Origin of the sequence: Saccharothrix sp. S26 (assembly GCF_021390395.1) — a bacterium.
Taxonomy (GTDB): Bacteria; Actinomycetota; Actinomycetes; order Mycobacteriales; family Pseudonocardiaceae; genus Actinosynnema.
In genome coordinates this window covers 1-111,561 of the sequence record NZ_JAJUWT010000011.1, presented here as the reverse complement: position 1 = coordinate 111,561, position 111,561 = coordinate 1, and the positions used below count along the sequence as shown (strand labels likewise).

At 72.3% G+C, this 111,561-nt stretch carries 107 protein-coding genes, 6 tRNA genes and 1 other RNA gene (1 of these 114 only partly in view); 69 read left to right on the top strand and 45 right to left on the bottom strand.

From position 1 onward, the window contains the following. The 4 genes from LZG04_RS19190 to LZG04_RS19175 all read left to right on the top strand — a co-directional run. Positions 1–1,451: the 3' portion of a collagen binding domain-containing protein gene (locus tag LZG04_RS19190; protein ID WP_233818889.1), read on the top strand. Its footprint begins 31 nt before the window's first position; only the last 1,451 of its 1,482 coding nucleotides appear in the window; the start codon falls outside the window, past its left edge; it ends in the stop codon at positions 1,449–1,451. Positions 1,452–1,815: 364 nt separating this feature from the next. Beyond that, entirely contained in the window at positions 1,816–2,415 is a 600-nt protein-coding gene (locus LZG04_RS19185; RefSeq protein WP_233818887.1) for a bifunctional 2-polyprenyl-6-hydroxyphenol methylase/3-demethylubiquinol 3-O-methyltransferase UbiG, read from the top strand. Positions 2,416–2,606: 191 nt separating this feature from the next. After that, the gene (locus LZG04_RS19180; RefSeq protein WP_233818885.1) at positions 2,607–3,947 is read left to right on the top strand and encodes a hypothetical protein; all 1,341 of its coding nucleotides are present in this window, start codon (positions 2,607–2,609) and stop codon (positions 3,945–3,947) included. Between the two features lie 179 nt (positions 3,948–4,126). Then, positions 4,127–4,213 (top strand) — tRNA-Ser (locus LZG04_RS19175). Between the two features lie 53 nt (positions 4,214–4,266). On the opposite strand, the gene LZG04_RS19170 is transcribed toward LZG04_RS19175, so the two are convergent. Beyond that, complete coding sequence (locus LZG04_RS19170; protein WP_233818883.1) at positions 4,267–4,740, bottom strand: MarR family winged helix-turn-helix transcriptional regulator; 474 nt, start codon at positions 4,738–4,740, stop codon at positions 4,267–4,269. 133 nt (positions 4,741–4,873) lie between these two features. Between LZG04_RS19170 and LZG04_RS19165 the strand changes: the two genes are divergently transcribed. Both LZG04_RS19165 and LZG04_RS19160 read left to right on the top strand, forming a co-directional pair. Next, complete coding sequence (locus LZG04_RS19165; RefSeq protein ID WP_233818881.1) at positions 4,874–6,607, top strand: bifunctional UDP-sugar hydrolase/5'-nucleotidase; 1,734 nt, start codon at positions 4,874–4,876, stop codon at positions 6,605–6,607. Between the two features lie 553 nt (positions 6,608–7,160). Then, positions 7,161–8,063, top strand: a complete 903-nt coding sequence (locus LZG04_RS19160; protein ID WP_233818879.1) for a neutral zinc metallopeptidase — start codon at positions 7,161–7,163, stop codon at positions 8,061–8,063. Between the two features lie 54 nt (positions 8,064–8,117). Here the strand turns inward: LZG04_RS19160 and LZG04_RS19155 are convergent, their stop codons facing one another. Beyond that, positions 8,118–8,552, bottom strand: coding sequence for a MarR family winged helix-turn-helix transcriptional regulator (locus LZG04_RS19155; RefSeq protein ID WP_233818877.1), 435 nt, complete (start codon positions 8,550–8,552; stop codon positions 8,118–8,120). An 83-nt stretch (positions 8,553–8,635) separates the two neighbouring features. Here LZG04_RS19155 and LZG04_RS19150 point away from each other — a divergent pair, with 83 nt between their 5' ends. Continuing rightward, positions 8,636–9,574, top strand: coding sequence for an SMP-30/gluconolactonase/LRE family protein (locus tag LZG04_RS19150; protein WP_233818875.1), 939 nt, complete (start codon positions 8,636–8,638; stop codon positions 9,572–9,574). A 112-nt stretch (positions 9,575–9,686) separates the two neighbouring features. After that, the gene (locus tag LZG04_RS19145) at positions 9,687–10,436 is read left to right on the top strand and encodes a sulfite exporter TauE/SafE family protein (RefSeq protein WP_233818873.1); all 750 of its coding nucleotides are present in this window, start codon (positions 9,687–9,689) and stop codon (positions 10,434–10,436) included. A gap of 4 nt (positions 10,437–10,440) precedes the next feature. Here the strand turns inward: LZG04_RS19145 and hisC are convergent, their stop codons facing one another. Next, the gene (gene hisC / locus LZG04_RS19140; protein ID WP_233818871.1) at positions 10,441–11,508 is read right to left on the bottom strand and encodes a histidinol-phosphate transaminase; all 1,068 of its coding nucleotides are present in this window, start codon (positions 11,506–11,508) and stop codon (positions 10,441–10,443) included. A gap of 121 nt (positions 11,509–11,629) precedes the next feature. Between hisC and LZG04_RS19135 the strand changes: the two genes are divergently transcribed. The 12 genes from LZG04_RS19135 (at position 11,630) to LZG04_RS19080 (ending at position 21,864) form a co-directional block, all read left to right on the top strand. Further along, the gene (locus LZG04_RS19135; protein ID WP_233818870.1) at positions 11,630–12,307 is read left to right on the top strand and encodes a dienelactone hydrolase family protein; all 678 of its coding nucleotides are present in this window, start codon (positions 11,630–11,632) and stop codon (positions 12,305–12,307) included. 175 nt (positions 12,308–12,482) lie between these two features. Further along, entirely contained in the window at positions 12,483–13,067 is a 585-nt protein-coding gene (locus LZG04_RS19130) for a hypothetical protein (protein ID WP_233818868.1), read from the top strand. Beyond that, complete coding sequence (locus tag LZG04_RS19125; RefSeq protein ID WP_233818866.1) at positions 13,067–14,383, top strand: PPE domain-containing protein; 1,317 nt, start codon at positions 13,067–13,069, stop codon at positions 14,381–14,383. Before LZG04_RS19130 ends, LZG04_RS19125 begins: the two co-directional genes overlap by 1 nt. Then, positions 14,380–15,144, top strand: a complete 765-nt coding sequence (locus LZG04_RS19120; protein ID WP_233818864.1) for an ESX secretion-associated protein EspG — start codon at positions 14,380–14,382, stop codon at positions 15,142–15,144. The genes LZG04_RS19125 and LZG04_RS19120 overlap by 4 nt, the downstream gene beginning before the upstream one ends. Before the next feature lie 59 nt (positions 15,145–15,203). Continuing rightward, positions 15,204–17,201: an acetoacetate--CoA ligase gene (locus LZG04_RS19115; RefSeq protein WP_233818862.1), complete on the top strand. Its 1,998-nt coding sequence runs from the start codon at positions 15,204–15,206 to the stop codon at positions 17,199–17,201. A gap of 118 nt (positions 17,202–17,319) precedes the next feature. Continuing rightward, positions 17,320–17,409: transfer RNA gene (locus LZG04_RS19110), tRNA-Ser, on the top strand. 39 nt (positions 17,410–17,448) lie between these two features. Further along, positions 17,449–17,521 (top strand) — tRNA-Arg (locus LZG04_RS19105). Positions 17,522–17,961: 440 nt separating this feature from the next. Continuing rightward, a complete protein-coding gene (locus LZG04_RS19100; RefSeq protein WP_233818860.1) occupies positions 17,962–18,297 on the top strand; it encodes a hypothetical protein in 336 nt (111 codons plus the stop codon). A 17-nt stretch (positions 18,298–18,314) separates the two neighbouring features. Next, positions 18,315–18,617: a pore-forming ESAT-6 family protein gene (locus LZG04_RS19095; RefSeq protein WP_233818858.1), complete on the top strand. Its 303-nt coding sequence runs from the start codon at positions 18,315–18,317 to the stop codon at positions 18,615–18,617. Between the two features lie 36 nt (positions 18,618–18,653). Next, complete coding sequence (locus LZG04_RS19090) at positions 18,654–19,007, top strand: DUF6507 family protein (protein ID WP_233818856.1); 354 nt, start codon at positions 18,654–18,656, stop codon at positions 19,005–19,007. Next, on the top strand, positions 19,004–21,196 hold the full coding sequence (locus tag LZG04_RS19085) for a hypothetical protein (protein ID WP_233818854.1): 2,193 nt from the start codon (positions 19,004–19,006) through the stop codon (positions 21,194–21,196). Before LZG04_RS19090 ends, LZG04_RS19085 begins: the two co-directional genes overlap by 4 nt. Beyond that, positions 21,193–21,864, top strand: coding sequence for a hypothetical protein (locus LZG04_RS19080; RefSeq protein WP_233818852.1), 672 nt, complete (start codon positions 21,193–21,195; stop codon positions 21,862–21,864). Before LZG04_RS19085 ends, LZG04_RS19080 begins: the two co-directional genes overlap by 4 nt. 3 nt (positions 21,865–21,867) lie before the next feature. Here the strand turns inward: LZG04_RS19080 and LZG04_RS19075 are convergent, their stop codons facing one another. Genes LZG04_RS19075 through LZG04_RS19050 form a run of 6 tightly spaced genes read right to left on the bottom strand, consistent with a single transcriptional unit; the run spans position 21,868 to position 29,508 of the window. After that, complete coding sequence (locus LZG04_RS19075; RefSeq protein WP_233818850.1) at positions 21,868–22,836, bottom strand: DUF6177 family protein; 969 nt, start codon at positions 22,834–22,836, stop codon at positions 21,868–21,870. Continuing rightward, positions 22,821–23,174, bottom strand: coding sequence for a hypothetical protein (locus LZG04_RS19070; RefSeq protein ID WP_233818848.1), 354 nt, complete (start codon positions 23,172–23,174; stop codon positions 22,821–22,823). The genes LZG04_RS19075 and LZG04_RS19070 overlap by 16 nt, the downstream gene beginning before the upstream one ends. Further along, positions 23,171–27,106 carry a type VII secretion protein EccCa gene (gene eccCa, locus LZG04_RS19065; protein ID WP_233818846.1) on the bottom strand — a complete coding sequence of 1,312 codons (3,936 nt, stop codon included), beginning with the start codon at positions 27,104–27,106 and terminating at the stop codon, positions 23,171–23,173. Before eccCa ends, LZG04_RS19070 begins: the two co-directional genes overlap by 4 nt. 10 nt (positions 27,107–27,116) lie before the next feature. Next, positions 27,117–28,034 carry a chromosome partitioning protein gene (locus LZG04_RS19060; RefSeq protein WP_233818843.1) on the bottom strand — a complete coding sequence of 306 codons (918 nt, stop codon included), beginning with the start codon at positions 28,032–28,034 and terminating at the stop codon, positions 27,117–27,119. Positions 28,035–28,048: 14 nt separating this feature from the next. Next, the gene (eccD, locus tag LZG04_RS19055) at positions 28,049–29,365 is read right to left on the bottom strand and encodes a type VII secretion integral membrane protein EccD (protein ID WP_233818841.1); all 1,317 of its coding nucleotides are present in this window, start codon (positions 29,363–29,365) and stop codon (positions 28,049–28,051) included. Continuing rightward, entirely contained in the window at positions 29,362–29,508 is a 147-nt protein-coding gene (locus tag LZG04_RS19050) for a hypothetical protein (RefSeq protein ID WP_233818839.1), read from the bottom strand. Before LZG04_RS19050 ends, eccD begins: the two co-directional genes overlap by 4 nt. Positions 29,509–29,945: 437 nt before the next feature. On the opposite strand from LZG04_RS19050, the gene LZG04_RS19045 reads away from it, so the two are divergent. The 3 genes from LZG04_RS19045 to LZG04_RS19035 are packed head-to-tail and all read left to right on the top strand — an operon-like array spanning position 29,946 to position 31,549. Further along, positions 29,946–30,365, top strand: a complete 420-nt coding sequence (locus LZG04_RS19045) for a hypothetical protein (protein ID WP_233818837.1) — start codon at positions 29,946–29,948, stop codon at positions 30,363–30,365. Continuing rightward, on the top strand, positions 30,366–30,590 hold the full coding sequence (locus LZG04_RS19040; RefSeq protein ID WP_053715684.1) for a helix-turn-helix transcriptional regulator: 225 nt from the start codon (positions 30,366–30,368) through the stop codon (positions 30,588–30,590). Beyond that, complete coding sequence (locus LZG04_RS19035) at positions 30,587–31,549, top strand: NAD(P)-dependent alcohol dehydrogenase (protein WP_233818835.1); 963 nt, start codon at positions 30,587–30,589, stop codon at positions 31,547–31,549. The genes LZG04_RS19040 and LZG04_RS19035 overlap by 4 nt, the downstream gene beginning before the upstream one ends. Here the strand turns inward: LZG04_RS19035 and LZG04_RS19030 are convergent, their stop codons facing one another. After that, positions 31,550–33,529 carry a glycosyl hydrolase family 28-related protein gene (locus LZG04_RS19030; RefSeq protein ID WP_233818833.1) on the bottom strand — a complete coding sequence of 660 codons (1,980 nt, stop codon included), beginning with the start codon at positions 33,527–33,529 and terminating at the stop codon, positions 31,550–31,552. A gap of 113 nt (positions 33,530–33,642) precedes the next feature. Then, positions 33,643–34,464, bottom strand: a complete 822-nt coding sequence (locus LZG04_RS19025; protein ID WP_233818831.1) for a serine hydrolase — start codon at positions 34,462–34,464, stop codon at positions 33,643–33,645. A 17-nt stretch (positions 34,465–34,481) separates the two neighbouring features. On the opposite strand from LZG04_RS19025, the gene LZG04_RS19020 reads away from it, so the two are divergent. Then, positions 34,482–35,390, top strand: a complete 909-nt coding sequence (locus tag LZG04_RS19020) for a ribonuclease Z (RefSeq protein WP_233818829.1) — start codon at positions 34,482–34,484, stop codon at positions 35,388–35,390. Positions 35,391–35,457: 67 nt separating this feature from the next. Here the strand turns inward: LZG04_RS19020 and LZG04_RS19015 are convergent, their stop codons facing one another. After that, positions 35,458–36,327, bottom strand: a complete 870-nt coding sequence (locus LZG04_RS19015; protein ID WP_233818827.1) for an NAD-dependent epimerase/dehydratase family protein — start codon at positions 36,325–36,327, stop codon at positions 35,458–35,460. Between the two features lie 117 nt (positions 36,328–36,444). Here LZG04_RS19015 and LZG04_RS19010 point away from each other — a divergent pair, with 117 nt between their 5' ends. Together LZG04_RS19010 and LZG04_RS19005 are read left to right on the top strand one after the other, a co-directional pair. Beyond that, positions 36,445–36,657 carry a hypothetical protein gene (locus LZG04_RS19010; RefSeq protein ID WP_233818825.1) on the top strand — a complete coding sequence of 71 codons (213 nt, stop codon included), beginning with the start codon at positions 36,445–36,447 and terminating at the stop codon, positions 36,655–36,657. 150 nt (positions 36,658–36,807) lie between these two features. Then, positions 36,808–38,244: a hypothetical protein gene (locus LZG04_RS19005; RefSeq protein WP_233818823.1), complete on the top strand. Its 1,437-nt coding sequence runs from the start codon at positions 36,808–36,810 to the stop codon at positions 38,242–38,244. Here LZG04_RS19005 and LZG04_RS19000 read toward each other — a convergent pair. After that, positions 38,234–39,052, bottom strand: a complete 819-nt coding sequence (locus LZG04_RS19000; protein ID WP_233818821.1) for a hypothetical protein — start codon at positions 39,050–39,052, stop codon at positions 38,234–38,236. The genes LZG04_RS19005 and LZG04_RS19000 overlap by 11 nt on opposite strands. A gap of 76 nt (positions 39,053–39,128) precedes the next feature. Between LZG04_RS19000 and LZG04_RS18995 the strand changes: the two genes are divergently transcribed. The 4 genes from LZG04_RS18995 (at position 39,129) to LZG04_RS18980 (ending at position 42,938) form a co-directional block, all read left to right on the top strand. Then, positions 39,129–40,340, top strand: a complete 1,212-nt coding sequence (locus LZG04_RS18995; RefSeq protein ID WP_233818820.1) for a DNA cytosine methyltransferase — start codon at positions 39,129–39,131, stop codon at positions 40,338–40,340. Positions 40,341–40,731: 391 nt separating this feature from the next. After that, on the top strand, positions 40,732–41,991 hold the full coding sequence (locus tag LZG04_RS18990) for a thioester domain-containing protein (RefSeq protein ID WP_233818818.1): 1,260 nt from the start codon (positions 40,732–40,734) through the stop codon (positions 41,989–41,991). Positions 41,992–42,144: 153 nt separating this feature from the next. Further along, on the top strand, positions 42,145–42,318 hold the full coding sequence (locus LZG04_RS18985) for an antitoxin (protein WP_233818816.1): 174 nt from the start codon (positions 42,145–42,147) through the stop codon (positions 42,316–42,318). Then, positions 42,315–42,938: a putative glycolipid-binding domain-containing protein gene (locus LZG04_RS18980; RefSeq protein WP_233818814.1), complete on the top strand. Its 624-nt coding sequence runs from the start codon at positions 42,315–42,317 to the stop codon at positions 42,936–42,938. Before LZG04_RS18985 ends, LZG04_RS18980 begins: the two co-directional genes overlap by 4 nt. Positions 42,939–43,033: 95 nt before the next feature. On the opposite strand, the gene LZG04_RS18975 is transcribed toward LZG04_RS18980, so the two are convergent. From LZG04_RS18975 to LZG04_RS18955, 5 genes are all read right to left on the bottom strand, one after another. Next, on the bottom strand, positions 43,034–44,218 hold the full coding sequence (locus tag LZG04_RS18975) for a thiolase family protein (protein ID WP_233818812.1): 1,185 nt from the start codon (positions 44,216–44,218) through the stop codon (positions 43,034–43,036). Positions 44,219–44,231: 13 nt separating this feature from the next. Continuing rightward, positions 44,232–46,037 (bottom strand): hypothetical protein, encoded by a 1,806-nt coding sequence (locus tag LZG04_RS18970; protein ID WP_233818810.1) that lies wholly within the window; start codon positions 46,035–46,037, stop codon positions 44,232–44,234. A gap of 77 nt (positions 46,038–46,114) precedes the next feature. Beyond that, positions 46,115–47,860, bottom strand: coding sequence for a fibronectin type III domain-containing protein (locus LZG04_RS18965; protein WP_233818808.1), 1,746 nt, complete (start codon positions 47,858–47,860; stop codon positions 46,115–46,117). A 9-nt stretch (positions 47,861–47,869) separates the two neighbouring features. Continuing rightward, complete coding sequence (locus LZG04_RS18960; RefSeq protein ID WP_233818806.1) at positions 47,870–48,820, bottom strand: prephenate dehydrogenase; 951 nt, start codon at positions 48,818–48,820, stop codon at positions 47,870–47,872. A gap of 159 nt (positions 48,821–48,979) precedes the next feature. After that, on the bottom strand, positions 48,980–50,215 hold the full coding sequence (locus tag LZG04_RS18955; RefSeq protein ID WP_233818803.1) for a M20 family metallopeptidase: 1,236 nt from the start codon (positions 50,213–50,215) through the stop codon (positions 48,980–48,982). An 89-nt stretch (positions 50,216–50,304) separates the two neighbouring features. Here LZG04_RS18955 and LZG04_RS18950 point away from each other — a divergent pair, with 89 nt between their 5' ends. The 4 genes from LZG04_RS18950 to LZG04_RS18935 all read left to right on the top strand — a co-directional run bounded on the left by LZG04_RS18950 (position 50,305) and on the right by LZG04_RS18935 (position 56,353). Further along, positions 50,305–50,793, top strand: coding sequence for a tRNA adenosine deaminase-associated protein (locus tag LZG04_RS18950; RefSeq protein ID WP_158852400.1), 489 nt, complete (start codon positions 50,305–50,307; stop codon positions 50,791–50,793). Between the two features lie 934 nt (positions 50,794–51,727). Beyond that, positions 51,728–52,162 (top strand): nucleoside deaminase, encoded by a 435-nt coding sequence (locus LZG04_RS18945; RefSeq protein WP_233819244.1) that lies wholly within the window; start codon positions 51,728–51,730, stop codon positions 52,160–52,162. A gap of 82 nt (positions 52,163–52,244) precedes the next feature. Then, positions 52,245–52,329: transfer RNA gene (locus tag LZG04_RS18940), tRNA-Ser, on the top strand. A 1,573-nt stretch (positions 52,330–53,902) separates the two neighbouring features. Further along, complete coding sequence (locus LZG04_RS18935) at positions 53,903–56,353, top strand: endonuclease/exonuclease/phosphatase family protein (protein ID WP_308199173.1); 2,451 nt, start codon at positions 53,903–53,905, stop codon at positions 56,351–56,353. A 62-nt stretch (positions 56,354–56,415) separates the two neighbouring features. On the opposite strand, the gene LZG04_RS18930 is transcribed toward LZG04_RS18935, so the two are convergent. Beyond that, on the bottom strand, positions 56,416–57,003 hold the full coding sequence (locus tag LZG04_RS18930) for a hypothetical protein (RefSeq protein ID WP_233818798.1): 588 nt from the start codon (positions 57,001–57,003) through the stop codon (positions 56,416–56,418). A gap of 116 nt (positions 57,004–57,119) precedes the next feature. Continuing rightward, positions 57,120–57,204 (bottom strand) — tRNA-Ser (locus tag LZG04_RS18925). A gap of 88 nt (positions 57,205–57,292) precedes the next feature. Between LZG04_RS18925 and LZG04_RS18920 the strand changes: the two genes are divergently transcribed. The 6 genes from LZG04_RS18920 to LZG04_RS18895 all read left to right on the top strand — a co-directional run bounded on the left by LZG04_RS18920 (position 57,293) and on the right by LZG04_RS18895 (position 62,054). After that, positions 57,293–58,210 carry an iron-siderophore ABC transporter substrate-binding protein gene (locus tag LZG04_RS18920; RefSeq protein WP_233818793.1) on the top strand — a complete coding sequence of 306 codons (918 nt, stop codon included), beginning with the start codon at positions 57,293–57,295 and terminating at the stop codon, positions 58,208–58,210. A 49-nt stretch (positions 58,211–58,259) separates the two neighbouring features. Continuing rightward, positions 58,260–58,354, top strand: an RNA gene (ffs, locus tag LZG04_RS18915) — signal recognition particle sRNA small type. A gap of 31 nt (positions 58,355–58,385) precedes the next feature. After that, entirely contained in the window at positions 58,386–60,578 is a 2,193-nt protein-coding gene (locus LZG04_RS18910) for a DNA polymerase III subunit gamma and tau (RefSeq protein WP_233818786.1), read from the top strand. Positions 60,579–60,631: 53 nt separating this feature from the next. Further along, entirely contained in the window at positions 60,632–60,979 is a 348-nt protein-coding gene (locus LZG04_RS18905; protein WP_233818784.1) for a YbaB/EbfC family nucleoid-associated protein, read from the top strand. Continuing rightward, the gene (gene recR / locus LZG04_RS18900; protein WP_053715664.1) at positions 60,979–61,572 is read left to right on the top strand and encodes a recombination mediator RecR; all 594 of its coding nucleotides are present in this window, start codon (positions 60,979–60,981) and stop codon (positions 61,570–61,572) included. Before LZG04_RS18905 ends, recR begins: the two co-directional genes overlap by 1 nt. After that, positions 61,569–62,054, top strand: a complete 486-nt coding sequence (locus LZG04_RS18895; RefSeq protein ID WP_233818782.1) for a uridine kinase — start codon at positions 61,569–61,571, stop codon at positions 62,052–62,054. Before recR ends, LZG04_RS18895 begins: the two co-directional genes overlap by 4 nt. Positions 62,055–62,129: 75 nt before the next feature. Here LZG04_RS18895 and LZG04_RS18890 read toward each other — a convergent pair whose 3' ends face one another. Further along, positions 62,130–65,390: a BTAD domain-containing putative transcriptional regulator gene (locus tag LZG04_RS18890; RefSeq protein ID WP_233818780.1), complete on the bottom strand. Its 3,261-nt coding sequence runs from the start codon at positions 65,388–65,390 to the stop codon at positions 62,130–62,132. A gap of 232 nt (positions 65,391–65,622) precedes the next feature. Between LZG04_RS18890 and LZG04_RS18885 the strand changes: the two genes are divergently transcribed. The 5 genes from LZG04_RS18885 (at position 65,623) to LZG04_RS18865 (ending at position 71,446) form a co-directional block, all read left to right on the top strand. After that, a complete protein-coding gene (locus tag LZG04_RS18885) occupies positions 65,623–67,302 on the top strand; it encodes an ABC transporter substrate-binding protein (RefSeq protein WP_233818778.1) in 1,680 nt (559 codons plus the stop codon). A 72-nt stretch (positions 67,303–67,374) separates the two neighbouring features. Beyond that, positions 67,375–68,379, top strand: coding sequence for an ABC transporter permease (locus LZG04_RS18880; protein ID WP_233818776.1), 1,005 nt, complete (start codon positions 67,375–67,377; stop codon positions 68,377–68,379). Continuing rightward, the gene (locus LZG04_RS18875; RefSeq protein ID WP_233818774.1) at positions 68,376–69,302 is read left to right on the top strand and encodes an ABC transporter permease; all 927 of its coding nucleotides are present in this window, start codon (positions 68,376–68,378) and stop codon (positions 69,300–69,302) included. The genes LZG04_RS18880 and LZG04_RS18875 overlap by 4 nt, the downstream gene beginning before the upstream one ends. Positions 69,303–69,308: 6 nt before the next feature. After that, positions 69,309–70,307: an ABC transporter ATP-binding protein gene (locus LZG04_RS18870; RefSeq protein WP_233818772.1), complete on the top strand. Its 999-nt coding sequence runs from the start codon at positions 69,309–69,311 to the stop codon at positions 70,305–70,307. Continuing rightward, a complete protein-coding gene (locus LZG04_RS18865; protein ID WP_233818771.1) occupies positions 70,304–71,446 on the top strand; it encodes an ABC transporter ATP-binding protein in 1,143 nt (380 codons plus the stop codon). The genes LZG04_RS18870 and LZG04_RS18865 overlap by 4 nt, the downstream gene beginning before the upstream one ends. 45 nt (positions 71,447–71,491) lie before the next feature. On the opposite strand, the gene LZG04_RS18860 is transcribed toward LZG04_RS18865, so the two are convergent. Beyond that, the gene (locus LZG04_RS18860) at positions 71,492–72,193 is read right to left on the bottom strand and encodes an SDR family oxidoreductase (protein WP_233818768.1); all 702 of its coding nucleotides are present in this window, start codon (positions 72,191–72,193) and stop codon (positions 71,492–71,494) included. Positions 72,194–72,273: 80 nt separating this feature from the next. Between LZG04_RS18860 and LZG04_RS18855 the strand changes: the two genes are divergently transcribed. Continuing rightward, on the top strand, positions 72,274–72,708 hold the full coding sequence (locus tag LZG04_RS18855) for a helix-turn-helix domain-containing protein (RefSeq protein ID WP_233818766.1): 435 nt from the start codon (positions 72,274–72,276) through the stop codon (positions 72,706–72,708). 217 nt (positions 72,709–72,925) lie between these two features. Here the strand turns inward: LZG04_RS18855 and LZG04_RS18850 are convergent, their stop codons facing one another. Next, complete coding sequence (locus LZG04_RS18850; protein ID WP_233818764.1) at positions 72,926–73,489, bottom strand: TIGR03086 family metal-binding protein; 564 nt, start codon at positions 73,487–73,489, stop codon at positions 72,926–72,928. Between the two features lie 66 nt (positions 73,490–73,555). Between LZG04_RS18850 and LZG04_RS18845 the strand changes: the two genes are divergently transcribed. Continuing rightward, the gene (locus LZG04_RS18845; RefSeq protein WP_233818762.1) at positions 73,556–74,161 is read left to right on the top strand and encodes a TetR/AcrR family transcriptional regulator; all 606 of its coding nucleotides are present in this window, start codon (positions 73,556–73,558) and stop codon (positions 74,159–74,161) included. Here the strand turns inward: LZG04_RS18845 and LZG04_RS18840 are convergent. Together LZG04_RS18840 and LZG04_RS18835 are read right to left on the bottom strand one after the other, a co-directional pair. Beyond that, the gene (locus tag LZG04_RS18840) at positions 74,140–74,349 is read right to left on the bottom strand and encodes a hypothetical protein (protein ID WP_233818760.1); all 210 of its coding nucleotides are present in this window, start codon (positions 74,347–74,349) and stop codon (positions 74,140–74,142) included. The two genes, LZG04_RS18845 and LZG04_RS18840, sit on opposite strands and share 22 nt — an antisense overlap. A 50-nt stretch (positions 74,350–74,399) precedes the next feature. After that, positions 74,400–75,371, bottom strand: coding sequence for a YafY family protein (locus LZG04_RS18835; protein WP_233818759.1), 972 nt, complete (start codon positions 75,369–75,371; stop codon positions 74,400–74,402). A 62-nt stretch (positions 75,372–75,433) separates the two neighbouring features. On the opposite strand from LZG04_RS18835, the gene LZG04_RS18830 reads away from it, so the two are divergent. Continuing rightward, positions 75,434–76,576, top strand: coding sequence for an epoxide hydrolase family protein (locus LZG04_RS18830; protein WP_233818757.1), 1,143 nt, complete (start codon positions 75,434–75,436; stop codon positions 76,574–76,576). 61 nt (positions 76,577–76,637) lie between these two features. Here the strand turns inward: LZG04_RS18830 and leuA are convergent, their stop codons facing one another. Beyond that, a complete protein-coding gene (leuA, locus tag LZG04_RS18825; protein ID WP_233818755.1) occupies positions 76,638–78,428 on the bottom strand; it encodes a 2-isopropylmalate synthase in 1,791 nt (596 codons plus the stop codon). A gap of 228 nt (positions 78,429–78,656) precedes the next feature. Here leuA and LZG04_RS18820 point away from each other — a divergent pair, with 228 nt between their 5' ends. Further along, positions 78,657–78,956 (top strand): hypothetical protein, encoded by a 300-nt coding sequence (locus tag LZG04_RS18820; protein ID WP_230570061.1) that lies wholly within the window; start codon positions 78,657–78,659, stop codon positions 78,954–78,956. 59 nt (positions 78,957–79,015) lie between these two features. On the opposite strand, the gene LZG04_RS18815 is transcribed toward LZG04_RS18820, so the two are convergent. Both LZG04_RS18815 and LZG04_RS18810 read right to left on the bottom strand, forming a co-directional pair. Beyond that, complete coding sequence (locus LZG04_RS18815) at positions 79,016–79,600, bottom strand: nitroreductase family protein (protein ID WP_233818753.1); 585 nt, start codon at positions 79,598–79,600, stop codon at positions 79,016–79,018. Between the two features lie 16 nt (positions 79,601–79,616). Beyond that, on the bottom strand, positions 79,617–80,816 hold the full coding sequence (locus tag LZG04_RS18810) for a hypothetical protein (protein ID WP_233818751.1): 1,200 nt from the start codon (positions 80,814–80,816) through the stop codon (positions 79,617–79,619). A gap of 101 nt (positions 80,817–80,917) precedes the next feature. Here LZG04_RS18810 and LZG04_RS18805 point away from each other — a divergent pair, with 101 nt between their 5' ends. The 3 genes from LZG04_RS18805 to LZG04_RS18795 are packed head-to-tail and all read left to right on the top strand — an operon-like array spanning position 80,918 to position 84,697. Continuing rightward, positions 80,918–82,183 (top strand): aspartate kinase, encoded by a 1,266-nt coding sequence (locus LZG04_RS18805; protein ID WP_233818749.1) that lies wholly within the window; start codon positions 80,918–80,920, stop codon positions 82,181–82,183. Beyond that, complete coding sequence (locus LZG04_RS18800; RefSeq protein WP_233818747.1) at positions 82,180–83,247, top strand: aspartate-semialdehyde dehydrogenase; 1,068 nt, start codon at positions 82,180–82,182, stop codon at positions 83,245–83,247. The genes LZG04_RS18805 and LZG04_RS18800 overlap by 4 nt, the downstream gene beginning before the upstream one ends. A 10-nt stretch (positions 83,248–83,257) precedes the next feature. Then, positions 83,258–84,697: a gluconokinase gene (locus LZG04_RS18795; RefSeq protein ID WP_233818745.1), complete on the top strand. Its 1,440-nt coding sequence runs from the start codon at positions 83,258–83,260 to the stop codon at positions 84,695–84,697. Here the strand turns inward: LZG04_RS18795 and LZG04_RS18790 are convergent. The 3 genes from LZG04_RS18790 to LZG04_RS18780 all read right to left on the bottom strand — a co-directional run bounded on the left by LZG04_RS18790 (position 84,694) and on the right by LZG04_RS18780 (position 87,830). Continuing rightward, positions 84,694–85,338, bottom strand: coding sequence for a methyltransferase domain-containing protein (locus LZG04_RS18790; RefSeq protein WP_233818743.1), 645 nt, complete (start codon positions 85,336–85,338; stop codon positions 84,694–84,696). The genes LZG04_RS18795 and LZG04_RS18790 overlap by 4 nt on opposite strands. 62 nt (positions 85,339–85,400) lie before the next feature. Continuing rightward, positions 85,401–86,570, bottom strand: coding sequence for an MFS transporter (locus tag LZG04_RS18785; RefSeq protein ID WP_233818741.1), 1,170 nt, complete (start codon positions 86,568–86,570; stop codon positions 85,401–85,403). Between the two features lie 192 nt (positions 86,571–86,762). Next, positions 86,763–87,830 (bottom strand): alpha/beta hydrolase, encoded by a 1,068-nt coding sequence (locus LZG04_RS18780; RefSeq protein WP_233818739.1) that lies wholly within the window; start codon positions 87,828–87,830, stop codon positions 86,763–86,765. 80 nt (positions 87,831–87,910) lie between these two features. Between LZG04_RS18780 and LZG04_RS18775 the strand changes: the two genes are divergently transcribed. The 3 genes from LZG04_RS18775 to LZG04_RS18765 all read left to right on the top strand — a co-directional run bounded on the left by LZG04_RS18775 (position 87,911) and on the right by LZG04_RS18765 (position 89,509). Further along, a complete protein-coding gene (locus tag LZG04_RS18775) occupies positions 87,911–88,471 on the top strand; it encodes an NADPH-dependent FMN reductase (RefSeq protein ID WP_233818737.1) in 561 nt (186 codons plus the stop codon). A 114-nt stretch (positions 88,472–88,585) separates the two neighbouring features. Further along, positions 88,586–89,008: an organic hydroperoxide resistance protein gene (locus tag LZG04_RS18770; protein ID WP_233819240.1), complete on the top strand. Its 423-nt coding sequence runs from the start codon at positions 88,586–88,588 to the stop codon at positions 89,006–89,008. Between the two features lie 15 nt (positions 89,009–89,023). Then, on the top strand, positions 89,024–89,509 hold the full coding sequence (locus LZG04_RS18765) for a Dps family protein (protein ID WP_233818734.1): 486 nt from the start codon (positions 89,024–89,026) through the stop codon (positions 89,507–89,509). A 116-nt stretch (positions 89,510–89,625) separates the two neighbouring features. Here the strand turns inward: LZG04_RS18765 and LZG04_RS18760 are convergent, their stop codons facing one another. The 3 genes from LZG04_RS18760 to LZG04_RS18750 all read right to left on the bottom strand — a co-directional run bounded on the left by LZG04_RS18760 (position 89,626) and on the right by LZG04_RS18750 (position 92,552). Beyond that, positions 89,626–91,434 carry a prolyl oligopeptidase family serine peptidase gene (locus LZG04_RS18760; RefSeq protein ID WP_233818732.1) on the bottom strand — a complete coding sequence of 603 codons (1,809 nt, stop codon included), beginning with the start codon at positions 91,432–91,434 and terminating at the stop codon, positions 89,626–89,628. Next, positions 91,431–92,225, bottom strand: a complete 795-nt coding sequence (locus LZG04_RS18755; RefSeq protein ID WP_233818731.1) for a class I SAM-dependent methyltransferase — start codon at positions 92,223–92,225, stop codon at positions 91,431–91,433. The genes LZG04_RS18760 and LZG04_RS18755 overlap by 4 nt, the downstream gene beginning before the upstream one ends. Positions 92,226–92,339: 114 nt before the next feature. Next, complete coding sequence (locus LZG04_RS18750; protein WP_233818729.1) at positions 92,340–92,552, bottom strand: hypothetical protein; 213 nt, start codon at positions 92,550–92,552, stop codon at positions 92,340–92,342. Between the two features lie 259 nt (positions 92,553–92,811). Between LZG04_RS18750 and LZG04_RS18745 the strand changes: the two genes are divergently transcribed. From LZG04_RS18745 to LZG04_RS18735, 3 genes are all read left to right on the top strand, one after another. Continuing rightward, positions 92,812–93,012, top strand: a complete 201-nt coding sequence (locus LZG04_RS18745) for a hypothetical protein (protein WP_073897285.1) — start codon at positions 92,812–92,814, stop codon at positions 93,010–93,012. A gap of 90 nt (positions 93,013–93,102) precedes the next feature. Further along, positions 93,103–93,864: a class I SAM-dependent methyltransferase gene (locus LZG04_RS18740; RefSeq protein WP_233818727.1), complete on the top strand. Its 762-nt coding sequence runs from the start codon at positions 93,103–93,105 to the stop codon at positions 93,862–93,864. A gap of 554 nt (positions 93,865–94,418) precedes the next feature. Next, positions 94,419–94,778, top strand: coding sequence for a MerR family transcriptional regulator (locus tag LZG04_RS18735; RefSeq protein WP_233818725.1), 360 nt, complete (start codon positions 94,419–94,421; stop codon positions 94,776–94,778). Positions 94,779–94,921: 143 nt separating this feature from the next. Here the strand turns inward: LZG04_RS18735 and LZG04_RS18730 are convergent. Next, positions 94,922–94,998: transfer RNA gene (locus tag LZG04_RS18730), tRNA-Pro, on the bottom strand. 25 nt (positions 94,999–95,023) lie between these two features. After that, positions 95,024–95,983: a metallophosphoesterase gene (locus tag LZG04_RS18725; protein WP_233818723.1), complete on the bottom strand. Its 960-nt coding sequence runs from the start codon at positions 95,981–95,983 to the stop codon at positions 95,024–95,026. A gap of 64 nt (positions 95,984–96,047) precedes the next feature. Here LZG04_RS18725 and LZG04_RS18720 point away from each other — a divergent pair, with 64 nt between their 5' ends. Then, positions 96,048–96,515: a GatB/YqeY domain-containing protein gene (locus tag LZG04_RS18720; protein ID WP_233818722.1), complete on the top strand. Its 468-nt coding sequence runs from the start codon at positions 96,048–96,050 to the stop codon at positions 96,513–96,515. A gap of 558 nt (positions 96,516–97,073) precedes the next feature. Here LZG04_RS18720 and LZG04_RS18715 read toward each other — a convergent pair. Then, positions 97,074–99,542 (bottom strand): penicillin-binding protein, encoded by a 2,469-nt coding sequence (locus LZG04_RS18715; protein WP_233818720.1) that lies wholly within the window; start codon positions 99,540–99,542, stop codon positions 97,074–97,076. A 257-nt stretch (positions 99,543–99,799) separates the two neighbouring features. Between LZG04_RS18715 and LZG04_RS18710 the strand changes: the two genes are divergently transcribed. Beyond that, positions 99,800–100,090, top strand: coding sequence for a WhiB family transcriptional regulator (locus LZG04_RS18710; RefSeq protein ID WP_106616446.1), 291 nt, complete (start codon positions 99,800–99,802; stop codon positions 100,088–100,090). Between the two features lie 13 nt (positions 100,091–100,103). Here LZG04_RS18710 and LZG04_RS18705 read toward each other — a convergent pair whose 3' ends face one another. From LZG04_RS18705 to LZG04_RS18690, 4 genes are read right to left on the bottom strand one after another with little or no spacing between them, the layout of a single operon-like run. Continuing rightward, positions 100,104–101,222: an ArsA-related P-loop ATPase gene (locus LZG04_RS18705; RefSeq protein ID WP_233818718.1), complete on the bottom strand. Its 1,119-nt coding sequence runs from the start codon at positions 101,220–101,222 to the stop codon at positions 100,104–100,106. After that, positions 101,219–102,211, bottom strand: coding sequence for an ArsA-related P-loop ATPase (locus LZG04_RS18700; protein ID WP_233818716.1), 993 nt, complete (start codon positions 102,209–102,211; stop codon positions 101,219–101,221). The genes LZG04_RS18705 and LZG04_RS18700 overlap by 4 nt, the downstream gene beginning before the upstream one ends. Before the next feature lie 55 nt (positions 102,212–102,266). Beyond that, on the bottom strand, positions 102,267–102,518 hold the full coding sequence (locus LZG04_RS18695; RefSeq protein WP_073886837.1) for a hypothetical protein: 252 nt from the start codon (positions 102,516–102,518) through the stop codon (positions 102,267–102,269). Between the two features lie 32 nt (positions 102,519–102,550). After that, on the bottom strand, positions 102,551–102,820 hold the full coding sequence (locus LZG04_RS18690) for a hypothetical protein (RefSeq protein ID WP_233818714.1): 270 nt from the start codon (positions 102,818–102,820) through the stop codon (positions 102,551–102,553). A gap of 95 nt (positions 102,821–102,915) precedes the next feature. Here LZG04_RS18690 and LZG04_RS18685 point away from each other — a divergent pair, with 95 nt between their 5' ends. The 6 genes from LZG04_RS18685 to LZG04_RS18660 all read left to right on the top strand — a co-directional run bounded on the left by LZG04_RS18685 (position 102,916) and on the right by LZG04_RS18660 (position 106,567). Continuing rightward, positions 102,916–103,770, top strand: coding sequence for a helix-turn-helix transcriptional regulator (locus LZG04_RS18685; protein ID WP_233818712.1), 855 nt, complete (start codon positions 102,916–102,918; stop codon positions 103,768–103,770). Then, on the top strand, positions 103,770–103,952 hold the full coding sequence (locus LZG04_RS18680) for a DUF397 domain-containing protein (protein WP_233818710.1): 183 nt from the start codon (positions 103,770–103,772) through the stop codon (positions 103,950–103,952). The genes LZG04_RS18685 and LZG04_RS18680 overlap by 1 nt, the downstream gene beginning before the upstream one ends. 69 nt (positions 103,953–104,021) lie before the next feature. Next, positions 104,022–104,177 (top strand): DUF4177 domain-containing protein, encoded by a 156-nt coding sequence (locus tag LZG04_RS18675; protein WP_141979599.1) that lies wholly within the window; start codon positions 104,022–104,024, stop codon positions 104,175–104,177. Continuing rightward, on the top strand, positions 104,174–104,632 hold the full coding sequence (locus LZG04_RS18670; protein WP_233818708.1) for a RidA family protein: 459 nt from the start codon (positions 104,174–104,176) through the stop codon (positions 104,630–104,632). Before LZG04_RS18675 ends, LZG04_RS18670 begins: the two co-directional genes overlap by 4 nt. A 1-nt stretch (position 104,633) precedes the next feature. Beyond that, positions 104,634–105,236: a hypothetical protein gene (locus LZG04_RS18665; protein WP_233818706.1), complete on the top strand. Its 603-nt coding sequence runs from the start codon at positions 104,634–104,636 to the stop codon at positions 105,234–105,236. A 38-nt stretch (positions 105,237–105,274) separates the two neighbouring features. Then, positions 105,275–106,567 (top strand): hypothetical protein, encoded by a 1,293-nt coding sequence (locus LZG04_RS18660; protein ID WP_233818704.1) that lies wholly within the window; start codon positions 105,275–105,277, stop codon positions 106,565–106,567. Here LZG04_RS18660 and LZG04_RS18655 read toward each other — a convergent pair. The 3 genes from LZG04_RS18655 to LZG04_RS18645 are packed head-to-tail and all read right to left on the bottom strand — an operon-like array spanning position 106,564 to position 108,868. Next, complete coding sequence (locus LZG04_RS18655) at positions 106,564–107,607, bottom strand: hypothetical protein (protein WP_233819269.1); 1,044 nt, start codon at positions 107,605–107,607, stop codon at positions 106,564–106,566. The genes LZG04_RS18660 and LZG04_RS18655 overlap by 4 nt on opposite strands. Continuing rightward, complete coding sequence (locus LZG04_RS18650; protein WP_233818702.1) at positions 107,604–108,503, bottom strand: Gfo/Idh/MocA family protein; 900 nt, start codon at positions 108,501–108,503, stop codon at positions 107,604–107,606. Before LZG04_RS18650 ends, LZG04_RS18655 begins: the two co-directional genes overlap by 4 nt. Positions 108,504–108,511: 8 nt before the next feature. Beyond that, positions 108,512–108,868: a hypothetical protein gene (locus LZG04_RS18645; protein WP_233818700.1), complete on the bottom strand. Its 357-nt coding sequence runs from the start codon at positions 108,866–108,868 to the stop codon at positions 108,512–108,514. 67 nt (positions 108,869–108,935) lie between these two features. Between LZG04_RS18645 and LZG04_RS18640 the strand changes: the two genes are divergently transcribed. Together LZG04_RS18640 and LZG04_RS18635 are read left to right on the top strand one after the other, a co-directional pair. Further along, positions 108,936–109,700 carry an NUDIX hydrolase gene (locus LZG04_RS18640; RefSeq protein ID WP_233819238.1) on the top strand — a complete coding sequence of 255 codons (765 nt, stop codon included), beginning with the start codon at positions 108,936–108,938 and terminating at the stop codon, positions 109,698–109,700. Further along, positions 109,697–110,464, top strand: coding sequence for an MBL fold metallo-hydrolase (locus LZG04_RS18635; RefSeq protein ID WP_233818698.1), 768 nt, complete (start codon positions 109,697–109,699; stop codon positions 110,462–110,464). Before LZG04_RS18640 ends, LZG04_RS18635 begins: the two co-directional genes overlap by 4 nt. On the opposite strand, the gene LZG04_RS18630 is transcribed toward LZG04_RS18635, so the two are convergent. Beyond that, entirely contained in the window at positions 110,450–110,779 is a 330-nt protein-coding gene (locus LZG04_RS18630; RefSeq protein WP_233818697.1) for a DUF4440 domain-containing protein, read from the bottom strand. The genes LZG04_RS18635 and LZG04_RS18630 overlap by 15 nt on opposite strands. A 211-nt stretch (positions 110,780–110,990) precedes the next feature. On the opposite strand from LZG04_RS18630, the gene LZG04_RS18625 reads away from it, so the two are divergent. After that, positions 110,991–111,272, top strand: a complete 282-nt coding sequence (locus LZG04_RS18625) for a helix-turn-helix domain-containing protein (protein WP_233818696.1) — start codon at positions 110,991–110,993, stop codon at positions 111,270–111,272. Positions 111,273–111,561: the final 289 nt, after the last annotated feature.

Genomic DNA, 111,561 nt, shown 5'->3' with positions numbered 1-111,561 from the left:
GACTCCTCGCCTTCGTCGCGGCGCTTGCCGTCACCGCGGCCTCGTCCGCCGCGGCTCGTGCCCAGGAGCCCGCCGACGCGGCCGCGGCCGCCGGGGCGCGACTGGCGATCTCGGCCACCGTGGGCGCGGGTCCGTTCCTGGTCGGCGCGCTGATCCCGGTCGAGGTGACGATCACCAACACCGGTGACGCGGCCGCCGCGAACGTGATGGCGGACGCGCACTCGTCTTCCGGGTCGTCCTTCGGCGTCCAGGCGCACGAGTGGGGCGACCTGGCCTCCTACCCCGGGCCCGGTGCCACGGTGGCCGCCGGGCAGGAGCGCGTGCTCACCGTGCACGGCGAGGTCCAGCAGTGGAGCGGGGCCGCCCCGGTGGCGACCTTCTACCTGCGGCAGGGCGACGCCTGGGTCGCCTCCTTCCGCCTGCCGATCCCCGTGCGCGACCCCGACTCGGGCCGGGACGTGCTGGCCGGTCTCGTCTACGGCGACCGTGACGGCGACGGCACGCCGGACGCGGGCGAAGCGCTCGCGGGCGTCCACGTGAACGCCTACACGCTCGGCGGGCCGGGTCGGGTGGACCTGCACGCGACGACCGACGCCGAGGGCCGGTTCCGGTTCGCGGACCTGACCGTCCAGGTCTACTCGCTCTACCTCACCGACGAGCCGGACGGCTGGGTCGTCGAGCCGTCCTGGTCCCGGGTGGTGGTGGACGGCAGTGGTTCGGCCGCGAACCTGGTGCTGCGGGGCGAACGCCCGCTGACCGACGTGCTGTCCGCGACCATGCGGTTCACGCGGGACGCCTACCGGGTCGGCGACCGGGCCGAGATCGCGGTGACGTTGACCAACCGCGGCACGACCGACCTGACCGGCATCAAGGCGGGCTGCGACCGCAGCGGTGGCGAGGGGCCCGAGCTGCGTGACGTCGCCCTGGGCGAGCTGGGGTGGAACGCCTCCGGCGTGACGGTGCCCGCCGGCACGTCCGTCGTGGTCGCCATCAGCGGCAGCGTCTCCGACGAGGCGGCCGAGCACGGCGCCGTCGCGTACGGCTGCGACTTCGGACCCCGCGAGGACGTCATCGACGGCCGTCCGGTGGCCTCGGCCCTGGCCAAGGTGCCCGGCCCGCCCGCGACGCTGCGCCTCCTGCTCTTCCACGACCGCGACCAGGACCGGACCATGGACGCCGACGAGGTGCTCCCCGGCCTGGCGATGGACCTGAGGGACGCGGTGACCGGTCAGGTCGTGGCCAACGGCCGCACCGACGCGCAGGGCCGCGTGAGCTTCGAGAACGTGCCCTCCGGCCCGTACCGGCTGCGCCTGCGCGGTGCGTGGGACTACCCCGGCGGCCAGTCCTGGGTCATGTACGCGGGCACCTGCCGGAACTGCCAGTTCGAGAGCTGGGTCGCCCTGGTGCCCGGTCCGGACGCGACCAGGACGCGTCGCGTCGGCGGCTGGTGAACCGGCGGAATCGGCAACGCGCCCGGCCGCCCGAGCTCTACTGTCGACGCGCAGGGCCGGGCCCGCTTCGAGGACGTGCCCTCCGGTCCGTACCGGGTGCGCGTGTTCGGCTGGGGGTCGCGCCACCCGGCAGCGACGGCCTCTTCGCGGGCACCTGCCACAACTGCCAGGCCGAGCGCTCGTTCAGCCTCCTGCCCGGTCCGGACCCGACGAACGCGCGTCGGGCCGGCACCTGGTGATCGCGGCCCGTCGCCCGTCCCGCCGCGGGACAGGCGACGGACCGGGTACGCGCGGTGACCGGCGGTGTCGGCGGTAATCCCACGGTGGTGGTGGCGCGGGTCTCACCGTGGGCTACGGTACGAACGTGGACAAGACTGACGGTCAGGACTACACCGATCGGCTCGCGCGCCTGCAGAACCTGCCCTGGAAGCGCGTCCTGAACGTCCAGGCCCCGTACCGGTGGAACGTGCGCCGCATCTTCGGCGACCGCGAGGTGCTCGACGTGGGCTGCGGCATCGGTCGCAACCTCAAGCACCTGGAACCGCACGGCGTCGGCGTCGACCACAACCCGCACTCGGTGCAGACCTGCCGGGACATGGGCCTGACGGCGTTCACCACCGACGAGTTCTTCGACACCGAGTACGCCAAGCCCGGCCGCTTCGGCGGCATGCTGGCGGCGCACCTGGTCGAGCACATGCCGCGGCCCGAGGCCGTGGAGATCCTGCGCGGCTACGTCGAGTTCCTCGCGCCCGGCGGCCTGCTGGTGCTCATCTGCCCGCAGGAGCGGGGTTACGCGTCGGACCCGACGCACGTGGCGTTCACCGACCTCGACGGCCTCGCCGACGTGGCCTCGCAGCTCGGGCTGGTCGAGCGGGAGCGCATGTCGTTCCCGTTCCCCCGCGCGGCGGGGAAGGTGTTCACCTACAACGAATTCGTGCACATCTCGGCCAAGCCCGAGAACTGAGAACCCGACGACATTTCGCTTTCCGGTTGTCGTACCCCTCGGGTAGTGTCCGGCTCGTTCGGTCGAGTCGGGGGCTCGTCCCACAGGGGGGTCGCGCTGCGCGCTGCCTACGTCCGCGTGTTCCTGTCACGGACTGGCTGGTTAGACCGACGCCTTCAAGTCACCCTTTTTGCTGTCAGGAAAGAGGATCAATGCGTCGTTCCGCAGCGCTGCTGGTCGCCACGACCGCGGCCCTGGCGACGGTCGCGGCTCCGGCCATCGCCGAGCCCGCGGCCACCGACAACGCGGGCCTGGTGGCCCGCTCCGACGTGTCGCTGGACAAGGCCAACCGCCCCGTCCGGCCGTACGGCACCAAGGGCGCGCAGACCGCCGGCCAGGGAGCGGAGGCCGAGGAGTACCTGGGCACGCGTTTCATCCCGGTCGCGCCGAGACGCGTCCTGGACACCCGCAGCGGCCTGGGCACCAACGGCAGCACCGCGCCGGTCGGCGCGGGCGGCCAGATCGAGGTCCAGCTGACCGACCTCCCGGCGTACACGCTGGCGGTCGTGCTGAACGTGACGGGCACGTCGCCGACCGCGTACACCTACGTGACGGTGTGGGAGGGCGGCGCGGTCGACCGTCCCGGCGTGTCCACGCTGAACCTGGTGCCCGGTGACACCCGCGCCAACTCGGTCACCACCTGGGTGTCGCTCGACCAGACGGTCAACCTGTACAACAACGCGGGCAGCACGCACCTGATCGCGGACGTCGCGGGCTACTACGTCTACGACAACCCGGGCGCGGGCTTCACCACCCCCGGCCGCTACTTCGCGACCGGCCCGACCCGCGTGTACGACTCCCGCAACACCGGCGGTGCGTTCTACGGCGGCGAGTCGCGCGCCATCGACTTCAGCTCCTACGGCGTGCCGTCCGGCGCGACCGCGGTGTCGCTGAACGTCACCGGTGTCGACGCGACCGCGAGCACCTACGTGACCGCGTGGCCGTCCGGTTCGACCCGGCCGACCGCGTCCAGCCTCAACGTCGTGCCCGGCGCGGCCACGCCCAACGGCGTGACCGTCGCGCTCGGCTCCGACCGCAAGGTCAACCTGTACAACAACGCGGGTTTCGTGAACCTGATCGTGGACATCACCGGGTACTACCTGCCCACCGAGAACGGTGGCGCGGACTTCTACCCGGTCAACCCCGGTCGCGCGTACGACACCCGCGAGCCGGGTGCGTCGGGCCCCATCCCGGCGGGCCAGGCGCTCACGCTGTACTTCGTGGACCAGGGCCTGTTCCCCGGTGACAGCCTGCTGCTGAACCTGACCGGCACCGAGCCCACCGCGAACACCTACGTCACGCCGTACCCGGCCGGCCAGAGCCGTCCCAACACCTCGGCGCTGAACCTGGCCCCCGGCCAGACCGCGCCGAACATGGCGACGGTCCGCCTCGGCAGCGTCAACGACAACGGCACGGTCTACCCCGCGCACGAGTACTACAACAACGCGGGCAACACGCACCTCGTCATCGACGTGTTCGGCATCTTCGGCTGATCGACCACCCGCCGGCCACGGCCGGCAGGACGCGCGGGGTCCCGGCTTCCGGGGCCCCGCGCGGCCGTTCGCGGCCCGGCGTGCCAAGCGGTGGTTGCCGACCCGGGGCCCCGCCGCGCGGCCGTTCGCGACCCGGCCGGCCCCGCGGACGGCGCGCCGTCGGCTAGGCTTCCGACAGGGGTAGCGTGCCCGAGCGGCCTAAGGGACACGTCTTGAAAACGTGCGAGGGTTGATCCCCTCCGTGGGTTCAAATCCCACCGCTACCGCTTCGCCCGCGCCCCCTTGCGCCCGCCACCGGGCCCAAGGGGGCGCGGTCGCGTCACCTGGCGTCCACGTCGCGCAGGTGCGTGATGATCCGCTCGAACACCTTGGCCACGACCTCCTGCTCCTCCCGGGACAGCAGGTCGACCATGTGCTCGCGCACGCCCTCGACGTGGGTCGGCGCGGACGTCTCCAGCAGCGCCATGCCCCGGTCGGTCAGCTCGGCGAACACGCCCCGGCCGTCCTCCCGGCACTCCTCGCGGCGCAGCAGCCCTTCCCGCTCCATCCGCGCCACCTGGTGCGACACGCGGCTCTTGGACGACGCCACCTCGTCGGCCAGCTGCGACATCCGCATCCGCCTGCCCGGCTGCTCCGAAAGGCGCACGAGCACCTCGTAGTCGGCCAGCGACACGCCGTGCCCGTCCTGCAGCTCCCGGTGCAGCCGGTCGGCGAGCATCGACGCCCCGACCACGTAGTTGCGCCAGGCCCGCATCTCCCCGTCGTCGAGCCACCGCGGCTCCTGCTCAGTCACGTCACCAGATTAGGCCGCGGATATCCGTTAACGGACGATCCACCGCGATGTCTGGTGCCGGTCAGCTCCGCCAGGCAAACTCCTGCGCCGTACCGCGCCCTCCTACCGGGGCGCCGCAGGGAGGACCCACCCCATGACCTCGTTCAGACGCACCGCGCAGCGCTCCGCCGCGCTCGCGGTCACGGCGGCGGCCGCGCTGGCGGTCACGTTCGTGCCGAACCCGGCGACGGCCGACAAGGACGACCGACCGGCCCGCACCGTCGACGTCCGCCTGATCGGCATCAACGACCTGCACGGCAACATCGAGCCGCCCACGGGCTCCTCGGGCCGCGTCACGCTGTCGGACGGCACGCAGGTCGAGGCGGGCGGCGCCGCCTACAACGCCACCCACATCCGCAACCTCCAGGCCGAGGTGCGCAACTCGGTGGTCGTCGGCCAGGGCGACCTGATCGGCGCGTCCCCGATCGTGTCGGCGCTGTTCCACGACGAGCCGACGGTCGAGGTCCTCAACAAGGTCGGCATGGACGCCACCGCGGCCGGCAACCACGAGTTCGACGAGGGCTACCGCGAGCTGCTGCGGATGCAGCGCGGCGGCTGCCACCCGGCCGACGGCTGCCAGTTCCGCGAGAGCTACGAGGGCGCGCGCTTCCCGATCCTCGGCGCGAACGTCACCCTCGCCGCCAACGACCGGCCGGCGCTGCCGCCGTTCTGGGTGGAGTTCCGCGACGGCGTGCCGATCGGGTTCATCGGCATGCCGCTGAAGGACGTGCCGATCCTGGTCGACCCCAACGGCATCAAGGAGCTGGAGTTCGGCGACGAGATCGCCGCCGCCAACCGGTACGCCGACCTGCTCAACTGGCTCGGCGTGAAGTCGATCGTGCTGCTGGTCCACCAGGGCGACAACACCTCCGGCGGCGGCCCCGACGACTGCCGCACGGTCGCGGGCGGCCCCGGCCGCAAGATCGCCGAGCAGGTCAGCCCGAAGATCGACGCGGTGTTCTCCGGCCACAGCCACCAGCACTACAACTGCACGGTCATCGACCCGGCGGGCAACCCGCGCCCGTTCATCGAGGGCCTGGCGTTCGGCCGCGAGCTGTCCGTGGTCGACCTGAAGATCGACAAGCGGACCCGCGAGGTCATCCGCTCGGCCACGGTCGCCCGCAACCACGTGGTGACCAAGACCGTCGACCCGGACGACGACGTCCAGGACATCATCGACCTGGCCAAGTCCAAGTCGGGCCCGATCGCGAACCGCCCGATCGGCACCATCGCGCAGGACGTCCTGCGGGCGCAGAACGCGGCGGGCGAGTCCGCGCTGGGCAACCTGATCGCCGACGGGCAACTGGCCGCCACCACGGGCAACGGCGCGGTGCTCGCGCTGATGAACCCGGGCGGCGTGCGCGCCGACCTCACCTACGCGTCGTCGCCCGCGGGCGAGGGCAACGGCGTGGTGACCTACGGCGAGGCGTTCACCGTGCAGCCGTTCGGCAACATCCTGCAGACGGTCACGTTGACCGGCACGCAGCTCAAGGCGGCGCTGGAGCAGCAGTGGCAGGTCGTGAACGGCGCGCAGCGGCAGATCATCCTCCAGCCGTCGGCCGGCCTGACCTACTCGTGGTCGGCGTCCGCGCCGATCGGCTCGAAGGTGTCGAACATCGTGCTGAACGGGACGCCGTTGGACCCGAACGCGAGCTACCGCGTCACGATCAACAGCTTCCTGCAGGGCGGCGGTGACGGCTTCAGCGCGTTCACCGGCGGCACCGCGATCACCGGCGGCGGCATCGACCTGGACGCGTTCGCGGCCTACCTGGCGGCGAACCCGAACACGGCCCCGCCGGCGCTCGGCCGCATCACCACGACCCCGTGACGTCACGCGCGGTGAGCGGGCTGCCCATGGGTCCGCTCACCGCGCGCACGGACCGCCACCACCGCCCCACCGAGCCGGATGAATCTCATTTCACCAGTTCAGGGGCTTCCGTCCGGGTTGTGCATCGCGCTGAACAGGCGCATGCTCGACGCAGGACCTGCCACCGGCGGAACCCGAGCTGACCCGCCGGCGGCACGCCCGGAAGGGGTAGGTGGTGCGGTGCAGGTAAGTCCTCGCGGTGACGACCCGCGTGCGAACCGCGACCCCGCGGGCGGAGCGGTCTCCAGACCGGCCCGATCGCGAACGTGAGCGGTTCCGACGGGGTTTCGAGCGCAAGGCGCCACCGGTGCCATCGCCGCGCTTGACGATGTTGACCCGGTAGGTATCAGGGCGCCGTCTCCACCGTCGGCGCCGACCGCGGTCCACGCCGACCCCGTCACGCAGGTTTTCGTCACTTCCACATGGGAAAACCCGGGTGCGGTGCCCCGACGTCGGGCCCCGCACCCGGGGCTTGCTATGTCCGGGTTCGGTGCTCAGGCTGGGAGGACGCACGGTGCAGTTCAACGAGAACGCCGAGCTCGACACGTCACAGGTCAGCGACCAGCGCGGTGTCGGCGGACGGGTCGCCCTCGGCGGCGGAGGGCTCGGGATCGTCGGTCTGATCCTGTACTTCGTGCTCTCGCAGCTCGGCGGCGGCGGGCAGTTGCCGACCGGCTCCGGGTTCAACGACGTCGGCCAGGGCCAGCAGGTCGGGTCCGAGGCCATCAAGGAGAAGTGCCGGACCGGCGCGGACGCCAACCGCGAGTCGGACTGCCGCGCGGTGGCGTTCATCAACTCGATCCAGGGCTACTGGACCGACCAGTTCGCCCGCTCGGGCAAGACCTACCAGCCCGCGCAGACGAACTTCTTCTCCGGCAGCGTGTCGACCCGCTGCGGCAGCGCGTCGTCCGCGGTGGGGCCGTTCTACTGCCCGGCCGACTCGCAGGTCTACATCGACCTGGGCTTCTTCCGGGAGATGCAGCAGAAGTTCGGCGCGACCGGCGGGCCGTTCGTCGAGGCTTACATCCTGGCCCACGAGTACGGCCACCACGTGCAGAACCTGCTCGGCACGTCCGACCGGGTGGGCCACGAGTCCGGGCCCACGTCGGGCTCGGTGCGGTTGGAGCTGCAGGCCGACTGCTACGCGGGCGCCTGGGCCAACCACGCGGAGACCGTGCCGACCGCGTCCGGCCAGCCGCTGATCACCGGCGTGACGCAGGACGACGTGAACGCGGCGCTGGACGCGGCGTCCCGCATCGGCGACGACTTCATCCAGGGCGAGCTGGGCGGCGGTCACGTCGACACGACCAAGTTCACCCACGGCACGTCGGCGCAGCGCCAGAAGTGGTACTCGACCGGCTACCAGACCGGCGACCCGGCGCGCTGCAACACGTTCGACACCAACAACCTGGGCTGACCCCCGCCACTGCCCCCGCCGGGTGGTCGAGCACGACCTCCCGGCGCGGGGCCGTCACCCCCGGTCGGTCAGGACCTTCGAGCAGCGGGCCAGCAGGGCGCGCAGGGTCTCCCGCTCGTCCGCGCTGAACTCGTCGGCGAGCCGCCGTTCGACGGCGGACGCCCGCGCGTCGGCCACCTCGAACGCCGCGCGCCCGGCGTCGGTCAGGCGCGTCTCCAGCACGTTGCGGTGCACCTCGTGCGGCACGCGGGCGATCAGGTCGGCCGCCTCCAGGTTGCGCAGGATCGTGGTCATCGTCTGCGGCGTGACGCGGCAGCGGCGGGCCAGCTCGGCGGCCGACACGCCGGGGTGGTCGTTGAGCACCAGCAGCGCCGCGTACTGCGCCACGGTCAGCCCCGCCGGTCGCACGGCCTGCTGCTTCACCAGCATCAGCTCGTGCTCGACCCGCTTGATGTCGCCGCCCAGGCGCTCCTCGAACGGCATGCCCATGCCCCCGATCGTAAAGTGCGTTGACGGATATCAGAGCTCTGATCTAACTTCGTCCTCGTACTTCAACAAGTGGACGGAGCGTCATGCGTTTCCTGATGGTCTTCGCGCTGGTGATCCTCACCGCCACGCCCGCCGCCGCCGCGCCCGCGCCGGACGTGATCACCGGCCGATCCGCCGAACTGCACCCCGAGGGCATCGCCTGGGACCCGCTGCGGCACGGCTTCCTGCTCACCTCGCTGCGCCGCGGCACCGTGGAGGTCGTCCGCGACGGCACCACCCGGACCCTGGTCAGCGACCCCCGGATGGTGTCCACCTTCGGCGTCCACGTGGCCCGCGGCCGCATCTACGTCGCGTACGGCGACATGGGGGTGGGCCGCCGGTCCACACCGGACACCACCTACAAGGCGTCCGGCCTCGGCGTCTTCGACCTCGCCACCGGGCGTCCGGTGCACGTGGTCGACCTCGCCATCGGCCCCGGCCGGCACAGCGCCAACGACGTCGCCGTCGACCGCGAGGGCAACGCCTACGTCACCGACCCGGCCGCCGACGCGCTCTACCGGGTCGACCGCGACGGCCGCGCCACCGTGCTGGCCCGCGACCCGCGGTTCGCGAGCGACACCATCGGCCTGAACGGGATCGTCTGGCACCCCGGCGGTTTCGCGCTCGCCGTCCGCTACGACACGGGCGCGTTGTTCAAGATCACCGAGTCGGGTCGGGTCTCCGAGGTGGCCCTGGACCGGCCGCTGGTCGGCGGCGACGGCATGGACCTGCGCCCGGACGGCTCGCTCGCCGCGGTCACCAACTCCCTCGGCGCGCCGGGCGAGGCGGCCGTCAGCGTGCTGCGCTCCACCGACGGCTGGCGCACCGCCCGAACCACCCACCGCGTCGCACCGTGGGGCGACGACGAACCCACCACGATCGCGCGCTCGCCGCGCGGCAGCTACGTGGTCGACGGCGACCTGGGCACGCTCGTCACCGGCACCGGGCTGTCGGACGGGTACACGTTGCGCAAGGTCGGCTGATCACCCCCGACCCTAGGGCCGGCGGGTCGCGGTGTCGCAAGTGCCACACCGCGACCGGCCGGTCGCGGTGTTAGCGTCGCTGACCAAACCGCGAGACCAGGGGAGAGTGGCCGTGACGACGCTGGAGGCGATCGTCGTCGTCCTGGCCGGTGTGTTCGCCGGTGGGATCAACACCGTGGTCGGGTCCGGCACCCTGGTGACGTTCCCGGTGCTGCTGGCCGTCGGCTACCCGCCGGTGGTGGCCAACGTGTCGAACAGCCTCGGCCTGGTGCCCGGCTCGCTCAGCGGCGCGTGGGGCTACCGGCGCGAGCTGACCGGGCAGGCGGGCCGGGTGAAGCGGCTGCTGCCCGCCTCGGTGCTGGGCGGCGTGGTCGGCGCGATCCTGCTCGTCGTGCTGCCGGAGGACGCGTTCTCCGCGATCGTGCCGGTGCTGATCGCCATCGCGCTGGTGCTGGTGATCGCCCAGCCGTGGCTCAACCGCAAGCTCGCCGAACGGGAACGCCACGAGCACGGCGGCGTGGCGCTGTGGATCGGCGTGTTCCTCGCGGGCATCTACGGCGGCTACTTCGGCGCGGCGCAGGGCGTGCTGGTCATGGGCCTGATGGGCGTGCTGATGAGCGAGCACATCCAGCGGATGAACGCCCTGAAGAACGTGCTGACCGCGTTCGTGAACCTGGTCGCGGGCGTGTTGTTCATCTTCATCGCCGACGTGGCGTGGTTGGCCGTGGTGCTGCTGGCGGTCGGCTCGGTCATCGGCGGCCAGCTCGGCGCGAAGGTCGGCCGCCGACTCCCACCGGCCGCGCTGCGCGCGGTGATCGTCGTGGTGGGAGTCGTGGCCATCGTCCAGCTGCTCACCCGCTGAGGGCTCAGCCCTCGAAGGACTTGGCCGCGGCCAGGAAGGCGTCGTTCTCCTCGGGCTCGCCGATCGTGACGCGCGCGCCGTCGCCCGCGAACGCCCGCACGACCACCTTGTGCGCCAGGCAGTGCTCGTTGAACGCGGCGGTCCGCTCGCCCAGCGGCAGCCAGACGAAGTTCGCCTGCGACTCGGGCACCTCGAACCCGGCGGCCAGCAGCTCGCCGCGCACCCTGGCCCGCTCGGCCACGATCGCCCGGCAGCGCGCCATCAGCTCGGCCTCGGCGTCCAGCGACGCCACCGCCGCGACCTGCGCCAGGGCGTTCACGCTGAACGGCACGTAGACCTTGCGCAGCGTCTCGGCCACCGCGGGCGACGCCACCGCGTACCCGACGCGCAGCCCGGCCAGCCCGTAGGCCTTGGAGAACGTGCGCAGCACGGCCACGTTGTCCCGGCCCGCGGCCCACTGCGCCTTGGCCAGCTCCACGCCGTCGGGCACGTCCGCGTCGTCCACGAACTCCTTGTACGCCTCGTCGATCACCACCAGCACGTCCGACGGCACGCGCTCGATGAACCGCTCGATGTCCGCCGCGCGCAACGCCGTCCCGGTCGGGTTGTTCGGGTTGCACACGAACACCAGCCGGGTGGCCGGCGTGATCGCGTCGGCCATCGCGTCCAGGTCCAGGCCGTGGCCCGCGGTCAGCGGCACCCTGGTCTGCCGCGCGCCGACGACCGCGGAGATGATCGGGTACGCCTCGAACGAGCGCCACGCGAACACCACCTCGTCGGCCTCGGTGCAGGTCGCCTGCACGAGCTGCTGGCACAACGTCACCGAGCCGCAGCCGACGGCCACCTGGTCGGCGGCCACGTCGAGCTTGTCCGCCAGTCGCGCCACGAGGTCGGTGGCGGCGTTGTCGGGGTAGCGGTTCACGGCGGTGGCCGCGTCCGCGATCGCCCGCACCACGCTGGGCAGCGGTCCGGCCGACACCTCGTTGCTGGCCAGCTTGATCGCGCCGGGGATCGTCCTACCGGGCACGTATCCGGGCAGCGCGACCAGGTCGGCGCGGGTTCGCACGGTCATCCAAGGGCTCCCTTCGGGGTTCTGGGCCGGACGTTATCCGGTGATAGACCCGGATGGGGCATACCTGCCGTACGGATGCTCACGTTGACTGCCGTTCACCCCCACGTGGAAGGGTTGGGCCATGACTGCTACCCGCACCGAGACGCTCTCCCTCACCGACGGCCGCGAGCTGCGGCTGACCGTCGCCGAGCCGGAGAACGCCGTCCGCGGCGGCCTGGTCGTGCTGCACGAGGCGCGCGGCGTGACCGACACCGTGCGCGGGTTGGTCGGCTCGCTCGCGGCCGAGGGGTGGCTGGCGGTCGCGCCGCACCTCTACGACGAGGTGTCCGGCGACGAGGCGCCCGCCATGGTGAGCGGGCTGTCCGGCGATGCCGTGCTGGCCGACACCGACGTCGCGTTCGTCTGGTTGGGCCAGCGGGGCGTGAGCCAGGACCGCATGGGCGTCATGGGCTTCGACCTGGGCGGATCGGTCGCGATGGTGGTTGCGGGAAGCCGAACCATCGGTGCCGCGGTGACCGTCGGCGGCGGTGGGATCCTGGAACCGCTGGCCGAAGGGCTGCCGTCGCTGGTGGAGGTCGCGGAGGAGCTGACCTGCCCGTGGCTGGGCCTGTACGGCGACGACGACGCCGAGATCCCGTTCAGCGACGTGGAGAAGTTGCGCGACGCGGCGGCCGCCGCGCCCGTGGCGACCGACGTGGTCCGGTTCGCCCACACCAGCCACCGGTTCGACACCACGCCCGAGGCCAGCGCGGAGGCCTGGCAGCGGGCCTTGAACTGGTTCGACTCACATCTTCGCTAAGCCTCTGGTCGGCGGCTTGGAACCGAACGGGCTTCCCGGTACATCTAAGGAGGGCGTCCGGAACGCCTGGTTTCTTCTCGTCGTCGGCTAACGCGCGGTGAGCCCGCGGCGAAGCGCAGTGCAGGGGGTAGTGATGAGCGACGGGAACACGGTCCCACTCGCGGGAGCGCCGACGGTGCAGGTCCCGCCCGGCTTCACGCCGTCGACGGCGCAGCCCGCCGTCGCGGCGGACGCGCCGGTGGTGCCACCACCCGTGACCGCGCCACCGGTCGCCCCACCGCCCGCCGACGCCGGCGCGACCGTCACCCTGCCCGCACCCGGCGCGGCCGAGCCCGGGACGGCCAAGCCCGTCGTGGAGAGCTTCGCGACGGCCGCGCAGACCGACCTGGACAAGGCCACCACCGCGCTGGGCGCGGTGGACAAGGAGTCCGTCCAGCTCGACCTGGACAAGCAGGGCGTCGACGACCTGCTCAAGCTCATCTCGCAGGCCCGCGGCCTGGTCGACTCCGTGCACAGCCGGGCGGTCAACAACCTCGACGTCGAGCTCAAGTTCGGCAACAACTGGGTCAGCGACGCGATCAGCAGGCGGCTGCGCGAGGTGGCGGTGGGCAACGAGGAGTCGGCGGTCAACGTGATCGGCGACTTCATGCAGGTGCTCTTCGAGGTCGAGCAGACCATCCGCGACGCGGCGCGGAACCTGGAACGGGCCGATGACGAAGCCGCGGACGCCTTCGGGTCCGCGGGGGAGGCCAAGGGCTGATGGGCGACAACAGGCACGACGGCAACCGCGGTCACGGCGGTGGCCAGGGCTACGGCAACGGTGGTCAGGGCTACGGCGGTGATCAGGGCAACGGCGGTGGTCAGGGCAACGGCAAGCCCACCGACCTCGGCCAGAAGGTCGACTGGATGACCTACAGCCACCAGCAGCTGTGGGAGATGATCAACACCGGGGTCGACCTCAAGGCCGCGAGCAGCGCCCAGGCCGACTGGGCGGCGGTGAGCAAAGCGCTCGGCGAGGTGCAGGAGTACCTGGCCAAGGCGATCAGCCGGTCCAGCCTGGCGTGGACCGGTGAGTCGGCCGAACGCGCCCGCGAGGCCCTCGAGTCGGTGGAGAAGTGGGCGCTGAACACCAGCGAGCACGCCGACAACGTGGCCAAGTGCATCGCCACCGAGATCGAGCACGTCCAGACGGCCCGCGAGATGATGCCGCCGCCCGCGCCCACCCCGCCGGTCGTCACGCCGGTCGCGGACGGGCCGGTGACCGTCGCCCCCACCCCGGTCGCCCCGACGCGTTCCCCGCTGGTCCGCGACCGGCTCGCCGAGGACGCGGGCTACCACACGTCCGGCCCCGCGCCGCGCGACGGCCTGCTCACCAGCGGCACGCGCACGCCCGGCGCGTTCACCGGCATCGAGAACGTCGGCGCGCCCGCGCTCGACTCGGTCGTCACCGCGGACGCCACGCACCGCCAGGCCGCCGAGGTCATGGCGATGTTCCAGCTGAACTCCTACGAGGTCGACCGGACCGTGCCGTCGTTCAGCCCGCCGACCAACCCGGTCGCACCGCCCCCTCCGCCGCCCGTGGTCGTCACGCCGACCCCGCCCGTGCCCGACGGCGGCGGCGCCGGCGGTGGTGCCGGTGGCGGCAACCCGGCCGTGGTGAACACCCCCGGCGGCACGCCCACCCAGCGCCCCGGCGGCACGTCCGCGCAGTTCGGCCGCGGTGGCTTCGCCGGCGGTCGCGGCGGTTTCGCCGGTCGCGGGGTCATGCCCACGCCCGTCGGCGCGTCCGGTGGCGGTGGCGGCGGCCCGCTGGCCGGTCCCGGTGGTTCCACGGGCGCGCTCGGCGGCGACCGCGGCGGCGCCAACCCCGGCAGCGTCACCAGCCAGTTCCAGGCGCCCAAGTCGGTGACGCCGCAGTCCGGCATGATCGGCGCCGCGCCGATGGCCGCGCCGCCTCCCGTCGCCGGTGTCGGCGCGGGTGGCGAGAAGGACCGCAACCGCCCCGGCTACCTCGAGGACGACGACAACGTCTTCGGCGTCGACCGCAAGGCCGCACCCCCGGTGATCGGCCTGTGACCGAACGCGTCTTCCGGCTCAGCGAAGTGGAGTTCTTCCTGCTCTGGCAGTCGGTCCACCGCGACGCCCACCCGGTACCGCTCGGCACCCGGCACTTCGGGCACACCCGGCAGGAGCGGGACGCGCTGGTCGAGACCGCGTCCCGCGACCTGGCCGCCCGCGGCCTCGGCACCGTGCAGCGGCCGGACGAGGAGCTGTACGGGCTGCTGCGCGGCCTGGCCGAGTTCGAGGTCGGCCTGGAGGTGTTCTTCACCGTGCGCGGCGCTCAGGCGCGCGGGTTGGCCACGGCCGCCTGGCACGGCGCGTTCGCGGGCAGGCTCGGCAACCAGGTGCAGGTCGCCGGGTTCCGGCCGACCGCGCTGGCCGCCACCACGGTCAACACCCTGCCGCCCGCGCCGCCCGGCAGCGGCCGGTCGGTGAACGTGCGCTGGGACGACTACCTGGCCGCGGGCAAGGCCGGGCAGGACGACGGCAGCGAGGGCTTCCTCGACGTGCTGCGGTCCGTCGGCCTGCGCGAACCCGAGGCGAACACCCTGATGCGCGCGGTCACCACGCGCAGCGGCGGTGGCCAGGTCGGCGTGATCGCCCGCAACCGCGCGGGCTACCTGCACCCGACCGGCGCCGTCGTGTCGTGGCTGGACACCGCCGAGGGCCGCTACCTCGTGCGCCGCGACGACGGGTGGCTGGTCGTCGCGCCAACGGACGCGCCGAGGCTGATCTCCGCGGTCGAGGGACTGGTGGCGAGCGCCGGCCGGAACTGATCCGATGTGTGGATGCCCGCTGTGGTTGCGGGCCGTCGGATCGGCTAGGAACTGCAGGTATGACCGAGATGCGTGCCGGCGACGCCGCCGGCGAGGCGGAAGTCCTGTGGCGCCCTGACCCCGACCGGGTCCAGGACAGCCGGATGACCGCGTTCCGCTCCTGGCTCGCCTCGACCAAGGGACTGGACCTGCCCGACTACGAGTCGCTGTGGCAGTGGTCCACCTCCGACCTGGAGGGGTTCTGGGGCGCGATCGCGGAGTTCTTCGAGGTGGTGTTCCACAGCGGGCCCACGCGCGTGCTGGAGGCCCGCGTGATGCCCGGCGCGTCCTGGTTCCCCGGCGCCACGCTGAACTACGCGGAGCACGCCCTCAGGGGCCCGGACGACGACTTGGCGGTCGTGTTCCACCGCGAGGACGGGCTGTCGTCGCAGCTGACGTACGGCGAGCTGCGCCGCCGGGTGGCCGCCGTGCGCGCCGGGTTCGAGTCGCTGGGCGTGCGGCGGGGTGACCGGGTGGTGGCGCTGGTGCCGAACTCGCCGGAGGCGCTGATCGCGTTCCTGGCGGCCGCGTCGCTGGGCGCGACCTGGTCGTCGTGCTCGCCGGACTTCGGCGCGCGGGCGATCGCGGACCGCTTCGCGCAGATCTCGCCGACCGTGCTCGTGGCCGTCGACGGGTACCGGTACAACGGGCGGGCGTTCGACGTGCGGCCGACGGTGGAGCAGCTGAGGTCTCAGATCGGGTCGCTGCGCGCCACCGTGATGATCGACTACGTCGGCGGCACCCCGCTGCCGAACGCGGTGACCTGGGACTCCCTGCTGTCCGAGCACGCGGACGCGCCGATGGCCTTCGAGCCCGTGCCGTTCGACCACCCGCTGTGGGTGCTGTACTCGTCGGGCACGACCGGGCTGCCCAAGGGCATCGTGCAGGGGCACGGCGGGATCGTGCTCGAGCACCTGAAGATGCTGGCGCTGCACAGCGACCTCGGTCCGGGCGACCGGTTCTTCTGGTTCACCACCACCGGCTGGATGATGTGGAACTTCCTCGTGTCCGGCCTGCTGGTCGGGTCCACGATCGTGCTGTTCGACGGCAGTCCCGCGCACCCCGACCTGACCGTGCTGTGGCACCTGGCCGAGCAGCACCGCGTGACGTACTTCGGCACGTCCGCGCCGTACATCCAGTCGTGCCTGAAGGAGGGCCTCCACCCGGCCGAGCGCTTCGACCTGACGGGCCTGCGCGTGGTCGGCTCCACCGGCGCGCCCCTGACGCCCGAGGGCTTCCGCTGGATCGCGTCGGCCGTGAGCCCGGACGTGCAGATCGCGTCGGTCTCCGGCGGCACCGACCTGTGCACGGCGTTCGTGGCGGCCGCGCCCGACCTGCCGGTCTGGCTGGGCGAGCTCTCGTGCCGGGCGCTGGGCGCGGCCGTGGCGTCCTACTCGGAGTCCGGTGAGCCGGTCGTCGACGAGGTCGGCGAGCTGGTGATCACCGAGCCGATGCCGTCGATGCCGGTGTTCTTCTGGGGCGACGAGGACGGCGCGAAGCTGCGTGACGCGTACTTCTCCACCTTCGACGGCGTCTGGCGGCACGGCGACTGGATCCGGATCACCCCCCGCGGCTCGGCCGTCATCTACGGCCGCAGCGACTCCACCCTCAACCGCGGCGGCGTCCGCATGGGCACCAGCGAGTTCTACCGCGTCGTCGAGGGCCTGCCCGGCGTCGAGGACTCGTTGGTCATCGACACGTCGGGCGCCGGCCGCACCGACGGCGAACTGCTGTGCTTCCTGGTCCTGGAGCCGGGCACCACCCTGGCCGAGCTGGAACCGAGGCTGAGGACGGAACTGCGGACCAACCTCTCGCCGCGCCACGTGCCGAACCGGTTCGTCGCCGTGGCCGAGATCCCCAGGACGCTCAACGGCAAGAAGTGCGAGGTGCCGGTGAAGAAGATCCTGGCGGGCACCCCGCCCGAGCGCGCGGTCAGCCTGGACGCCCTGCGCAACCCGGCCTCCCTGCGCCCATTCCTCGACCTGTCCCGAGACCTACCTCACCCCGACCCCGCCTGAGCCCGCCGCAACGCCCCCCTCCACCGCCCCTGACCAGCGCAGACGCGGTAAAGAGGGGGGCGTTTTGCTATCCCACCGGGGGCATGTGTAATCTATGCGTCGTAGCCGAGGGGCTCCGGGAGGCTTCGCCTAGTCTGGTCTATGGCGCCGCACTGCTAATGCGGTTTGGGTTTATCGCCCATCCCGGGTTCAAATCCCGGAGCCTCCGCAACACCCAGCTCCGGCCGGGTGACAACTGAAGAACGATGCGCTCGTAGCTCAACGGATAGAGCATCTGACTACGGATCAGAAGGTTGCAGGTTCGAATCCTGCCGAGCGCGCACCGCTCAGGGCCCCTGTGGAGAAGTTTCCACAGGGGCCCTGACGCATTCGGGGGATCGTGTGCCGGAGGTCTTCCGAGTGACGTGCTGACGGTCACACTGCCGCGTCGGGCGGTGTCGCCTGTTGCAGGGGACGGCCACGGGTGAGGGTCTTGGTTGCGGCGTGGGAGTTGCAGGTGTAGGCGAAGAATGGCGGGATTCGCTCTCACGTGTACTGATCCACCGTGGTTCCTATTCAGTGGGCAACGTTAGTGGCCGCAGTTTTGCGGATTGTTGTCCCGTTCTGTGCATGGCGCCTGACCTGGTCTGATGTGCTGATCTAACCCAATCGGGTGGCTCTGGGGAACCTTGTGACCGAGTCGACTTCGCTCTGTACCATCGATACTGGGGGAAGACGCCGAACACTCGATCATGTTTCGCGTTGCTATTCGGAGGACGTCATGAAGTTCGACATGGGGGCGCAGACCCTCGGCAACCTGACACGCCAAACCCGGGGGGCGACCGAGGACCTGGGCGGTCTCGTCCGCCAGCTCCTGGTGGCCGCGGAGCCGTTGCAGGGCAATTTCAACGGCATCGGTCGGCAGAAGTTCGACGCCTTCAAGGCCAACGCGGACGCGATCACCGCCGACCTCAACGGCGCTCTGGCCGCGATCCTCGGTGGCCAGAGCGGGATGGACAGCGCGTTCGGCCAGGGTGACGCCGAGATGGCGGACAACGCGGCGTCCGCCCAGTCGTCCGCGAACTTCGACGCCGCCCGGTTCTCCGGCAACCGCTGACGAAGGGGGGATTCCAGGTGAACGACCGCAGGAGCTTCGACGTCGGTGTGTCCCAGCAGGTCCAGAGCGACCTGGCCGGGATCGTGGCCCGGTTGGAGACCGCGATCGCCCAGCGCAGCGCCGACGTCGCCGCCGCCATGGCGGACTTCCAGGCCGACGGGGTGTCCGAGGACTACCGCGCTGTGGAGGACCGGTGGAACCGGGCCGCGGGCGAGGTCCGGCAGATCCTCGACCTGGTCAAGACCACGATGTCCCGCAACGACGAGACGGCGGGCACGACGCTGGCCCGGGCTCGGTCGGCGGTGCAGGGGATCGGTTGACCCGGTGCGCATCCGACTGACCAGGGGGGTTCGACGATGACGAAGTGGGACATCTCGCCCAACGGCGTACGCGGTGTACTCGGGCAGACGCACGCCGTGGCTTCGCAGTTCGACGCGCAGGTCGCAAGCCTCGACGCCGCCCTGCGCGGTGCGGTCGCCCAGTCGGGGTCGGGGATCGTGGCCCAGGCCGTGCAGGGGTTCTTGCAGGCCAAGCAGGCGGACGTCCGGTTCGTGTTCACCCGCACGTCCGCCTGCATGAACGCCGCCGCCCAGGCCACCAACCACTACGTGCAGGGCGACCTGGAGATGGCGGCGAACGCCCAGGCTGCCGCGTCCGCCGCGCCCGACCCGCGGGCCGCGTTGCCGGGAGGCGGTGCGCGACCGCGATGATCAACCCGGGTGAGATCCCGCAGATCCAGGGCGACATGGACCAGCTCACCGCCCACGCCGCGGCGGTCGGCAAGTTCGCCGCGGACTTCACCGCCACCGGCCGTCAGGTCAACAGCACCTGGCAGGGCCTCTCGGGTGTCTACCGGGCGCCCGAGGTCGGGCAGCTGCTCGCGGCGACCGCGCCGGTCCAGGCGATGACCGCGTCGGTTGGCGAGGACGTGCGGGCCGTCGGCACCGCCCTGACCCGGTACGCCGCCGAGGTCCGGGAGATCCAGAACGCCCTGCGGACGCTCCGCACGCAGGCGGAGGCGTTCGTCGCGTCCACGAAGGACGACGAGGACTGGCGCGAGGACAAGGGCAAGGTCGCCCAGCACAACAAGCTGCGCGACTCGGTCGGCGTCCAGGTCGCCGCGTTCTTCGAAGCGCAGCGCAAGTGCGCCAACGCGATCAACTCGCTGTACGCGGGCGGGGTGCAGTACCGCGCGGAGAACGGCGACGGCAAGGTCGAGACCGGCGAGTACGGCTACACCGCCGAGCAGCTCAACGGGGCCAAGGACGTGCCGTGGGGCTCGCCCGAGAAGCACGACCGGGGGTTCTGGGGCGACGTCGGCGCCTTCTTCGGCGGCATGTGGGACGGGGTCAAGACGTTCGTCACCGACCTCGGCGCGCTCATCGGCCGCGACCCGACGACCGGCGAGTGGTCCTGGGGCGCGGCCGGTGCGGCGTGGAAGGGCCTGGGCACGTTCGTGATCGCCGTGGCCACCTACTCCAACCCGGTCGGCATCCTGTTCGACCAGACCATCGGCATGCCCGGCTTCGAACGCGGGGCCATGGGCAACCTGCTGCTGAACGCGGGCAAGACGATCATCGCCTACGACCAGTGGGGCGAGGACAACGCCCGGGCGGCGGGCACCGCCACGTTCAACATCGTGTCCGCCGTGGTCGGCACGAAGGGCGCCGGCTCGGGCTTGCGCGGCGCGGGCGCCGGTCTGCACAGCCTCCAGGTGGGTGCGGCGGGCGCCAAGATCGGTGCGGGTCTCATCCGGGCGGGCGAGTTCCTGAACAAGATGCCGACGGTCGGCGAACTGGGCCTCCGCCTGGCGGAGCGGCTCAACATCACCATCCCTCCGCTCGGCCCGATGCTCGCCATCGCCGGCGACGTCCCACCGGGCCACCGCTTCGACGTCGAGATGCCCGGTGGTCCGCACCAGCCGAACGTCGTGCACATGGACGCGAATCCGCCAGGCGGTCACCCGCCGGGCAGCGTGGGCGACTCCTTCACGCCGCACGGTGACCGGCCGTCCACCGACGGCCACCAGGTTCCCCCCGGCGGAACCCCGAGCGCCGACGCCACCAGCCGGCCCGACCTGCCTCCCGCCCACCGGGACCGTGTGGTGGACCTCGCGAACCGGCTCGGTGTCGACGGCGACGCCCAACGGTGGCTCGACCGGACCGACCTGCCGGAGGGGTTGCCCGAGAACGCAGCCAACGACCTGGCTCGCCTCGACGAGTCGGGTCGGCTGGCGGGTTCACCCCGCCGGATCGACGACATCGTCAAGGACTTCTACGAGCAGATGGGTGGCGACGCGACTCACGCGCGTGGCGCCGCGGCCGAGCTGTGGGCGGCGCGGGACCTGCTCGACAGCGGCCGGCTCGCGCCCGAGAGCAGGATCGCGCTCAGCGCGGTGATCGACGAGCGGATCGACCTCGGCAACGGCACCGTGGTCAGGACGGGTGACGTCCCCCAGGCGGACCTCGTCTACCAGACCGCCGACGGGGTGGTGCATCTCGACGAGGTCAAGTACGGCGCGCAGACCTTCGCGAGCAAGCTCGCCGAAGATCCGGACCAGTTCAGGCGGATGATCGGCTGGCGTGATGCGGCGCCGGGCCGTGAGATCGGGATCAGGATCTACACCGACGAGGGGTGGACCGGCCTGTTCAGCAGGGCGAAGGGCCGGTCCGCCATCGACGAGTTGATCGAGAACGACGTGACCGTGACAATCGGGGAGCGCGTGCTCACCCCTGCCCAGCTGGACAAGTTGCGCAACGCGGTAACGGAGGCCTCGACGAGCAGTGTGCACGGCTTGCCGCCCGGTCGCGGTCAGGCAGGCCCCTGGTTCGAGAAGCACATGCCGAACCTCACGGCCGCCAAGGAGTTCCTCGCACCGTACGGAGTTGATTTCCTGTGACCACCCACCTGGTGCCGGAGCCGCTGAGGGCGTTGCCCCGGCCATGGTCCGCATCCGACTTCGGCGAGCTCAACCGGGGCGTGAAGGCGTTGCCCCCCGATGCCGCGAACCGCACGGTCGCCCTCTCGGCGTTGGAGCACTCGCTGGACTTCCTGGCCGAGCACCGGGACGACCCGGAACCCGTGCTGCCCGAGGCGTTCCACGAGCAGTGGTTCGTCGTGGACCGGAAGTTCGCCGCCGACATGCCGTCGCTCGCGGACGTCACCGTCCCGGCGATCCGGGACTGGCTCGGTCAGGAGCACGCCGATCGGCTCAGGGACGTCGACGGACCGGCTCTCACCGCCGAGGCGGTCGAGCAGTTCTGGGTTTCACGGGCGGTCGGCGAGCTGACGACCGCGGCGCTGCACTGGTTGCGCACCGCCGTCCGGGACACCGCCGCCGAGCAGGACCGGGATCGGCTGGTCGCGCTCCTCAAGGACGCGGTGCCCAGGGTCGATGACCGCACTGCGGTGCAGCTGCTGGGCATCGTCCTGGACGTGGCAGCGATCCGCGAGATCCCCTACTTCGCGGCGTTGGAGCACGACCAGGCCGCGCCCCAGCCCGTTCGGCGCAAGGCGGCGCAGCTGCGCGTGGTCGCCGAGACGCGCGCGGCCGAGCAACCGGCCTGAGCGTCACCCCGTCGGCTGCTCCGGCAGGCCGAAGTGCCGGAGCACGGCGGTCAGGGTTTCGTACGGGGCTCGAGGCCCGCCGCTCAGGCGGACCCAGCACGACGGGCGGTCCGGGCGGCCGGCCAGTCGGGCGGATGGGGCAGGCGCCGATCGAGCCAGCTCGGGGTCCGTCACGGCTTCCGCGCCGATCAGGATGCCGTACGGCAGGGCGGGCGGGGTCGGGGTCGACGGCCGGGCACCCGCCACCCGCGTCGGGTGCACGGAGACGACCACCGTTCTGGCGGTCGGGGCCAGCGCGTCCACCATGGCCTCGACCGCGTCCTGGCCGACCCGACCGCTCGCCGGGCCCGAGACCTTCACGCGTTCCAGCACGCCGGTGTCGACGCGTTCCACTTCGAGCACGCCCACCGCGTCGTCACCGACCACGACGACGCGCGTGGGCCGGGGGCTGCGCTCGCGGCAGTGAGCGGTGACCTCGCGGCGGGACCACGGGTGGGTCGCGGGTTCGGACACGCCCCACCCCGTCGGCTGGTCGCCGGTCAACGCCCGGAACACGTGGTCGGCCACGGTGCCGAGCTCCAGGGTGGCCGCCGCCGGGTGGGACGCGACCGCGAGCACCTCGATGCCCCCGCTGCCGGCGGGCGGCAGGGTGATCTCGGGCAGCGCGCCCTCGGTGGGCGCGAATCGGTTGCCGTTCCAGTGCATCGGCACGCCGGTGAAGCCGTCGCGGAACCCCGTGCCGTCGCGGACCACCCACTGGCTGCGGCCCGCGCCGAACATGACTTCCAACGGGTAGGTGATGCGGCTGTACGACGGCGTCAGCACCTGCAACAGCCGTCCGCTGCCCACCGCGGTCACCGCCGCGTCCGCCAGCCACCCCGACAGCCCGACCACCCGGCGGTCCTGTTCCACGACCAGCGCCTCGGGCGTCAGCCGATCCGCCGCAGGGTGCCACGTCACCGGCTCGACCACGACACACCTCCGACGAGGGACACGAGCGCCGCGGTGAACCGGCGGGCCGCTGCTTCCGCTTCCGGGTCGCCGCCAGGGGACCTGCACTCCACCCACCACGCCGGGTGGGGCACGTCGTCGCCCTCCACGCCGAGCAGCCGCCGGACCTCGCCGCGGGTCTGCACGAGGCGCGCTGACTCGGTGGTGAACAGGAGGCGGCCGCCCGGGTGGTACAGCTGGATGAGCCGCGCCCCCTCGACGGTGTCGACGCGGAGTTCGGGGCCGGCCGCCGTCATGGCCGCGATCACGGCCCCCGGATCCGGGTTGTCCCGGCACAGCGCCACGATGTCGAACGTCACGGCTCGCCTCCGCCCTGGTCGAGGTAAGCGGTCTGGACGATGCGGACCGGGTCGCCCGGCCGCACGTGCTGCGCCCTGCCCACCGGCAGGGACGTGGGGCGCACCCCGGTGAACAGCAGCCCCTCGCTGCGGTCGCCGGACATCACCAGGCTCAGGCAGCCCGACTCGCGCACGTTCATCGTGAACGGCTCGAACAGCCCTCGCGACGCACCGGCGACGCGTCGTGCCATCACCACGTGCAGCCCGATGTCCCGGCCCGACGCCACGAACGGCACGAAGCCGCCCAGGGGTTGGGTGCCGGACGCGGAGAGGACGTCGTAGTCGTCCACCAGCAGCACGACCCGAGGGCCGGAACGCCGGTTCTCGACGCGTTCGGTCAGCTCCTCGCACACGGCGGCGGTCAGCTTCTGCGCCTCGATCGCGTTGGTCGCGTAGCCGCCGTTCAGCTCCTCGGGCACGGCGTCGCGCAGACCGCCGCGCGGGTCGTACACGGCGAACACGATCCGGTCCTCGGCGAAACGGCCCGCCAGGTCGGCGGCGACCAACCGCAGCAGGTTCGTCTTGCCCGCGCCGGAGTCCCCCAACACCAAGAGGTGCTGGTCGCGGCCGAACAGGTCCAGGACGGCCGGGGTGAAGTCCTCCTCGAACACGCCGAACGCGACGCTCCCGGCCTCCGGCGCGGCACCGGCGAGCAGGTCCGCGCGGAGCACCGGGGGCAGCACGCGCACCTCCGGCGGCACGGGCCCGACCCAGGCCGAGCGGATAGTGGCCGCCGCGGCGGCCAGGCCCGAACCGGTGGGGTCGGGCACGGAGTCCAGGCGTGGCAGCGCGAACTGGCCGTGCAGCTTGGTCGAGGTGATCGCCCGGCCCGGGTTGTTCGGCGGAATCTGCTTGGCCGCTTTGGCGTCGATGTTCGACTCGCTCGGGTCGGCCATCCGCAGTTCGACGCGGTTGGCGAACGCGTGCTGCTGCGCGTTGCGGACCTCGTTCCACCGCCGCGCGGTGGCCACCACGTGGATGCCGTACCGGCCGCTGCGGGTGAGCAGGTCGTGGACCTTGGTCTCCAGCTCTTCGAACTCGGCGGAGAGCTGGCCGTACCCGTCGATCAGCAGCACGACCTCGATGCACGTCGGCCGGTCGGGGACGTCGGGGGCGGCACGCAGGTCGGCCACGGTGTCCCACTGGTACAGCGCGAACAGGCGCTCGCGTTCACTGAGCATGGCGTGCACCTCGTCGACGGTGCGGCGCACGCGCTCGCGGTTGTCGCGGCCCGCCACGCCGCCGACGTGCGGCAGGTTCTCCAGCGGCCGCAGGCCGTTGCCGAGCAGGTCGATGCCGTAGACGCCCACGTCGGTGGGTGTCCGCGAGGCGGCCAGGCCCAGGGTGATCGTGCGCAGGGCGGTGCTCTTGCCGGACCCCGGACCGCCGACGAGGAGCAGGTGGCCGCCGCCGGAGGACAGGTCGAGCAGCCAAGGCCCCTGCCACTGGCGCGCGGGATCGTCGAGCACGCCGACCGGCACGCGCGCGTCCCCCGCGGCGGCCCGCAGCCGGACCCCGTCCGGCGTGACGTCGTACCCGCCCGCGGCCCGGTCGAGGGCGACGGCCGCCGGCAGCGGCGGCAGCCAGATCGCCGGTACCCGGTCGGCCGCGCCGGCGAGTCGACCGACCACGGTCGACATCAGGGTCGGGCCGCCGCCGGCCCGGGTCGGCGCGGGTGCCGCGGCCGGCGCCGCCGTCTCGACCCGCCCCCACTCCAGGGCCGGTCTGACCAGCGGGCCGGTGACCGGCGCTGCCTCGGCCTCGCCGTCGACGAGCGGGCCGGAGACGTACGCCGACTTGAACTTCTCGTAGTGCGTGACGTCGACCTTGAGGTAGCCGGTGCCCGGCAGCGAAGGCAGGTGGAACGCGTCCGGGTTGTCCAGCACCGTCCGCGACTCCATCTCGCTGAGCGTGCGCAACCCGATCCGGTAGGACAGGTAGGTGTCCAAACCACGCAGCTTGCCCTGCTCCACGCGCTGGCTGGACAACAGCAGGTGCACCCCGATCGACCGCCCGACCCGGCCGATGCGCAGGAACAGGTCGACGAACTCGGGCTTCGCGGTGAGCAGTTCGCCGAACTCGTCGATCAGCACGAGCAGGTGCGGCAGTGGCGGCCACTCGTCCCGGTCGCCGCGCTTGGCCCGCCACTCGTGGTACGCCCTGATGTCGCTCGACTTGTCCGCGTCGGACAGCAGCTGCTGGCGGCGGTCCACCTCGCCCTCGATGCTCTGGTAGGCCCGCTCCACCATCGTCGCGTCCGCCGACAGGTTCGTGATGAGGCCCGCGACATGCGGCAGGGCGGTGAACGGGGCGAAGGTGGCGCCACCCTTGTAGTCGACCAGCACCATGGCCAACTGCTCCGGTGCGTGTGTCGCGGCGAGGGCCAGCACGAGGGTGCGCAGGAGTTCGCTCTTGCCCGACCCGGTGGCGCCGACGCACAGGCCGTGCGGGCCCATGCCGTGCTGGGCGGCTTCCTTGAGGTCCAGCACGACAGGCTTGCCGGTCTCGCCCACACCCAGGGGAACGCGCAGGAAGTCGCGTCCGGACCGCGGCTTCCAGAGGTCGTCGACCTCGATCCGGGACGGGTCGGACAACCCGAGCAGGTCGGTGAAGTCGGCGGGCGGGCTGCCGGTGCCGTCGTCGTAGGAGTCGGCGGACAGCCGCAGCGGCGCCAGCACGCGCGCCAGCCCGGTCACGAACGGCAGCGAGGCGTCGTCGACGTCACCGCGCACGCGGACCGGCGGGTCGGCGGTGAGGTCTTCCAGGACGACGGCGCCGCCGTCGACGGTGATCCGCCGGGAGACCTCCTCCGGCTCGTGCAGCCGGTCGGCCAGCAGGTGCACGACGGTGATGCCGAGCGCGGCCAGGCTGGTGGTCCGGTCGGGGACGGGGATCACCCCGGCGATCGCGCCGTGCGCGTCGTCGAGGACGAGGAGCCTCGGGCCGAGCCGTGCGACTTCGGTGGTGTCGTTCGACCTGTGCGGTCGGGCCGCCCGCTGCACGCGCTCGGCGATGTCGTCGGCGAGCAGCGCGACGAGCGTGGCGGGCGAGGTCACGACCAGTGGCACGGGACCGGACGGGCCGATGCCCACCCGGTGCAGCGCGTGCGGCAACCAGCGCGCCCAGGCCCACTCGGCAGCCCGTTCGGCCGTCGTGACGACCGCGATCGTCAGGTCCTCGGGCGCGTGGAACGCCGCGGCCTGGGCGAACACCGCCCGGGCGACGGCCACCACGTCCTCCCGGCGATCGCCGATCACGCTGACGTCGCCCGCCCGGTCCAGGTCCACCCGCAGCGGCATCCCGGACGTCAGCGCGAACCGCCGGATCACCGCTTCGGCCTGCTGGAGCATGAACGGGTCGGGCGTGCGGAAGGTGTCGTGCTCACGGATCACCACGGGTCGCACGGGCAGCGCGCCGACGCCGAGCCGCACCCGCAGGAAGTCCACGTCCGGCCGGCGGCGCTCCCACAGCCGGGCCGGGTCGGCGACCACGCTCACCAGGTGGCTCGCCGGCGGGTCGAGCACGGTGGCGCGTGCCCGCAGCTCGTCCTCGTCCCGCCGGAGCTCGTCCCGCAACCGCTCCAGCTCGTCGAGGTAGCCCTCCCGCTCGCCCCGCCGCTTGCGCGCGCCCTGGCCCCGCTGGGTGAAGTAGAAGACACCGGCGGCGCCCAGCGAGACGACCATGACGACCGCCCCGAGCGCGGCGAAACCCGAACCGCGCATGAACATCATCATGCTCATCGCCACGCTGGCCCCGGCCATCGGAATGAGCGCTTGCACGCCCGATCCGCTCTTGGCGTCGGGCAACGCGGGCGGTGGCTTGACGTAACGGGTGACCGGCGCGGTGACCGGGCGGACCACCCGGGCCGGGCGGTGTACGGCTCTCGTCGTCATCGGTGCCCCGTCACATCGGCGCCGCGCGGACCAGCGCCTCGCCGGCGAGGCGCGTCGCCTCCACCAGCGCGGCTTCCCCGACCTTGGACGGCACGAGCGGCACGCCGGCCGCGAGGTGCCGGTCGTGCGGCACGGTGACCACGGGTACGCCGAGTCCGGCGAACGCGTTCTTGGTCGTGTCGGCGCGCAGCGCGGCCAGCCCGGCCGGGTTGACGACGTTCAACGCGACCACCGCGCGGCCCATCCCCGTGGGACCCCGGGTGGCCGCGATGCGGGCGACCGCGTCGTAAGTGGACCGCACGGCGTCGGGCGTGGCGGCGCAAGCGATGACGACGCTGTGCGCGTCGGCCAGCACCTCGGTGGTGTTGGGTGAGCTCAAGCCGCCCGGGCAGTCGGTGACGATCACCGCGAACAGCCGGGACAGCGCGGTGGTCACCTCGCGGCACAGGCGCGGTGTGCCGGGAGCACCACCGGGCAGGACCCACAACCCGTTAGGCAGCCTCGGCAACAGGTGTGCGATGTCCTCCAGCGTGCCGCTGCGCGCGGTGAGCAGCGCGGGTGCGATCGACGCGAGCGGCGGTGGCGCGGTGAGGCCGAGGCGCCACGACAGCGCGCCGCCGAACGGCTCGGCGTCGGCGGCCAGGACCGGTTGCCGACGCCGGGCCGCGTAGATGGACGCGAGCAGCGCCGCGGTGGCGGTGCGCCCGGCGCCGCCGTGCACGGACACGACCGCCACCCTGCGGCTGGTGGGCAGTGGCATCGCGGCCCGGCGCGCGAGGTCGGCGAGCTCTCTCGTGGCGCGCCCGTCGGTGATCGCGCGGCCGACCGTGCGCAGGGCGCGCCGGACCGCCGAGTCGCCGTGCGGCACCCGCCGGACCAGCGGTGGCGCGCCGGTTCGGGGCGGGTGGGGCATCGCTTGCGCGGTCATACCGTTCCCCCGCGTCAGAAGGTGTCGAGAAGTCGCGAGTACACGCCGAAGACGCCCACCGCCACCGGCACCGAGCCCAGCACCGCGAGGCCCTCCAGCCGGTCGGCCCACTGCCGGGCGCGTGCCCGCACGTGCGACTGCGGCCGGTGACCCAGCACCAGCAGCCCGAGCAGCACCACCACCAGCGCCGCGACGGCGGCCACCCACCACAGCCGCGGCTGGTCGCGGACCAGTCGCGCCAGCAGCGCGCCCACCACGACCAGGGCAGCGGTCACCATCGACACCACCTCGGCGGTCAACGGGAACGCGCGCAGCCGCAGGAACAGGACCACCGCCAGCAGCACGGCGAGCGCGACCGACCACCCGTCGGAGGTGGCGAGCACCAGCCCCGCGGCCGTGCCGGACAACACGGCCGCCACGCAGGCCGTGGCCAGGCCGCGGTGCGCCGCGTCCACGGCGGCCTCGGCGGACGGCCGGGGGACGGAGTCGTCGGTGTTCAACCGGTCGTCGAGCTTCGTGAGACCGGACGACACCATCGCCACCCTGGGCAGCACCCCGAGGAGGCCGACCGTCACGACGGCCGTCAACGCGGCGGACCGGTGTGCCGGCAGGCCCGCCGCGGCGAGGGCGACCCACCAGCCGAGCAGGGCCAGCGACACACCCGCGCCGAGCAGACCCGCCCGCCGGTGGCCGGTCGCGACACCGAGCAGCGCCACGGCGCAGGCGGCGCCGAGCGCCCACAGCGCCCAGCGATGAGGCCAGGACGACGTCCACGCGGGCACGGTCGTCGCCAGAGAGGCCGTGCCGCCGAGCAACAGCGCGACACCCGCCGGGCGCCGCCCGGCCGCGGCGGCGCCCAGACCGGCGGCGAGCAGCACCACCGCGGCCGCGGTCAGGACCCAGACGGGGACCTGCGCCGCGGTGACGTGTGCCGCGAACGCCGACGCCACGACGCACGCACCGGTCGCGGTCCGCACGCGCGCGGCGTCGTGCCACCGCCCGGGACGCCGGTCCAGGTCGTCGGAGAGCTCGTCGGGGATGTCGTACACGACGGCCGCCGGCGGCGCCGCGGTGAACGGGTCGACGCGCAGCACCGCGCCGTCGGGGACCCCCGCGTCGCGGAGGCTGGTGGCGGGCGGCAGCACGGTGCCGTCGACGAGGCCGAGCTGGAAGCCGCGAGGATCGCCGCCGTGCCGGTGGCCGACCATGGCGACCATCTCCGGGAGCAGGGCGCCGAGCGGCTCGTCCGACGGCAGCACGACGTCGATCCGCCGGGTGGGGCCGATCAGCGTGACCCGGGTGAGCCGGCCGGCCGGCGTGGCGGTCGTCATCGGCGCACGGCGGGGGTGCTCGACGCGGGGCGCTCGTCGAGGACTTCCTGGAGGTACGACCACCCGACACACCCCGCGCACGCGACCGCCGCCAGCACCACGCTGATCCCCAGCGTCTTCAGGTTGTCGGAACACGTCCGCATGCGCCGGTCCCACCCCCAGAGCATCGATTCCCGAAGTCGGGTGCGGCGGACGGCGACGGACTCGAGGAGTTGCGTGTCGTATTCGCGCGCCACGTTCTCATGTTAACGGCATTGCACATCACGGCAGCGGATCACGGCGTGCGTCCTCCGTTCGGCTTTGCGAATTGGGGTGATGGTCGGGCGGAATCCGCAATATTGCGGTTCTACTGTGGAGAAACTGTCCCAAGGTTTTCGCGTTATTCCAACTCGCCTGAGTTCGTGCGCATCCAGGCGATGTGGCGGCGTCGGCGTCACGGCGGGCCGCCGGTCCACTCCTTCCCGGCCAAACGTCCGACGCGGGCTCTTCGGCCGAGACCTGATGTCAAAGATGCTTGACATCAGGTCAAGTAGAGCCGACACTGGCGATGTCAAGTTTGCTTTACATCGGAGGGCGGGCGATGTCGTACGAGGAGAAGGGCACGTGGGTGTACCTGGTGGTCAGCGCGCTGACCTACGTGGGGTACGTCGTGGTCGTACTCGGCCGTGCCGGTGACGGACCGGTGGTCGAGGCGGAGTACGTGGCGCCCCTGCTGTGGGCGATCGGCATCTCCATCGGCCTGGCCATCGTCGGGCGTATCGCGGTGGAGATCGCGAAGCCCAGCGAGAGCCACAAGGCCGACGCCCGGGACCGGGAGATCAACCGGTTCGGCGAGCACGTCGCGAGCGTCGTGCTCGGGGTCGGCATGGTGCTGCCGCTCGTGCTCGCGCTCGCCGAGGCGCCGCACTTCTGGATCGCCAACGCCATCTACGCCGTGTTCGTGGTGTGGTCGGTGTTCGGGGCCGCGGTCAAGTTGGTCGCGTACCGGCGGGGGTTCTGAGTGGGCAAGCCGACCAGGATCACCAACTCGATCCGCGCGCTCCGCTTCGCGCACGGCGAGATGACGCAGGCCGAGCTGGCCCGCCGACTCGACGTCACGCGCCAGACCGTCATCGCCATCGAGCAGGGCCGCTACTCGCCCTCGCTGGAGATGGCCTTCCAGATCGCCCGCGTGTTCCAAGTGCCGCTCGGCGACGTGTTCCAGTACCCGGAGGACGACTCATGAGAGCGATGACCCAGGACGCGTACGGCGTCCCCGAAGAAGTGCTGCGGCTCGACGACGTCGACCGGCCCTCGGTGAAGGACGGCGAGGTGCTCGTGCGTGTTCGCGCCGCGGCGGTCTCCGGTTCCGACTGGCACATCCTGCGCGGCCTGCCCTACGCGGCACGGCCGGTGGTCGGGTTGCGCCGGCCGCGCAACAAGGTGCCCGGCCTGGAGCTGGCCGGCACGGTCGAGGCGATCGGTGCCGGTGTGACCTCCGTCGAGGTGGGCGACGAGGTCTTCGGGTGGTGTTCCGGCGCGTTCTGCGAGTACGTCGCCGTGCCCGAGGGCCAGGTGACGGTCAAGCCCGCCAACCTCACGCCGGAGCAGGCAGCGGCCGTGCCGATCGCCGGGTTCACCGCGTTGCAGGCGGTCCGGGACGCGGGACGGGTCCGCGTGGGGCAGAAGGTTCTGGTGCTGGGCGCTTCCGGGTGCGTCGGCACGTACGCCGTGCAGTTGGCCAAGCACTACGGGGCCGAGGTGACCGCCGTGTGCGGCGCGGCGAAGGCGGGGATGGTCGCGGACCTCGGCGCGGACCACGTGCTCGACCACGCCGCCGGGCCGGTGACCGCGAGCGGGTTCGACGTGGTGGTCGACCTGTTCGGCAACCCCTCCCTGCGCACGCTCAAGCGCCTGCTGAAGCCGGGCGGCACGGTCGCGCTCGTCGGCGGCACGGGCGGCCGGTGGTTCATGGGCGTCGACCGGTGGTTGCGGGCGGTGCTCGCCGCGCCGTTCCTGGGCATCAAGGCTCGACCGCTCGTGCACGAGGACCGCCTCGACGACCTGGTGCTGCTCCGGGAGCTCATCGAGGCGGGGGCGGTCGCGCCGGTGCTGGACCGCACGTACCCCCTGGACCAGGCGGCCGCCGCGATCGAGGACGTGCGGCGCGGCCGGGTGCGGGGCCACGCCGTCGTCACGCCCTGATCACCACCGTGACGGCGGTGGCGGTGGCACGGCCGGTGGGCGGTCGTCGCAGGTGATGGTGTTCGGCAGCAGCCACGGCGCCAGCCAGCCGTCGTTGCCGCCGGCGTCGGTCAGCGAGAACTCCGAGCCGGTGGCCGGGAAGCCGAACGCGCCGCAGTTGTTCACCGGCACCGCGCCGACGTTGCGGGCGTCCACGTTCTCGAACGTCGCCGAGCCGGCCGCACGCGCGCTCACCACCGACGTGCCCGTGCCGTCGACCCGGATGTCCTCGAAGCGCACGTTGGTGATCGAGTGCAGGTCCTTCACCGACCACTCGCTGACCAGCATGATCGCGTTGTAGGTGTTGTCCAGGAAGTGGTTGCCGACCACCCGCACGTCCGCGTCGATGTCGGCCTCCAGGGCGTAGAACCAGATCGCGCCCAGCCCGATCCGCCAGTTCAGCTCGAACGTGCCCGCCCGGACGGTGGTGTTGTCGGTGACCAGCACCTGCCCGGTGAACGGTTGCGCGCCGAACCGCGTCCCGAGCTGGATGCCGCTGCCCTCGCGCACGGGATCGGCGACCAGGTTGCCGACCACGGTGTTGTCCGTGCCGCCGTAGAGCGCGATCCCGTTGGCCAGCACGGGCGACTGCACGGTGTTGCGCTCGAACCGGTTGCGCGCGTTCTGCTGGTGCTCGGACCACATGGCGAGGCCGTCGTCACCGGTGTTGCGGATGAAGTTGTGGCGCACCAGGGAGTCGGTGACGCCGGTGTGGAAGTTGAGCGCGTCGGCGACCTGGTCGACGATCGTGTTGCCGGTGATCGACACGTTCGACATCGGACCGTCCAACCACAACCCGACCTTGGTGTGGCGGATGTGCAGGCCGTGGACGGTGGAGTCGCTCAGCGCACCGCCGATGCCGTTGACCTGGTCGGTGTCCACGCGGTCGCGGACGTCGCCCTCGATGGCGAACCCGCGCAGGTGGACGTCGCGGCTGCCGCCCTCGGCCGCGGGCTTGCCGTAGAAGCCGACCCCGGTGTGGACGGAGCCGTCCGGTGCGGGGGTCGGCAGCGTGACTTGACGGCCCTTGACCACGGTGTGCCAGTTGCCCGCGCCTTCGATGGTCACGTCGTCCACGACGATGTGCCGGTTGACCTGGAAGGTGCCCGGCGGCAGGTACACCGGGAGCCGGTGCCGCCTGGCGAACGCGATGGCGCGGTCGACGGCGTCGGCCGAGTCGCGCCGGCCGGTCGGGTCCGCGCCGAACAGCAGCACGTTGGCCGCGCGCGGGGTGACGTGCGGCGGGGGCACCAGCTCGGAGTCCAGCAGGTCGATCACGGTCCACTCGGCGTTCGTGCCGGCGGGGGCGGTGAGGCGGACGCGGTCGCCGGCGCGGAAGGTCTTGCCGAGCTTCAGCCGCTGCTCGTCGTAGAAGTGGCTGGGGCGGAACGGCTTCGCGATCACGGGCGCGGGCGTGGTCTGCGCCGGCACGCACGCGCACTCGGTGATCCACCAGTCCGGGTGCAGCAGGTCGGCGTTCGGGTCGTTGGTGAAGGGGTACTGGTTGTAGAGCCAGGCGTACTGCGAGGTGAGCGTCATCGTCTTGCGGTGCTTGCCGTTCACCGTCACGTCCAGGGGCGCGGTGATGCCGCCGCCGGTCGGGGCGTCCGGGATGCTGTAGCGGACGGTGATCGCGTTCGCCGCCGCCGGGAGCGTGAACTCGACGTGCTCGCCGGGCGCGAGCCGGACCGCCGTGCGGCCGGACGCCTCGGACGGCAGCGCGTAGGCCGTGCGGTCGGGGCCGATGACCGTGCCGGTAGTGGTGGCGTTCTCGGCTTCCTGCTCGACGAACGCCACGTCCGCGCCGCGGCCGGCGACGAGCGCGGGGTCCAGCGCGGCCCGGGTGACGACGGGTGCGGGCGCGGCCTGGGCGGCGGGCGTCGCGAGCCCGGCCGCCACCACCGCCACGACCAAGCCGAACCTGGCGGACATCCGCGGCATCGGGGTCTCGTTTCTCTCGTGCCGGCAGGGCGACGTGACCCTAGGCGGGCTGTGCGCTGCATCACAAGAGGTTGTCGAGAAATTGCGCGGTTCGGTCGGCTATTTGCGCTCGGTCAGCGGGTGCGGCCCAACTCCGCCAGCACGCCGTCGGTGAACGCGGGCCACGCCGTCGCGGCCCACTCGCCGAACTGCCGGTCGGTCAGGGCCACGCACGCCACCTCGGCGTCCGGGTCCACCCACAGGAACGTGCCGCTCTGCCCGAAGTGCCCGACCGTGCGGGGCGAGCTGGCCGAGCCGGTCCAGTGCGGCGACTTCGCCGCCCGGATCTCGAACCCGAGGCCCCAGTCGTTCTCCTTCTGCAACCCGAAGCCCGGCAGCACGCCGCGCAGCCCCGGGAACGCCACCGTCGTCGCCTCCGCCACGAGATCGGCCGACACGAGCTTCGGGGACTGCACCTCCGCCGCGAACCGCACCAGGTCGGAGACCGTGGACACGCCGCCCGCGCCCGCCGAACCCGTCAACTCCGACGACGTCATGCCCAGCGGCTCGAACACCGCCTCCGCCAGGTACCGCGCGAACGGGATCTCCGTCGCCGCCTCCACGAAGTCGGCGAGCACCTGGAAGCCCGTGTTGGAGTAGATCCGCTTGGTCCCGGGCGCGGCCTGGACGTCGGCCGAGTCGAACGCCAACCCGGACGTGTGCGCGATCAGGTGCCGCACCGTGGACCCCTCGGGCCCGGCCGGCTGGTCCCACTCGACCGCGCCCTCCTCCACCGCCACCAGCACCGCGTACGACGTCAGCAGCTTGGTCACCGACGCCAGCGGGAACCGGTGGTCGACCGGCCCGTGCGTGCCCAGCACTTCGCCCCGCGCGTCGACCACGGCCGTCGCCGCGGTGTCCACGGGCCACGACGACACCGCCTGCAAGCTCTCCATGCCGCAGACTCTGCCACGTGTCACCACGAGAGCTGGTCGTGCTCGGCACCGCGAGCCAGGTGCCGACCCGCGCCCGCAACCACAACGGCTACCTGCTGCGCTGGGACGCCGAGGGCTTCCTGTTCGACCCGGGCGACGGCACGCAGCGCCAGATGGTGCGCGCCGGCGTGGCCGCCACCGACGTCACCAGGCTGTTCATCACCCACTTCCACGGCGACCACTGCCTCGGCGTGCCGGGCGTCGTGCAACGCCTGTCCCTCGACCGCGTGCCGCACACCGTGCACGCCCACTTCCCGGCCGAGGGCGCGGAGTACTTCGACCGGCTCCGGCACGCGAGCTCGTTCCACGACGTGGCCGACGTCCGCGCCCACCCGATCACGGAGCCGGGCGTGCTCGCCGAGGGCCCGTTCGGCCGCCTGGAGGCCCGCCGCCTCGACCACACCCTGCCCGCCTACGGCTACCGCCTGGTCGAACCGGACGGCCGCACGATGATCCCCGACCTGCTGGCCGCCCACGGCATCCGGGGCCAGGCGATCCGCGACCTCCGGCCACCGTTGCTGGACGAGGTCAGCGTGCCCCGCCGGGGCCAGCGGTTCGCCTTCGTCATGGACACCCGGCTGTGCGATGGCGTGTTCGAACTCGCCGACGGCGCGGACATGCTGGTCATCGAGTCGACCTTCCTGCACGGCGACGAGGCCCTGGCCGTGGAATACGGCCACTTGACCGCTCGCCAGGCGGCCGAGGTCGCGGCCGAGTGCGGGGTGCGCAAGCTCGTGCTGACCCATTTCTCGCAGCGCTACACCGATCCCCGGATGTTCCACGACGAGGCGGCCGAGGTGTTCGACGGCGAGATCGTGATCGCCGCCGACCTCGACCGCGTGCCATTGCCTCGACGTCGTGACCGGAATGGTGGGGAAAAGACTTGAAAGATCAAAGCGTCCTCGCCGGACGGGCAGGTCAGCGGGATGACCTGCCCGTCCGGCGAGGACGCTTTCAATCTGTGATCTTTTGATCTCTGATTCGCCTCCCCTCGGTCGCCCACTGGTCGCCGACCAGGGTTTCGAGGTCCGAACAACCCGGCTCCCAACCCAACGCCCGCAACCGAGACGTGTCCGCGCGCAGTTCCCGAGCCTCACCGGGGTGCGCGTCCCGCCGCACGACCGGCACCTCCCGACCCGCCACCCGGCCCACGGAAGCGAGCACATCGGCCACGCTCGCGGGCGTCGCGCCCACGTTCAGCGCCACGTGGCCCGTCCCGCCCCACTCCACCGCCGTCACGAACGCCCGCGCGACGTCCCGCACGTGCACGAAGTCCCGCACCGCCGACCCGTCCCCGAACACCTCCATCGCCGGCAGCCGCCCGGACGCGGCCCCGCAAGCCCTGGTGATCACGCGCGTGTCGTCGGCGTCCCCGCCGCCCGCCACGTTGAACAACCGCAGCGACACCCCGCTCACCCGCCCGGCACCCGCCGCCCACGCCAGCACGTCCTCGGCAGCGGCCTTGGAAGCCGCGTAAGGGTTGACCGGCGAGCGCGGGCAGTCCTCGTCGATCGTCGCGACCCCGGCGGACCCGTACACGCCCGCCGTGGAGGCCAGCACGAACCGTGGCGGTGGTGAGCGCAGCAGGTTCACCGTGCCGCCGACGTTCACGTCGTAGTACCGCACCGGGTCGGCGAACGACTCCCGCACCCGCGCCAGACCCGCCAGGTGCACGACAGCATCGACCGGCCCGTCGACCCGTTCTTCGAACGACCCGACCCGGACATCACCCGAAAAGGGGATGGGGGTGTGGCCGGCCGCGGCCAACTCCGCCGACACCACCCGTCCGACGTACCCGGTTGACCCGGTGACCACCACGCGCATGGCGACATCCCAGCACGTCGGACGCGTCGATCACGTACCTGAACTCGGTGCAAATTCACCCTAAAGGTTGGGACCGGTGGGGCCGATACAACCCAAGTGAGTTACCCGCATCCAGCCATGCACACGAGCATCGAGGGCGTTCTCGCCGAGCACGCCGTGCACGAGGCGAAGCGGCAGAGGTTCCTGGAGACCGCCGCCGCCATCGTGGCCGCCGCACCACCGTCGGTGGACGACACGCTGCTGGGCCTGCTGCTCCCGTTCCCCAAGGCACAGGGGCCGAGGGCCTTCCTGAACCGGGTTGACCAGGTTCTTCGCGACGCCGCTCGATGATCTCGCGCAGTCGCCCCTGATCCCATCGGCAAGTTTCATCCGGTCGTTGCCGGACCGTGCTAGGCCGATCCCATCGCCTGCCTCTACAGTGCGTGGCACCCGGCGCTCGCCGGCTGTCTCGTCTGCTTCTCATAAAGCGAGTTCTCGGCGATGGATGACGTCCTTTCCGCGCTTCAAGCGCGCCTCGGCACCCTGTTCGGCGACCGGTTGGTCGTGCTCGCGGGCGGCACTCGGTTGAGTAGTCGCGCCGGTGAGCTGCACCAGCTGGGCGCTCGCCATACGCTCGTGCTGTCGACGGACGACCACGCGCCGCTGCACGACTCGGACGTGGCCCGCTGGGTGCCGCTGGGCATCGCGGGCGGCTTCGTCGCGGTCGAGCAGAACCGGCTCACCAAGCTGCTCACCTCGCCCAACCGCAAGGTCCGCGAGGTGCTGGAGGACTTCGACCCGCGGTGCGAGGCGCTGGTGATCAGCACCCCGTACGTGCACACGCCGGAGTTCGCCGGCCGCCCGGTGCTCAACGCCCGCCGCCCCGAGTGGGTGGAGCTGGAGAACAAGACGACGATCGACGCCCTGTGGGACGAGCTGTCCGCGCCCCGCGCGCCCGCCGTCGTGCTCGGCCTGGACTTCGAGGGCCTGTGGGCCGCGACCGAGAGCCTGGACCGCGGCGCGGGCGTGGTCTGGTCCGGTGACGGCCCGGCGATCAACGGCGGCGCGAACTTCGTGCGCCGCGTCCGGGACCGGCAGGAGGCGCAGGACGCGTTCGACGTGCTCGCGGCCAAGTGCGACTTCGTCCGGGTGATGCCGTTCCTGGAGGGCATCCCGGTGAGCGTGCACGGGATCGTGTTCCCGGACGGCACCGCCGTGCTGCGGCCGATCGAGATGGTCGTGCCGCGCCGCGCGGGCCAGGCCCGGTTCCTGTACGCGGGCTGCGCGTCCTACTACGACCCGCCCGCGTGGATCCGCGAGGAGATGCGCAACCTGGCCCGCCGGGTCGGGGAGCGGCTGCGCGAGACCGTGGACTACCGCGGCACGTTCACCCTCGACGGCATCGCCACCGCCGACGGGTTCCTGCCGACCGAGATCAACACCCGCTACGGCGGCGCGATGGTGTGCTTCGAGGACGCCCTGCCGCAGCTGCCGCTGGCGCTGGTGCAGGTCGCCCTGGTCGCCGGGCACGACCTCGGCGTGTCGTCCATCGAGTTCGAGGAGCTGCTGGTCTCCGCCGCGGACGACTACCGGCACGGCTCGGTCGGCGCGAACGTGCGCGCGGTACACCCGACCGAGGTCGTGGAGCGCTCGATCGTGTTCACCGAGTGGTCGTGCCGGTTCGCGCACCCCGACGAGACGCCGCACGGCGTGCTGCGGCTGCGCCCGTCACCGCTGGGCGCGCGGCTGGAGCTGGACTTCTACGCCGACCAGCTCCCGCTCGGCCGCCCGGTGGTGGCGTTGACGGTGGCCGCGTTCGCCCTGGCCGACCAGGAGTGGGGCACCGCGCTCGGCCCCCTGGAGCCCGCGGTGCCGGTCGCCGACGGCGCGGCCGCCGCCAAGGTCGTGGTGGCGGAGCCGACCGCCGTCACGGCGTGATCGTCACGCCTTCCTCGCCGTTGAAGGAACTCGAGTCCCCGGAGACCGTTCCCTCGTACGCGGCGAGGAAGGCGTACCGGTAGCCCATCAGCTGCAACGTCACCGCCGGCGGCTGGTTGGGCGGGTAGGCCTTGTCCCGGTAGGCGCGCAGCAGGTCCGGGTTGCACTGCGCGGTGGCGCGCAGCAGCGCCGGCGTCACCGGCGTCCCGCACACCAGGTGCAGCGCGACCCGCGCGGCCAGCGCGAGCAGCCGCGGCGAGCGGTCGGCGGAGGCCAGGTCCTCGGCGACGGCCACCACGTGCCGCGGCACGACCTCGGGCACCGCGATGGCCAGCGCCATGGAGCACGCCACCTCCGCGCCCGCCAGCGCCTCGAACACCTTCGGCGCGCCCTTGGCCACCTCGTGGCGCGTCTGCGTGATCCAGTCCGGGGGACGGCGGGGCAGCTCGCGGCCCAGGACGTTCCACCGGCGCCGGGTGCGCTTGCCGTCGTCGGTGAAACCGGCGCTCGCCAGGGCCATCGCGGCCAGCAGGAAGATCACCCGATCGCGGCTGTCCGCGGGCACCCGGTAGCTCGCGCCCATCTCCACCAGGAAGGGCACGGCCCACACGCTCGCCTCGGACACCGTGTCGTCGACCAGCAGCCTGGCGGCGAGGGCCTCGCAGGCCACCTCGCGCGTCACGCGCTCGCCGTGCACGACCCGGCGCATCAGGTCGTCCACGCCCGCCCCGTGGGCGAGCACCGACCAGGGCATGTCCTCCAGTCCACGCAACGGGTCCGGCCGTTGCCACGCAGGTGGGAGCTCCATGGCGCGCAACGTACGCGATCTCGGCCATCGGTACCGGCGGGATCACTCGCCCGGGCGCTCACCGTACGATCACGCGGTGCGCGGACCCACCTTCAAAGTCGTCGACCTGTTCTCCGGCGCCGGTGGCATGAGCCTCGGCTTCCAGGCGCACCGCGACTTCACCATCGTGGGCGCGGCCGACGCGCAGATCGGCAAGCCGTCGTCGCGGCTGGGGTCGTTGCGCTGCAACGGGATCTACCGCGACAACATCGGCGTCGACCCGTTGCAGGTCGACCTGGGCCGGCTCGACCCGGCCGTGCTGCGGCAGGTGTGGAACCTGCGGCGCGGCGAGCTGGACGTGCTGGTGGCGTGCCCGCCGTGCTCGGGCTTCACCCGGATCGCGCCGGCCAACCACCTGCGTGACGACCCGCGCAACTCGCTGGTCGGCCGGGTGGCCGCGTACGTGGCCGAGTTCCGCCCGCGCGTGCTGGTGCTGGAGAACGCGCGCGAGCTGGTGAAGGGCAAGCAGCGCCACCACCTGGACGGGTTGGTCGAGCAGCTGCTGGAGATCGGGTACGAAGTGGACGCGAGCACGCACATGCTCTCCCGCTTCGGGCTGCCGCAGCTGCGCGAGCGCGCGATGGTGGTGGCGGTGGACTCGGGCGTGCCGCTGCGCACGCTGGAGGACCTGTGGCAGGGCTGGGAGGTGCGGCCCGGCGCGGTGACGGTGCGGCGGGCGATCGGCAAGCTGCCGCCGGTGGAGGCGGGTCAGGCGCACCCGGAGGACGCGATGCACGTGTCGCCGTCGTTCCGCCGGGACCGGTCGCTGGACCGGATGCGCGCGATCCCGGCCGACGGCGGGTCGTGGGGCGACCTGGTGGGCTCGCCCGCGGAGCTGCTGCTGAACCCGGCCCAGCGCAAGATCATCGAAGAGGGCAAGTGGGGTTCCCACCCGGACGTGTACGGCCGGATGTGGTGGGACGAGCCGGCGCGCACGATCAAGCGGGAGTGCGGGCACGTCGGCAACGGCCGTTACGCGCACCCCGAGCAGCACCGGCTGTGCACGGTGCGGGAGATGGCGCTGCTCCAGGGCTTCCCGCGGCGGTTCCGGTTCGACGTGTCGGTGATCGGCAACGCCTACCGGCACCTGGGCGACGCCGTGCCGCCGCTGATCTCGTTCCAGCTCGCGGCGCTGGTCAAGTGGATGCTCACCGGCCAGCCGCCGACCGCTCGCGACCTGTGCCTGCCGGGCACGTCGCTGCGGGTCGGCGACATCCGCCCGGTCACGCCGTCCGCGCTGGTGGCGTAGGTCACCGTTCGGCAACGGTGTGGCGTCGAAACCGGGTCGACGCGGAATACGTGCATTCCACTGTGGACCGTCTGAGCTGCGCGGACGTCGTCACCGCGGGGTCGCGCACCCGTTCGTGGACTGTCGAAACAGGAGCCCCGGATTCGGGCCCGACAGACCGTCGAATATGATTCGATCATCCATTGTGGAGGGATTGCGGGTGTCTTCGCTGCTGGCAGGCAGTGCTACTCGCGGTATTGCCCTTCCTCGATCGGATGAACACGATCGGCTAATGTTCGGCTGATTCCTGTCGTCTCGGTGTGGAGCACTCTGCCAAGTAGCTCCCCGTGCGACACGGACCGCCGCCTTGAACCACACCAACGGGCTACCCTCGCGAGCCTCAAGGAGACACATGGCTTCCCGGTCGACTGTGAAGCGCCTCGGCGCTGCGATCCTCGGCGCCGGCCTCGTCCTCATGTCGGCGCTGCCCGCGGCCGCCGCCGACAAGCCGAAGGTCGAGCCCTACGACGGCGCGAACGAGCCGGGCATGGGCATCTACCTGGAGCGTGACGGCCAGGTCCTGGACAACGACAAGAAGAAGGAAGGCATCCAGGGGTTCAACGCGAGCCTCATCGGGCTGCGCCTCCAGGCCGGTGACGAGTCGCAGACCGCCAAGGCGTACTGCGTCGAGCTGCCGACCCCGCTGGAGGACGGCAAGCCGCTGGTCGAGGTGCCGTGGGGCGAGCACCCGAACCCGGACACCAAGTTCAAGCAGAACGCCGCCAAGGTCAACTGGGTGCTGCAGAACAGCTACCCGGCGCTGTCCGTGGAGGACGCGTACGAGCTGTACGGCCTGAACCCGAAGAACAAGCGCAGCATCCTGATCGCCGCCACGCAGGCCGCCGTGTGGCACTTCAGCGACGGCGTGGACCTGCGCGAGGAGAACTCGACCGAGGAAGAAGAGGACGTCTACGACGGCACCGTCGACGACCTCGTCTACAAGGTCTACGAGTACCTCACCACCAAGGCCCAGGACCTCGCCGAGCCCAAGCCCACCCTGTCCATCGAGCCGGGTGAGCTGACCGGCAAGGCGGGCGGGAAGATCGGCCCGTTCGTGGTCTCCACCACGGCCACCGAGGCCATCCTCACCGCCGAGCTGCCCGCGGGCGTCACCATCGTGGACGCGGACGGCAAGCCGCTGCCCGTCGTCGACCCGGACGCCCGCGCCGCCGCCGCGTCCGCCACGAACGTCGCCGAGGTCTGGGTGAAGGTCGACTCGGGCGTCGAGCCCGGCGAGGTCGAGTTCACCGTGACGGCGAGCGCCAAGCTGCGCAGCGGCCGGCTGTTCGTGTCCAGCGACCGCAACGACAAGACCCAGTCGCTGGTCATCGCCAAGTCCGAGGTCTTCCCGGTCAAGGCGGCGGCGAAGGCCAAGTGGACCGAGGGCACCGTCGTGACCACGACGACCGAGGCGACCACCACCACCTCGCCGACCACCACCACGACCACCGCGCCGACGACCACCACCACCACGGTCGCGGCCGGCGCCGGCGGTGACGACGACCTGGCCAACACCGGCGCGTCGATCTTCGTGCCGCTGCTGATCGGCGTCGGCCTGCTGGGCGCGGGCGCCGGGGCGCTGCTGTTCCTGCGCCGCAAGCGCGCCGCCTGACCTGAGCGGATCCACCCGAACGGCCCTCCGGGACTCCCCCGGGGGGCCGTTGCGGTGTGGAGGGGGCGGTGCGCGGACGCCGGAGGTACCGTTTGGCCGCTGGGGACGCGAGGTCGATTCGGGTAGCCTGCGTCAGGAGTGCGAAGGAGCACGATGAACTTCGACGAGATCAAGAACAAGGCGTCCGAGCTGCTCGAGCAGCACCACGAGCAGGTCGATGCGGGCATCGACCGGGCCGCCGAGTTCGTCGCGGGCAGGTTCGGCCACGAAGCGCAGGTCGAAGCGGTGGCCGAGAAGGCCAAGGACTTCCTTCCGGGTGGAGAGTGAACTCGTTCAACACGGCTGAGCGGGCCACCCCGTCCGGGGAGACCCGCGCCGCGGCCGCGCAGATGGTGACCTGGCAGGGCTACGACGTGCCCAGGCTGGAGCAGGTGCGGTTCCTGCTCTCGGAGCGCAAGCTCCGCGCCTCGGGCAGGTTGGTGACCGCCGGTCCGTCCGAGCAGTTCAGCGGGTCGTTCGAGGTGTCGGTCGGTGAGACCGGCGCGGTGACCCGGCTGCTGCTGCGGACGGCCACGGTGTCGGAGGAGCGGCAGATCTCGGTCAGCCGCTCGTCGGAGGGCATCTGGCTGGTCGACTACGGCCAGGGCGCCGAGCGGGCGGACTTCGACGGCGCGGTGGACGTGGACGTGCAGTTCGCGGTCCTGTTCAACGCCATCCCGATCCGCCGGCTCAACCTCCAGCAGGAGGAGGGCGACCACGAGATCCCGGTCGTCTACGTGACCCTGCCCGACCTGTCGGTCCAACTGGTCCGCCAGCGCTACCGCACGGTCTCGGTCGGCGAGGACCGCTCGGTCGTCTCCTTCACCCACGGCGAGTTCGAACAGGACATCACCGTCGACCGGACGGGCCTGGTCGTCGACTACCCCCGCATCGCCTACCGGATCTGAGCCGCCCCGGACAACGTCGTCCCGGACAACGTCGTCCCCGGCTGCGGCAACCGGTCATCAGGCGGCATCGACGCCGTCGCTCGATCAGGCGACCTTCACACCCGGACCGCGATGGCCATGCCCTGGCCCACGCCGACGCACGCCGCCGCCACGCCCAGGCCACCGCCGCGCGCACGCAGGTGGCGGCACAGGTCCACGACCACGCGCGGGAACGAGGCGCCCAGCGGGTGGCCGTAGGCGATCGCGCCACCGTGCACGTTGACCTTCTCCCGGTCGACCTCGGGCAGGTGGTGGAGCACCGACAGGGCCATCGCCGCGAACGCCTCGTTGATCTCCCACAGGTCCACCTGCGCCGACTCGACCTTCAGCCGTGCCAGCAGCTTCCGGATCGCCGACACCGGGGCCAGCGTGAACCGCTGCGGGTCCTCCGCCGTCACGGCCGAGCCGAGGAACTCGCCCAGCGGCGTGATCCCCAACGACGACGCCATCTCCTCGGACCCCATCAGCACGGCCGCCGCGCCGTCGTTCAGCGGTGACGAGTTGCCCGCCGTCACCGGTCCGTCCTCCGAGAACGCCGACTTCAGCTTGCCCAACTTGTCCGTCGACGTCTCCGGCCGCACGGACTCGTCCCGCCGCACGGGAGCGGCGTCGCGCAGCTGCACGGGGAACGCGAACCCGTCGTGCACCCCGGCGTCCCACGCCGCCGACGCCCGCCGGTGCGACCGCAGCGCGAACAGGTCCATCTGCTCCCGCGTGATCCCCAGCCCCACCGCGACGTCCTCCGCCGCACGCCCCAGCGGCACGGTCCACTCGGCCTTCATCCGCGGGTTCACCAGCCGCCACCCGAGCGCCGTCGACACCGGCTCCAACCGGTCGGCGAACGGCTTGTCGGGCCGCGGCACGACGAACGGCGCGCGCGTCATCCCCTCCACACCACCGGCGACGAGCAGCGACGCGTCCCCGAGCGCCAACGCCCGCGCCGCCTGCACGATCGCCTCGCCGCCCGAGGCGCACAGCCGGTTGATCGCCACCCCCGGCACGGACGTCGGCAGCCCGGCCAGCAGCGCGGCCATCCGCCCGATGTTGCGGTTCTCCTCGCCCGCGCCGTTGGTGTTGCCCAGCAGCACGTCGTCGATCTGCCCCGGGTCGAGCGAGGGGTGCCGCCGCAGCAGCTCCACGATCGGCAGCGCGGCCAGGTCGTCCACGCGCACACCGGACAGCCCGCCGCGGTAGCGGCCGAACGGGGTGCGGGCGGCGTCGAGGATCAGGGGGCGCGACATGCGCCCCATCCTCTCACCGGCCGACGAAGAACGGGATGTAAGCCGAGGTGGGACGGGTCTCACCGGACGTGGCGAACAGCCGGACCTCGATCATGTGCGGCCCGAGCGAGAGGTCGCTGGTGTCGAGCGCGAACCGGTACCGCCCGGCGACACCGGGCCCGCCCGCCGCGGTCGGCACGACGGCCACCCGCTCGTCGTCGACCCGCAGGCTGAACCCGGCCAGCCCGGCCAGCGCCACCCCGGGCCGGCCCGCCAGCTCCAGGTCGAACACCATCCGGCCGCGCTGCACGGCCGCGCCCTCGGGCACGGTCTCGCCGCTCGCGTCGAGCACCGTGCCGTTGACCCGCGCCAGCTCGGGCTCGTGCCCGATCAGCGGTGCCTTCTCGGTGCTCGGCGGCGTGCCCGGGGACGACCCGCTCAGCTCCAGGTCCACGTGCGTCGCCTGCACCCGCAGCCCGGTCACCAGCGTGACCGCGAGCTCGCCCGACGCGCCGACCCGCAACGCCTCCGCCGGCAGGTCGGCCACCACCGGGTAGGCCACCCCGGCCCGCCACGGCGCACCGGCCAGCGCGGGCCGCAGCGGCACCACCACCCCGGCCACCGACACGCTGAACGCCGGTGCTTCCGGCGACGCGTCGCTGTGCAGCAACGCCATCCGCAACTGCCCGCCCGTCACGCCCGGCATCGCCGTCAGCGCCCCACCCGCCGGTGCTCGCACGGCCACCGCCACGTCCACCTCGGGCCCCGGCACCCACGGCGGCGGTGACGCGGCCGCCGCGTCGAACGCGATCAGGCTGACCGCCGCGCGCTGGCCCGTCGGCCCGGCCACGGACACCAGCGCCGTCGCCTCGCGCCACGCCGGCACCGCCGGGCTGGTCGCGACCACGTCACCGTCGAGCAGCACCCGGACGCCGTCGCGCCGCAGCGCCAGCTCCCACCGGTGGCTGAGCCCGGTCTCCAACGCGGGCACCTCGCGCACCGCCGTCGTCGGCGTCCCGGCGGGCACGGCCACCTGCACGGACGTCGTCCCGGCGCTCGTCGCCACCCGCAACCGCACCGCGTCCGGCGGCAACGCGTCCCCGCTGACCAGCGACACCGGCCCCGGCACGAGGTCGAGCACCAGCTCGCCGTCGCCGCCGGGCGCGTCGGTCTCCACCACGAACCGGCCCAGCTCCTCGGCGTCGCGCAGCACGAACGGCGTGCGCGAGCGCAACGTCGCCGGAGCCGCCGCGCAGTTGCTGCTCAGCACCAACCGCCGCCCGTCGTCGCCCTGCCCGGGGGTGGCCCGCGCGCAGTTGCCCCGCGACGCCAGCCGCCACCTGGTCGGGTCGGGCGCGTCGGGTTGGTCGAACCGGTCCGCGAAGGCGTAGTCGCCGGTGGGGAACGCGTGCGGTGTGCCGGTGGCCCGTCCCGGCTCGGACCGCTGCCCGAACGCGTCCACGGCGTACACCGCGACCTCGTACATCCGCTCGTCCTCGAGCCCGTCCAGCTGCGTCACCCGTTCGGTGACCAACCGCGACCGGTCGAGCCTGCCGGGCTCGCCCCACCGCACCTCGTAGCCGGCCGAGTCACCGGTCCACCGCACCTGCAACCGCCGCGGTCCGGACGACACCTCCAGCTCGCGCGGCTGCGTCGGCAGGGGGCCGGCGGTCGGCACCAGCACGCCCTCGGCGGCGTACGGCGCCAGCGACGTGGGCGGCGGCGCGGACGTGCTCGTCGCGGCGACGGGCCCGCCGGCACCGGTCGTGCGCAACACCGCGACCACCCCGGCGAACAGCACCACACCAGCGGCGATGAGGGCGACCCGGCGACGTTCCATTGAGTCAAGCTAGGTGGCGGGGTGAGCGCGGTCACCCGGTTGTTGCCGACCCGAGACCAAGAACGGCCCGCGGCGGGCTACAGGGGTCGGATCTCGAACGCCTGCTCGTACGACCGCACGCCCAGCGACTGCTCCATCGGGAGCACGCGCACGTCCAGCTCGTGCCGCCCGCCGGCCAGCCCGGCGACGTCGATCAGGAACTCGTGCCGACCGCCCGCGGAGCCGTGGGTCGGCAGCACGGCGATCCGCTCGCCGTCGAGGTCGACCTCCAGGCCCTTGACGGCGGCGACCTCGCGCGCCGGCGAGTCGGCGAGCTCGACCGACAGCCGCACCCTGCCCCGGTCGGGGAACCGCGGCTCGGAGTCGTCCGCGGTCTCGTGCACCACGGAGACCGACGGCGGCGGCACCACCGGGGCGGGCAGCGGGCGGTCGGTGAGCCGGGGCAGCGGGTGGTGGGCGTCGGGTCCGTCGGTGACGACCGCGTGGGCCTGGTGGGCGGTGACGCCACCGTCGGAGCGCAGCCTGACCTCGGGGTTCGGCTCCCCGGCCGGCAGCGGGAAGTCGGCGCGCACCACCGCGGGGCGGTTCGGGTCGAGGCCGCGGTCCGGTGGCATGAACACCGCCGGCGCGGACCGCGTGCCCAGCTCCACGGTGATCGGCCCGGTGCCGTTGGAGACCACCGACGCGACCACGCGCACCGACGACGCGCCCTCCAACCGGGAGTCGGCGATGTTGCCCAACGACGTCCCGCCGCCCTCGGCGGTGCCCGGGCCGAGCGGCACCACGGAGGTCGGCACCGGTGTGTCCGGCACGCCGCCGACGCCGAACGCGTCCACCAGCGTGCCCCGGGCCTGCCGGAACGCCAGGCGGGCGCGGGCGGACGTCCACGGCAGGTCGACCGGCGCGGTCGCCACCTCCACCCCGTCGCGCAACGCCACCACCCGACCGGGTGACACCCGCAGCTCCCAGCGGTGCCGCACGCCCGGCGTCGGCGGGGCGTAGGTGCCGGCCGGCTCGGTCGGCGGCGCCTCGCCCACGAAGAGCTGCGAGCCGAACGGCGTGACGCGCAGGACGACCGCGCCCGGCGGGTACGGCCGGGACAGCGGGCCGAGGTCGTGCGCCGGGTCGGGCAGCAGGGCGATCAGCCGCTCGCCCTGGTCCGGCCGGCCGAGCGGGCCGTCCGTGGTGAGCAGGACGCGGGCGAGGGTGCCGTCCGGGGCGAACCGCACCGGCACGTTGGACTGCAGGTCGACGGAGTCGCAGGTGATCTCCAGCCGCTTGCCGTTGAGGGGGCGCAGGCCCAGGCAGTCGGTGCCGCCCTGGTCGAGGACGCGCCACCGGTGCGGGGCGAGCGACTCGGGGGTGTCGAACACGTCGACGGGCTGCACCAGGCCGTCCTGCCACGTGTCGTCGTGCGCCAGCCGCGGCACGGCGTCGGCGGTGGCCGGGGCGGAGCGGTTGCCCATCGCGTCCAGCGCGCGCACCTCGACGTGGACGTCGGCGTTGGCGTCCAGGTCGGTCAGCTCGGTCTCGGTGGCGCGGACCAGGCGGGTGCGGCCGTTCCAGCGCACCTCGAAGCCGCCGTGGCCGATGCCGTCGGCGGCCGTCCAGGTGGCGCGCAGGCTGGTGCGGTCCAGCGCGGTCAGCGCCAGGTCGGTGGGCGCGGACGGGCGTTGGGCGTCGGGGACGTACTCGACCGTGTCGGCCAGGAACCGTTCGAACGTCTCCGGGCGCGGGGGAGCGGACTCGTGGCGCAGCACCACCACCGCGCCGCCGAGGAGCGCGAGTCCCCCGACCAGGGCGATGAGCCTGCGACGCTCCACCGGTGCACCCTATGGGGTGAGTGCGAGCGCGGTTGAGCCGTTCAGCGCAACGATGCGGCCTCCGCGCGCGCCCAGGTCGCGCAGGGTCCGCAGGGCGTCGGGGGCGGTGAGGTCGATGGTCAGGTCGGTGAGCGTCGGCTTGTCCACGAGCGCCCGGCGTGCGGCGTGACCGGCCTCGATGGTCTTGGCCAGGCCGCCGGTCGAGGCGAGCGAGCCGCGGGCCGCGCCGAGCCTGCCCAACGCGTCGTCCACCGCGTCGAGCAGCGCGCCGCGGTTGCCCTCGCACATCGCGCGGACCAGTTCGGGGCGGCTGCCGGCCACGCGCGTGCCGTCGCCGAACGAGCCCGCCGCCAGGGAGAGCGCCAGCGGTCCGCCGTCCGCGCCGACGCTGGCCAGCACGGCGGCGAGCAGGTGCGGCAGGTGCGAGATGCGGGCCACCGCGGCGTCGTGCTCGGCGGCGGCGGTGGGCACGACGTGGGCTTTCGCGGCGAGGGCCAGTTCGATCACGTCGGTGAGCACGTCCGGGTCGGCGTCGTCCTCGGCGGTGACGACCCAGGGCGCGTCGTGGAAGAGGTCGGCGCGGCCCGCGGCCCAGCCGGAGTTGGAGGTGCCCGCCATGGGGTGGCCGCCGACGTACCGGGCGTGCGGCGCGACGCGGCGGACCAGGTCGGCGACGGGGCCCTTGACGCTGACGACGTCGGTGAGCCGGATGCCTTCGGGGAGCGCGCGGAGCACTTCTTCCACAGCCGGCAGCGGGACCGCGACCACGACGAGCGCGTCGTGCTCACGGGCGCGGTCGAGCGCTCCGGCCACGTCGAGCACGTCGCAGCCGTCCTGCGCGGCGGCCTCCGCGTCGGCTGTCGAAGCGGTCGCGCCCCAGGTCACGCGCCCCGCGGCGGCCGCCGCGCGCAACACCGAACCACCGATCAACCCGAGCCCGACCACGCAGACGCTTCGCACGGCGCTCATCCTGCCGGCGCGAGCCCTTACCCCCTAGTTGTCCACAGGTCCGGAGTTGTCCACAGATCCACGAACGCCCGTGGTCAGCCCCCGCCGGCGGGGGCAGGGTCGAGGCCATGAACACCACAACCCCGACCCCGCCCGTCACCCGACTTCGGCCTACCGCAGGGCGTCCAACGCGAACGCCGTGTAGACGACGACCCCGTGCTCCATGGCGGCTTCATCGAAGAGCACCCGGTTCGAGTGGTTCGGCTCCGCCCGGTCCAGCTCGACCCCGCGCGGGCAGGCGCCCAGGAACGCCATCGCGCCCGGCACCCGTTGCAGCACGTAGGAGAAGTCCTCCGCGCCCATCAGCGGGTCGTCCATGTAGGACGCCCAGCGCGCGCCGAGGGCCGCCGTGGTGATGTCGACGACGTGCGGGCCGACCGCGTCGTCGTTCACCGTGACGGGGTAGCCGGGGATGATCCGCACCTCGGCCGTGCAGCCGTGCGCGGCGGCCACGTGCGTGACGACCTGCTGGAGCTCGCGGTGCACCAGGGCCCTGGTGTCCTCCGAGAGCGCCCGGATGGTGCCCTCGACCAGCGCCGTCTCCGGGATGATGTTGGTCGTCGTGCCCGCGGCGATGCGGCCGATGGTGACCACGGCCGGCTGGTGCACGCTGACCCGCCTGGCGACCATCGTCTGGAGCGCGCCGACCATGGCGGCGGCGGGCGGCACGGGGTCGATCGCGTCGTGCGGCATGCCGCCGTGCCCGCCGCGACCCTTGACCGTGATGTGGAAGGTGTCCGCCGAGGCCATCGTGGGCCCGGAGCGGCAGACGACGACACCGGACTGGAGGGTGGAGGTGATGTGCAGGGCGAAGGCCTTCTCCACCGGCGGGCCCGCCGCGTCGAGCACGCCCTCGTCGAGCATGTGCCGTGCGCCGTGCTGGCCCTCCTCGCCGGGCTGGAACATGAACACGACCTGGCCGGCCAGGGCGTCCCGGCGTGACGAGAGCAGGCGTGCGGCGGAGGCGAGCATGGCGACGTGCGTGTCGTGGCCGCAGGCGTGCATGGAGCCGTCGATCTCGGAGGCGTAGGGCAGGCCCGTCTCCTCTTGCAGGGGCAGCGCGTCCATGTCACCGCGCAGCAGGACGGTCGGGCCGGGCTTGGCGCCGCGCAGCACCGCGGTGACGGAGCTGCTGGACGTGCCGGTGGTCACCTCGAGGGGGAGGCCGGTCAGCGCGTGCTGGATCGCGGCCTGGGTCGCGGGCAGGTCCAAGCCCTGCTCGGGGTGCCGGTGCACCTGCCGTCGCAACGCCACTGTCCTGGGCTGGAGGGCTCGGGCGGCCTCGACCAGCCCGGTGAACCGGGGTTCGGGGGCGGTCGTCCGTGCGTTCGGCAGAGTTGTGCTCATCCCTCGATAGTGGCATCGCCGAGCCCCCCGTGCCCGCGGCCGAGGCCCCCGTGCTACCGGGTGCGCCGGCGTGGCCCTACGGTGTGCACATGGCACACCAGGAGCCGGTCAACGGCTTCGCTGTCGCGGTGGTTCGTGAGGACGGCCGATGGCGGTGCAGCAAGATGGACAGCTCGGCGTTGTCCGAGCTCGACGCGGCGATCACGGAGCTGCGTCAACTGCGCTCGACGGGTGCCGTCTTCGGGCTGCTGGCGGTGGACGACGAGTTCTTCATCGTCCTGCGCCCGGTGCCCGGCGGGGTGTCCCTCCTGCTCTCCGACGCGGCGGCGGCGCTGGACTACGACATCGCGGCCGACGTCCTCGACCTGCTGCGGGTCGACCCGCCGGACGAGGAGGACGACGAGCTGTGGCCGGAGGGCGACCTGGCCGTCCTGGCCGACCTCGGCATGCCGCAGCACGAGATGCAGGTGATCGTGGACGAGGTCGACCTGTACCCGGACGAGCAGCTGCAGATGATCGCGCAGCGCTGCGGGTTCGGCGACGAGTTCACCAAGCTGCTGGACAGCATCCAGGCGTGAGCGCCGTGACCGGCTGGCCGAGCCCCCGTCGGTCGCGACCGCACTCGACGAGCACCGGATCGCGTCGGACCGAGGTGCCCGTCGCGGGCGAAACAGTGCCCCGATGCGTGAGCACGCGGCCTTCGTCGCGCCTCTCCACCCCCAACCGGCGTCCGGCCTTCGCGTCGGGGGTGTTCGCGGGGCTTCACGTGCTGTCCCGACGTTCGAGCGCGCCGAGTTCTTCCGGCTCTGACCTCTTCTCCACCACCCTCACGCCGGCCTCCGCGACGGGGGTGCCCGCGGCGGGCGAGCCGGTGCCCCGATGCGCGAGCGCGTCGGCTTGGTCGCGCCTCTTCACCCCTAACCGGCGTCCGGCCTTCGCGTCGGGGGTGCTTGCGGGGCTTCACGTGCTGTCCCGACGTTCGAGCGCGCCCGGATCTTCCGGCTCTGCCCTTTTCGCCACGAGCCTGCGGCCGGCTCTGGCGGCGAGGGTGTTAGTAGCTCGCGAAGCGGTGCCCCGATGTGTGGGCGCATGGGCTTGGTCGGGCCTTTTCACCTCTAACCGGCGTCCGGCCTCCGCGATGGCGGTGCCCGTGGCGCGCGACGTGCTGTCCCGACGTTTGAGCGCGCCCGGTTCTTCCGGCTCGAGCCTGACGCCAGCCCTGGCGGCGGGGATGTCCGTGGCGGGTGAAGCGGTGTTCCGACGCGCGAGGGCGGGTGTTTCGTCGTTGGCGTGTGGCGTACTGGCGGGAGGTTCGAGCGTGCCGGTTCCGTTCGGTTCTGCCCTTTCCGCCACGGGCCTGCGGCCGGCTCTGGCGGCGGGGGTGTCGGTGGCGGGCGAAGCGGTGTTCCGGTGCGTGAGCGCGTGTGTTTCGTCGGGCCCCTTCTCCTCAAACCTGCGGCCGGCCGTCGGGACGGAGGTGGCCGCGTGATCAGCCAGGCTGCCGAAGAGGCGATGGTCGAAGCCGCCCTGGAGGCCGCCGCACGCGCGCCCGAGACCGGCGACATCCCGATCGGCGCGGTCGTCTACGGCCCGGACGGCGCCGAACTGGCACGCGCCTGCAACGCCCGCGAAGCCCTCGGCGACCCGACCGCGCACGCCGAAATCCTGGCCCTGCGCGCCGCCGCGGCGGTCCACGGCGATGGTTGGCGGCTGACCGGCTGCACCCTTGCGGTGACCGTGGAGCCGTGCACGATGTGCGCGGGCGCGCTGGTGCTGGCCCGCGTGGACCGCGTGGTCTTCGGCTGTTGGGAACCGCGCACCGGTGCGGCCGGCTCCCTGTGGGACGTCGTCCGCGACCGCCGCCTCAACCACCGCCCGGAAGTCGTCGGCGGCGTCCTGGCGGAGCGGTGCGCGGCGCTGATGGAGTCGTTCTTCGCCGACCTCTGATGCCGTGGCCCTCTGACCAGCGCGGACGCCCCACGAGACCCCCGGTTGGGTGAGCACGCCCCGGTCTTGTATTGTTCTCGGCGGTGGCGTGTCCGAGCGGCCGAAGGAGCACGCCTCGAAAGCGTGTGAGGTGAAAGCCTCCGTGGGTTCAAATCCCACCGCCACCGCAGGTCGAAGGGCCGGGCACCTCACGAGGTGCCCGGCCCTTCGCCATGTCGGCCCGTCCGTTGGGGACGGCTTCCAGAGGGCCCCACTGACCCGCTGGGCTACGTCGGGCGTCGTGCAGCCTGCGGTTCGGCACCTTGGCGTTCCAGCAGTCGCTTCCACTCGGTGCAGTCCGTACGCGGGTAGAGCGGTCCGCCGGACCCGCTCGGCCGCATGCCGCTTCACGACTTCGTACCCGCCGTCTCCGTCCTCAATGGCACGCGGTTCGGGCAGGGCCTACCGAACTTCCGGCCGCATGGCCCGGCGCTTTCGTGCTTCACCGGGGGTGCAGCCGACTACGGGGCACCAGGAGCGTTCGGGCCCCCTGATCGACGTCAGCCCCGCAGTCCAGTGCCTCGCCATGGCGCAGACCGAGGGCAATCGCGATTGCGCACCGGGCGTTGTCGCGTTTCTGCCGCCGTTCGGACAGCCCGTGCCGTGGCGCAATACTCGGCGGCATGGTGAACGTCGGAGGGCGCGGTTACCGATGTCTATCGGTAGCCCGTGCAGGTCGAAGGTAAACCTCTTCCTGCGCGAGTTACCGCAGTGTCGCAGTTGCCGGGGCGCGATTCTACGGTACGTCACAAATTGTCGGAATCGACTGGGCCGATCGGGTAGAGATCGTTCGGATTTGTCGAATTCGCGTGCACATAGTGGAAGGTGACTACCGAGTGCCTGCACGGTGCGGGCGATGGAATGGGGAAAAGTGATGACTCGTTTAGCTTCGTTGACCGTGCTTCCACTTGTCGCGGCTGCGGCGCTGCTGGGCGCCGGAACTGCTTCGGCGTCGGTGGTGGCCGACGAGGTGTCCGCGATGGCAGCCTGTGAGGGAACCCCCAGTTGGCAAGGGGCGACATGGACGTGGCGCTGCTCAGGGGACGCACCCGGCACCGAGTTCCGTGCGGTGAACCTGTGTCCCAACGGGGACTACCACTACGGCGCGTGGGTCCTCCAAGGTCCGGGTCGCGTCTCGGTGGCCACGTGCGGGAATCCTGCGGTCACCTCGTACGCCCAGACGAGGTAGTGAACGGCGGGTCGCGGGTGAGGTGACCGGGTCCGGCGGACTCGCCGTCCATGGCGGACAGCAGTAATGGCGGGTCGTCTCAGTTCTTGTACGTCCATCTGTGCATTCAGCTCCGTGGACCACCTGCCAATAGGCTCTTGCCCGCGGGTGCGAACCCCGGGGAATGGTGGCGGACGGATGGTCGCAGACCTCGAAAGCGTGTGAGGCGAAAGCCTCCGTTTTTCACCCACCACCGCTGCTCAGAGCCCCGCCTCCGGCTGCCGGAACTCCGGGGCGCACGACACGCGCACGGGCGCCGATCCGGGCCTCGTCAGGTCCGGGTCGGCGCCCCTGTCATGCGTGTCGCGCCCCGTGCCGGCGCTGGGAGGGCCACCGGGTGGGCACGGCCATGACCCTACCCTACGTTCGAACACACGTTCGAGATGGGTAAAGGTCAACCGTTAGTGGTGGCGTCTTCCGCCGTTCACTCGATCCGGGGAGGATGCGCGCAGCCGCCAACTACGGAGGATCCGTTGAGACCTACCCCGCTCCGCGTCGGGCTGGCGGTCACCGCCGCCTCGGCCGTGACGTTCGCCCTCGCCACGCCGATCCACGCGGCACCGAGCCCGGACGCCCTCGTCGCCGAGGTCTACGGCGGCGGCGGCAACTCCGGTGCCACGCTGACCCAGGACTTCGTCGAGCTCGGCAACGCGGGCTCCGCGCCGGTCGCCGTCGACGGCTGGAGCGTGCAGTACCTCCCGGCGAGCGCGAGCGCCTCCAGCCAGTGGCAGGTCACCCCGCTGACCGGCTCCATCGCCGCCGGCGGTCGGTTCCTGGTCGCGCAGGCCAAGGGCGCGGGCGGCACGGTGGAACTCCCCGCGCCGGACGTCACCGGCACGATCGCGATGAGCGGCACGGGCGGCACGATCGCCCTGGTCGCCGCGACCACGCCGCTGACCTGCAAGACCGCCGCCGACTGCGCCGCCGACACCCGCGTGCGCGACCTGGTCGGCTACGGCACGGCGACCGTCGTGCGCGAGACGACGCCGACGGCCAACCTGAGCAACACCACTTCGGCATCCCGCACGGCGTTGACCGACACCGACGACAACGCCGCCGACTTCACCGTGGGCGCGCCGACCCCCGTCAACTCCAAGGGCCAGGGCCCCGGCGACCCCGATCCCGACCCGGAGCCCCAGCCCGGCGACAAGCGCATCCGCGACGTCCAGGGCACGACCCGGATCTCGCCGCTGCTGGGCCAGAAGGTCAGCGGCGTGCCCGGCGTCGTCACCGCGACCCGCGCCGTCGGCGACCGCGGCTTCTGGATCCAGGACACCGCCCCGGACGCCGACCCGCGCACCAGCGAGGGCGTGTTCGTCTACACCGCGGGCCTGGTCCCGACCGTCGAGCCCGGTGACGAGGTGCTGGTCTCCGGCACGGTCGCCGAGTACCGGCCGGGCGGTGACGCGGCGTCCAACTCCAACCAGACGCTCACCGAGATCACCGGCGCGACGGTCACCGTCAAGTCCAAGGGCAACGCCCTGCCCGCCCCGGAGAAGCTGACCCCGCCCGCCGGCTACCTGCCCACCGCGGGCGGCGGCAGCGTCGAGTCGCTCCCGCTCGACCCGGCGACCTACGGCCAGGACTACTACGAGTCCCGCGAGGGCATGTACGTCCAGGTCGACGACGCCCGCGTGGTCGGGCCCACCAACAGCTTCGGCGAGACGTGGATCACCACCCTCCCGGACCAGAACCCGACCGCCCGCGGCGGCACGATCTACCTCGGCTACGACCAGCCCAACAGCGGCCGGATCAAGGTCAAGCCGGGCGCGGCGACGCCGCAGGCGAGCAACGTCGGCGACGTGTGGCGCGGCGCCACGGTCGGCAACGTCGAGTACACCAACTTCGGCGGCTACACGCTGGCCACGAAGACGGTCGGCGAGCACGTGTCCGGCGGCACCGCGCCCGAGGTCACCGAGGCGCAGCGCGAGTACGAGCTGTCCGTGGCCACCTACAACGTGGAGAACCTGGCCGCCACCAACGACCAGGCCAAGTTCGACCGCCTCGCCGCGGCCGTGGTGGACAACCTCAAGAGCCCGGACGTCGTGGTGCTGGAGGAGATCCAGGACAACAACGGCGCGACCGACGACGGCACGGTGGCCGCGGACGCGACGTTCACCAAGTTCACCGACGCCATCGCGGCCGCGGGTGGCCCGCGCTACCAGTGGCGGCAGGTCGACCCGGTGAACAAGGCCGACGGCGGCGAGCCGGGCGGCAACATCCGGGTGGCGTTCCTGTTCAACCCGGCCCGGGTGTCCTTCGTGGACCGCGCGGGCGGCGACGCCACCACGCCGGTGTCGGTGGTGAAGCAGCACGGCCGCGCCGCGCTGTCGGTGTCGCCGGGCCGCATCGCGCCCGCCGACCCGGCGTGGACCAGCAGCCGCAAGCCGCTGGCCGGCGAGTTCAAGTTCCGCGGCCGCACGGTGTTCGTGGTCGCGAACCACTTCAACTCCAAGGGCGGCGACCAGGCCATGCACGGCCGCTACCAGGAGCCGGTGCGCAGCTCCGAGGTCCAGCGCGCCCAGCAGGCCGCGTTGCTGCGCGGGTTCGTGGACCAGGTCAAGGCCGTGGACAAGGGGGCCAACGTGGTCCTCGCCGGTGACATCAACGACTACCAGTTCTCGCCCGCGGTCCGGACCCTGACCGGCAACGGCGACGTGGTGGCCCTGATCGACACCCTGCCCGCCGCCGAGCGGTACAGCTACGTGTTCGAGGGCAACTCCCAGACCCTCGACCACATCCTGATCAGCGCCAACATCACGCGGTACCGCTACGACGTGGTGCACATCAACGCCGAGTTCGCCGACCAGGCCAGCGACCACGACCCGCAGGTGGTGAAGCTGCGCCCGAGCACCGGCAACGCCAACGTCGACCGGGTGCTGTTCCTGCTGGAGGACATCGCGGAGTGCCTGCCCCGGTCGTAGCCCGGAGCAGCGCGCAGGCCCCCTCGGACCCCGGTGTCGGAGGGGGCCTGCGCGTGCACGGCTCAGCCGCCGGCGGGCTCGGGCCTCGTCGTCGTCACGGTGGTGGACGGCAGGGACGGCTTGCTGGTGACCGTCGTGGTGGGTGCCGACGGCTTCGTCGTGGTAGACGGCTTGGTGGTGGAGGTCGGGCTCACGGTGGTCGTGGGGACCGGCCGCGTCGTGGTGGTGGGGGCCGGCGTGGTGGTCGGCCTCGGGGTGGTGGAAGGCGGCTGGGGCGCGTCAGCGCACTGCGCGTCCTTCGGCAGGTTGGCGTACTCGTCGCCCTTGAAGTAGATGGCGCTGGACCACTGCGTGCCGCCGTCCTGCCGGCCGATGTTGAGCCAGACGTCGTTGGTGTAGCCGAAGTCCGTGACCGACTCGCCGTGCACCCAGCAGTACACGCCGACCGTCCACCCGGCCAGGACCGGGCTCCCCGGCGCCTGCGTGCACGACGTCGAGGGGCAGTGCCGGACGTTGACGTCGTGCCACGCCGTGGCGCTGTACTGCGGCGGCCCGCTCGCGGCGACCTCGGCCGCGGCCGTGGCGACACCACCGGCGAGCAGCCCGGTGGCGGCGGCGGCGACCGCGGCGGCCGTCGTGACGATCCTCATGCGTGTCCTCCCAGTGATCAGTCGGTCACTGGGATAAACGCTTCCGGGCCGCCGGGACGTTGCATCCGGTCACGACAGAGCCCCGGTCACCTGGTGGTGACCGGGGCTCTGGTCTGCGGAGGATACGGGATTTGAACCCGTGAGGGGGTTAACCCAACACGATTTCCAGTCGTGCGCACTAGGCCGCTATGCGAATCCTCCGTGGCGGAGTCTAACGGAGGGGTCGTGCCGCTCCCAAAACGGGTGGTCGGCCCCATCGGTCGCCAATGGGTTCGGTTAGCCTTGCCTAATGAAGCGTGGTCTCGTGGTGTTGCTGTCCGCCCTGCTCCTGGCCGCCTGCGGAGGTGGCGGGGGAGAGCCCGAACCGGCCGCGGCCGGGGTGACGGTCGACACGCGGTTCGGTCCCGTGACGATCGAGAAGCCGCCCACGCGGGTGGTCGCGCTGGGCTGGTCGGACGCGGAGACCGCGCTGGCCCTGGGTGTGCGGCCGGTGGGCGCGAGCGACTGGCTGGGGTTCGGCGGCAAGGGCGTCGGGCCGTGGGCCGAGGGGCTCTACCAGCAGGCGCCGACGCTGCTCGGCACCACCGAGGTCGACTACGAGGCCGTCGCCGCGCTCCAGCCCGACCTCATCCTCAACACCCGGTCGGACAACGACCAGGCCAAGCACGAGAAGCTCACCAAGATCGCGCCCACGATCGCCGCGCCCAAGGACGTCATCCCCTACGGCACGTCGTGGCGGCAGCAGGTCGAACTGGTCGCGAAGGCGCTGGGCAAGGTCGCCGAGGGCGAGAAGATCATCGCCGACCTGGACGCCGAGTTCGCCGCCAACCGCCGGTTCGAGGGCCGGACGACCGTCGTCGGCGCGTACTTCGACGGCAAGTTCGGCGCGTACGTCTCCGGCGACCCCCGCGCCGACTTCATGAAGGCCATCGGCTTCACGCTGCGCGAGGACGTCGAGGACCTGGCCTCGGGCACGTTCTACGTCGACATCTCCGCCGAGCGGCTGGACCTGCTGGCCGCCGACCTGAGCGTGCTGTTCCCGATCGGCGGCGACGCCACCGCCCTCAAGGCCAACCCGCTGGTGCCGCGCGGGGCGCTGGTCCTGGACGACAAGAACCTGGTCAACGCCTTCTCCAGCGGTTCGTCGCTCGGCATGTCCTACGCGCTGGAGCACGCCGTGCCGCTGTTCACGGCGGCGCTCGGCTGACCTCCGCGCGGGTGCGGACCGGGCCGGTGGGGCGACCGGCTACACTGACAGCGGACCTCGTGCGGCACACATCTCGCGAACCTCCCCAGGGCCGGAAGGCAGCAAGGATAAGCGGGCTCTGGTGGGTGCACGGGGTCCCCTTTCTTTGTCGGACCCTCCCGGTAAGGTCGCCGACGTGGCGCTCGCCCTCTACCGCAAGTACCGTCCGGCGACCTTCGGCGAGGTCGTCGGTCAGGAGCACGTCACCGAACCGCTGCGCACCGCCCTGGCGGCCGGTCGCGTCAACCACGCGTACCTGTTCTCCGGGCCGCGCGGCTGCGGCAAGACGTCCAGCGCCCGGATCATGGCGCGCTCGCTGAACTGCGTGCAGGGCCCCACGCCCGACCCGTGCGGCGAGTGCAACTCGTGCGTGGGCCTCGCGCCCAACGGGCCGGGCAGCGTGGACGTGGTGGAGCTGGACGCGGCCAGCCACGGCGGCGTGGACGACGCGCGCGACCTGCGGGACAAGGCGTTCTACGCGCCGGCCGAGTCGCGGTACCGGGTGTTCATCATCGACGAGGCGCACATGGTCACCACGCAGGGCTTCAACGCCCTGCTGAAGATCGTGGAGGAGCCGCCCGAGCACCTGATCTTCATCTTCGCCACCACCGAGCCGGACAAGGTGCTGCCCACCATCCGCTCGCGCACGCACCACTACCCGTTCCGGCTGATCCCGCCGAGCTCGATGCGGGCGCTGCTGGAGCGCAACTGCGCCGCCGAGGGCGTCACGGTCGAGCCGTCGGTGTTCCCGCTGGTCATCCGCGCGGGCGGTGGGTCGGCGCGCGACACGCAGTCGGTGATGGACCAGCTGCTGTCCGGCGCGGGCCCCGAGGGCGTGCGCTACGAGCGGGCGATCGCGCTGCTCGGCGTGACGGACGTGGCGTTGATCGACGACGTGGTGGACGGCCTCGCGCAGGGCGACGGCTCGGCGGTGTTCGGCACCATCGACCGCCTGGTCGAGGCCGGGCACGACCCGCGCCGCTTCGCCTCCGACCTGCTCGACCGGCTGCGCGACCTCGTGCTGCTGCACGCCGTGCCGGACGCGGCGGAGCGCGGCCTGGTGTCCGCGCCGGACGACGAGCTGGCCAAGATGATCGCCCAACGTGACGCGACCCGACCCGCGACCGTCACCCGTTGGGCGGAGATCCTGCACCAGGGCTTGACCGAGATGCGCGGCTCGACCGCCCCGCGCCTGCTGCTCGAGCTCGTGACCGCGCGGATGCTGCTGCCGTCGGTCGGCGACGTCGAGTCGGGCCTGTTGCAGCGCGTGGAGCAGCTCGAACGCCACGGCCCACCGGCCGGCGGCGCGGCGGGCCCCGCTCCCGAGACCCGCTTCCAGCGCCCCTCGCAACGCGCCGCCGACCCCGCGCCGCAGCCCCCGGCACCCCAGGCCGCCGCACCGGCCGCGCCGCCGGTCGACCAGCCCGCCGCGCCCGCACCGCAAGCCGCGCCGAGCGCCGGCCCGCCCGGACTGCCGCCGCCCCCGGTGCTGAGGTCGGCGGCGATGCGCTCGGCCGGCGGCACCCCGAGCGCCGGCGAAGCCACGCCCGCCTCCGCACCTCAAGCCGGACCGCCGCACGCCGCGCCGCACTCGGGCGCGGACCAGCGCGGTCAAGCGGTCGGGCCCCAGGGCGCGCAGCCGCCGGGTGAGTGGCCGGCCGCCACACCGCCCACCGGCGTGCCCGCCCCGGCACCGCCCGCCCCAGCCGCCGCACCGGCCACCCCGGCCGCGTCCGCGCCGTCCGCCGGCGGGGTCGACGCGGTCGAGGTCCGGCGGCGGTGGTCGGAGTTGCTGACCGTGGTCCGCGGCACGAGCCGCAGCACCGAGGCGATGCTCACCAACGCCACGGTCGCCGACGTCGACGGCACCACGGTCACCCTCGCGCACACCTCCGCCCCGCTGGCCCGCCGGCTCGCCGAGCCGCGCAACGCCGACGCCATCGCCGCCGCGTTCGCGCAGGTCCTCGGCGGCACGTGGCAGGTGCGGTGCGTGCACGGCGACGCGAGCGCGGCACCGGCCCGGTCCGCGCCGCAGAAGCCGCAGCGTCCCGCGCCGACCCGGCCGAGCCAGGCGCAGCAGCCCGGCCAGGGCCGGCGGCCCGAGCCGACCAGGTCCGCGCCGACCGGCCGGCCCCCGGCCGACGACATCCCGCCGCCCCCGGAGCCGCCGGAGCCCGACGAACCCCTCCCGCCGGAGCCGGTGGACGAGGAGGAGATGCTGGCCGAGGCCGCCCTGCCCGGTGACGCCGACGACCAGCGGCTCGACCCGGAGGCCGTCGTGCTCAAGCTCCTCGCCGACGAGCTGGGCGCTCGGCCGTTGAAGGGCTGATCGACGCGACTACGCTGGATTACGGCGGCAGACCCCGAAGAGAGGAACCCGCGGTGCAACCCGGTGGGCCCAACATGCAGCAAATCCTCCAGCAGGCTCAGAAGATGCAGCAGCAGCTCGCTGAAGCCCAGCAGGAGCTGGCCGAGGCCGAGGTGACCGGCACCGCCGGCGGCGGTCTGGTCACCGCCGTCGTGTCCGGCGGCGGCGAGCTCAAGAGCCTGAACATCGACCCGAAGGCGGTCGACCCCGACGACGTCGAGACGCTGTCCGACCTGGTCGTGGCGGCCGTGCGCGACGCCAACCGCGCGGCGCAGGAGCTGGCGGCCCAGAAGATGGGCCCGCTGGCCAGCGGCATGGGCGGGATGGACGACCTGGGCGGTCTCGGGAAGCTGTTCGGCTGATGTACGAGGGGCCCGTCCAGGACTTGATCGACGAGCTCGGCAGGCTGCCGGGCGTCGGTCCCAAGAGCGCGCAGCGCATCGCCTTCCACCTGCTCGCCGCGGACCCGGCCGACATCGGCCGGCTCCAGGACGCGTTGCAGAAGGTCAAGGACGGCGTGGTGTTCTGCGACGTGTGCGGCAACGTCTCGGCCGAGGCGACCTGCCGCATCTGTCGCGACCCGCGCCGCGACCTGACCCTGATCTGCGTGGTGGAGGAGCCGAAGGACGTGCTCGCGGTCGAGCGGACCCGTGAGTTCAAGGGTCGCTACCACGTCCTGGGCGGCGCGCTCGACCCGTTGTCGGGCGTCGGGCCGGACCAGCTGCGGATCAGGCAGCTGCTCACCCGGATCGGCACCGAGGTGTCGGAGATCATCATCGCCACCGACCCGAACACGGAGGGCGAGGCGACGGCGACGTACCTGGTGCGGATGCTGCGGGACTTCCCGGGCCTGACCGTCACCAGGCTCGCGTCGGGCCTGCCCATGGGCGGTGACCTGGAGTTCGCCGACGAGCTCACCCTCGGCCGGGCTCTGTCCGGCCGGCGCAGCATGTGAGGCTCGTCGCGGTCGACGGGCCGTCCGGCTCGGGCAAGTCGACGTTCGCCGCACGCCTGGCCCGCGAGTGGGGCGCGACCGTGGTGCCGACCGACCACTTCGCCACCTGGACCGACCCCGTGTCGTGGTGGCCGCGCCTGGTCGCCGACGTCCTCGACCCGCTCCGGCACGGCCGCCCGGCCCGCTACCGGCGCATGGACTGGACGGGCGGCGTGCCGCGCCCGGGCGAGTGGGTGGAGGTGCCGGTGCCGGACGTCCTGGTCGTCGAGGGCGTCTCCGCGGCCCGCCGCTCGATCGCGCCGCGCCTGGACGAGGCGATCTGGGTCGAGGTGCCCGATCCGGAGGAGCGGCTTCGCCGTGCGGTCGAACGGGACGGTGAGGCGAGCCGGGCGCACCTGCGGCGCTGGCAGGCGTTCGAGCGCGGCTGGTTCGCCGTGGACGGCACGAAGGCCCGCGCCGACCGGATCGTGACGCCGGACTGAGCCACGCCGTCACACGTCCAGGTGACGCGGGCAGCACGCGACCCGGGCGCCGGTGCAGCGCGCCGCGCCCGACCGTCACGCGTCGAGCGACGCCCGCACCACGTCCGCCTCGGGCGAGCCGATGGCGGTGAACCACTCCAGCGCCGACCGCCAGCTCTGCCGCGCGCCCGCCAGGTCGCCCTTGACCGCGAGCACGTCACCGGCCAGGTGGGTGGCCCGCGCGTGCACGCACCGCTGCCCCGTGGCGGCGCTCAGCTCCAAGCACCGCAGCGCCAGGTCGTGCGCCTGCGCCACGTCGCCCTGGTCCAGCCTGACCCGCCCGAGCACGGCCAGCACGTCCACCTCGGCGATGCGCAGCCGGTAGCGCACGGCGCTGTCCAGGGCCTGGGTCGCCGAGTAACGGGCCTCGTCCAGCCTGCCCGCGGCGCGGTGGGTCAGCGCGAGGCCGCGCCGGGCCGCGCAGATGCCCAGCGGGTAGCCGGTCTCCTCGGCGATCCGCAGCGCCTCCGTCGTGCGCTCGACCGCCTCCTCCAGCCTGCCCAACCCGCACAACGCCTCACCGAGGGCGTTCTTCGCGTCGCACAGCCCCTTGAGGTTGCCCAGCTCCTCCGCGATGCCGGCCGCCCACCCCGCCTCGTGCGCCGCGTCGGCCCACCGGCCCCGCATCACGTAGGTCAACGCCAAGCCCTCGTGCGAGAAGTGCGCGAACCGGCGTGCGCCGGCCCGTTCGTACAGCTCGCCACACCTCTCGTACAGCTCGGCGGCCCGCTGCGGCCGGCCGAGGAACAGGTGCGCCTCGGCCAGCGCCCGGTGGCTGTCCGCCTGCGTCATCCACGCGCCGAGCCGGTTGCCGACGTCCAGCGCGCCCTCGAACGACGACACGGCCCGGTCGAGCTGCCCGAGCTGCATGTAGACGCCGCCGAGGTTGAGCTGGGCGATGCCCTCCTGCTGCAACGCCCCGATGGCCCGCGTGATCACGAGCGCGCGCTCCAGGTGTTCCGCGGCCTGCTCCAGGTCGCCCACCTCGATGTAGACGGTGCCGAGGTTGGACAGCACGGCCGCCTCGACGGCGGGCGCGGCGCCGGTGCGCTGCTGGATGGGGATGGCCCGGCGGAAGTAGTCGACGGCCACCCGGTGCTGCCCGATCGCCCAGTACAGCGTGCCCAGCGACGACAGCATCGCCACCTCGCCGACCGCGTCCTGGGAGCCCTGCGCGACCGCGAGCCCCGCCTTGGCCGTCGCCAGCCACTCGGCGGGTAGCCCGATCGTGTAGAAGTAGCGCCGCAACGCGTCGGCCAACTGCCAGACGTCCCGGTCGGGCCGGCGGTCGGCGGCGTGCACGACGAGCCCCACCAGGTTGCCGCGCTCGGCGTCCAGCCAGGCCAGGGCCTCCGCCGAGGTGGAGAACAGCCGCGGTGTGACGCCGGCCACGACGTCGTTGCGCGGCAGCCGCAGCAACGTGGACTTGAACGCGTCCGTGGCGTTGTCCACCGACCGGATCGACCAGTCCAGCAGCCGCCGCGACGCCTGGGCGCTCTCCGCCGGGTCGTCCTCGATCTCGCGCCGCTCGGTCGCGTAGTCGCGCAGCAGGTCGTGGAACTGGTAGCGGCCGGGCGCGTGGTTGTCCACGAGGTTGGCCGTGGCCAGCCGGTCCAGCCGCCGCCGCGCGTCCTGCGTGGTCAGCCCGCCCAACGCGGCCGCCACGTCCGGCGTGATGTCGCCCGGCGCGAGCGAGAGCAGCCGGAACAGCGACGCGAGCTCCGGCTTGAGCGCGGTGTAGGACAGGTCGAACGCCGCGTGCACGGCGGCCCGCTCGTCGCCCTCCACGGCCAGCGCCGCCAGCCGGTTGCCCGCACGCAGCTCCTCCACGTACGACGCGATGGTGATCTCCGGCCGGGACAGCAGGTTGGCCGCCGCGATCCGCAGCGCCAGCGGCAGGTGCGCGCACAGCTCGGCCAGCTCGTCGGCCGCCTCGGACTGCGCGGCCACCACGTCCTCGCCCAGCATCCCGGCCAGCAGCGCCCGCGTCTCGGACCGGTCGAGCACGTCGAGCCGCACGTTGGACGCGGCGTGGCTGACCGCCAGCCCGCGCAACGTGTCACGGCTGGTCACGAGCACGGCGCACCCCGGCGAGCCGGGCAGCAGCGGCCGGATCTGCTCGGCGTTGGCCGCGTTGTCCAGCACCAGCAGCACCTGCTGGTCGGTCAGCCGCGACCGGAACATCGCCTCCTGCTCGTCCTGGTCCAGCGGCACCGACTCGGGCGGCACGCCCTGCGCCCGCAGGAACCGGGGCAGCACGTCCACCGCGCTCAGCGGCGGGCCCTGGGCGTAGCCGCGCAGGTTCACGTACAACTGGCCGTCGGGGAAGAAGTGCCGCATCTTGTGCGCCGCGTGCACGGCCAGCGCCGTCTTGCCCACGCCGGGCGGCCCGGCCAGCGTCACCACCGGCACGCCCTGCGCGGTCCGCAGCAGCGCCTCGATCAGCTGAACGGCCTGCTCACGGCCCACGAAATCGCCGATGTCGGCGGGCAGCTGCGAGGGCACGACCCGGTCGCGCCGGGACGCGGCCGCGCCCTGCCCCGGGGCCGGCGACGGCGACCCGCCGAGCACCTGCTGGTGCACGCGCCGCAGCTCGTCGCCGGGGTCGATGCCGAGCTGCTCGGCCAGCAGCCCGCTGACCCGCCGGTACGCGCCCAGCGCGTCGGCCTGCCGCCCGGACCGGTACAGCGCGACCATCAGCTGCGCCCACAGCCGCTCCCGCAGCGGGTGCTCGCTGGTCAGCCGGGACAGCTCGGGGATCAGCTCGGCGTGGCGGCCCAGCTCCAGGTCGACCTCGACCCGGCGCTCCTCCACGTGCAACCGCCGTTCACCCAGGCGGGGGACTTCGTCGCGGTGCAGGACCTCGGACGGCACGTCCACCATCGCCGGGCCCCGCCACAGCGCCAGCGCCGCGGTGAAGATCGCCGACGCCGACTCCAGCCTGCCCGCGGCCCGCTCCCGCTCGCCCTCCTCGACCAGCTGCTCGAACCGCATCACGTCGATCGTGCGCTCGTCGACGTCGATCAGGTACCCGTCGGGCACGGTCCGGATCGGCACGGCCGGGCCGAGCACCTGCCGCAGCCGCATCACGTAGGTCTGCAACGTGCCGCGGGCCCGCGCGGGGGGCTCCGCACCCCAGATGTGCTCGGCCAGCTCGTCCACCGAGACCCCGGCCCCGGCCCGCATGAGCAGCGACACCAGCAGCGAGCGCTGCCGCCCCGCCCGCACCACGACCTGCTCGCCGTCGACCAGCACCTGCAACGGGCCGAGGACGCGGAACTCGACGACAGGGCTCACCGGCGACCTCCCCTCCGCACGCGTGCGGGTTCCTGTTGTCCGTTGTACAGCGTAGGAGGGCGTTTGCCCGATCGTCCGTGGTCACGTTGGGTCAGCGGGCCTGCGCCGCACGTGTGTTAATGCTGATTCACGTGGCCGGATCGTGACCTGGGACTGCGCGGAAGGGTTGTGGGGACCGGTTAGGGTCCGTGACCACACCGTGAGATCCCGGATTTCCCTAGGGGTGTGTCAAATGCTTCAATTTCGAACGGCCCGGCGCCGATGGTTGGCCGCGATCGGCCTGACCGGCGTCGCGGCACTGGCACTGTCGGCCTGTGCCCAATCCGAGCGCACGGACGACTCGGGGTCCGGCAAGGTCGGCGGCACGATGGTCTTCGGCGCGGCGGGTGAGCCCAAGAACTTCGACCCGATCTTCAACGACGACGGCGAGAGCTTCCGCCCGATCCGCCAGATGTTCGACACGCTGATCACCTACAAGCGGGGCACCGCCGACCTCGCGCCGGGGCTCGCGGAGAAGTGGACGCCGAGCGAAGACGGCAAGTCGTGGACGTTCGACCTGCGCAAGAACGTCAAGTTCCACGACGGCACCCCGTTCAACGCCGAGGCCGTGTGCTTCAACTTCGACCGCTGGTTCAACATGAAGGGCGCCGCCGCCCAGAGCCAGATGATCTACTACGGCGACGTGTTCGAGGGCTTCGCCAAGAACGAGGGCGACGCGGCCGGTGAGCCGGTGTACAAGTCCTGCGAGGCCAAGGACGAGCACACCGCCGTGCTGAACCTCAACAAGTACAAGGGCGCCTTCCCGGCCGCCTTCGGTTTGACCGCGCTGTCCATCTCCAGCCCGGACGCGCTGAAGAAGTACGACGCGGACAACGTCGCCCAGTCCGGCGACTCGTTCACCTACCCGGCTTACGCCACCGAGCACCCGACCGGTACCGGCGCGTTCAAGCTGGAGAAGTTCGACAAGGCCAACAAGACCATCACGCTGGTCCGCAACGAGGACTACTGGGGTGAGAAGGCCAAGCTCGACAAGCTGATCTTCAAGATCATCCCGGACGAGAACGCGCGCAAGCAGGAGCTCAAGGCCGGCACGATCGACGGCTACGACTTCCCGAGCCCGGCCGACTACAACTCGCTGAAGTCCGACGGCTTCAACGTCACGCCGCGGCCCGCGTTCAACATCCTCTACCTGGGCATCAACGGCGCCAACAACCCGGCGCTGAAGGACCTGCGGGTGCGCCAGGCCATCGCCTACGCGGTCAACCGCGACCAGCTGGTGAAGACCAAGCTGCCGCTGGGCGCCGAGGTGGCGACGCAGTTCATGCCCAAGACGGTGGCGGGCTACGCCGAGGACGCGCAGCAGTACCCGCACGACGTGGCCAAGGCCAAGGAGCTGCTGACGCAGGCGGGCGTGTCGAACCTGACGCTGAACTTCTACGTGCCCACCGAGGTCAGCCGGCCGTACATGCCGAACCCGTCCGAGATCGCCGCGGTGATCGCGGACGACCTGAAGGCCGCGGGCATCAACGCCCAGATCGTGTCCCGTCCGTGGAACGGCGGCTACAAGGACGACGTGCAGAAGCTCGGCAAGCACGACCTGCACCTGCTCGGCTGGACCGGTGACTACAACGACGCCGGCAACTTCGTCGGCACGTTCTTCGGCCGGGAGAAGAAGGAGTTCGGCTTCGCCGACCAGGCGATGTTCGACGCGATCGCCGCGGCCGACGCGGTGGTCGACCAGACCAAGCACGCGGACGCCTACAAGCAGGTCAACCGCGACATCATGAGCAAGTACCTGCCCGCGATCCCGGTGTCCCACTCGCCGCCGGCGATCGTGGTCAGCAGCAAGATCTCGGGCCTGGTCCCGAGCCCGCTGACCGATGAGCGCTTCGACACGGTGAGCAAGGGCTGAACCGAACGGTAGGCGGGTGGTGGCGTCCGTGACCCGGACGCCACCACCCGTGCTGTCCGGAGGGTTTCCATCATGCTGCGATTCATAGTCCGACGCCTGCTGCAGGCGATCCCCACACTGCTCATCCTGTCGCTGCTGGTCTTCGTCTGGCTGCGGTCGCTGCCGGGCGGCCCCTCGGGCGCGCTGCTCGGCGACAAGGCGACCCCGGAGAAGATCGAGGCGCTCAACAAGGTCCTCGGCCTCGACCAGCCGATCTACATCCAGTACTTCAAGTTCCTGGGCCGCATCCTCAGCGGCGACTTCGGCAGCTCCCTGATCAGCGGCGAGCCGGTGGTGGCCGAGATCGGCCGCGCGCTGCCCGCCACGATCGAGCTGTCGCTGGCCGCGCTGCTGTTCGCGGTGGTGCTGGGCATCCCGCTCGGCTACCTCGCGGCCAGCCACCGGGGCCGGTTCCTGGACAACTCCACCGTCATCGGCACGCTGGTCGGCGTGGCCGTGCCGGTGTTCTTCCTGGGCATCCTGCTCAAGCAGCTGTTCGCGCAGGACCTGGCGCTGTTCCCGCCCTCGGGCAGGCAGGACGTCACGATCGACCCGACGCACGTGACGAACTTCGCCGTGCTGGACGGCCTGCTGACCCAGGAGTGGGACGCCGCGGCCGACGCGCTGTGGCACCTGGTGCTGCCGGCGGTCGCGCTGGGCACGATCCCGCTCGCGGTGATCGTGCGGATCACCCGCGCCTCGGTGCTCGACGTGCTCAACGAGGACTTCGTCCGCACCGCGAACGCCAAGGGCCTGCAGGCGCAGCTGATCCGGCGCCGGCACGTGCTGCGCAACGCGATGCTGCCGGTGTCCACGACCATCGGCCTGCAGACCGGCCTGCTGCTCGGCGGCGCCGTGCTCACCGAGCGGGTGTTCGTGTGGGGCGGGCTCGGTTCGCTGCTGGCCCAGGGGATCGAGCGCCGGGACTACCCGCGACTGCAGGCGTTGCTGCTGCTCGCGGCCGTGGTCTACGTCCTCGTGAACCTGCTGGTCGACATCTCCTACGCGATCATCGACCCGAGGGTGCGGGCATCATGACCAGTCTCCTCAAGCGCAAGCGGGCGCGGGTCGACGCGCTGGCCGAGTCGGCGGGCACGAGCCTCGCGGCCGACGCGGTGAAGCGGATGCTGCGCAGCCCGGTCGCGCTGCTGGGCGCGTTCCTGGTGCTGCTGTTCCTGGTGCTGGCGATCGTGGCGCCGTTCATCGCGCCGAAGGACCCCTACCAGCGGTACCCGGAGCTGCTGGCCGAGCTGCGGCCGGACTTCATCCCCGGCGCGCAGCCGGGGTTCCTGCTGGGCGGCGACGAGCTGGGCCGCGACTTCTTCAGCCGGCTGCTGGTCGGCGCGCAGCAGTCGCTGGTCGTCGGCGTCGGCGCGACGTTGATCGGCCTGGTCCTGGGCATGATCATCGGCGGGCTGGCGGGCGCGTTCGGCGGGTGGGTCGACAGCTGGCTGATGCGGTTCACCGACATCATGCTGTCGATCCCGAGCCTGCTGCTGGCGATCTCGATCGCGGCGCTGGCCAGCCGGGGCAGCCAGACCACGGTGATCATCGCGGTCGCGGTGACCACCGTGCCGATCTTCGCCCGGCTGCTGCGCGGCGCGATGCTCGCGCAACGGCACAGCGACCACGTGCTCGCCGCGACGGCGCTGGGCGTGCGGCGGCGGACCGTCGTGTTCCGGCACATGCTGCCGAACTCGCTCGGCCCGGTCATCGTGCAGGCGACGCTGACCCTGGCGACCGCGATCATCGAGGCCGCGTCGCTGTCGTTCCTCGGCCTCGGCGACCCGGACCCGTCCCGGGCCGAGTGGGGCCTGATGCTGGGCAACTCGCAGCGCTACATCGACGTCAAGCCGGAGCTCGCGTTCTACCCGGCCGTCGCCATCATCATCGTCGCGCTGGGCTTCACCCTGCTCGGCGAGTCGCTGCGCGAGGCGCTCGACCCGAAGAACCGGAGGTGAACCGCGATGGCGTTGCTCGAAGTGCGTGATCTGCGGGTGGTCTTCCAGCGCAGGGGCACCGAACCCTTCACCGCCGTGGACGGCGTCTCCTTCGACGTCGACCCCGGGCAGACGGTGGGCCTGGTGGGCGAGTCGGGGTGCGGCAAGTCCGTGACGTCGCTGGCGATCATGGGGCTGCTGCCCTCGCGCGGCAACAAGGTCAGCGGCCAGGTCCGGTTCGAGGGCACCGACCTGCTCACCCTGAGCGACAAGGACATGCGCGACCGGCGCGGCCGCGACCTGGGCATGGTGTTCCAGGACCCGCTGTCGTCGCTCAACCCGGTCATCCCGATCGGTTTGCAGGTCACCGAGGTGCTGGAACGGCACCGCGGCATGTCCCGCAAGGCGGCGATGGTGGAGGCGGCCGACCTGCTGGGCCGGGTCGGCATCCCCGACCCGCAGCGCAGGCTGAGCGAGTACCCGCACCAGCTCTCGGGCGGCATGCGGCAGCGCGCGCTGATCGCGATCGCGCTGGCGTGCCGGCCGCGGCTGCTCATCGCCGACGAGCCGACCACGGCGCTGGACGTGACGATCCAGGCGCAGATCCTCGCCCTGCTCAAGGAGCTGGTGCGGGACACCGGCACGGCGCTGATCATGATCACGCACGACCTGGGCGTCGTGGCGGGGCTGTGCGACGAGGTCAACGTGCTCTACGGCGGCCGGGTGGTGGAGAAGGCGGCGCGGTACCCGCTGTTCGCCGACCCGCGCCACCCGTACACCCACGGCCTGCTGGCGTCGATCCCCCGGCTCGACGGTGCGCGTGGCGAGAAGCTGGTGCCCATCAAGGGCTCGGTCGCCGACAACATCCCGTGGGACCACGGGTGCGCGTTCGCCCCTCGCTGCCCCAACGCGCTGCCGGTGTGCCGCGAGGTCACGCCCGAGCTGGAGGCCGGTGACGTGCGGTCGCTGCGCTGCCACAACCCGGTGCTGCCGGGAACGCCCGCCGCCCAGGAGGTGCCCGCATGACCGCCGCTGTCGAACCGGCAGCCACCGCCGCCCCCGTGGGCGACGCGCTGGTGTCGGTCGAGGGCCTGAAGATCCACTTCCCGATCAAGCGCGGCCTGCTGGTCGACCGCACGGTCGGCCACGTGTACGCCGTGGACGGGGTCGACCTGCGGATCAACCGCGGCGAGACCTACGGCCTGGTCGGCGAGTCCGGCTGCGGCAAGTCGACGTTGGGCCGCGGCATGCTGCGGCTGGTCGAGCCGACCGACGGCCGGGTGCTGTTCGACGGCACGGACCTGGTGGGGCTCAAGGGCGAGGAACTGCGCCGGATGCGCCGCCGGATGCAGATGGTGTTCCAGGACCCCATGTCGTCGCTTGACCCGCGCCAGTCGGTGGAGTCGCTGCTGGTCGAGGGCCTGCGGGCGCACGGGCTGGACAAGGGCCGCGAGGCGACGGGCAAGCGCCTGCGCGAGCTGCTGTCGGCGGTCGGGCTGCCGTCCACGTCGCTGCGCAAGTACCCGCACGAGTTCTCGGGCGGGCAGCGGCAGCGCATCGGCATCGCCCGGGCGCTGGCGGTCGAGCCGGACCTGATCATCGCCGACGAGCCGGTGTCGGCGCTGGACGTGTCGGTGCAGGCGCAGGTGGTCAACCTGCTGGAGGACCTGCAGGACGAGTTCGGGCTGACCTACCTGGTGATCGCGCACGACCTCGCCGTGGTGCGGCACATCTCCGACCGGGTCGGCGTGATGTACCTGGGCGGCCTGGTGGAGGAGGCGACCTCGGACGACCTCTACGCCGAGCCGCTGCACCCGTACACCAGGGCGTTGCTGTCCGCGATCCCCGTGCCGGACCCGGAGGTGGAGGACCGCCGGGAGCGGATCCTGCTCACCGGCGACCTGCCGTCGCCCGCGAACCCGCCGAAGGGCTGCCGCTTCCACACCCGCTGCCCGTGGAAGCAGGCGACCCGCTGCGACACCGAGCGGCCCGAGCTGCGCGAGGTGCTGCCGGGGCACAAGGTCGCGTGCCACTGGGCGGAGGACATCCGGGCGGGCCGGATCCGGCCGCACGAGGTGGAGGCCGTGCTGGTGGAGGAGGACGGCGTCTCGCCGGACATGCCGCTGGTCGGCCCGGCCTCGGTGTCCGAGGTGCTCAACCCGTAGTGCCGCGGTCCGGGGGACGCCACCGGCGTCCCCCGGACCCCGTCCTCAGACCACCTGCGGGTAGAGGGCGCGGGGGTCGGCGGACAGGGCGGCCTTGAGGCGCGCGACGCCCTCGTCGGCCAGCACCTCCACGAGGTCGGCCTCGACGCCGTCCAACGCGGTGCGCACGACGTCGGCAGGGTCGTTCTTCGGCACGTCCATGCCCGCGGTCATGTCGGTGTCGGTCGGGCCCAGCAGCAGGCCGGTGACCAGCGTGCCCTGGCCCGCGAGCTCCACCCGGACGCCGTTGGTGAGGCTCCACTGCGCCGCCTTGGCCGCGCTGTAGGCGGTGGCGCGGTCGTAGGACACCCACGACATCGAGGACAGCACGTTCAGGATCGCGCCGCCGCCGTTGGCCGCGAGGACCGGCGCGAACGCGCGGATGACCGCCAGCGTGCCGTAGAAGTGCGTGTCCAGCTCCAGCCGGATCGCGGCCGGGTCGCCGGTGACCAGGTTCGCGCCGGTGATGATGCCCGCGTTGTTGACCAGCAGGGTCACGTCGTGGGCGGCGGAGGCCGCGGCGGCCACGGAGTCGGCGTCGGTGATGTCCAGGGGCAGCGCCTCGACACCCGGCAGGTCGATCGAGCCGGCGTCGCGCGCGGTCGCGTAGACCTTCGCCGCGCCCCGCTCCAGCAACTGGCGCGCGAAGTGCCGGCCGAGGCCGCGGTTGGACCCGGTGACCAGGGCGACCGAGTTGGCGATCTTCATCGATGTCTCTCCAGGGGTGAGTTGGCTTCGCCAACCTAGCCCTGCTGGATTGGAATGCACAACCGAGCCATACTGACCGGGTGACGGCACCCGACGAGGCGACCTGCTCGCTGATCAAGGCGGTGGACCTCGTCGGCGAGCGCTGGACGTTCTTCGTGCTGCGCGAGGCCCTGGCCGGCACCACCCGCTTCTCCGACTTCCGCGCACGCCTCGGCATCGCCTCCGACGTGCTCACCGCGCGGCTCGCGAAGCTGGTCGACAGCGGGCTGATGACCCGGCGGGCCTACCGGGAGCCGGGGCAGCGACCCCGCGAGGGCTACTGCCTCACCGAGGCGGGCAGGCAGTTCAACGTGGTGCTGTGCGCGTTGCAGCAGTGGGGTGACGAGCACCTGCCGGACACCACGTCCACGGTCGTCTACCGGACCGTCGACGGCCGGCCGGTCCAGGTGCGGTTCGTGGACGGCGAGGGCGCCGTGGTGGCGGCGGGCGACGTGCGGCCCGAGCGGGGCCGGTAGAGGGCCCGGACGATCAGGTACGCCACGGCCTGGACGCCTGTCGCGATCAGGGCGCGCGGGACGCCGGGTCGCGGGTGGAGTCCGAAGCGTGTCACGGTCCGAACGCTAGGCGCGGCCCACCCTCGGGGTCGTCGCGCCGTGGAGCCATCCCGGGCGTGCTAGCGGGGTAGTGGGTCGGGGGTGCCCACCCCTCGCCGGGCACCCCCGACCCGGCGCCTCACGCGGGCCAGTTCGGTGACCGGCCGAGCAGGCCCACGAGGCGGTCGGTGATCGGTGCGTCCGCCGGCACGTCGACCGGCATCGCGAACGCCGCGCCCGGACCGCGCACGTCCGGCGTGGTCGGGTAGTGGCGCGCCATCCGGTAGGCGGCGGTGGCCAGTTCGGTGTCGAGGGTGCTGTCGATGCCGAGCGCGCGGCACAGGTCCCAGGCGTGCACGAGGTTGTCCACGAAGTGCGCGGCCACGACGTGGTGGCCCGGGCGGCGGCCGTAGCCGGGGAACTCGGTCTCGCGCTCCAGCACGCCGTCCGCGCGGAACGCTTCGGTGGCCGCGTCGGTCGCGACCCGGTAGGCGATGGTCAGGTCGTCGCTCGCGGGCTCGTCGACGTCCGCGCGGCGGACCGCCGCGGTGAACGCCAGCGTCGACTCGACCTGGTGGCGCAGCAGCTCGTAGACGGTCCAGCCGGCGCACGGCGTGGCCATGTCCAGGTGCGCCTCGTCGAGGTCGGCCATGAGCTTCAGGTTGAGGTCGAGCGCCGACCGGTTCAGGTCCAGGAGATCCATTGGTTCCACCCCTCAAGTTGTACGAACGATCGTACAATTAGTTTGCGGGCGGTCAAGGGGGCTAGCGTGGACGGCGTGAAGGTCGACGGACGGGTGGAGCGCGGCGAGCAGACACGCCGGCAGATCCTGCGGCGCGCCGCCGAGATCGCCTCGGTGGAAGGGCTGGAGGGCCTGTCGATCGGGCGGCTGGCGGGCGAGCTGGAGGTCAGCAAGAGCGGGGTGTTCGCGCACTTCGGGTCCAAGGAGGAGCTGCAACTGGCGACCGTGCGCGCGGCCGCGGCGATCTTCGTGCGCCAGGTCGTCGACCCCGCGCTGGTCGAGCCGCCGGGGCTGGGCCGGTTGACGCGGCTGATGGACGGGTGGCTGGCCTACTCGCAGAACCGCACCTTCCCCGGCGGGTGCTTCTTCTACGCCGTGCAGGCCGAGTTCGACGCCCGGCCGGGCCGGGTGCGCGACGCGATCGCCGGGTACGCCCGCGAGTGGAACACCTACGTCCGCGAGACCGTCGCGGCGATCCCGGAGGTCGCCGACCCCGAGCAGGTGGCGTTCGAGCTGATCGCGTTCCTGGAGATGGCCAACGCCCAGTCCGTGCTGCACGACGACCCGCACGCCTACGACCGGGCCCGCGCCGCGGTCCGCAACCGGGTCGCTCAGGCCACCGCGGCGGCCTGAGCCGCGTCGTCCACGACCCGGCGCTCAGCGGCGCGGCCGACCAGGTCGGACGGCGCGCACCCGGCGGCCGCCACGGCGGTCACCGACACCTCGCCGGAGGCGGCCCGGCACGCCGTGGTGATCAACACGGCCTCGGTCGGCGCCAACGGCACGACGGCGGCGACGAACAGCACCACGAACGCGGTCATGACCGGGCAACGTCGCCGGGTCGCCGATCACCGCCGACCGGTCGAGGTCCTCAGCGACCCGTCACCTTCGCCGTGATCGCGCGCACGCAGCGGTCGGCGTGGGCGCGCAGCGCCTCGACCAGGGCGGGCGGGCCGTCGACCAGGGTGAAGTCCACGTCCACCGAGGTGATCATCCACGCCAGGTCGCGGGCGGTGGGCGCGCCCACGTGCAGCAGGCACGTGCGGTCGTCCACCGGTTCGACCACACCCATGCCCGGCCACAGCCGGTCGGCCGCGACGTCGGCCGGCTCGTGCAGCGTCACGGTCGCCCGCACCGGCCAGGCGTGCGCCGACAGCCGGCGCTCCAGGTAGGCCGCCGCGTCGCCGCCGGGCGGTTCGCGGGGCGTGAAGCGCGGGCCGTTCGGGGTGCGCAGCGCCAGCCGGTCGACGCGGAAGGTGCGCCAGTCGGCGCGGTCGGTGTCCCAGGCGACCAGGTACCAGTGCCGGGTGAAGCTGACCAGGCGGTGCGGCTGCGCGGACCGGGTGCTCGCGCCGCCCGCGGGGCTGGTGTAGTCGAACCGCAGCGACTCGTGCCGGCGGCAGGCGTCGGCGATCGCCACCAGCACGTCCGGGTCCACGCGCGGCCCGCCCGCCCCGACGCGCACGGTCGCCGAGCGCAGCGTGCCGACCCGCTGCCGCAGCCGTGCCGGGAGCACCTGCTCCAGCTTGGCCAACGCGCGTGACGCGGTCTCCTCGATGCCGGCCACCGAACCGCCCGACGCCGTGCGCAGCCCCACCGCCACGGCCACCGCCTCGTCGTCGTCCAGCAGCAACGGCGGCAGCGCGGCGCCCGCGCCCAGCCGATAGCCGGCCGTGCCGCGGGTCGCGTGCACCGGGTAGCCCAGGTCGCGCAGCCGCTCGACGTCACGGCGGACCGTGCGCGTGGTGACGTCCAGCCGGTCGGCGAGCTCCGCGCCCGACCACTCGCGCCGGGCCTGCAACAGCGACAGCAGCCGGAGCAGCCGCGCGGAGGTGTCCACCATGCCGCCAGCCTGCCCGATCGTTAGGACCGGAGCTGTCCCAACGGCTCCCTAGCGTCGCCGCCATGACAGAGCACGACATCCGCCCGTTCCGCGTCGACGTGCCCCAGGAGCACCTCGACGACCTCCGCGCCCGCCTGGCCGCCACCCGCTGGCCCGCCGAGCTGCCCGGCGTCGGCTGGAGCCGGGGTGTGCCGGTGGACTACCTGAAGGACCTGGCCGAGCACTGGCGCACGACCTACGACTGGCGCGCGCACGAGGCGGAGATCAACACCCACCCGCAGTTCCGGACCACCGTCGACGGCCAGGACGTGCACTTCCTGCACGTGCGCTCGCCCGAGCCCGACGCCCTGCCGCTCGTGCTGCTGCACGGCTGGCCGGGCGGGTTCACCGACTTCCTCGACGTCATCGGCCCGCTGTCGGACCCCCGCGCGCACGGCGGCGACCCGTCCCGCGCGTTCCACCTGGTCGTGCCGTCCCTGCCGGGTTTCGGCTTCTCCACGCCGCTGGCCGGGCCGGGCATGGGCGCGGCCCGGATGGCCGGCGTGCTGGTCGGGCTGATGGCCGCGCTGGGGTACGAGCGGTACGGCGTGCAGGGCTACGACGCGGGCGCGTGGGTCGGCCCGGAGCTGGGCAAGCAGGCCCCCGACCGGGTGGTGGGCATCCACCTCAACGCCCTGCTCGCGTTCCCGGTCGGTGAGGACGGCGAGTTCGACGGCCTCAGCGAGGTCGAGCGGCGCCGGTGGGCCGCGATGCAGGACTTCAACGACGGCTACCTCCAGTGCAACGCCAAGCGGCCGCAGACCGTCGCCTACGGGCTGCACGACTCGCCGGTCGGCCAGCTCGCCTGGATCGTGGAGAAGTTCAAGGAGCTCACCGTCCCGGAGGACGGCCTGCCCGAGGACAGCGTGGACCGCGACCGCATCCTCACCGACGTGTCGCTGTACTGGTTCACGGGCACGGCCGCGTCGGCGGCGCAGATCTACTACGAGGAGATCAGCGCCAAGGGCTGGGGCGACACCGGCCGCGGCACCGTGCCGACCGGTGTGCTGGTCTCGGCGCACGACAAGTCGATCCGCCCGTGGGCCGAGCGCGACCACCACGTCGTCCGCTGGACCGAGCTCGGCCGCGGTGGCCACTTCCTGGCCATGGAGGAGCCGGAGCTGCTGGTCGCGGACGTCCGCGAGTTCTTCGCCGGGCTGCGGTGAGGTCGCGCTGAGGTGAGGTGTCGCCTCGCCGGCGCCCGGTGCCGGCGAGGCGACCTCCCGACTACCGGTTCGCGCGGTTGATCGCGGAGACCAGGGCGCGCAGCGAGGCGGCGACCGTGGAGCTGTCGATGCCCACGCCCCACAGCACGCGGTCGGACACGGCGCACTCCAGGTAGGCGGCCGCGCGGGCGTCGTCACCGGACGACATGGCGTGCTCGAAGTAGTCCAGCACCCGCACGTCGTAGCCGACGGTGGCCAGGGCGTCGACGAACGCGGCGATCGGCCCGTTGCCGGTGCCGGTGATTTCCTGCGTCTCGCCGTCCACCACGACCACGGCCTTGATCGTCTCGTGGCCGCTGCCGTCGCCGGACACCTTCTGCCGCAGCAGCTTCAGCGGCACGGTGCCGTCCAGGTACTCCTCGGAGAACGAGTCCCACATGTCCTTGGGCCCGATCTCGCCGCCGCGGGTGTCGGTGACCTCCTGGATGACCTTGGAGAACTCCACCTGCAACCGGCGCGGCAGGTCCAGGTGGTGCTCGGTCTTCATCAGGTACGCCACGCCGCCCTTGCCGGACTGCGAGTTCACCCGGATCACGGCCTCGTAGTTGCGGCCGACGTCCTTGGGGTCGATCGGCAGGTACGGCACGTCCCACTGGAACTCGTCCACGTGCTGACCGGCGGCCTTGGCGGCGTCCTCCAGGGCCTCGAAGCCCTTCTTGATCGCGTCCTGGTGGGAGCCGGAGAACGCGGTGAACACCAGGTCACCGCCGTAGGGGTGCCGTTCGGGCACGGGCAGCTGGTTGCAGTACTCGACCGTGCGGCGGATCTCGTCGATGTCGGAGAAGTCGATCTGCGGGTCGACGCCCTGGCTGAACATGTTCATGCCCAGCGTCACCAGGCACACGTTGCCGGTGCGCTCGCCGTTGCCGAACAGGCAGCCCTCGATGCGGTCGGCGCCCGCCAGGTAGCCCAGCTCGGCCGCGGCCACGCCGGTGCCCCGGTCGTTGTGCGGGTGCAGCGACAGGATGATCGACTCGCGGCGGGCCAGGTTGCGCGACATCCACTCGATCGAGTCGGCGTAGACGTTCGGCGTGGCCATCTCCACCGTCGCCGGCAGGTTGATGATCAGCGGCTTGTCGGGCGTGGGCCGGATGATCTCCGACACCGCGTCGCAGACCTCCAGCGCGTACGACAGCTCGGTGCCGGTGTAGGACTCGGGGGAGTACTCGTAGCGGAACTCGGTCTCCGGGTAGAGCTTCTCCTGCTCCAGCGCGAACGCGGCGGCGTCGGTGGCGATCTTCTTGATGCCCTCGCGGTCGGACTTGAACACGACCCGGCGTTGCAGGATGGACGTCGAGTTGTAGAAGTGCACGATCGCCTTGGCCGCGCCGCGCAGCGCCTCGAACGTGCGGGTGATCAGCTCGGGGCGGCACTGGGTCAGCACCTGGATGGTGACGTCGGGCGGGATCGCGCCGTCCTCGATGATCTCGCGGACGAAGTCGAAGTCGGTCTGCGAGGCGGCCGGGAAGCCGACCTCGATCTCCTTGTAGCCCATCCGCACCAGCAGGTCGAACATCTTGCGCTTGCGCGCGGGCGACATGGGGTCGATCAGGGCCTGGTTGCCGTCGCGCAGGTCGACCGCGCACCACAGCGGCGCCTTGGTGATCCGCTTGGCCGGCCAGGTGCGGTCGGGCAGGTCGATCGTCTCCACCTGGTCGTGGAACGGCCGGTAGCGGTGCACGGGCATGGACGTGCCGCGCTGCGGGTTCCACGCGGGCTGGCCGGGTACGGGGCGGGCCGGGGGCCGGATGCGGCTCGTCCCGGAGACGTACGCGTCGTGAGTGGGGCTCATGGTTCAACAGCTCCTGCGGTGCCGGTGTTGGGAGACGACCGGCGGCAACGCTCGATCCCGCGACGGGGGGCCGGTCTGATCAGACCCCGTCACGGCGGCGAAGCAGGAGGGCACGTGCCACGCCGGACAGGTTAACCGCATTCCGCGCCGAGGTGGAACCGCCCGCCCAGATGGTGGAACTTCACCCAGTCGAGTTTCACTCGATCGTGTGGGGGGCACCTTCTTGACATGTCCAGATGGCGAACCTCAACGCGCAGCGGCAACTACACCGCTGCCCGAGTGATCCGCGGTGTCGGTGCCGTGTTCGCGGGCATCGAGGTCCTCTACATCCTCATGCTGCTCATCGGGGTCAACACGGCCAACGCGTTCTTCCGCTTCATCCAGCAGCTCGCCGAGCCGCTGGCGCTGTTCTTCCCCGGGCTGTTCCAGACCGGCAACGCCAACCTCGACGTGATCCTCAACTACGGCCTCGCGGCGGTGTTCTGGCTCGTCGTGGCAGGTCTGCTGGCCCGCGTCGTGGCGCGCTAGCCCTGTTCTGCCTGGTCCCCGCCGTCCTCCCCCCTGCGGCGGGGACCAGGTTCGCGCGCTCACCCGGTCCCGGGCTCGTCCGTGAACGCCGGTTGACCCCAGCGACCTGCGAAAACGGTCTCGCTGAGCGGTTTGCGCGTCCGCGGTCGCCGTTCCCGGGCCCGCAGGTCCTCGGGCAGCTCCGCGTCGTCGCCGAGCACGCCGACCGCGATCACCACGACCGGCCGCACGTGGTCGGGCAGCCCGAACGCCCCCCGGACCGCCTCCGGCGAGAACCCGCCCATCTGGTGCGTGACCAGTCCCAGCTCCACGGCCCGCAGCACCAGGTTCTGCACCGCGAGCCCGAGCCCGAACTCGGTGTTCGGCACCGGTCCCCGTTCGTCGGCCTCCGCCGCCGCGCCCACCAGCAGCACCGACGCGCGCCCCGCCCACGTCTGGTTGCCCGGCCGCAGGGCGGCGAAGATGCGCTCGAACGTGTCGTCGCCGCGGTAGCCGACGAGGAACCGTGCGGGTTGCGTGTTGCCGTGCGAGGCCGCCCACCGGGCCGCTTCGAGCAGCACGCGCACGGTGTCGGGCGACACCTCGGCCGTGCCGTCGAACGCCCGCGGGCTCCAGCGCCGCATGATCGGGTCGTTGCCGTCCATCAACCACATCCTGGCATCAGATCGCGTACTGCCAAGCCGTGATCGCGTACGCGCCGAACCACGCGCTGAACAGCGAGACGCCCACCAGCACCCCGACCACCGTGCCGGTCCGTCGCCGCGCCAGGGCCAGCGCCACCGGCACGAGCAGCGTGAACGCGGGCAGCAGCAGCCGCGCCTTGGAGTTCATCAGCCCGTTCGACCCGAGGTCCATGGCGAGCACGCCGACCGCGTAGACGATCAACGGCCACTCCAGCCCGCGCCGCAGGCTCACCACGACCAGCGCCAGCGCCACCACCAGCAGCCACACCGTGGCCAGCTCCAGCACCGACCTCGGCTCGCCGAGGATGAGCAGCGCGAACTTCCAGGTCGCCGCCCCGCCGTCGAACCGCGAGTCCCAGCCGTGCCGCTGCACCGCGAACCAGCCGTCCCACCGGCCGGTGCGCAGCGCGACGTAGGCCAGGTAGCCGAGCAGCCCCAGCGGCGCGACCAGCCCGCCGACCCACGGCCGCCGGCCGTCGCGCCGCTGCCAGATCGCCACCGCGGCCGCCGCGCACACCGCCAGCACCAGCGCCGCCGCCGTCGGCCGCACCAGGCCTGCCGCCGCGCAGCACAGGCCGGCCAGTACCCAGCGCCGCTCGACCACGCCGACCAGCGACCACGCGGCCAGCGCGCAGAACGTCGCCTCGGAGTAGGTCATCGACAGCACCACGGCCATCGGCGAGGCCGCGAACAGCACCACCAGCACCAGCCCCGCCCGGCGCGACCCGCCGAACACCCGCGACCCGAGCCGGGCCAGCCCGTAGGCGCACAGCACCCCGCTGACCAGGCTCACCGCGAACGCGGCGCCGACCGTCGGCACACCGGGCAGCCCGTCGGCCCACCGCACCAGCGTCGGGTAGCCGGGGAAGAACGCCAGCGGCGTCTCCGCCGTGCGCCGCCCGAACGCGTCCACGAGCCACCGGGGCACGTCGGCGTAGCCGCCCTCGGCGATGCCCAGGAACCACTGGCCGTCCCACGAGGTGAGCGCCCGCGTGACGTCCTTGTCCCAGCGCGCCGCCATCAGCTGGAGCACGAGCAGCCCGAGCTCGCGGACGGCCAGGTAGAGCAGGCCGGGCGCGAGCACGACGGCGACCCGGTGTCTGGCCAGGTCCGCCAGCCGCTCACGCGCGCCGGGCGCGTCCTCGGGGTCCACGCGAACGGCCTCCAGGGTCGACACGGGGTCGAGAGTAGTGGGCGTCACGGCGACCGCTGTCCACTCCTTGGGCCAGGTAGTCTCCCCGGTGAGCTGGGCTTGAAGCACCTGGAGGGAGTGGGTCTGTGGCGCTCGTCGTCCAGAAGTACGGCGGTTCCTCGGTCGGGAGCGCCGAGCGGATCAAACGGGTGGCCGAGCGCATCGTCGCGACCCGCAAAGCGGGCAACGAGGTCGTCGTCGCCGTCTCCGCGATGGGCGACACGACCGACGAGCTGCTCGACCTCGCCCGCCAGGTGTCCCCGGTGCCGCCCGCCCGCGAGATGGACATGCTGCTCACGTCCGGTGAGCGCATCTCCATGTCGTTGCTGGCGATGGCGATCAGCTCGCTGGGCGCCGAGGCGCGGTCCTACACCGGCTCGCAGGCCGGCGTGATCACCACGTCCGTGCACGGCAAGGCGCGCATCATCGACGTGACGCCCAGCCGCATCCAGGACGCGCTGTCCGAGGGGGCCATCGCGATCGTCGCGGGCTTCCAGGGCGTGAGCCAGGACAGCAAGGAGATCACCACGCTGGGCCGCGGCGGCACCGACACCACCGCGGTGGCGCTGGCGGCCGCGCTGAAGGCCGACGTCTGCGAGATCTACACCGATGTCGACGGCGTGTTCACCGCCGACCCGCGCATCGTGCCGAACGCCAAGCGGCTGGAGACCATCACCTACGAGGAGATGCTCGAGATGGCGGCGAGCGGGGCCAAGGTGCTCATGCTGCGCTGCGTCGAGTACGCCCGCCGCTATGGCGTCCCGGTGCACGTCCGATCTTCGTTCAGCAACAAGCCCGGGACCATCGTGTCCGGGTCAGTGGAGGACCTTCCCGTGGAACAGGCGATGATCACCGGCGTCGCGCATGACCGGTCCGAGGCCAAGGTGACCGTGACCGCGGTGCCCGACCTGCCGGGCATGGCGGCGCGCATCTTCCGCGTCGTGGCCGAGGCGGAGCTCGACATCGACATGGTCGTGCAGAACGTCTCGCAGGCCGTGTCGGGCCGCACCGACGTGACGTTCACCCTGCCGAAGGACGACGGGCCGCGCGCGGTCGCCGCGCTGGAGAAGGCGCGCGAGGAGATCGGCTTCGACCAGGTGCTCTACGACGAGCACGTGGGCAAGGTGTCGCTGGTCGGCGCGGGCATGCGCTCGCACCCCGGCGTGACCGCGCAGTTCTGCGAGGCGCTGGCCGCGGCCGGCGTCAACATCGAGATCATCTCCACCTCGGAGATCCGGATCTCGGTCATCTGCCGCGACACGCAGCTCGACGACGCCGTGCGCGCGCTGCACGACGCGTTCGAGCTCGGCGGCGACGAAGAGGCCGTGGTGTACGCGGGGAGTGGACGATGAGCACGGGTCCTGTGCTGGCCCTGGTGGGGGCCACCGGTGCCGTCGGCACCGTCATGATCGACATCATCAACGGCCGGGAGTCCGTGCCGTGGGGTGAGGTCCGGCTGATCGCGTCACCGCGCTCGGCGGGCAAGAAGATCACCGTGCGCGGTGAGGAGCTGACCGTCGTCGCGCTGTCGCCGGAGGCGTTCGAGGGCGTCGACATCGCGATGTTCGACGTGCCGGACGAGGTGTCGGCGCAGTGGGCCCCGATCGCCGCGTCGAAGGGCGCGGTCGCGGTGGACAACTCGGGCGCGTTCCGGATGGACCCCGAGGTGCCGCTGGTGGTGCCCGAGGTGAACGCCGACCAGATCGGCGCGCGCCCGAAGGGGATCATCGCGAACCCGAACTGCACGACGCTGTCGATGATGGCCGCGCTGGGCGCCCTGCACCGCGAGTTCGAGCTGCGCGAGCTGGTCGTCGCGTCCTACCAGGCGGCGTCGGGCGGCGGGCAGGCGGCGATCGACCGCCTGTACGCGGAGATCGCGGCGCTGGCGGGCAAGGAGGTCGGCGTCCGCGCGGGCGACGTCCGCGAGACGCTGGAGGCCGCCGGGCTGCCGGTGTCGGACTCGCCGTTCCCCGCGCCGCTGGCGTTCAACGTGGTGCCGTGGGCCGGGTCGCTCAAGGACGAGGGGTGGACCAGCGAGGAGCTGAAGGTCCGCAACGAGTCCCGCAAGATCCTGGGCATCCCGGAGCTGAAGGTGTCGGCGACCTGCGTGCGCGTGCCCGTGGTGACGACGCACTCGCTGGCGGTGCACGCGACGTTCGCCCGCGAGGTGACCGTCGAGCAGGCGCACAAGATCCTCGGGGCGCAGCCGTCGCTCGTGCTGGTGGACGACCCGGCGGCCAAGCGGTTCCCGACGCCCGCGGACGTGGTGGGCGGCGACCCGACCTACGTCGGCCGGGTGCGGCAGGCGTTGGACTTCCCGAACACGCTGGACTTCTTCGTGTGCGGGGACAACCTGCGCAAGGGTGCGGCGCTGAACACGTACGAGATCGCCGAGGAGCTGGCCGCCCGCCTGTAGGTTCACTCCCATGGCGGACGTAGTGCTCGCGATCGACCTGGGGACGACGTCGACCAAGGTCATCGCGGTGGACCGGAACGCGGGCGTGGTCGCATCGGCGGAGCACGGCTACCCGATGCGCACCACGCCCTCCGGTGAGGCGACGCACGACCCGGTCGAGGTGTGGGGCGCGGCGCTGCGGGCGTTGCGCGAGGTGGCGGCGCAGGGGCTCGCGGTGCGGGCGCTGTCGTTGACCGGTGCGATGCACACCCTGGTGGGGCTGGACGCGGACGGCACGCCCGTCACGCCGTCGTTGTCGTGGGCGGACAACCGCGCCCAGGAGCAGACGGCGCGGTTGCGCGGCACGGCCGACGGCATCGCGCTGCACCGCGCGACCGGCACCCCGATCCACACCATGTCGCCGCTGGTGAAGCTGGCGTGGTTCCACGACCAGGGGTTCTCCGCCGCGCGGTGGTGCGGCCTGAAGGACTTCGTCGCGTTCAAGCTGACCGGCGAGCTGGTGACCGAGCACTCGTCGGCGTCGGCGACCGGGCTGATGGACCTCGTGGCGCTGGACTGGCACCCGGACGCGTTGGCGTTCGCGGGGGTGCGCGCCGAGCGGTTGCCGTCGCTGCGCGCGCCGGTGGACTCGCTGCCGCTGACGTTGGACGTCCCGGGTCTGCCCGCCGGCCTGCCGGTGGTGCTGGGCGGCGGCGACGGCCCGATGGCGAACCTCGGCGTGGGCGCGGTCGTGCCGGGCGTGGCGGCGGTGTCGCTGGGTACGAGCGGCGCGCTGCGCGTGGTCCGGTCGTCCCCGGCGGTCGACGAGCGGGGGCGCGTGTTCTGCTACGCCATCGCCGAGGGGCTGTGGGTGCTCGGCGGTGCGGTCAGCAACGGCGGCGTGGCCGCGCAGTGGGCCGCCGAGGCGTTCGGCGTCGACGTGCGCGACCTGCTGGAGGAGGCGGCCGCCGTGCCCGTGGGCGCGTCGGGCGTGACCGCGCTGCCCTATCTGCTGGGCGAGCGCGCGCCGTGGTGGGACGCGGACGCGACCTCGGCGGTGATCGGCCTGCGCCGCGAGCACGGCCGCGCGGTGGTCACCCGCGCCGTGGTGGAGGGCGTCGCGCAGCAGTTGGCGCTGGTGCTGGACGCGGTGCGGTCGGTGGCGGACGTGCACGCGGTCCGGGTGACCGGCGGCGCGTTCCGCAGCGACCTGTGGGCGACCGTGCTGGCCTCCGCGCTCGGGTTGGAGCTGGAGCTGGCCGACGACAGCGAGGGCTCGGGCGTGGGCGCGGCGCTGGTCGCGTGGCGCGCCCTCGGCGAGCTGCCGTCCCTGACCGTCGCCGCCGACCTGGTGAAGCCGGTGAAGACGATCGCGCCCGACCCGGACGCCGTCCGCCACTACGCCGCCGCCCGTCCCGGCATCGAACGCCTCTACCGCGCCTTGCAGGAGCTGGGGCGGCAGCAGGGTTAGCGCGCGCGGAGCAGGAAGCCGTGCTCCACCAGGCCGGTCAGGCCGAACTTCTCGACCATCCGGTGCTCCGGCCTCGGCTCGGCGGCCACGTGCTCGACCTCGAACGCGTGCCCGAAGAGCTCGACGACCTCCCGCGGGCCGACGGAGAACGGCGGTGACGGCAGCCTCGGGTGGTACTCCAGGGTGTTGATGAAGTACCGGGTGCCCGGCCGCACGAGGCGGGTGATCGTCTCGGCGTAGCGCTGCCGCATGTCGTCCGGGAACGCGATCAGCGAGGCCCGGTCGTACACCAGGTCGACCGGGCCGATCTCGGCCGGACCCAGCTTGAAGATGTCCTGGCGGCGGATGACGAGGTTGCCGCAGCGGAACACGTCCGGCTCCTCCAGCACCGGGTCCAGGCCGTTCTCGGCGAAGAACTCGGCCACGGCCCTGGGCACCAGCTCGACGCCGACGACCTCCGCCGCCGACTCGGCGAAGAACCGCAGGTCGGTCGTCTTGCCGCACAGCGGCACCAGGACCCGCGCGCCGGCCACGAGGCCGAGCCGGGCCAGCATCCGGGCGTGTTCGTGCACGTCCCGCAGGTGGAAGCTGGTCTTCGTGCCGCCCTGCTCCCAGGAGTCGAACCAGAACTCGGATTCCATGCTGGAGAAGAGGTGCGCGCAGCGTGCTGGAGACGCGTCCGAACGGGTGATGTTCGACCCGATCAGCCCAACGGGACCGGCGACACGCGTTTGCCGAGCGCCACCGTGCCGAGCGCGATCACCGCCCCGCCCACGCCCGCCGTGACGAAGCCCCACGCCGGTGACGAGTGGTCGATCACGAACCCGGTGACCGGCTGGCCCAGCGCCACGCCCAGCGTGAACGCCGACCCCTGCAACCCCATCGCCACGCCCCGCGCGGACGCCGGCGCGTGCTGGGTGATCAGCTCGCCGGTCGCGGTGATCGTCGGCGCGCACAGGAAGTTCGTGGGCACCAGCGCCAGGGCGAGCCACCACGGCGACCCGCCGAACAGCCCGATCGGCACGGCCAGCAACCCCATGCCGCCCATCAGCGCCCACAGCGGCGGCACGTGCGTCAGCCCGCCGTAGAGGAAACCGCCCGCCAACGACGCCACGCACATCACCGCGACCACCGCGCCGGTCCACTCGGTCACCCCGAGCCCGCGCATCGACGCCACCACCGACACCTCGATGCCCGACAGCACGAACGTCGCGCCGCCCGCGCTGATCAGCACGCCGAGCAGCCGCCCGTCCAGCCACTCCCGCCGCGGCACCCGCGCGCCGGTCTCGCCCTCGTGCCGCACCGGCGGGTTCACCGCGTACAGGATCGCGCCGATCACCACCATCGACGCGCCGATCGCCCACATCGCCGTGCGGCTGGACGCCTGCGTGGCGAGCGCGACGCCCAGCGCGGGCCCGGCCATGAAGGCGACCTCGACGGCCATCGAGTCCATCGCCAGCGCGGTGCGCCTGCGGTCGTCGGGCACGAGCGCGGTCAGGATCTGGCGGCCCAGCGACATGACCGGCATCACCGTGATGCCGGTGACGAAGCACGTGACCAGCAGCACCTCGTAGCTCAGCAGCGGGGCGACGAACCAGAAGATCCCCTCGGTGACCATCGACAGGACCACCATGGCCCGCAGGCCGCGCCGGTCCACCAGGTGCCCCATCAGCGGCGAGCCGAGCGCGATGCCGACCGTGCTGACCGCCCCGACCAGGCCCGCGGCCCCGTAGCCGCGTTCCAGGCCGAGCAGGACGTGCAGCGTGACCGTCATGCCCGCGGCCGTCGCGGGCACCCGCGCCACCAGCATCAACAGCATGAAGCCGGGCACGCGCGGCGTGCGGAGGACGGCCAGGTAGGGGGAGACGTTCACCCGCTCATCTTCACCCTTGCGGGCAACCGGTTTAACCCCGTCCTTTCTTGACTGGTTCAAGAAAGAGTGCTGAGGTGGGGAGGCCGCCTCCGGCGAGTGACCTGTGCACCCCTGAAAGTGCACACCCGCGGGGCCGCCCGGACTCAGCCGGGCGGCCCCGCCCCACCCCTCCCCGGCGCCACCGGGGTCGGCTCACGCGGTCTCGGGGATGTCCTGCCGCGTGTTCGCCAGCGCCAACCCGGTGCGCAGCGACCCGACCGCCTCCGCCACGGCCTCCCGGAACACCCCGCCCACGCCCAGGATGTTCGCGTACCCGTGGAACAGCCCCTCGTACCGCCGCAGCACCACCGGCACGCCCTGCCGCGCCAGCTTCTCCGCGAACGCCTCGCCCTCGTCGCGCAACGGGTCGAACCCGGCCGTCGCCAGGTACGTCGGCGGCAGCCCGCTCAGGTCCTCCGCCAGCAGCACCGACAGCCGCGGGTCGGTGTGCGTGTCGCGCGAGGGCGCGTAGTGGTCCAGGAACCAGTCCATCTTCTCGTCGGTGAGGAAGAACCCCCGGCCGAACAGCTCCCGCGACCGCCGCCGCACCGACGCGTCCACCGCCGGGTAGAACAGCAGCAGGAACACCGGCTTGACCTCGCCCGCGTGCAACGCGGTGACGGCCGCCAGGTTGCCGCCCGCGCTGTCGCCGCCCAACGCGATCCGCCGCGGGTCGATCCGCAGCTCCTCGGCGTGCGCCACCGCGTACTCGAACGCGGTCCGCGCGTCGTCCGCCGCCGCCGGGAACGGGTGCTCGGGCGCGAGCCGGTAGTCCGCCGACAGCACCCGCACCCCGCCCTCCACGGCCAGGAACCGGCACAGGTTGTCGTGGCTGTCCAGGTCACCGCTGACCCACCCGCCGCCGTGGTAGAAGACCAGCAGCGGCGAGCCGGCGGCCAGCCCGTGCGGCTCGTAGAACCGCGCGCCGACGCCGTCGGCCGACAGAGACCGCACCGCCACCCCACCGATCACCGGACCGCCGACCAGCGCGCTGCTGCGGGTCAGCGCCAGGCGGTTGGCCGCGGGCGTCGTCGTCCGCCAGTCCTCGCCGCTGAGCTGCTGCAACCTCAGCAGCAGCTGGGCTTCCGGGTGCAACCGCTGGCCGTCCACCGTGATGGGAGGTCCGGCGATCAGCCTGCGCAGGGGCGCGGGCAGGCCGAACACGAAGCGCAGGGCCCCGGCCAGGACACCGGGAGGGATCGACTCGGCGAGCTTCGACATGAGACCCACATTACTGACCGGTAGGGGTCGGCACGAGCGACTGGACCTCGATCTAGGTGGAGGTGGCAGGATCGACAGCCATGACGGTCACCGTGGTGGGCATCGGCGGATCCCTCCGCCCCAACTCGCAGTCCGAGCGCGCGATGAGGATCGCGTTGGAGGGGGCCGCGGACGCGGGCGCGAAGGTGGTCGAGGTCTCCGGGCCCGACCTGGTGCTCCCGTTCTACGACCCGGCCATCCCCGACCGGACCGACAACGCCCTGCGGCTGGTCGAGGCGCTGCGCGGCGCGGACGGCGTGGTGCTCGTCTCGCCCGGCTACCACGGCACCGTGTCCGGCCTGGTCAAGAACGCCCTGGACTACGTCGAGGACCTGCGCGGCGACGAGCGCCCCTACCTCGACGGCCGCGCGGTCGGCTGCGTGGCCACCGCCCGCGGCTGGCAGGCGTCGGTGACCACGCTGACCGCGTTGCGCTCGATCGTGCACGCCCTGCGCGGCTGGCCCACCCCGCTGGGCGCGGCGGTCAACTCCGGCGAGGTCGAGTTCGACCTCGAAGGCGGCTGCACGGTGCCGTCCGTGGCCGACCAACTCCGCACGATCGGGCGACAGGTGGCCGAGTTCGCCGTGTCGAGGGCCCGCTGAGCGGGTAAGTGTTGGTGGGGCGTGAGCTGCCACACCACCGGGTGTGGTTCGGCTTCGGCCGGGTGTTGGGCTGAACGACGGGCCCATCCACCAGCTCGAAGGAGAGCGTTGACGATGCAGGTGCTCTACACCGCGGAAGCCGTCGCAGTCGGGGACGGCCGCAACGGCGAGGTCCGCTCCTCCGACGGCGTGATCGACGAGCAGCTCGCCACGCCCAAGGAGCTGGGTGGTCCCGGCGGCGACAAGACCAACCCCGAGCAGCTGTTCGCGGCCGGCTACGCGGCGTGCTTCCACAGCGCGCTCAAGGTCGCCGCGCGGCAGGCCAAGGTCCAGATCGGCGAGACGTCGGTCACCGCCGAGGTCGACCTCGGCGCCAACGGCAGCGGCGGCTTCCAGCTCGCCGTGCGGCTCGCGGCGCACATCCCGGGCGTCGAGCAGGACGTGGCCGACCGGCTGGCCGCCGCCGCGCACCAGATCTGCCCGTACTCCAACGCCACGCGAGGCAACATCGAGGTGGCCCTCGAGACCACCGTGTAAGGAGGCGTCAGACCCATGAGCAAGTCTCAGAAGTCTCCGATCACCAGCCCGCTGTCCGACGCCGACAAGGCGTCGGTCGGGGCGGTGCTCCAGGCCACGCTGGTGGACCTGGTCGACCTGTCCCTGGTCGCCAAGCAGGCGCACTGGAACGTGGTCGGCAAGAACTTCCGCAGCGTCCACCTCCAGCTCGACGAGCTGGTCACGACCGCCCGCACCTACACCGACGAGGTGGCCGAACGGGCCGCCGCGCTCGGCATCTCGCCCGACGGCAAGGCCAAGACCGTGGCCGCGGGCTCGGGCGTGCCGGACTTCCCGAGCGGCTGGCTGAAGGAGGACGAGGTCGTCACCGCGGTCGTCACCGCGCTGGCCGAGCTGATCGGCCGGCTGCGCGCCCGCATCGACGAGACCGACAAGTCCGACCTCGTCACCCAGGACCTGCTGATCGAGATCACGAAGAACCTCGAGCAGGCGCACTGGATGTGGCAGGCCCAGCAGGCCTGACCCGACCCGCGGGGGCCGCCGGCGAACCGGCGGCCCCCGGAAATGTCGGACCTCGTCGGTAAGGTGAAAAACAGGGGATCCCCCGGGCGGGGACCCCTGCGTGGCGTTCCCGGCGCTCAGAGCACGCGCTGCACGAACGCGACCTCCGCGGCGGTCTGCCGGATCGTCTCCGCGACCACCAGCGAGCCGTGCCCGGCGTCGTACCGGTACACCTCGTACCTCGCACCCCGCGCCGCCAGCCGGTCCAGGTAGTTGTCGATCTGCCGGATCGGGCAGCGCGGGTCGTTCTCGCCCGCCAGCACCAGCACCGGCGCGCGCACCGCGTCCACGTACGTCAGCGGCGAGCACTCGCGGTACCGGTCGGGCAGCTCCTCCGGCGACCCGCCGAACAACGCCCGGTCGAACGCCCGCAGCGGCTCCATCTCGTCCTCGTAGGCGGCCAGGTAGTCCGCCACCGGCACGCCCGCGACACCGGCCGCCCACCGCTCCGGCTGCGTGCCCAGCGCCAGCAGCGACAGGTACCCGCCCCACGACGCGCCGTTGACCACGCACTTCGCCGGGTCGGCGAACCCGGACGAGACGGCCCAGTCGTGCACCGCCGCCACGTCCTCCAGCTCGGTCAGCCCCGGCCTGCCCTCGATCGCGTCACGCCACTTCGACCCGTACCCGGTCGACCCGCGGTAGTTCACGTGCACCACCGCGAACCCGGCGTCCAGCCACACCGCCCGGTACGCGGAGAACCGGTCCTCGTCGGCCGAGTGCGGCCCGCCGTGCAGGTGGAACACCGTCGGCAGCGGGCCGTCGGGCGCGCCGGCCGGCCGTGCCACCAGGGCGTGCACCTCGCCCACGAACACGTCGGTCAGGTCCACCGACGGCGGCGCCTTGTGGCCGGGCGGCTCCAGCAGCACCCGCTCGTCGCCGTCGGCGCCCAGCACCCGCACCACGCCCGGCTGCGCCGCCGACGACCACGAGTACTCCACCGCGCCGTCCGGCCGCACGCCCGCGTTGCCGACCGACCCGTGCGGGGTGTCCAGCGCGTGCAGCGCCCCGGTCTCGAGGTCGTAGCGGTGCAGCGTGTTGCGCGCCTGGAACGTGTGCACGACCAGCAGCGACTTCGCGTCCGGGTACCAGTCGGCGCTGATCTCGCCGGGCAGGTCGATCACGACCTCGGTCTCGGTGTCCGCCGCGACGTCCCAGATCAGCAGCTCGTCCTTGCCGCGCCGCTCGTGGCCGACCAGCAGCCGGTTGTCGCCGCGCACCGGGCTGAACGCGATCGCGTCCAGGCCCTTGCCCGGCCCGTCCCACTTCTCCGCCACCTTCTCGCCCGACGGGGTGACGACGCGCAGCGCCGCGTGCCGGTTGTCGCCGTGCTCGGAGTGCGACAGCACCACCAGCGTCTCGTCCTTCGACAACGCCGACACACCGCCGTCGTTCTCGTGCGCGTAGATCACCTCGGCGGGCGCTCCGCCGCGCGAGACGTACACGGTGGTGCCGTCGTCGGTGGACGTGCCGATCGCCACGACCTCGTGCCCGACCTCCAACCCGGCCGGGTAACCCGCCCGCACGCCCTCCACGGCGGGCTTCGGCTCACCGCCGGGGTGGAACGGCTCGCTGACCCACGTGCCGAACTCGTCGCCGTCGGTGTCGGCGAACCACCAGATCGTGTCACCGTCCGGGCTGAGCGTGCCGTGGGACGTGCCGTTCGGGCGGTCGGTGACCTTGCGGTGGGTGTCGCTCGCGCGGTCCCAGGCGTAGATCTCCCACACGCCGCTGGAGTTCGACAGGTACAGGCTGCGGTCGGGCGCGTCGTCGGCCCACCCGGGCAGGCTCACGCGCGGGGCCGTGAAGCGGGCCCGCCAGCGGGCTTCGGCCTCGGCGTCGGCGAACAGCGGGTCGGGCACTTCGGCGGTCGGGTGCGTCGTCACACCGGCGATCCTGCCGGCTTCCGCGCGGTGACCAGGTAGTAGTCGACCAGACCTCGCTCGAAGGCGGTCAACCAGTTGCGGTCCCAGCGGTCCGGGCGTGGCCCCCGGGCGAGCCACCGGTCCAGGCCGCGCCACACGTGCTCGCCGATGCTGTCGGCCGTGACGTGGGCGAAACCGGCGGCGCGCAGGTCGCGCGCCACGTCGTCGACCCGGTGGGCGCGGTCCAGGCCGGAGGCGAACGTCCTGAGCAGCCCGGCCAGCCGTTCGGCCGCGTCGTCGGTCCTGGTGAAGAACGTGGCGACGGCCAGCCGGCCACCCGGCGCGAGCACCCGGGCGCTCTCGCGGGCGAACCCCGCGACGTCCTCGAAGTGCTGGGCCGCCTCCACCGACAGCAGGGCGCCGAACGAGCCGTCGGGGAACGGCAGGTCGTCGCACGCGCCCTGGACGAACGCCACGCGCGGGTCGTCGTTGGCCCGCCGCGCCCGCGCGACCTGCTCGGGCACGAGGTCGACGCCCCGCACTTCCCCGGGTCCGCGGCGCAGCACCCGCCGCGCACCCAGGCCGTGCCCGGAGCCGACTTCGAGCACCCGGTCGCCCGGTCCGACGTCGAGCGCGGCCACGACCAGGTCGTACAGCGCCTCCTCGGACGCGACGCGCTGCGCGACGGTCAGCTCGCCGTCCAGCGGGATGCCGGCCCAGTAGCCGAAGTTGATGAACCCGCCGGCGAACACGGGTGACGTCGCCAGGTCGCGCGTGCCGTAGGTGCGCCGCAGGACGCTGAGGTCTCGCATGGCGTTCGATGGTGCCGATCACCGTTCGGGTGGGTGGTGGGGGGCCGCGCGTTCACGGTGCGTGAGGCGTGCTCGTGGGTGGGGTGCGACGGAGCGTGAGCCCGGGCGGGTGGGTCAGCGGTCGAGCTCCTCGGCCAGGATCCGGTCCAGGTCGCGTGACGCCCGCAGCAGCGCGTGGCGGGCCAGGCCGATCAGCGCGGCGACCGCGGTGACGACGACGGCGGCGGCGGGCGAGGCCAGGAAGGCGACCAGACCGGCGGTTCCGAGCGTGAGCTGGGTCCAGGCGACGACGGGGATCCACGTCTTGGCGGCGGTGTTGGTGGTCATGGGGCATCTCCCTGCTGGCGGTGCGGCCCGCCGGAGCGGACGCGTTGACTCGTCGTCGTCCGCACCCCGGCTCTTCGTTACGCAACGTCACCTGAATCGTCAACCTTCACTCGATCAGGTTAACAGAACGTGACGGAAACTCGTACTGGTGGGCCGTTCGGCAATTAGGCAACAGCGAGGAGTAGTTCGTAACGCTCACGTTGGTCCGAACGAATCACGGGTTACACGGTGGTGGCACAGCGCAGGGGAGGTCTGACCGATGATCGAGAACACGGTTCGGCAGGGCGGTCGCGTCGGGTGCGTCGACGCCCTGGGTCGTCGGCGGACGCTGGAGGTGTCCCTCACCGAGGAGGGCAACGTCTGCATCCACACCCCGCCCGGCGAGTCCGCGAAGCTCGACTGGAACGAGGTCGGCGAACTGCTCCGCCGCCTCGCGGAGCTGCGACCGCACGTGAAGTGACCCCGGCCGTGGCCGGGAGACCCCCGGCGGACCTCCCGGCCACGCCGTAATCCGGTCGCCCGCCCGCTCCCGCGCCGGTCCAATGGGCGGATGATCGACCACACGGAGCTCAACCGCCGTCACTGGGAAGACAGCGCCGCCGCCGCCCACGGACCGCTCGCCCGCGAGCACTGGGCCCGGACCGAGCCGCGCTGGGGCCTGTGGGCGACCCCCGAGTCCGAGATCGCCGTCCTGCCGCCCGACGTGTCCGGCATGGACGTCATCGAACTCGGCTGCGGCACCGCCTACGTGTCCGCCTGGCTGGCCCGCCTCGGCGCACGTCCCGTCGGCATCGACATCTCAACCCGCCAACTCGACACCGCCCGCGAGATGCAGGCCGAGTTCGGCCTCCACTTCCCCCTGCTGCACGGCGACGCCGAACAGGTCCCCCGCGAGGACGACTCCTTCGACCTGGCGATCAGCGAGTACGGTGCGTCCCTCTGGTGCGACCCCCACCGCTGGATCCCCGAAGCCGCCCGCCTGCTGCGCCCGGGCGGCCACCTGGTCTTCCTCAACCGCTCGCCGCTGTTCGCCCTGTGCGCCCGCGACGGCGCCACGGCCTCCACGTCCCTGCAACGCCCGCAGTTCGGCCTGCGCCGCGTCGACCACGGCGCCTCGGCCGAGTTCACCCTCCCGCACGGCGACATGCTGCGCCTGCTGCGCGCCTCCGGCTTCACCGTGGACGACCTGATCGAGATCCAAGCCCCGACCCCCGCCCACCGCGAGTACTCCGAGGTGTCCTCCTCCTGGGCCCGCCAATGGCCCAGCGAGGAAATCTGGAAGGCGCGACTCACGTCCGTGCAGGTGAGGTAGTCGGAGGCAGGCGCCCGAGAAAATCTATGATCGCTGGAGTAGACATTCGCACGCCGTCATGGGTAGTGTGGTCGTTGTACGAGAGAGAACGTCCGATCGGCACGGGAGATGACGAACTACCCGTGATGCACACGGGCAGAGGCACGAGCAGTACCGGGGACGCAACCGATTTGTGTCAGACAGCAGTACGCGAACCCGGGGCCGACAGCCCGTGCGAGTGGAGTGGCAAGACGGTCAGGCGCGCTGGAGCCGATCAGTGGAAGGGGTTCCAGCACGGTGGCCGGTGCAAGGCAAGTCGGTAATCAGAGGAGAAGGGACGGGTTGCACACCATCGGATCGCCTGCCTCAGGCTGAAGTCGGGCCGGGCGGGTACCGCAGTCCAGAACGATTGGAAGGTGGTCTCCGGTTACGCAAATGCGATCCTCGCGGTCTCCGCAGCTCGTGCGGATGACGCGGACACAGTAAGCCGGCCTCACGGCCGGTTGGTGGGAAACCCATAACCCTGGGGCCCCGGTGCCGAGTGGCACCGGGGCCCCTCGTGGCGCGGAGGTGCGATGACCCCAGAGACGAACGAGCCGCGACCCGCGGCGGACAAGTTGGACGACGACCACTACCCCGCCTACACGATGGGCAGAGCCGCGGAGATGCTCGGCACCACACCGGGATTCCTGCGCAGCCTGGACGAGGCGAAGCTGATCGAGCCGCAGCGCTCGTCAGGCGGCCACCGCCGCTACTCCCGGCACCAACTCCGGTTGGCCGCCCGGGTCAGGGAACTGGTCGACCAGGGCACCGGCCTCGACGCCGCGTGCCGCATCGTCACCCTGGAGGACCAGCTCCAGGAAGCCAGGGCCCTCAACGAGCAGAACCGACCACCGGACCCGGACCGCGCCTACCCGCCCCTGCGCGGCGTGTGACCACCGGGAACCCCGATCACGCACGAGCTGCCGTCACGGACCCGCCGTCCGTGACGCGCCCGGCAAGTACCTCGAATCACACCTCACGCCCACTCGGCGCACGAAAAAGGCCCGGCCCACCTCGCGGTGGACCGGGCCTGATCTGGTCGGGGTGACAGGATTTGAACCTGCGACCTCTTCGTCCCGAACGAAGCGCGCTACCAAACTGCGCCACACCCCGGTACTGCTCTCGAACGAGGAGAACTCTACCTGACGTTCCCACCCACTCCGAACCGGGTATCCCTTTCCGCGCCGGACGCGTCCTGACCTGCGTCGACGGGCCGCGGCACCAAGGTCAGCAGGCTCGCCTCCGGCGGGCACGCGAAGCGCACCGGCGCGTAGGGCGACGTGCCCAGGCCGGCCGACACGTTCAGCCACATGTGCGCGCCCCAGCGGGACACGCCCCGCGCCCGCGAGCGGTCCAGTTCGCAGTTCGTCACGATCGCGCCGTAGCCGGGGATGCGCAGCTGGCCGCCGTGCGTGTGACCCGCCAGCACCAGGTCGTACCCCTCGGCGGCGAACGGGTCCAGCACCCGCGGCTCAGGGGAGTGCGTCACGCCCAGGCGCAGCGGCACGTCGGGCAGCGGCCCGCTGATCTCCTCGAACCGGTCGCGCTTGAGGTGCGGGTCGTCCAGGCCCGCCGCGAAGATCTCCAGGCCGTTCACCTCGAACCGGCGGCGGACGTGCGTCAGGTCCAGCCACCCGTGCTCGATCATCGCCGCCCGCAGGTCGCGCCACGGCAGCGGGATGCCGTGGATGCGCTTGGTCTTCGCCGACGGCAGCAGGTAGCGGGCCGGGTTCTTCGGGCGCGGCGCGTAGTAGTCGTTGCTGCCGAACACGAACACGCCGGGACGGTTCAGCAGCGGACCGAGCGCGCGCACGACCGCCGGCACGGCCTGCTTGTGCGCCAGGTTGTCCCCGGTGTTCACCACCAGGTCCGGCTCCAGCTCGTCCAGCGCCGCGACCCACCGCTGCTTCGACTTCTGGCCGGGCATCATGTGCAGGTCCGACAGGTGCAGCACCCGCAGCGGCGACGACCCGGGCGCGAGCACCGGCAGCGTCGCCTCGCGCAACGTCCACCGCCTCCGCTCGATGCCCGCCGCGTAGGCGAGCGTGGCGGTGCCCAGGGCGGTCGTGGCGAGCAGCGTTCGACCGAGCGTGTTCACGTCGTCGAGGGTAGGGGGTTGACCGATTCGGGGTGCGCCGGGCTTCCCGGTACCGTTCCGGCCCATGGCGGAGTTGAAGGCGCGGTTGCAGGCGGACCTGACGGCGGCGATCAAGAACCGGGAGACGGTCCGGGCGGGCGCGCTGCGGATGACGCTGGCCGCCCTGACCACCGAAGAGGTCTCCGGCAAGAGCGCTCGCGAGCTCAGCGACGACGAGGTGCTCAAGGTCATCACCCGTGAGGTGAAGAAGCGCAAGGAGGCCGCCGAGGCCTTCGCGGGCGCCGGCCGGACCGAGCAGGCCGAACTGGAGCAGGCCGAGTCCAAGGTCCTGGAGTCCTACCTGCCCGCCCAGCTGTCCGACGACGAACTGGCCACCCTCGTCGACGCCGCGATCGCCCAGGTCGCGGAACAACTCGGCGAACAGCCCGGCCAACGTCAGATGGGCCAGGTCATGAAGGCAGTGAACGCCCAGGTAGCGGGCCGCGCGGAAGGCGGCCGAGTCGCCGCTGCGGTCAAGGCCAAGTTGATCTAGAGTCGGTCACGCAGGCCACCGCACCGAGGGCCGGGCACGGACCACCGAACACGATCGGGTGATCATCTCCCGAAAATGTACGGAAACACCGTTCTCGTACCTCGGTTGAAAACCAAGCGGAGCGCCTCGACCACCACCCGACCCCCGGACCACGGCCCCACCAGCCGCCTCAAGCCCTCGGGATCGAGCGGTCCAGGGAGACGGCCGGCCAGCGCCGCCAGGGGCAAGGACCGACCGGCCCGTCGCCCAGGGACGTGGACCAGGCCGCCACCGGACACGGGCCCGCGCCACCGACGAGAGCCGCGCTGGGGAACCACGCGGCCCGGCGCGGACGGGGTGCGGACGTGGAATCCCCGGCCACGTGGGTCAGGTGGGTCAGGTCGGCGAGGGGTCAGGTCAGCGAAGGGCCGGGCCGGCGAGGGGTTAGGTACGCGAAGGGGTGGGCGTGCGCAGGGCCCGGGCGCGCGAGGGCAGGCATGGGCCAGGGCAGGCCCAGGTGAGGTCAGGCCGAGTCCCGGCCCCGAGTGGGGCCGGGATCGGTGTCGACAGCGCCTGGCGTCAGCGGCGGGGTGGGTCGGTGGGGATGGTGATTTGCGGTGGGCCCGTGGGGTGGCCCGGTTCCGGGCGGTTCGGGTCGCCTTGGCCTGGGGGTGGGGGTTCGTTGGACTGTGGTGGGTCGGACGGTTGGGGTGGGGGGACGTAGCCCGTGGAGACCAAAAGGGTGACCACGGTGCCCTTCAGGGCGCTGCCGCGGGGCGTTTGGCCGACCACTTGGCCCTTCGGCTGCTCAGAGCTGCGGTTCTGGGCGGAGACCTTGTAGCCCGCCTGTTCGAGGATCCTGGTGGCGTCGTTGACGTTGCGGCCGACCACGTCGGGGATCCGGATCTCGCTGCCGCCCTTGAGGTAGCGCTCCTCGACGGCCGGCAGGCCGCGCACCGGCAGTCCTTCGTGGACCCTCGTCATCGTGTCGAACCAGGTGCGCGCGGGCACCGTGCCGCCGTAGATGTCACCCCGGCCGCACAGGCGGGGAGGGCCCGAGTTGACGCAGATGCCGCGCGGTTCGACGCCGTCGTTGAAGGTTTGGACCGCGCCCGCGAAGTCGGGCGTCGCGCCGATGAACGCCGCCGACTTGAAGTCCTCCGTCGTGCCCGTCTTGCCGATGATCGGCCGCGTCCACTTGAACTGCTGCGCCGCACGCGCCGCGGTGCCGCCGCCCTGGTCGTCCTTGGACATCCCGACCGCCAGGCCGTTGGCCAACGGCTCGGCCACGGCCTGCTCGCACGGGGCCTCGTTGACCGCCACGGGCCGGCCGGTGCGGTCCAGGACCTCCGCGATCGGGGACGGCGGGCACCACACGCCGCCGCTCATGATCGTCGCCGCCACGTTCGCCAGCTCCAACGTGCTCACCGGCGCGGGGCTGAGGGTGAAGGAAGCGTTGCCGCCGTTGGACTTGTAGAACTCGGTCTGCGAGATCCGCAGCTCCTTGTTCTTCGCCTTCGGGTCCGGCCGCACGCCCGCGATGTTCGTCGCCATCGTCTCGCGCATCCCCAGCCGGGACGCCATGTCCACCACCGGGTCCATGCCCAACTGCTCTTCCAGGATCACGAAACCGGTGTTCGGCGAGGTCTGCAACGCCGTCTGCAACGACATCTGCGCCGGGTACCGCGAGTTCTCGTTGCCCAGGCAGTACCACCGGGTGTTCGGCTCACCGGTCGGCGGGCACTTGTCCCCACCGCCCTTGAACACCCGTGACACGTAGGAGTTCGGCGTGGCGATCGTGCTCTCGATCCCCATTCCCTTCTCCAGCGCCGCCGCCGCGGTGAACACCTTGTAGACCGACCCGGCCCCGAACTTGTTCTCCACCCCGGACGGCAGGTCGAACTGGGTCTGGAACTGGTCGGCCTTCAGCCCGTAATCACGGTTCGCCACCAGCGCCACGACTTCGTGCCGCTCCTTGCCGGGCCGCACGACCGCCATCGTGTTCGCGATCCCGTCGGTCGACTTCGCGACCTGCGCCTCCGCCGCCTGCTTCGCGTGCGCGGTGATCGCGCGGTCCAAAGTGGTCCGAACGGTGTAACCGCCGGTCTTGAGCTGTTCCAGGCTGAAACCGTTGCGCTCCAAGTAGTTCAGCGCGTACGAGCAGAAGAACCCGTGCTCCGGCCCGGCCCCGATGCACCCGTTCGGCGGCGTCCGTACCGGGGTCGCCAACCCGAGCGGTTCGGCTTTCGCGGCTTCGGCGGCCTCACGCGACAACTTGTCGTTCTCGACCATCTTCTCGATCACCTGGTTGCGACGCTCCAACGCCTTCTCCGGGAACACCTCCGGGTTCAGCGCGGACGGGCTGTTGACCATGCCCGCGAGCATCGCCGCCTGCGCCACGGTCAACTGGTCGGCAGTGGTGTTGAAGTAAGCCTGCGACGCCGCCGCGATGCCGTAGATCGTCGACCCAAAAGGCACCACGTTCAGGTAGCGAGCGAGGATTTCCTCCTTGCTCAGCTGACTTTCCAGTTGGAGCGAGATGCGCCATTCGCGCGCCTTGCGCGCGACCGTCTGCTCCTGCGCCTTCTGCTGCTCCACCTGGTTGTTGCGCGCCACGACGTGCACGAGGTAGTTCTTCACGTACTGCTGCGTGAGCGTGGAAGCGCCCTGCGTGACCGAGCCGCTGAACTGGTTGGTCAGCCCGGCCCGGATCGTGCCGCGCCAGTCCACGCCCTGGTGCTCGTAGAACCGGCGGTCCTCGATCGAGACCAGCGCGGCCTTCATGGTCGGGGAGATCTTCTCCGGCGGCACGAGCACGCGGTACTGGTCGTACAGGTACGCGATCGGCGCGCCGTCCTTGTCGGTGATCGTGGAGATCAACGGCGGGTCGGTCGTGACCAGGTCGGCGGAGATGCTGTCGACCGTGTCGCTGGCTCTGTTCGACACCATGCCCAGCGAGCCCACGACGGGGAACAACATGCCCGCCAGCAGCACTCCGGCCAGCAGACACAGTCCGAGCAGTTTCAGCACGCCGTTCCTGGCTCGCATGCAGGTCAGCGTACGCGGCACCTGAAGAGGTGATCGAGATCGCGCACAGTTGATTACTCAGGATGAGTACTCGTACTCAAGACAGGTAACAGGTGGGCAACCCAGGGTTGGAGGTGGAACCAGAAGGCTCTACAGTCCGTCACTGTCCAAGACAGCAGCCCACGGCATGACCACTCGATGGTGAGCCTACGGCATCCGCGGCAGGGGTGTGGCGGATTTAGGAAGTCTGGACACTGTGTGAATGAGGTGGGGGAGATATGCAGCAGGGGGATTGGCGGATCAAGGCCTCGTGCCGTGATGAGGAGCCGGACCAGCTCTTCGTCCGCGGTGCGGAGCAGCGCAAGGCCAAGGTGGTGTGCCTGGGTTGCCCGGTGCGCACCGAGTGCCTTGCCGAGGCCCTCGACAACCGGATCGAGTTCGGTGTCTGGGGCGGCATGACGGAGCGTGAACGGCGGGCGCTGCTGCGGCGTCGCCCGGACGTCACCTCATGGCACGAGCTCCTCGACACGGCACGTCAGGAGCACCACGAAGAGTCCAAGGTCGGCTAGCCGACCGGGCTCCCTACTCGCCCGCCAACCGCCGACCGATCTCGTGCAGGCCGTCCAGGTCGTGCACGTCGGTGGGGAGCGCGGGCACCCCGATCAGCGGAACACCGGGGTGCGCACGGGTGAACCGCGCGAGCAGTCGCTTCTCCCGATCGGCGACGGCCACGCGATCCGCGTGCACCCGCAACACCGCGGCAGCCAGCGGGGCGTCCCCAGTGCGCTCCAGCCGGTCCGCCGCCGCCAACGCACCGGGTGCCGGCAAGGGGGCCAGCACCGGGTGCGTCCGGTTCGCCACCAGACCGGTCAACGGCATCCGTTCCGCGCTCAACCGCTCCACGAAGTAGCTGGCCTCGCGCAACGCGTCCGGTTCGGCCGCCGCGACCACCAGAAATCCGGTTCCGGGTGATCGCAGCAGCTCATAGGTGGCCTGGGCGCGTTGCCGGAAGCCGCCGAACATGCTGTCGAACGCCTGCACGAACGTCGACGCGTCCTGCAGGAGTTGACCGCCGACGATGGTGGACACGGCCTTGGTGAACAGTCCGAAGCCCGCGCCCACGATCTTGCGGATGCCGCGCCCGCCCGCCCGGGCGGGCGCGGACAGCATCCTGATCAGCTTGCCGTCCAGCACCGTCGACAGCCGCTGCGGCGCGTCCAGGAAGTCCAGCGCCGACCGGCTCGGCGGCGTGTCCACCACGACCAGGTCCCACTCGTCGCGCTCGACCAACTGGCCCAGCTTCTCCATCGCCATGTACTCCTGCGTGCCGGAGAACGACGTGGAGATCGTCTGGTAGAACGGGTTCGCCAGGATCTGCTCGGCCCGCTCCCGACCGGCGTGCTGCCACACCATGTCGTCGAACGTGCGACGCATGTCCAGCATCATCGCGTGCAGCTCGCCCTGGTCGAGGTCCAGCGCGTGGACGCGACGAGGCTGGTTGTCCAGCTCCCCGAGGCCCAGCGACTGCGCCAGCCGACGCGCCGGGTCGATGGTCAGCACGACGGTCCGCCTGCCGCGTTCGGCCGCGCGCACCGCCAGCGCCGCCGCCGTGGTCGTCTTGCCGACGCCACCCGAGCCGCAGCACACCAGCACCCGGGTCTCCGGGTTGTCCAGCAACGCGTCCACGTCCAGCCGGTTCACCGCACACCCCGCCCGACCAGCACCTCGGCCAGCTCGTAGAGCGCGGCCACGTCCACCCCGTCGGTCAGCTCGGGCAGCTCCAGCGTCGGCAGGTCGGACTCGGCCAGCTTGTCCTTCGCCCGCTCCTCCATGCGCACGCGCAACGCGTGCTCCACGGTCTGCTCCAGCAACCCGTCCAGCACGTCGGCGTCCACGTCGAGGCCCGCCACCTCCAGCCCGGCCCGCACCCGACCGGCGTCGACCCGCCCCTCGGAGGCCGACGCGACCGACCGCGCGGGCAGCCGCGGCGGGCTGACCCGGTTCACGAACACCGCGCCCGGCCGCAGGTCGGCGGCGTCCAGCTCGGCCACCGCGTCCAACGTCTCGCGCACCGGCATCTCCTCCAGCAACGCCACCAGGTGCACCGCCGTGTCGCCCGAGTGCAGCAGCTTCACCACACCCTCGCTCTGGCCCTTGATCGGCCCGACCTTGGCCAGGTCGGCCATGGCCCTGGTGACGTCCAGGAACCGGACCACCCGACCGGTCGGCGGCGCGTCGAGCACGACGGCGTCGTACTCGTGCCGCCCGGTCTTGCCCGCGCGGCGCACGCACTCCTTGACCTTGCCGGTGAGCAGCACGTCCCGCAGACCCGGTGCCAGCGTGGTGGCGAACTCGATCGCGCCCATCTTCTTCAACGTCCGGCCGGCGAAGCCGAGGTTGTAGAACATGTCGAGGTACTCGAGCAGCGCCGCCTCGGGGTCCACGGCGAGCGCACGTACCTCGCCCCCGCCGGGGGCGGACGCGATCCGCTCCTCGGAGTACGGCAGCGGCGGGCGGTCGAACAGCTGCGCGATGCCCTGCCGGTTCTCCACCTCCACCAGCAGCACGCGCCGTCCACCGGTGGCCAGCGCCAGCGCGAGCGCGGCGGCGACCGTGGTCTTGCCGGTCCCGCCCTTGCCCGTCACCACGTGCAGCCGCGCACGGGCGAGTTCGTCGGTCCAGCCGTTCACCAGATCAGCCTATGCGCGCCGCCCTGAGAACCGCTGGCCACGAAGCCCGTCACGGTCAGTCCCACATGGTGACGAACACCACCGCGATGGCGGTCGCCGCGACGACGCCCCAGGCCAGGACCGACGGCAGCACGTACGCGATCAGCACCGCGACGACCGCGACGATCACCGCCCCGACCAGCAACGCCCGCATCACGTCGGACCGGCGGGCACCCTTGCGATCCCGTGCCTGGGCCATGCCGACGAGGATCATCACCAGCCCGCCCAGCAGGAACGCGCTGGTGGCGACGATCCGCCACGTTTCCACGTGATCAACGCTAGCGCCGCGTGATCGCCCCGTCACGTCACGCTTTGGCGTTCCCGCACCACCTCCTCCCCGTCCACCCACACCAGGCGCGCCCGCGCCGTCTTGTCGATCGCGAAGTACCAGAGCGCCCGCTCCGCGCTCGTGGTCGAGATCCGCAGCCCCGGTCCGCCCTCGGGCCCGGTGACCTCCGCCGTGCCGTCCCCGAAGTCCATGCCCCACGCCGCGACCCACCCGTCCTCGGCGTCCTCCTGGACGATCGCGAACAACCTTGGTGCCTCCGCGACCACCTCTGCATCTTCCATGACTGAATGCTACCGTTCGAGCGGTTCAAATCACCGAAATCGAACGAGTGAAGTTCGATCAATGAGTCGTCACGCAGAGTGGTTAAGGTGATCCAATGGCTATCGGCTCGACGCGGGGCAAGCGCCGCCTGGGACGTCACATCCGCCCGATCCTCGACAGGTCCGGCCTCAAGGTGGACGAGGTGGTCAAGCAGTCGCGCGTGTCCCGCCCGACGATCACCCGGATGCTGTCCGGCGAGGCATTGGCGCGCTGGCCCGCGTTGTCGATGGTCCTAGACGTCATCGGCGCGACCCCGGAGGAGAAGACGCGGGCGCTCCAGCTCTGGGAGGTCGCCGACGTCGACCCGTCCGTGATCGAGCACGCCCGTGACCTGCCCGCCAACTACAAGCGCCTCCGGATGGACGAGCTGGAGGCGGTCCGCGAGCGCACCCTCGACTCGGCGCTGATCCCCGGCTTGCTCCAGACGGCCGGCTACGCCGAGGCGGTCGCGCGGGCCACCCACCGGCAGATCATCGGCGACAGCTGGGACTCCCAGGCCGCGGCCGAGCGCTCGGACCGGCAGGGAGCGCTGACCAGGGAGAACCCGATCGAGTACCACGCGTTGATCGACGAAGCCGCGTTGCACCGCTCGGTCGGCGGCGCGGAGGTCATGCGCGAGCAGTTGGGCCACCTCGTCGCGATGGCGGGTCGGCCGAACGTGACGATCCAGGTGCTGCCCTACTCGGTCGGGGCCTATGGCGCGCAGGCCGGGGCCGTGTTCCTGCTGGACTTCGCCGAGTCGGACGAGCCGCGAGCCGCCTATGTGGAGGCCCTGACCGGGATGGTTCCCGTGGAAGATGAGGAGGCCGAGGTGTTGTCGGCGGTCTGGGACGACGCCGCGCACCTGGCGCTCACGGAGGAGGACTCGGTGAGCCTCATCAGAGCGGTACGGGACGCGCTAGGAGACTGATGATCAACCAGACTTGGCGGAAGAGCAGCCGCAGCGGTTCTTCCGCCCAGTGCGTCGAGTTGGCGGTGGGCGCGCGGGTCACCGGGGTTCGGGACACCAAGAACCGGGATGGCGGGACGCTGGTGTTCGGGGCGCGGGCGTTCTCCGCGTTCCTGGCCGATGTGAAGCGGTCTCAGGTCTGAGCACCGCCTGACACGAATGGGGGTACTCGACCGGGTGCCCCCATTCCCCGTCCCGCTAGGCTGCGGCCCATGCAGAAGTGGGAGTACGCGACCGTCCCGCTGTTGATCCACGCCACCAAGGCGATCCTGGACCAGTGGGGTGCGGACGGCTGGGAGCTGGTCACCGTGCTGCCGAACCCGAGCGGTGAGCAGCACGTCGCCTACCTGAAGCGGCCCAAGGCATGACCCCGACGGCGCGGCTGGCCGAGCTGGGCATCGCGCTGCCCGGGGTCGCGGCCCCGGTCGCGGCCTACGTGCCGGCCGTGCGCAGCGGGCAGTTGGTCTTCACGTCCGGGCAGTTGCCGTTCATCGAGGGCTCGCTCGCGGCCACCGGCAAGGTCGGCGGTGACGTCAGCCCCGAGGAAGGCAAGGCCCACGCCCGCACGTGCGCGCTGAACGCGTTGGCCGCCATCGACGCGCTGGTCGGCCTCGACTCCGTGGTGCGCGTGGTCAAGCTGACCGGCTACGTCGCCTCCGCCGACGGCTTCACCGGCCAGCCCGCCGTGGTCAACGGCGCGTCGGACCTGCTCGGCGAGGTGTTCGGCGAGGCCGGGCAGCACGCGCGGGCCGCGGTCGGCGTCGCCGAGCTGCCGCTGGGCGCGCCGGTCGAGGTGGATCTGATCGTCGAGATCGGGGAGTGAGATGTCCGACACCTGCCACGAGCTGTTGCTGAGGCTGGCCGGGCGGTTGCCGGACGAGCTGCTGTGGAGGTTCCGCGACTGGGCCGCCACGGACGCCGTCGCCGTGCTCGCACGGGCCCTCCCGCGCACGTTGCTGCACGACCGGATCGGGCTCACCGACCACGAGCAGCGACTGCTGGCCGACGCCCTCGTGCCGCACGGGGCCGACCGGTCCACGATCAGTTCGGTCAAAGGGCTGGACGAACTGCCCGAATCCGGCTACACCTTCTCCCCGGAATCACCCGATCGGGTGTCGATGAGTGATTCCGCGACCGTGGTGCTCGGAGCGACCCTGCGCGGACGCCCCGGGGTCGGCGAAGTCCGGTCCTCGTGGCGGTTGGGCGGGGGCGAACCCAGGAGGCTGATCCTGGTCACCGCCACGACCGGCGAAGCCCGGTTGACCGGTGAGCTCCAGCGGGTGCTGCGGGCGCTCGGCGAGCACGACCCCTGCGTGGAGGTCCTGCCCGCCGGACTGGACCTGCCGCCCTACCACAGGGCGGCGTTGGCGGCATCGGAGCTGGTGTGCACCGGCGCCGAGGCCGACGGGCACCTGGTGCCCGTATAGAGCTCGACGCTCCCGCGCGAGCCGGAAGGAGAACAGGCGTGACGAACGACGGAGTGGGACTCCCCGTCCGTTTACACGACCTCCTGTTGGCGCTGGCCGGACGCGTCGACGACGACGCGCTGACCCAGGCGCGGGAGCTGCTCGCGGTCGCCGAGCTGGACAGAGCCCTGGAGCTGGTCGTCGGCTGCCTGCTGGCCGGGCGCATCCCGGTGTCCTCCGAGGAGCGCCAGGAGATCGGCTCGCTGCTGGCCGAGGTCCGCTCCGACCGGTCGTTGGCCGACAAGCTGTTCGCGGTGGAGCGCGTGCCGGCCGTCAAGCACCGGTTCAGCGTGGAGTCCGACCCGGCCGACGGCCTCGGTGACGTGCTGGGCAAGACCGTGTCGGCGCTGCCGGACGTGCGCGGAGTGCGCGCCACGTGGCGGTCCAGCCCGGCCGGTGCGACGCCCGGACCGCTGCCGCAGCGCGTCGTCCTGGTGGACATCGGCCCGGCGGGTTTCGCGCCCGCCACCGCGTACCGGGTGGACACCGTGCTGCGCAAGGCGGGCATCCGCGCGGCCGTCGAGGTGCTGACCGTGGGCACACCGCTGAACGAGTACCACGCGGCGGCCGTCACGACCGCGCGCGAGGTGTTCTTCTCGTCGGGATCCACGAGCCCGCAGCCGCCACCGGACTCGGGCGCGTGGTTCGACGGTGAACCGCGGGACCAGGCACCGGTGGTCGAGCCGGAACCGGTGCCTGTCGAACCCCAGAACGGCTCCACGTCACGTCGGGCGCGCGCCGAGTCCTACGAGGGCGCGCAGCCGTTCCCGCCCAAGCCGGTGAAGCGGTTGCCGGTGCGCGAGCCGGTCGAGGACGTCCCCGTCGAGGAAGCCCGCGAGGACTTCCGCGCCGACGATTTCGGCGGCGAGAATTTCGGCGGCGAGGACTTCCGGGCCGAGGACTTCCGGGTGGACGAACCCGTGCCGGAGGTGCGGGTCGAGGAGGCTCCCGTCGTCCAGGAAGCGCCCGCCGAGGTGCCCGTGGTCGAGGAGCGCCCGCCCGCGCCGGTGTTCGCGTTCCCCGACGACCACCCGTTGTCACGGGCCGAGGTCACCACCGAGCTCGGCCCCGACGACCTGGCGGCGTTGCAGGCCGCACTGGCGGAGGGCCAGCCGCCCGCCGCCGTGCACCTGCCGCCGACCGTCGACGCCAAGCTCAGCGACCGGGAACGGGCGTTGTTGCAGCAGTTGCACGAGGAGCTGGCGCAGCGGGAGCAGCAGTCGTGGCCCGGTGGCGGACCCGAGTTCGTCAACGGGGTGCCCAAGCCGACCAACGGCAAGTACCCCGGCTAGAGCCGTCTCAGCGCGCTCAGCAGCTCGGCCCTGCCGTCCCTGGTCAGGGCACGGTAGGGCCGAGCTGCCGCGCGGTCCGTGGCGACCTCGATCCGGCGGCGCACCGGGTCGTCCTCGGGCAGCTCCCGCACTTCGAGGCCCGCTTCGGCCCACGCGGCGGCGTGCGCGTCGCCCCGGTGCTGGCGCAAGGCCCGGAGCTGGTCGAACAGGCGAGCCTGCGGGGTCTCGCCGGTCCGGGCGACGCTCATCGGGTGGTCGACCCGCGGGACGGTGATGTCCGGCACGACCGGCCACAGGTCGGCCGCCGCCCTGGTGTGGGCCTCGTTGACCACGACCAGGAACGCCCGGCACCGCTCGGTGGCCGTGACCTGGCCGTCCGCGACCACCAGCCAGTCCGTGTCGGCGAGCGCGGCTTCGAGGCGCGGGTGGTAGCGGTGCACGTCCCGGACCGCCCGCAACGGCATCGGGCCGTGCGCGAGGACGCTCGCCAAGTCGGCCAGGACCGGCGTGTGCGGCGGACGTTCACCGTGGAGGTAGCGCGCACCCTGGCGGTGCACCGGCGGGATCAGGCGGTGCAGCTCCACGGCGACCTCTGCGGCAGTCGCGCAAGCGTTTGCCGCATCCAGCGCCAGCTCGCTCGACGACCGCAGCTCCGGGTCTTCCCGGAGGTCCAGAGCGATCCGGAAGTGCCGTTCGGCGGCACGCCAGTCACCCTGCTCGTACCGGGACTTGCCCGCGTGCTGATGGGCGAAGTGACCGAAGACCGGGTGGTCGAGCAGCTCGGCGCAAGCCTCGTCCGCCTCGGCGAACCGGCCCTGCCACTGCCGCACCTGCGCCAACCGGAGCCGGGTCGCCGGGGTGTCGTCCGCCCGCCGGAACGCGCGCTCGGCCTCGTCCAAGCGGTCCAGCAGGCGCGCGGCCTGCCCGACCGCCGTCCACTCCGCGTGCGTCGTCGGGCGCTGCCGCGCCAACCAAGCCGTTAACCCCTCGGGGTCGTCGGGCACCTCGCGCAGCGTCTCCGGGTCGATCCGGTACCTCACGCACCCGCCTTCCGCCGCGCCAGGTCGATCACCCGCTGCAAGTGCAGGCCGCGGCGGACGTCCAGCGGGTGCTCGGTGGTGCCGCTGTCCACCATGGCCACGAAGTCGTCCAGCAGGTTCGTGAACGCCTGCTGCGCGGTCGTGCCGCGGTCGGCCAGCACGCGGTGGCCGTGCTCGCCGTACACGATCACCTCGGCGATGCTCGGGTTGAGCGGCAACTTCATGGTCATCGTGGCCACGCTCGTCGCGCCGCCCTCGTGCCGGAACACGACCTGCCACACGCCGTGCTCCGACTCGTTCGCCGCGATCACGTCGGTGATCGTGCCCAGCGTGGCGTCGAGCAGGTCGAACGCGTGCGGGCCGATGTCGTCCAACGGGCCCCGCTCGTGCCGCCACGGCGAGTTCGAGAACGGGCCACCGAGAAGCGCTCCGGTCAGCCAGCGCGCGCTGCCACCCACCCAGCCGCCCTGTTGCTCCAACTGCGCCAGTTGTTCGCGCGTCTCCGGCGTGTAGCGCTTGGTGAGGACCACCAGGGACGCGACACCGTTGGACGCCACCGCGTCGGCGAGGCGTTCGGCGTCCTGGAGGGTCGCCGCGATCGGCTTCTCCAGGATCACGTGCTTGCCCCGCTCGGCCGCCTTGATCGCGATCTCCGCCTGCACCTGCGGCGGCACCGCGAACGCGACCGCGTCCACCTCGGCCAACAGGTCGTCCGGGGTCTTCGCGGTCGTCGCGCCGTGAGCCCGGGCCAGCTCGGCGGCGGCCTCCTCGCGGCGGGCCCAGATCGTGGTCAGGCGGGTGCCCGGGTGATCGGCGATCCCCGGTGCGTGCACCATGGTCGCCCACGGGCCGGCACCGACGAGTCCTACGCGCAACTGTTCGTCCACTCGGCCCATCCTGCCTTTCATCGGCCGCCGACGTAACTCGATTCAGGGACGAAGATCCGGCCACCGTGGTCGAACCGCAGCTCCACGCCCCCCGGCCGGCGGTCGACCTCGGGCGTGGTCCCCCAGCCCTGCGGGATGGTGACGACGTGGCCGTAGTCCGGCGTCCGACCGAGCCAGACCTCGTGGTCCGTGCCGCCGACCAGGCTCGAACGCTCCTTGACGTAGACGTTCGGCGAACCCTCGTTCGTGCTGGTCACCGTGGTGCTGGGGAGGAAGAGGAGGACGGCGGCCGTCGCCGTCAGACCCGTGCCGACGATCGCGCCCACGACGAACAGCAGGACGTTGACGAGGCAGCCTTTGCGCGTGGTGTCCACACGCGGATGATCCTCGTAGGCTCGGGTCGTGCGCGAACTCCCCGATGAACTCGTGTTGCCCGCCTCGATGGCACCCGCGGACCTCACCGGCCCGCCGGTGACGCCCCGTGACGCGGCGACCGTCGTGCTGGTGCGGGACGGGGAGGCCGGGCTGGAGGCGTTCCTGCTGCGGCGCGTGGCCGGGATGGCGTTCGCGGGCGGGATGACCGTGTTCCCCGGCGGAGGGGTCGACCGGCGTGACGCGGACACGTCGGTGGCGTGGAGCGGCCCGCCTCCCTCGTGGTGGGCCGAGCGGTTCGGGTGCACGGTGGAGCTGGCCACGGCGTTGGTGTGCGCGGCCGTGCGGGAGACCTTCGAGGAGTCCGGCGTGCTGCTGGCCGGGCCGTCCGCGTCGTCGGTGGTGGCCGACACCAGGGGGTTCGCCGGCGCGCGGGCGGCGCTGGTGGCGCGGGAGCTGTCGTTGGCGCAGTTCCTGGCCGCGGAGGGGTTGGTGTTGCGGGCCGACCTGCTGCGGCCTTGGGCGAACTGGTTGACGCCCGTGGAGGAGCCGCGGCGGTACGACACGTACTTCTTCGTCGCCGTGCTGCCGTCGGGGCAGCGTGCCGACGGGGCGACCACGGAGGCTTCCGACGCGGCGTGGCAACGGCCGGCGGACGCGTTGGCGGAGTGGAAGTCCGGGCAGCGGGCGTTGATGCCGCCGACCTGGGTGACGTTGGCCGAGTTGGACGAGCTGGGGACGGTGTCGGCGGTGTTGTCGGCGGGGCGGACGGTGTCGAAGGTGATCCCGAAGCTGGTGCGCGACGGTGACGTGCTGCGGGTGGTGCTGCCGTGACGGCTTACGGCGTGTTGCGGGAGGTGACGCCGACGGCTTCGGTGCTGTTGGCGGAGAACCCCGGGGTGATGACGTTGGACGGGACGAACACGTGGGTGCTGCGTGCCCCCGGGTCGGCGTCGTGCGTGGTGGTGGATCCGGGGCCGGCGGATCCGGCGCACTTGGGGCGGATCGCGGAGCAGGCCCCGGTGGAGGTCGTGCTGCTGACGCACGGTCACCCCGATCATTCGGAAGGGGCACGTTCGTTCGGGCGACAGGTGGATGCGCCCGTGCGGTCGGTGGACCCGGCGTTCCGGTTGGGCGGGCAGGGGTTGGCGGAGGGGGACGTGATCTCGGCGGCCGGGTTGTCGATCCGGGTGCTGCCGACGCCCGGGCACACGGCCGACTCGGTGTGCTTCCTGTTGGACGACGCCGTGCTGACGGGGGACACGGTGCTGGGGCGGGGGACGACGGTGGTGGCCCATCCGGATGGAAGACTCGGTGACTACCTGGAGTCGTTGCGGCTGTTGACCACGCTTCCGGTGGGCACGATCGGGTTGCCGGGGCATGGGCCGGAGCTGCCGGACGTGGTGGCTGCCGCCGGTGGGTACCTGGTGCACCGGGAGCAGCGGTTGGCGCAGGTCCGGGCGGCGGTGGCGGCGTTGGGCGGGTCGCCGACGGCGCGTGAGGTGGTCGAGGTCGTGTATGCCGACGTGGACCGGGCGTTGTGGCCGGCGGCGGAGTGGTCCGTGCGGGCGCAGTTGGAGTACCTACGGGAGGTGTGACGGGGGTTCGGCGGGCGGGTTGTCGGCGATCCCGAAGGGGTTGTCGATCGCGTACCGCCAACCGCCGTCGTGGCCGCGGCGCGCGACGTCGGTCGCCGTGCCGGTGACGTCGCCGATGCGCCAGTCGACGATCAGCAGGGCCAAATCACCCCTCGTGATCACCTTTCGGGTGACAACGCTCAACTTCTGGGTGAGCTTGAGGTGCTCGCCGAGCACGGCGGGCTGAGCGCCGGGCTCGTAGAAGTCGCCGGGATCGCCCTCGTTGAAGGCGGCAGCGAACAGCGGGGGCAACTCTTCCGGGTTACGCGCGATCATGCGGGGGACGCTAGGAGGACGCTCCGTGACCAATCAAACGGTGAGTACCGCCCCCGCCACCGCCCCGGCCCCCGCCACCGCCCCGGCCCCCGCAGCCGCCCCTGCCACCGCGGTTGCCTCCGCCACCGCGGTTGCCCCAACCCCGCCCTCACCCAGCACCTGGTCGGGTGACCCACACGGCGAAGTCGACCACCCGGTCCCGACCTGCCCGGTGGAGGTGGCGCTGGGGGCGTTGCGCGGGCGGTGGACGACGCTGGTCGTGCGGGAGCTGTTCGCGGGCGAGCGGACGTTCGGCGACCTGGCCACCGCCCTGCCGACGTTGTCCGACAAGGTGCTCAGCGACCGGCTCGCACAACTCGCCGCCAGCGGCGTCGTGGCGCGCGTCCGCGAACCGGGCTGGCCCAGCCACGTCCGCTACTCCCTCACGCCACGAGGGCACGCGCTGCACGACGTCCTGGAGGCCATGTGGGCCTGGGGGTCCATCGCGCCGTAGACCCCCGGGCGGCGGCCAAGGTGGCGGGCGGGGCGGCGGCAGGGCGGCGGGCAGGGCGGCGGCTCCGGCGGGCGAGGCTGGCGGCCCGATCCGGTTCCCGCCCGGTGTGACTCAGCCTCCGGCTCGGTGCGGCGGCCTGATGGTGCGGCGGCCTACTGCGGGGCGGTCCGGTCAGGCTGCGGTCCGGTCAGGCTGCGGTCCGGTCAGGCTGCGGTCCGGTCAGGCTGCGGTCCGGTCAGGCTGCGGTCCGGTCAGGCTGCGGTCCGGTCAGGCTGCGGTCCGGTCAGGC

Excerpts from the sequence above, each read along its gene's own strand:
- LZG04_RS19180 (WP_233818885.1), top strand. The coding sequence starts at position 2,607 with ATGCGTCGTTCCGCAGCGCTGCTGGTCGCCACGACCGCGGCCCTGGCG.
- LZG04_RS19165 (WP_233818881.1), top strand. The coding sequence starts at position 4,874 with ATGACCTCGTTCAGACGCACCGCGCAGCGCTCCGCCGCGCTCGCGGTC.
- LZG04_RS19155 (WP_233818877.1), bottom strand. The coding sequence starts at position 8,552 with ATGGGCATGCCGTTCGAGGAGCGCCTGGGCGGCGACATCAAGCGGGTC.
- LZG04_RS19150 (WP_233818875.1), top strand. The coding sequence starts at position 8,636 with ATGCGTTTCCTGATGGTCTTCGCGCTGGTGATCCTCACCGCCACGCCC.
- hisC (WP_233818871.1), bottom strand. The coding sequence starts at position 11,508 with ATGACCGTGCGAACCCGCGCCGACCTGGTCGCGCTGCCCGGATACGTG.
- LZG04_RS19135 (WP_233818870.1), top strand. The coding sequence starts at position 11,630 with ATGACTGCTACCCGCACCGAGACGCTCTCCCTCACCGACGGCCGCGAG.
- LZG04_RS19125 (WP_233818866.1), top strand. The coding sequence starts at position 13,067 with ATGGGCGACAACAGGCACGACGGCAACCGCGGTCACGGCGGTGGCCAG.
- LZG04_RS19115 (WP_233818862.1), top strand. The coding sequence starts at position 15,204 with ATGACCGAGATGCGTGCCGGCGACGCCGCCGGCGAGGCGGAAGTCCTG.
- LZG04_RS19100 (WP_233818860.1), top strand. The coding sequence starts at position 17,962 with ATGAAGTTCGACATGGGGGCGCAGACCCTCGGCAACCTGACACGCCAA.
- LZG04_RS19090 (WP_233818856.1), top strand. The coding sequence starts at position 18,654 with ATGACGAAGTGGGACATCTCGCCCAACGGCGTACGCGGTGTACTCGGG.
- LZG04_RS19085 (WP_233818854.1), top strand. The coding sequence starts at position 19,004 with ATGATCAACCCGGGTGAGATCCCGCAGATCCAGGGCGACATGGACCAG.
- eccCa (WP_233818846.1), bottom strand. The coding sequence starts at position 27,106 with ATGACGACGAGAGCCGTACACCGCCCGGCCCGGGTGGTCCGCCCGGTC.
- LZG04_RS19060 (WP_233818843.1), bottom strand. The coding sequence starts at position 28,034 with ATGACCGCGCAAGCGATGCCCCACCCGCCCCGAACCGGCGCGCCACCG.
- eccD (WP_233818841.1), bottom strand. The coding sequence starts at position 29,365 with ATGACGACCGCCACGCCGGCCGGCCGGCTCACCCGGGTCACGCTGATC.
- LZG04_RS19050 (WP_233818839.1), bottom strand. The coding sequence starts at position 29,508 with ATGCGGACGTGTTCCGACAACCTGAAGACGCTGGGGATCAGCGTGGTG.
- LZG04_RS19045 (WP_233818837.1), top strand. The coding sequence starts at position 29,946 with ATGTCGTACGAGGAGAAGGGCACGTGGGTGTACCTGGTGGTCAGCGCG.
- LZG04_RS19035 (WP_233818835.1), top strand. The coding sequence starts at position 30,587 with ATGAGAGCGATGACCCAGGACGCGTACGGCGTCCCCGAAGAAGTGCTG.
- LZG04_RS19030 (WP_233818833.1), bottom strand. The coding sequence starts at position 33,529 with ATGCCGCGGATGTCCGCCAGGTTCGGCTTGGTCGTGGCGGTGGTGGCG.
- LZG04_RS19025 (WP_233818831.1), bottom strand. The coding sequence starts at position 34,464 with ATGGAGAGCTTGCAGGCGGTGTCGTCGTGGCCCGTGGACACCGCGGCG.
- LZG04_RS19015 (WP_233818827.1), bottom strand. The coding sequence starts at position 36,327 with ATGCGCGTGGTGGTCACCGGGTCAACCGGGTACGTCGGACGGGTGGTG.
- LZG04_RS19010 (WP_233818825.1), top strand. The coding sequence starts at position 36,445 with ATGCACACGAGCATCGAGGGCGTTCTCGCCGAGCACGCCGTGCACGAG.
- LZG04_RS19005 (WP_233818823.1), top strand. The coding sequence starts at position 36,808 with ATGGATGACGTCCTTTCCGCGCTTCAAGCGCGCCTCGGCACCCTGTTC.
- LZG04_RS19000 (WP_233818821.1), bottom strand. The coding sequence starts at position 39,052 with ATGGAGCTCCCACCTGCGTGGCAACGGCCGGACCCGTTGCGTGGACTG.
- LZG04_RS18990 (WP_233818818.1), top strand. The coding sequence starts at position 40,732 with ATGGCTTCCCGGTCGACTGTGAAGCGCCTCGGCGCTGCGATCCTCGGC.
- LZG04_RS18985 (WP_233818816.1), top strand. The coding sequence starts at position 42,145 with ATGAACTTCGACGAGATCAAGAACAAGGCGTCCGAGCTGCTCGAGCAG.
- LZG04_RS18975 (WP_233818812.1), bottom strand. The coding sequence starts at position 44,218 with ATGTCGCGCCCCCTGATCCTCGACGCCGCCCGCACCCCGTTCGGCCGC.
- LZG04_RS18970 (WP_233818810.1), bottom strand. The coding sequence starts at position 46,037 with ATGGAACGTCGCCGGGTCGCCCTCATCGCCGCTGGTGTGGTGCTGTTC.
- LZG04_RS18955 (WP_233818803.1), bottom strand. The coding sequence starts at position 50,215 with ATGAGCACAACTCTGCCGAACGCACGGACGACCGCCCCCGAACCCCGG.
- LZG04_RS18950 (WP_158852400.1), top strand. The coding sequence starts at position 50,305 with ATGGCACACCAGGAGCCGGTCAACGGCTTCGCTGTCGCGGTGGTTCGT.
- LZG04_RS18945 (WP_233819244.1), top strand. The coding sequence starts at position 51,728 with ATGGTCGAAGCCGCCCTGGAGGCCGCCGCACGCGCGCCCGAGACCGGC.
- LZG04_RS18930 (WP_233818798.1), bottom strand. The coding sequence starts at position 57,003 with ATGAGGATCGTCACGACGGCCGCCGCGGTCGCCGCCGCCGCCACCGGG.
- LZG04_RS18920 (WP_233818793.1), top strand. The coding sequence starts at position 57,293 with ATGAAGCGTGGTCTCGTGGTGTTGCTGTCCGCCCTGCTCCTGGCCGCC.
- recR (WP_053715664.1), top strand. The coding sequence starts at position 60,979 with ATGTACGAGGGGCCCGTCCAGGACTTGATCGACGAGCTCGGCAGGCTG.
- LZG04_RS18885 (WP_233818778.1), top strand. The coding sequence starts at position 65,623 with ATGCTTCAATTTCGAACGGCCCGGCGCCGATGGTTGGCCGCGATCGGC.
- LZG04_RS18880 (WP_233818776.1), top strand. The coding sequence starts at position 67,375 with ATGCTGCGATTCATAGTCCGACGCCTGCTGCAGGCGATCCCCACACTG.
- LZG04_RS18875 (WP_233818774.1), top strand. The coding sequence starts at position 68,376 with ATGACCAGTCTCCTCAAGCGCAAGCGGGCGCGGGTCGACGCGCTGGCC.
- LZG04_RS18870 (WP_233818772.1), top strand. The coding sequence starts at position 69,309 with ATGGCGTTGCTCGAAGTGCGTGATCTGCGGGTGGTCTTCCAGCGCAGG.
- LZG04_RS18865 (WP_233818771.1), top strand. The coding sequence starts at position 70,304 with ATGACCGCCGCTGTCGAACCGGCAGCCACCGCCGCCCCCGTGGGCGAC.
- LZG04_RS18860 (WP_233818768.1), bottom strand. The coding sequence starts at position 72,193 with ATGAAGATCGCCAACTCGGTCGCCCTGGTCACCGGGTCCAACCGCGGC.
- LZG04_RS18850 (WP_233818764.1), bottom strand. The coding sequence starts at position 73,489 with ATGGATCTCCTGGACCTGAACCGGTCGGCGCTCGACCTCAACCTGAAG.
- LZG04_RS18840 (WP_233818760.1), bottom strand. The coding sequence starts at position 74,349 with ATGACCGCGTTCGTGGTGCTGTTCGTCGCCGCCGTCGTGCCGTTGGCG.
- LZG04_RS18835 (WP_233818759.1), bottom strand. The coding sequence starts at position 75,371 with ATGGTGGACACCTCCGCGCGGCTGCTCCGGCTGCTGTCGCTGTTGCAG.
- LZG04_RS18830 (WP_233818757.1), top strand. The coding sequence starts at position 75,434 with ATGACAGAGCACGACATCCGCCCGTTCCGCGTCGACGTGCCCCAGGAG.
- leuA (WP_233818755.1), bottom strand. The coding sequence starts at position 78,428 with ATGAGCCCCACTCACGACGCGTACGTCTCCGGGACGAGCCGCATCCGG.
- LZG04_RS18820 (WP_230570061.1), top strand. The coding sequence starts at position 78,657 with ATGTCCAGATGGCGAACCTCAACGCGCAGCGGCAACTACACCGCTGCC.
- LZG04_RS18815 (WP_233818753.1), bottom strand. The coding sequence starts at position 79,600 with ATGGACGGCAACGACCCGATCATGCGGCGCTGGAGCCCGCGGGCGTTC.
- LZG04_RS18800 (WP_233818747.1), top strand. The coding sequence starts at position 82,180 with ATGAGCACGGGTCCTGTGCTGGCCCTGGTGGGGGCCACCGGTGCCGTC.
- LZG04_RS18795 (WP_233818745.1), top strand. The coding sequence starts at position 83,258 with ATGGCGGACGTAGTGCTCGCGATCGACCTGGGGACGACGTCGACCAAG.
- LZG04_RS18790 (WP_233818743.1), bottom strand. The coding sequence starts at position 85,338 with ATGGAATCCGAGTTCTGGTTCGACTCCTGGGAGCAGGGCGGCACGAAG.
- LZG04_RS18780 (WP_233818739.1), bottom strand. The coding sequence starts at position 87,830 with ATGTCGAAGCTCGCCGAGTCGATCCCTCCCGGTGTCCTGGCCGGGGCC.
- LZG04_RS18775 (WP_233818737.1), top strand. The coding sequence starts at position 87,911 with ATGACGGTCACCGTGGTGGGCATCGGCGGATCCCTCCGCCCCAACTCG.
- LZG04_RS18770 (WP_233819240.1), top strand. The coding sequence starts at position 88,586 with ATGCAGGTGCTCTACACCGCGGAAGCCGTCGCAGTCGGGGACGGCCGC.
- LZG04_RS18765 (WP_233818734.1), top strand. The coding sequence starts at position 89,024 with ATGAGCAAGTCTCAGAAGTCTCCGATCACCAGCCCGCTGTCCGACGCC.
- LZG04_RS18755 (WP_233818731.1), bottom strand. The coding sequence starts at position 92,225 with ATGCGAGACCTCAGCGTCCTGCGGCGCACCTACGGCACGCGCGACCTG.
- LZG04_RS18750 (WP_233818729.1), bottom strand. The coding sequence starts at position 92,552 with ATGACCACCAACACCGCCGCCAAGACGTGGATCCCCGTCGTCGCCTGG.
- LZG04_RS18745 (WP_073897285.1), top strand. The coding sequence starts at position 92,812 with ATGATCGAGAACACGGTTCGGCAGGGCGGTCGCGTCGGGTGCGTCGAC.
- LZG04_RS18740 (WP_233818727.1), top strand. The coding sequence starts at position 93,103 with ATGATCGACCACACGGAGCTCAACCGCCGTCACTGGGAAGACAGCGCC.
- LZG04_RS18735 (WP_233818725.1), top strand. The coding sequence starts at position 94,419 with ATGACCCCAGAGACGAACGAGCCGCGACCCGCGGCGGACAAGTTGGAC.
- LZG04_RS18720 (WP_233818722.1), top strand. The coding sequence starts at position 96,048 with ATGGCGGAGTTGAAGGCGCGGTTGCAGGCGGACCTGACGGCGGCGATC.
- LZG04_RS18715 (WP_233818720.1), bottom strand. The coding sequence starts at position 99,542 with ATGCGAGCCAGGAACGGCGTGCTGAAACTGCTCGGACTGTGTCTGCTG.
- LZG04_RS18710 (WP_106616446.1), top strand. The coding sequence starts at position 99,800 with ATGCAGCAGGGGGATTGGCGGATCAAGGCCTCGTGCCGTGATGAGGAG.
- LZG04_RS18690 (WP_233818714.1), bottom strand. The coding sequence starts at position 102,820 with ATGGAAGATGCAGAGGTGGTCGCGGAGGCACCAAGGTTGTTCGCGATC.
- LZG04_RS18685 (WP_233818712.1), top strand. The coding sequence starts at position 102,916 with ATGGCTATCGGCTCGACGCGGGGCAAGCGCCGCCTGGGACGTCACATC.
- LZG04_RS18680 (WP_233818710.1), top strand. The coding sequence starts at position 103,770 with ATGATCAACCAGACTTGGCGGAAGAGCAGCCGCAGCGGTTCTTCCGCC.
- LZG04_RS18675 (WP_141979599.1), top strand. The coding sequence starts at position 104,022 with ATGCAGAAGTGGGAGTACGCGACCGTCCCGCTGTTGATCCACGCCACC.
- LZG04_RS18670 (WP_233818708.1), top strand. The coding sequence starts at position 104,174 with ATGACCCCGACGGCGCGGCTGGCCGAGCTGGGCATCGCGCTGCCCGGG.
- LZG04_RS18665 (WP_233818706.1), top strand. The coding sequence starts at position 104,634 with ATGTCCGACACCTGCCACGAGCTGTTGCTGAGGCTGGCCGGGCGGTTG.
- LZG04_RS18650 (WP_233818702.1), bottom strand. The coding sequence starts at position 108,503 with ATGGGCCGAGTGGACGAACAGTTGCGCGTAGGACTCGTCGGTGCCGGC.
- LZG04_RS18640 (WP_233819238.1), top strand. The coding sequence starts at position 108,936 with ATGGCACCCGCGGACCTCACCGGCCCGCCGGTGACGCCCCGTGACGCG.
- LZG04_RS18630 (WP_233818697.1), bottom strand. The coding sequence starts at position 110,779 with ATGATCGCGCGTAACCCGGAAGAGTTGCCCCCGCTGTTCGCTGCCGCC.